This is a genomic window from Micromonospora phaseoli (assembly GCF_900109115.1).
GTDB lineage: Bacteria > Actinomycetota > Actinomycetes > Mycobacteriales > Micromonosporaceae > Micromonospora > Micromonospora phaseoli.
The window spans coordinates 1-113,692 of sequence record NZ_FNYV01000009.1 but is presented as its reverse complement, the minus strand read 5'-3'; the positions used below and the strand labels follow the sequence as shown (position 1 = coordinate 113,692).

Sequence of the window (113,692 nt, the reverse complement as noted above, 5' to 3'; positions counted from 1 at the left end):
ACCCGGCCGAGCTGACCTGGTCCAACGCGCTGGTGCTGTGCTGCGGTCGGGATGACGCCGAGGTGGCCCGCCGGGCCGCCGTGATCGGCCGGGAGCCGGCCGAGCTGCGCGAGAACGGGCTGGCCGGCACGCCCTCCGAGGTGGTCGACAAGATCGGCCGGTACGCGGCGGTCGGCAGCCAGCGCCTCTACCTCCAGGTGCTGGACCTGGCCGACCTGGACCACCTGGACCTGGTCGCCACCGAGGTGATGCGGCAGCTCTGACCTGGTCGAAGCGTTGCGACTCCGATTGCGGCAGGCCGGGGTCCCAGCGACCCGGGAGACACCGGCATGCCGCAATCGGAGTCGATCTCGCCTCAGACCCGGTGCTCGTCGCGTAGCACCGTGTCCAGTTGGCCGTCCCGGTCACGGTCGATGTAGGTGACATCCGGCAGCCCGTCGCCGTCGAGGTCGAACTGCACCACGTCGGCCACGCCGTCGCCGTCGAAGTCGGTGACCACCTGGACCGAGCCGTCCATGTGCCGGGTCACGATCGACCGGGCGCCGGCCTCGACCCGGGGCGGCGGGCCGGGGGCGGGCGGCGGTGCCGGCACCGGCTCCGGGGTGGGGCTGGGCTGCGGGTCCGGCTGGCCCGCCCACGGCCCGGCATCGGCCCAGCTGGCCGAGGAGCCGTCAACTCTGCCGGCCGGGCCGCTGGCGGGCTCGACGCCGGTGCCTGCCGGGTCGATCTCCTCCTCGGAGGGGTACACGTCGCCGCGAGGGGCGGGATCACGGTAGCTGCTCATCGGCGTAGGGTTCCCCGACGGAGCTGGCGGTAACCGCCGGCCGCGGAGAGGGGGCCTCGTGTCGACGCACCGTAACTGGGCCGGCAACGTCGAGTACGCAGCCCGGGCGTACCACCGGCCGTCGTCGATCGACGAGTTGCGTGAGCTGGTCGCCGGCAGCGACCGGATCCGGGCGGTGGGCAGCGGGCACTCCTTCAACCGGCTCGGCGACACCACCGGCGACCTGGTCACCCTGGCGGGGCTGCCGGCCAGCGTGCAGCTGGACGAGCAGCGGCGGGTGGTCGACGTGCCGGCCGCGCTGCGCTACGGCGACCTGGCCACCTGGCTGCACGAGCGCGGGTACGCGCTGGCCAACCTCGCCTCGCTGCCGCACATCTCGGTGGCCGGCGCGGTCGCCACCGGCACCCACGGCTCCGGCGAGACCGTCGGCAACCTGGCCACCGCGGTCGCCGGCCTGGAGATGGTCACCGCCGACGGCGAGCTGCACGTCGTGGACCGCGCCCACCCCGAGTTCGCCGCCATGGTGGTCTCCCTGGGCGCGTTGGGCATCGTCACCCGACTCACCCTGGACGTGGTACCCACCTTCGACATCCGCCAGTACGTCCGCCTGGACCTGCCCCGCGCGGCGCTGGACGCGGCGCTCGCCTCGGCGTACAGCGTCAGCGTCTTCACCGACTGGCGCTCCACCCGGGGCACCCAGGTGTGGCGCAAGCAGCTCGCGGATCAACCCCCGCCCCCGGCGGACTGGCTCGGCACGACGGCGGCCGACCGGCCCTGGCACCCGGTGCCCGGCATGCCGGTGGTCAACTGCACCGAGCAGTTCGGCGTGGCCGGCCCCTGGCACGAGCGGCTGCCGCACTTCCGGCTCGGCTTCACTCCCAGCAACGGCGACGAGTTGCAGTCCGAGTACCACCTGCCCCGGGCGGTGGCCGCCGACGCGCTGGCCGCGCTGGACGAGGTGGCGCACCTGGTCGCCCCGGTCACGCTGACCAGCGAGCTGCGCACGATCGCCGCCGACGACCTCTGGCTCAGCCCGCAGTACGGCCGGGACAGCCTCGCCGTCCATTTCACCTGGATCGCCGACGCGACGGCGGTGCTGCCGGTGGTCGCCGACGTCGAGCGGGCACTGGCTCCCTTCGCCCCGCGCCCCCACTGGGGCAAGGTCTTCACGCTCACCCGGGCCGAGATCGCCTCCACCTACCCGCACTGGCCCGACTTCGCCGCACTGGTGGCCCGCCTGGATCCGACGGCGAAGTTCCACACCGAGGTACTGGACCACCTCTTCCCCCGCTGAGCGCCCTCAGCGGTTCGCGGTGAGCTGGTCGCGCATGCTGCCGCGCTGGACGGCGCGGCTGATGTCGCTGGGCGAGACGATGCCGACCAGGCGACCGTCAACCACCACCAGCGCCCGACCGTCGGCGCAGTCGTTGAGCCGGGGCAGCAGATCCGTCAACGGCTCGTCGGGGGAGGCGATCACCAGGTCGTCGGCCCGGCAGGCCACCGACTCCAGGGTGGTGCTGGCCCGGGCGTCGGAGGGCACCCCGCGTACCCGGTCGAGGGTGACCAGGCCGACGGGTCGGCCGTCGTCGGTGAGCGGCAGCGCCGTGTGTCGGTATGCGAAGAGGTAGTTGTTCACGAAGTCGGCCACCGTCATCTCACCCGACGCGGTCTGCGGCTGCGGAGTCATCACGTCAGTGACCCGCATCCCGCGCAGCGCACTGCCCAGCCGGGCCTGCCGCTCCTCCATGGTGGCGGCACCGATCAGGAACCAGCCGATCAACGCCAGCCACAGCCCGCCGACGCCGGTGCCGGTCAGGAACCGCCACAGCCCGAACCCGATCAGCGCCAGGCCGAGAATCCAGCCGGCCCGGGCCGCCACCACCGTGGCGCGGGTACGGTCACCGGTGGCCTTCCACACCGCCGCGTGCAGGAGCCGCCCACCGTCCAGCGGGGCCGCCGGCAGGATGTTGAACACGGCGAGCAGCAGGTTGATGCCGCCGAGCCAGGCCATCACGCCCAGCAGCAGTCCCTGCACCCCGGCGAGGGCGAGCAGCATCGCGATCGCCCCGAAGAAGGCCCCGATGATCAGGCTGACCAGCGGCCCGACCCCGGAGATGCGCAGCTCGGCACCGGGGGACCGGGGCTCCCCACGCAGCTCGGCCACCCCGCCGAAGAGCCACAGGGTGATTCCCTGCACCCCCAGGCCGTTGCGCTTGGCCAGCACCGCATGGGACACCTCGTGGGCCAGTAGACCCAGGAAGAAGACCACCGCCGCGGCCAGCCCCGCCAGCGCGTACGCCACCACCGACCGATCCGGGTACGACTGGGGAAACAGGTTGGCCGACAGCCCCCACCAGATCAGCGCGAAGATGACCAGGACACTCCAGTTGACCCCGACAGGTACGCCAACGATCCGACCGAGCTGAAAACTCGCCTTCATGTTCCGGTCATACCCCCGCAGCCTGCTCCCATACCAGAGGCGAACGTCACCCGTGAACCTCACTGACCGTTTCCGGGAACGTGCGGCTCGGCGGATGCAGGCCAGTAACCCCGGCACGGAAGTCACCATCTCGACATCTGTATGGGACAGGGATCGCTCTGGCGGTGGGCAATAGTTTCGGACGTGGCAGACATGACCGGTGCCGGCGACGACCCGTACCTCTGGCTGGAAGACCTCGACGGCGCGGAGGCCGCCGGGTGGGTCCGCGAGCGCAACACCGAGACCGTCGCGGCGCTGACCGGCGGTGCGGCCTTCACCGCCCGGCAGGCCGAGATCCGGCAGGTGCTCGACGCGGACGACCGCATCCCGTACCCGGCCTGGCGCGGCGACGGCTTCTACTACGACTTCTGGCGCGACGCCGCGCGCCCGCGCGGGCTCTGGCGGCGTACCACGCTCGACCAGTACCGCCGGGCCGAGCCGGAGTGGGAGGTGCTGCTCGACCTCGACTCGCTGGCCGAGCGGGAGGGCGAAAACTGGGTCTGGGGCGGTGTGCGCACGCTGCCGCCGGAGCACCGGCGCTGTCTGGTCAGCCTGTCCCGGGGCGGCGCGGACGCGGTGGTGGTGCGCGAGTACGACCTGGTCGAGCGGGCCTTCGTCGACGGCGGGTTCACCGTCGCCGAGGCCAAGACCGACGTGAGCTGGATCGACGCGGACCACATCTATGTGGGCACGGAGCTCGGGCCGGGCTCGTTGACCGCCTCCGGGTATCCCCGCACCGTGCTCCGGTGGCGGCGCGGCACACCGCTGGCCGACGCCGAGGTGGTCTACGAGGCGGCCACCGAGGATGTCGGCGCGCATGGCTGGCACGACCCGACGCCCGGGTTCGAGCGCGACTTCGTCGGCCGCAGCCGCGACTTCTACCGGTCGGAGAGCTTCCTGCTGACCGGGGCGGGGGAGCGGGTCCGGATCCCGGTGCCCGAGGACGCCGGCTGGGACGTACACCGGGAATGGTTGCTGGTCCGACCGCGTACGCCGTGGACGTTGGGTGAGTCGACCCACCCGGCGGGTGCCCTGCTGGCGATCCGCTTCGACGCGTTCCTCGCCGGCAGCCGGGAGCTGACGGTGCTGTTCCGGCCCGACGAGCGCACCTCGCTGAGCGGCTTCACCTGGACCCGCGACCACCTGATCCTGACCACCCTCACCGACGTACGCAGCCGGCTGGAGGTGCTCACCCCCGGCGAGGACGGCTGGCGCCGCGAACCGCTGCCGGGGGTGCCGGCGGACGAGGAGGGTTGCCTCGTCGAGACCGACCCGGAGTCGGGCAACGCCTACCTGGTCGCCTCGGAGGGCTTCCTCCAGCCGGCGACGCTGCGGCTCGGGCAGGTCGGTGGCGGCGTCGAGACGCTCAAGCGGGCACCGGCGTTCTTCGACACCGACGGCCTGGCGGTACGCCAGTTCTTCGCCGCCTCCGCCGACGGCACCCGGGTGCCGTACTTCGTGGTCGGGGACCCGGCCGCGCCGGCCGGGCCGACGCTGCTCTACGGGTACGGCGGCTTCGAGGTGTCGATGACCCCCGGTTACGGCGGGATCACCGGCCGGGGTTGGCTGGCCCGCGGCGGCAACTACGTGGTGGCGAACATCCGGGGCGGCGGGGAGTACGGCCCCCGCTGGCACCGGGCCGCGCTACGGGAGCACCGGCCCCGGGCGTACGAGGACTTCGCGGCGGTCGCCACCGACCTGGTGACCCGGGGCCTCACCACACCGGACCAGTTGGGCATCGAGGGCGGCAGCAACGGCGGCCTGCTGATGGGGGCGATGCTGACCCGCTACCCGACCCTCTTCGGTGCCGTCGTCGCGCACGTCCCGCTGCTGGACATGCGTCGCTACCACCGGCTGCTGGCCGGCGCCTCCTGGATGGCCGAGTACGGCGACCCCGACGTGGCGGCAGACTGGGCCTTCCTGCGGGAGTACTCGCCGTACCACAACGTGCGCGCCGAGGTGCGATACCCGCCGGTCCTGTTCATCACCTCGACCCGCGACGACCGGGTGCACCCCGGGCACGCCCGCAAGATGACCGCCCGGCTGCGCGAGCACGGTCACGACGTGGCCTACTACGAGAACGTCGAGGGTGGGCACGGCGCGGCGGCCAACAACGAGCAGCGGGCGTTCATCGAGGCGTTGGCGCTGGAGTTCCTCTGGCGGCGGCTGGCCCTGTCGCCGGACGGGTTGCCGCGTCAGCCCTCCAGACCGCACGACCGGACGCCCGTCGGCGGTCAGTAGTTCGATCCCACCGCTCTACCCTGTTCCGCGCCCACCCACCGTCGGCGCCGCCACGTGCCGCGTCAGGACGGATGGTCTGGTGACACGGTGTCACGCTGTTGCGCCGCGACCGGGCGGTCCGGTAGCAGCAGCAGAACGGCCAGCCCCAGGTTGCCGCCCAGCGCGATCACGTTGCCGACCTGGTCTGCTGGTGGGTAGACCCGCAAGTGCAGTGAGTGCCAGAGGAAGTGCACCGCGGTGAAGATCAGCCAGGCGCCGCCGGCCATCCGCAGCGCGGACGGCGTCGGTCGCCGCCAGGCCATCACACTGAGCACGAGCAACGCCAGGTAGAGGGCACCGACGTCGCGGGTCAGATGCTCGTTGTACGGCCCGAGCGCGGAGACCCAGTTCCGCCCCGGCCAGGGAAAATCGGTGTAGAAGGACTGGGGGTACGCGGCCGCCCACACACCGACGACCGCGGCCGTCACGGCGAGCAGCCCGACGATCGCACGCTTACTCCTGATGCTCACACCTGCATGACGAGCCGGACCGCCACTTCGTGACGACCGCCGAGGTGCTCTTGGGACTACGGACCGGTGCCGGAGGTCACGTTCTGTGATCCGGCGACCCACGCCGCCGGGTGGTCCGGAACCAGTTCGGCGTGGGCTCAGGCGGTTGGGGGTGCGGCTCAGGCGGTCGGGGGTGGTGCCGGCAGTTCGTCGACGACCACCACCGGTGTGCCCGGGCGTACCTCCTCCAGCAGCAGCCGCTGGCCGCTGGCGGTCAACCGGATGCAGCCGTTGGTGGTCTGCTGGCCGAGTTCGTCGTCGTTGTACCAGGTGTGCACCCCGATGTGCGCACCGCGCAGGCTGGCCGGGACCGAGTCCGGGTCGTCGGGCACCGAGCCGAGGGCGAAGATGTCCACCCCGCCGTAGACCGACTCCGGTGGTGGGGTGCGGCCCAGCACGAAGGTCCGGCCGAGCGGGGTTTCCTGGCCCCGCTGACCCAGGCTGACCTGCCAGGATCGTTGCGCCGTGCCGTTGCGGTACCAGGTGAGTCGGAACGGCACCCGCTCCACCACGATCTGGTCGCGCAGTTCGACGGTCCGGAATCCGCCCGGCGGTAGCCAGGCCAGCTTGCGGTTGGCCGAGGGGAGCAGCACCGCGGTCCAGCCGGACTCGCGGTTGGCGATCGGCACCGTCAGCTCCACCTCGCTGATGCTCGGCATCAGGAAGGCCAGCGGCCGCCCGCCGGGCGCGTCGTAGGCGGCGAGCTTGCGGGTCGGGTGCAGGCCCCGGGTCAGTGGCGCGGTGTCGAGAGCGTCCGGATCGTCGGGGAAGCCGGCCGGAGCCGGGTCGTAGTCGATCTCTGGCAGTCCGTCCGGAGCGGGCGCGGCCGACGGCACGATCTCAGCGGAGGACGGTACCTCCGCAGTCGGCGCAACCCCCGGGTCGCCCGGCCGGGCCACCGACGCCGGCCCGGACACCGGAGTCAGCGCCCATCCGGTGTACGCCGCCCCACCCAGCAGCACGGCCACGCCCACCGCGACAGCAACCCGCCGCCGCCCCCGCGCCCCCAGAAACCTCTCAAACCCCACCCCTCCACCCTACTCCCCAAACCCCCCCAAAAACCCCAAACCCCCACCCTCTCCACCCCCTCCTCAAGGTGTTGATCAAGAAGTTCTGGCCCGATTTGAAGGTCAAAGTAGGCGAAAACTTCTTGATCAACAGGGGGGAGGGGGAGGGGGTGGGGGTGGGGGTGGGGGTGGGGTTAGGGGAGGCGGGCGGAGAGGTGGATGGCTATGGCGTCGTGGGCGGGGACGTTGGCGGCGAACCAGCCGTTGGCGTCGACGGTGATCACCGGGCCGCTACAGGTGCCGTTCGAGAAGGTGCCGTGGATGACGTCGCAGTAACGGCCTGCCGGCAGCCCGGTGTAGTAGGAGCGGCCGTTGACCGCGCTGTCCTCGTCGTTGATGGTGATGAAGCCCCGGCCCGAGCGGCTGAACGCGATGTGGTTGTTGCCGTTGTCGTACCAGTTGGTGACGCCGGCGCCCTCGGTGGCGTTGCGGAAGCCCACCATGTTCGCGATCACCGGCCAACGGTGCTCGCACTCCCAGCCGGAGTAGCAGACCGTGTTGAGCGTCTTGTTGTTGCTGTCCGAGGGCGGGCCGGCGTCGCGCCCGCTGTAGGTGTAGCTCGACATCACCGTGGGCGAACCGTACGGCCAGGCCAGCATGAAGGCGTTGGCCAGCGCGTAGATGCCCCGGTCGCGGTAGGTGAGCACGCCGCCGGTGTCGCGCTGGGTGTCGTGGTTGTCCACGAAGACCGATGACACGCCGCTGGGCAGGTGCCCCCAGCCCTCGCCGAAGTTGCGCAGGTACGCCAGCCGTTCGGAACGGAAGACCCGGGCCAGGTCCTTGCCGTAGCGGAACTCGTGCACGTCGCCGTTGCCGGTGTACTCGTTCGGGGTGATCGGCTCACCGGCGCCGTAGATGACCTCCTGCACGACGTACGCCGGTCGGCTGAGTCGACCGAGGATCGCGGCGATGTCGGCGGCCGGCATGTGCTTGCTGGCGTCCAACCGGAAGCCGTCCACGCCGAGCGACAGCAGGTCGTTGAGGTACGCGGCCAGCCGGGAGCGGACGTACTCCGACCCCGTCTTGAGGTCGGAGAGGTTGACCAGCTCGCAGTTCTGCACCTCGTACCGGTCGTTGTAGTTGACGATGTCGTTGTTGCCGTTGCGGCCGCAGTAGTGGAAGTCCTGCGCCTGGTAGATGCCGGGGTAGACGTGGTGCTGGTAGGACGAGCCGGCCCAGCCGGTGCCGCCGTTGTCCTGGCCCGACATGTGGTTCACCACGGCGTCGACGATCACCTTCACACCGGCCGAGTGGCAGGTGTCGACCATGGACTTGAACTGGGCGCGGGTGCCCTTGCGGGACTCGATCCGGTAGCTGACCGGTTGGTACGCCACCCACCACTGGTTGCCGCGTACGTGTTCCTGTGGTGGTGAGACCTGGACGTGGCCGTAGCCCTTCGGGCCCAGCGTGCTGGTGCACTCGCTGGCGACCGAGGGCCAGTTCCACTCGAAGAGGTTGGCGATGACCTTCTTGCCGCCCGACGGGGCTGCGGCGGCCGGTGGCGCGGTCACGGCGCTGGGGGTGAGGAGACTGGCGATCACGGCGAGGGCGATGATCGCCGGGCGGAGTCGACGTCGATGCATCGGGTGCTCCTGGGGGTGCCGGGGGATGGGGGTGGTGGTGCGGCTGCCCAGATCTTGCAACCAGGGCTGAAAATTTCCGAAAGATTACAAGCTCGTTTCATCGACTGTCAATGCATGGGCATGGATGACTGCCTTAGGTGGGCGGTGCGGGCGCTATACGCGCCGGGTCGCGGGTCGGTTCGACAACTCGCAGATATTTTTTCTTACGACACTGATCCGACCGGGCCCTCCGGTGCGTACTGGAGTGGGGAACAGGTCGGCCGGCGGTGCGCCGCCGCGAGACGATCGAGGAGCAGATGGCCCGGGCCACGCAGAACGAGAAGACGCCTGCCGTCCGTACCAGCAGCAGCAGTCGGGGGATCCGGGTCTGGTCTCGCGGCCAGGTCATTGCGGTCTCCGCCTGTGGTCTGGCCGCCCTGTGGGCGCTGACCATGCTCACCGGCGCGGGCCAGAAGGCGTACGCGATGGGCTTCTTCTTCACCGAGTTCTTCGCCGGTGTGATCGCCCTGGTCGCGCTGAGCCTCACGGTGATGATGGGCCTGCTCGCCACCGACCGGTTGGTGCTGCTGATCCGGCACCGGGTGCTGTTGCAGTCCGCGCACCGGGCCACCGGCATCCTCGGCGTCGCCGGCCTGGGCTTCCACGTCATCACGAAGATCGCCAGCGGCCGGGCGGGGGTGACCGACGCCGCCGTACCCTTCGTCGGTGGCCGTGGCCTCTACGTCGGCCTCGGCACCATCGCCGCGCTGCTCATGGTGAGCGTGCTGTGGACCGGCATCATCCGGGCCCGTTTCGCCGACGTCGGCCCGAAGTGGCTGTGGCGTGCGCTGCATTCGATGGCGTACGTCGCCTGGCCGTTCGGCATCTTCCACGGCCTCCTGGCCGGTCGCCCGGCCGCCGGCTGGGTCAGCCTCAGCTACTTCGCCTGCGTGGTGCTGGTCGTGATGGCGCTGATGGTCCGCCTCTCGGTCACCCTCCAGCGGCGCAGCCGCGAGCGGCAGCAGGCCGCCGCCCTGAACGAGGCGATGACCGGCAGCAAGTCCACCGAGTCGCTGCTCGGTAACCTCACCGGTCGGCGTGCCGAGGCCGACGACGGCCGTGAGAAGCGGGTCCGCCGCGACACCAGCTGGGCCGACAGCACCTCCGGCACCTGGGCCAGCCCCACCATCCGGCGAAACGACCCGGAGCGCTTCACCGTGCCGGTCGTTCCCGAGCCGGGCACGCTGCGCGAGCCGGTCCGCCCGGGTCGCGGCCGTCGCGACGAGGAGTTCGAGCCGGTGGTCCGGCGTCCCTCGCGCCGCGAGGAGGAGGAACTGGAGCGGGTCGTCCGCCGCGAGACCGAGCAGCTCGAGCCGGTGGTGCGCCGCCGCCGTGACGAGGAGCCGGTCGGCCGGCGCGGCTCCCGCCGGGACGACGAGCTGGAGACCACCGGCCGGCACCCGCGGGTCGAGGAGGACGACCTGGAGCCCGTGCTTCGCCGCTCCCGGCGCGACGACGAGGAAGCGCCCCGGCGCCGCTCCCGGCGCGAGTCCGAACGCGAGCCGGTCGGCCGTCGGTCGACCCGACGCGACGAGGACCTGGTGGAGTACGACCGTGAGCCGGTGCGTCGGCGCGGCCGCGACGACTCGGACGAGGACGAGGTGGTCGGCCGTTCCCGGCGTTCCCGGGTGGACGCCGACACCGACAGCCGCTACTCGGCCCCACCGCAGCGGTCCGCGGCAGAGCCGGAGGAGCCCTGGGACAGTCCGCGCCGCTGGGAGTCGACCGCCCCCATCTCGGCCGGCCCGATCTCCGGCGCACCGATCTCCGGTTCGCCCGTCTCCGCGGCGCCCCGCAGCGGCGGCGGACGCCACAGCGTCGAGGACGACCTGCCGGCGGCCGAGACCGACTACTGGCGCCCGCCAGCGCGGTACGCCCCGGAGGACGAGGCCGACGACGACACTCCGACCCTGGTCGACCTGGCCTCCCGACGTGCCCGGCGGACGGCGGCAGACCGCCGGCGCCGGCCCGACCCGGACTCGGTCGACGGTGCCTACTGGGCCGGCCTGCGGGGCGAGGCCAAGTGACGATGCGGACGGCCGTTCCCCCGGTGGCCTGCGTCGGCGAACCCCGGCTCACCGCCGGGTTCGCCGAGTTCGGCCGGCTCGACCTGCGCGCCCACGAGCTGGTGCACGGCCCGATCAGCCCGTTGGAGCCGTCCAACCTGCTGAGCCTCGCCGAGGGCACCCAGCTCAAGGGCAAGGGGGGTGCCGGCTTCCCGTTCGGCAAGAAGCTGCGCGCGGTGCTCGAGTCCTGCGAACGCCAGGACCTGCCGCCGGTGGTGGTGGTCAACGCCACCGAGGGTGAACCGGCCAGCTGGAAGGACAAGGTCATCCTCACCCGGGCGCCGCACCTGATCCTCGACGGCGCCGCCCTGGCCGCGTTCGCCCTGGACGCCGAGGAGATCGTGCTCTGCGTGGCCGACGACATGGTCGGCCGGGACTCCCTGATGGAGGCGCTGGACGAGCGCCGGATGCCGGTGCCGACCAGCGTCGTGACGGTTCCGCACCGCTTCATCAGCGGGGAGGGCGGCGCACTGGTCAACGGGATCAACGGGCTGCCGCACATCCCACCCGGCACCAAGAAGCGTTCCAGTGACTCCGGTGTCGGCGGCCTACCCACCCTGCTCTCCAACGCCGAGACGTACTCCCAGCTGGCGATCGCCGCCCGGCTCGGGCCGTACGAGTACGCGGCGCTCGGCACCGACGACGAGCCCGGCACGGTGCTGCTCAGCGTGACCGGCGCGGCCAAACGTCACGCGGTGATCGAGTGCGCCGCCGGCACGCCACTGGCCGAGATCCTGGAGCTCTGCGAGGTACCCGACGGTCCGGGCATCCTGACGGGTGGCTACCACGGCAAGTGGGTCACCCGGGAGGCGGCGGAGAAGGCCGTGGTCTCGCGCAAGGGGCTCGCCGCGATCGGCGGCACCCTCGGCGCCGGCATCATCGTCCCGCTCGCCAACGACACCTGCCCGCTCGGCGAGGCCGCCCAGGTGGTGCGCTACCTCTCCGGCGAGTCCGCCGGGCAGTGCGGCCCGTGCAAGCGGGGGCTGCCCGACCTGGCCCGCGCCGTCGACCTGGCGGTCTCCGGGAGCGCGCCGGTGGAGGTGGTCCGGGCCGCCGCCGGCGACGTCAAGGGACGCGGCGCGTGCAGCCACCCCGACGGTACGTCCCGGTTCGCGCTGTCGGCGATGGAGGTCTTCGCCGACGACCTGAAGAAGCACACCACGGGCGAGGGGTGCGGCCGACGGGTCAAGGGCGTGATGGGTCTGCCCGGCGCGCCCGACGCCGACCCGCAGAAGCTGGTCCTGGACTGGTCCCGATGCGACGGACACGGCCTCTGCGCCCACGTGGTGCCGGACTTCATCCGGCTGGACCAGAACGGCTACCCCGCCTTCCCGCCCACCCCCGTGCCCACCTGGCTGCGGGAGGGTGCGGTGAAGGCGGTCAAGGTCTGCCCGGAGCTGGCGCTGCGGCTGACACAGGCCTGAGCGACAAGAGGAGATGCGGATGAGGGCGGCACGCACGACGAGACGCGCCACCGGCATGGTCACCGCCGCCCTGCTCGCCGCCGTGCTGGCCGGGTGCGGTGCGGGTGCCGAGGCGACCCGGTCGCCCGAGGCGCAGCCCGCCGCGACCCCGCCGGCCAGCGCCGCCGCCTCGCCGCCGGCCAGCCCGGCGCCGGTGCCGGAGACCCTCCGCTTCACCGGAAAGACCCTGGAAGGTGCGGCGTTCGACGCCGCCACCCTCGCCGGCCGGCCGGTGGTGCTCTGGTTCTGGGCGCCCTGGTGCGCCACCTGCGCGAGTCAGGCGTGGACGATAGCGGAGATCGAGCCCGGGTTCCGGGAGACCGTGCCGATCATCGGGATCGCGGGGCTCGGTGAACGCAAGGCGATGACCGACTTCGTCACCGAGTTCGAGCTGGGCCCGATGCCGCAGATCGAGGACCGGGCGGGTGAGCTCTGGCGGCGCTTCGAGGTCGTCGAGCAGAGCACCTTCGTGATCATCGACCGGGACGGGCGGGTGATCCACCAGGGCTGGCTGGACGGCGAGGACCTCACCCGCCGGGTCACCGCACTGGCCGCCTGACGGAGGCGAAGGAAGGGCCCCTTGTTAACGCCTGCGGTAGAGCAGGGGCCCCCTGTTAACGCCGGACCTACGCGTGCGGGCTCAGCCGACGACGTGCGGGAGGTCGGCCGCGAGCGTCGAGGGCCGCGCGAAGCGGCCCCCGACGACCCGGTCAGCGCGGAGTGAGGCGGTCGGTGCCGAGGCGGTCGCGGAGGACCTCGGGGACCAGCACCGAACCGTCGGGCTGCTGGAACTGCTCCAGGATGGCCGGGAAGAGGCGGCTGGTCGCCAGGGCCGAACCGTTGAGGGTGTGCACGAAACGGGTCTGCTTACCGCCCGGCTCGCGGTAGCGGATCGCCGCCCGACGGGCTTGGTAGTCACCGCCCCAGGAGACCGACGAGACCTCCTTGTACTTGCCGGTGCTCGGCATCCAGACCTCGATGTCCAGGGTCTTGCGCATCGAGGCGCTGGCGTCACCGGCCGCGAGCAGGCTGCGCTGGTAGTGCAGGCCCAGGGCCTCGACCAGGCTCTCCGCGTGGCCGACCATCTGCTCCAGCGCGGCGTCGGCCTGCTCGGGCAGGGTGAACTGGAAGATCTCCACCTTGTTGAACTGGTGGCCGCGGACCGTGCCCCGCTCGTCGGAGTGCGAGCCGGCCGCCTCCCGGCGATAGCAGGGGGTGTACGCGAACACCTTCAGCGGCAGCTTCGCGGTCTCCAGGATCTCGTCCTGGTACGCCCCGAGGATCGCCGTCTCCGCCGTCGGCAGCAGGAACTGCCCGCGCGGGGCGGACTGCTTGTCCAGGTGGTAGACGTCGTCGTAGAACTTGGGAAACTGCCCGGCGGCGAAGCCGGCGCTGTCCAGCAGCAGGTGCGGCGGCAGCAGGAATTCGTAGCCGGCCTCGACGTTGCGCTCGATCAACCAGTTGACCAGCGCCCACTCCAGCCGGGCACCCAGCCCGGTGTACATCCAGAAGCCGGACCCGCCGAGCTTGACGCCGCGCTCGTGGTCGACCAGGCCCAGCATCCGGCTCAACTCGACGTGGTCGCGGACCTTCTCGATGGCCGGCGGCTCGCGGAAGGTCTTCACCACCCGGTTGGCTTCCTTGCCGCCGGGCACGACGTCGTCGGCGGGCAGGTTGGGCAGCTCGCTCATGGTGGTACGCAACCGCGCCTGCACCTCGTCGAGCTCGGCCTCCAGCTCGGCGACCTGCTTACGGCCGGCCTCGGAGCCGACCTCCGGCTCGACACCGGCCCGCTTCGCCTGCGCGTACGCTCGGGCCTCGGCCTTACGGCGCTGGCGCTCCCCGTCGATCTCACTGATCAGCCGGCGACGCTCCCGGTCGAGCTGCTGGATCTCGTCCAGCGCCCGGTCGACCTCGGCGGCCGTCAGCCGCTTCGCCAGCGCGGTCGCCACCGCGTCGCGATCCTTTCGGATCAACTCCATGTCGAGCATGCTGCTCCGTGGCCTCCGTCCGGGCTGGGGTGGACCTCCAGATGCTACCGCCGCGCCCGGAACGCCCCGACCCGCCCGGGTGCGGTGGCTCAGAGGCGGATCGGCATCAGGATGGAGAAGGCGGCGTCGTCGTCCGGTCGACGAATCGCCAGCGGCGCGATCGGGCCGTCCAGCTCCAGCACCAGGCGCGACCCGCCGGCCGCGTCGAGCGCGTCGAGCAGGTAGTCGCCGTTGACCCCGACGCGCAGCTCACCCCCGCCGACCTCACCGGCACCGCCCAGATCGTGCGGGCTGGTGAGGTCGGCGGGACCCAGCAGCCGCAGGGCGTCCCGGCCGCCGAGGCCGAGCACGGTCACCGGCAGCGGGCTGCCCGCGTACTCCCGGACGATCGTCGGCGTACCGGTCCGCAGCGCGTCGACCAGCCACCCGGCGTCGACCTGGAACCGGCGTGCCGGCCGGTCGCCGGCCGCGCCGGGCAGCAGGGCGTGGTAGTCCGGGAAGTCGTACGGCAGGGGCGTGGCCCGCAGCTGACGCCCGCCGACGTCGGCGACGAACTGCCGCCCGACCAGGGTCAGCCGCACCACGGCGGTGTCGAGGTCCGGGCCGTCCAGCAGCCGGCGCAGCCCGTCGACCGCGGCCACCGGCAGCAGCGTCCGGGTCGGCGGACCGTGCACCGATGCATCGACCGTGGCCACCGCCAAGCGGTGCCGGTCGGTCGCCACCAGCCGCACCTCGTCGCCGCTCACGTCGAGCAGGACGCCGGCCAGCGCCGGCAGGACCGGGTCGGCGCCGACGGCGAACCGGACCGCGTCCACGGCGGCGGCCAGGTCACCCCCGGCCAGGACGAGTCGGGTGGCCGTCGACGGTTGGTCGGCGGGGAGCAGGGCCCGGATCCGGGAGACCTCGCGGCGGGTGTCGGCCAGCCCTTCCGTCAACCGGCGCAGGTGCGCGTCGAGCAGCCGGTGTACGACGGCGGGTTCGGCGCGTACCGCCCGGGCGATCTCGGCCACCGGCATCCCGACCCGGCGGAGCCCGGCCACCAGCCGGGCCGGCGCCACCTGGTCGTCGGTGTAGCGGCGGTACCCGCTACCCGGGTCGACCTGGGCGGGGACCAGCACTCCGGCGGCGTCGTAGAACCGCAGGGCACTCACCGTCAGCCCGCTGGCCCGGGCCAGCTCGCCGATGCTGCGCAGGTCACTCTTCACGGCCCGATCCTGCCCCCTCGACCTGGTCGAGGGTCAAGCCTGGCCCGCTCCGGCGGTGTTAATAGGGGGCCCCTGCTCTACCGCAGGCGTTAACAAGGGGCCCTTCCTTCGCTTTCTGCGGCGTCTTCGCTCAGGACGCGGAAGGTGATGCCGGCGGCGGTGAGGCGGTGCAGCAGGGCGTCGCCCATCGCGCTGACCGGCGTGACCTGGCCGCAGGTCGCCGGCAGGTCGTCGTACGCCAGGCAGAGCGCCGACTCGGCGAGCATCTTCGCGGTCTCGTCGTACCCGGGATCGCCGCCGGCCACCTCCGTCACCACCCGTCGGCCGCCGCCGGTGCCGACGAACCGCACCGTGAACCACGACTTCGCCCGCTGCTCGGCGTTCGGCCCCTGCCCCGAGGCGAGCCGGCCGAGCAGCCACCGCCGGGTCGGCGGCAGCTTCACCAGCCCGACCAGCGCACCCAGCCCGGCACCGGCGGTCAGCACCGTGGGCAGCCGCTTCACGGCGGCGAAGTGCCGGTAGCGGAAGTCCGGACCGTACTCGGGCCGGGCCGCCGCCGAGCGGCGGACCACCTGCGGGTCGATCGTCGGCAGCGGCACCGCCCAGACGGGCAGGTCCCGCGAGCGGGCCAGCCGGCCGGGCACGGCGCGGACCCGGCGGTCGGTCGGGCGGGGCTCGACGGCGCGGCGTTCGCGGGCCGCCTGCGACGCCTCGGTGGTACGCGAGAAGGCGGTCAACGCCGAGTGGTAGGTGCCGGCGGAGAAGCGGCCCCCGGCCCGGACGTAGCCGTCCACCGTGATCGGCACGTCGTCGGGTAGCTGCTTGATGGTGAACCAGACGCCCAGATCGTGCGGGATCGAGTCGAAACCGCAGGCGTGCACCAGCCGGGCGCCGGTGCGGACCGCCTCGGCGTGGTGGCGCAGGTACGTCAGGTCGACGAACTCCGCCTCGCCGGTGATGTCGAGGTAGTCGGTGCCGGCGGCGGCGCAGGCGGCCACCAGCGGCTCGCCGTACCGGATGAACGGCCCGACGGTGCTGGCCACCACCCGGGCCTGCTCGGCCACGGCGCGCATCGACGTCGCGTCGGTGATGTCTGCGGTGAGCAGCGGCAGGCCGGCCAGCGCCGGATCGATCTCGGCCAGCCCGCCGCGGACCGCGGCCAGCTTGTCGGCGTTACGCCCGGCGATCGCCCAGCGCAGCCCCACTGGCGCGTGCCGGGCCAGGTAGCGGGCGGTGAGGCCACCGGTGAACCCGGTCGCCCCGAACAACACGATGTCGTACGACCGTTGCGCAGCCATTCCGCGATCATGCCACCCGCACCGCCGTGTCGCCCGGCGGCGAGTGCGGCTCCTGCGGGGTGAAGACGGCGCGTAGGCATTCCTCGGGGCGGTCCCGGAACAGGGCGTACCCCTCGACGGCCCGCTCCAGCGGGAAGTGGTGGGTGGCCAGGTGCTCGGTGCGCAGCTCGCCACGGGCCATCCGGTCCAGCAGCATCGGGATGTAGCGCTGGCCGTGCTGTCGTGCCCCGCGCACGGTGAGCCCCTTGTGGACGGCCGCGCCGGTGGGGAAGGCGTCGACGAAGCGGGCGCCGCTGTTGAGGACGAAGACGTTCCCGCCCTTGCGGCAGGCGTACACCGCCTCGCGGATCGCCTCCGGCATCCGGGTCCGCCCGGTGAACCGGTCGGCGAGCGAGCGGTGTTCGGCGGCGAGGCCGCCGACGGCCTCGACACAGACGTCCGGGCCCCGCCCGCCGCTGAGCTCCCGCAGCTCCGCCGCCACGTCGGTGTGCCGCAGGTCGATGGTCTCGGCGCCGGAGTGCTGCCGGGCCATCAGCAGGCGGGCGGGGTGCCGGTCGACGACGACCACCCGATCGGCGCCCAGCAGCCAGGCCGACCGGGCGGCCAGCTGACCGACCGCCCCCGCGCCCCACACCGCGACCACGTCCCCCGGACGCACCTCGCCCCCCTCGGCTCCCATCCAGCCGGCCGGGGCGGCGTCCGAGGCGAACAGGGCCCGGTCGTCGCCGACCGCCTCCGGCACCGTGAACGCACCGAAGTCGGCGTACGGCACCCGCACGTACTCGGCGTGGCTGCCGGCGAAGCCGCCCGCGGCCCGTGGTTGACCGAAGCCACCCGCCACCGGATGCCCCCACTCCGCCTCGGCCTCGGCCGGCTCGGTGCTGCCGTTGTCGCAGCACGAGGGCAGCCCCTGCCGGCAGTACCAGCAGCCGCCGCAGGCCACCGAGGCGCAGACCACCACCCGGTCGCCGACCCGGTGCCGCCGTACCGCCGGACCCACCTCGACCACGTCGCCGACGAACTCGTGACCGAGTACGTCGTCGGCGGCCAGGCCCGTCACCCGTCCCGCGAGCAGCGGCAGGTCGGCACCGCAGGTGGCGCTGCGCCGCACCTGGACGATCACGTCGTGCTCGTTGCGCAGCTCCGGATCGGGCACCTGGCGCACGGCCAGCTCGCCGCCTGAGGTCCAGCACAGCGCCCTCATCCCGCTGGCCGATCGGGCGGCGGCAGCCAGGTCCCGTCGGGCTCGGTGCGTTCGTAGGGCGGGCGGTCCGCGCGCAGCTGCTCGCCAGCCTCGGCGAGCTGCTTGACCTGCCACAACGTTCGCCGTACCAGCAGAGCGGGGTCGTCGCCGAGCAGATGCGCGGCGAGCCCGGGCCAGGCGGCCCCGGGCACCGGGCGGGCGGCGAGTTCGGTGCCCCGGTCGCCGGGAGCGGGACGAACGGTGACCTCGACGGCGTCGCCGAGACGGCGCAGCGGCTCCGGCCGGGCGCCCGTGGGCAGCACCTCCTGCGGTGACCGGTCAATCGTCACCACCTGCCAATGCCCGGGCCGACCGTCGTCCGGCCCGGCCGGCAGGCGGGTGCCGGCGTCTCGTCGTCGGGTCATGGCGGCGCGCGGGCGGGTGCCGGCGCCGCGCGATGGGTGGTTGCTGGCGGCTCGCCGGCGGGTGACGGCGGCCCGCGCGCTGCCGGCCGCCGCCGCACCGAGGGCTCCGGCCACCGCGAACACCGTCCCGACCCGTCCCACTCGTACCTCCGGATCTCGTTCCTGCCGTCCCGGCGCGGACCGTCTGGTGCCCGCGTCGGTCTGCGCGCCTGCCCGGCCCATCGCCACCGTCGCCGGCGGCCGGGTGAACCGGGCTCCCCCGGAAGGGGTGAACCGACTCGGCCGGGGTAAACGCCCGCCGCAGGGCCGGGGGAGGGAGAACGCGTCCGTGGGGGTGGGCCGGATGCCGGATGACCGCAGCACCGTCCGGGCCGAGACGGCGGTTCGTACGCCGGCCGGCCCGCCCCTGCTGGCGTCCCGGCTGAAACCGGCCGTGCTGCCCGAACCGGTGGTGCTGCGGCCCCGGCTGGCCCGGTTGCTCGATGACGGGGTGGCCCGCCCGGTCACCCTGGTCCGGGCGCCCGCGGGCTGGGGCAAGACCACGCTGCTCGCCTCCTGGCGTCGATCGGTGAGCGAGGCCGACCCGGAGGCGCCGGCACCGGCCTGGGTGTCGGTGGAGGTGGGTGACGACTCCGACCGCCTCTGGTCCTATCTCGCGGCGGCGCTGCGCTCGGTGCTGGACCCGGCCGGCCAGCCGGTGCCCGACCGGGTGCCGCGCCCCGACGAGTTGGAGGTGCTCGCCGCCGCCCTGGCCGCCCGGGATCGGCCGGTGGTGCTGGTCGTGGACGACCTGCACCGGATCGCCGACCCGGCGGCCCTGACCGGGCTTGAGTTCCTGCTGCGCCACACCGGGCAGCGGCTGCGTCTGGTGGCGGCCGGGCGGACCGGGCTGCCGCTGGCGGTGCACCGGCTGCGGCTGGCCGGCGAGTTGACCGAGATCGGCCCGGACGAGCTGGCCTTCACCGACGACGAGACCGCCGACCTGCTCACCGCACACGGGGTGGCGGTACCGGCCGCCGCCGTACGGCGGCTGCGGCAACGTACCGAGGGCTGGGCGGCGGCGTCGCGGATCGCCGCGCTCGCCCTGCGCGGTCAGCCCGACCCGGACCGTTGGATCGTCCAGCTCGACGGTGACCACCCGGAGATCGCCGGCTACCTGCGTGAGGAGCTGCTCGCCGGGGTACCGCCGCCGGAGATCGAACTGCTCCGCCGGGCCGCGGTCGTCGAAACGGTCTGTGCCGGTCTCGCCGCCGCGCTGACCGGCGACGCGGATGCCGAGGTACGGCTGCGCGGTCTCGCGGAGGGCACTGGGTTGCTGCACCGCGACGGCGGCCAACCGGTCTGGTACCGCTGTCACCCGCTCCTCGCCGACCTGCTGCGTCGCGAGTTGGGTCGGCTGCCCGCCGAGGATCTGCGTGACCTGCACCTACGAGCGACCGGATGGTACGCCCGCAACGGTCGCCCCGCCGACGCGCTGCGGCACGCGTTGACCGGTGGCGACTGGCGCAGCGCCGCCGACCTGCTCGTGGCGCGGTGGCCGGAGCTGATGCCGTACGACCGGGTGACCGCCGTGGGCGCGGTGCCCGCGCCGCCACCGCCACCGCCGCCGCCACCGGCGGCGGTGGCGCGCGATCCCGAACTCGCCCTGGCCTACGCCGCCCAGCGGGCCCTCGACGGCGACGGCGAGGCCGCCGGGGCGCACCTGCGGCTGGCCACCGGGCACGCCGGGCGGCTGCCGCAACCCCGCCGCACCCGGTTCGGGCGGCTGGTCGCCGCGGTCGAACTCACCCTGGCTCGGCTGGCCGGCGCCCCCGAGGCGGTACGCGCCGCCGCCGCCCGCCTGCTCGCCACCCGTCCCGCCGGTGTGGCCGAGACCGACCCTGGCGGCGAACCGCACGACGCGACCGCCGAACTGGCATGGGCCGGCGCGGTACCGGGCGGCGCGGCTCACGAGGTGGCCGCCGAGGCGGCGTGGCCCGACGCCGGATCGGCGACCATGGCCGCCGGCGGGCAGCTACGCGGCGAGGCCGGTGACGATGCCGACGTGCGGGCGGTGGCCGGCACCGCGTTGGCCCTGCTCGCGCTGCACGACGGTGACCTGACTGAGGCGGGAACCGGCTTCGCGGCGGCGCTGGCGGCGGCCCGGGAGGCGGGACGGCCTCGCACCGAGCTGGTCTGCGGCAGCCGCTGGGCTCTGCTCGCGGCGCTGCGGGGACGACTGCGGGCGGCCGAGGAGACGGCCCTTGCCGCGCTCGCCCTGCCGCCCTGCCAGGGCGGGTCGGCGCAGGTCGACTGCGGGTACGCGTACCTGGCGCTGGCCGTCGTGGCGTTGCAGCGGGACCAGGCCGCGGAGGCGGAGGCGAATCTGGCGCTGGCCGGCCCGGCGAGCGGGGATCCACCCGCGCGGGTGGTGGCCGACTGGTGCCGGGCGATCCTGCGCCACGACGAGGGGGACCTGAGCGCCGGCCACCGGCTGCTGATGCAGGCGCGGGACGGCTGGGCCGGTCGTGGCGGCGAGCTGAGGTCGTGGCTGCTCGTCGCCGAGCTGGAGCTGCACGGCGCCCGGGGTGACCTGCGGGCCGCCCGGGAACTCGCCGGTGAACAGCCGGCCGGGCCGCTGGCTGTCGCGGCGGCCCGGCTCGAAATGCGTGCCGGCGATCCACGCGCCGCCGCCCACCTGCTGCCCGACTGGACGGCCGCGCCAGCGGCCGACTGGCCGCTGCCGGTACGCCTCGACGCCGCGCTGCTCGCCGCGTTGCTCGCCGCGCGGGCGGGCGACGGACGGCGGGCGGGTGGGCTGTTGGAGCAGGCGTTGGAGCTGGCCGCCCCGGACGGCTGCCGTCGCCCGTTCATCCGGGCCGAGCCGGGGCTGCGCGAGCTGCTCGCCGCCCACCTCGATTCCGGCACGGCCCACTGGTCGCTGGTGAGCGACCTGGTCCGGGCGGTCGACGTGCCGGACGAGCAGGCCGGTGGCGCGCTCGCCGGTGGGCGGGCCACGCCGGCGGCGTCGCTGGCCGAACCGCTCACCGAGCGGGAGCTGACCATCCTGCGGTACCTGCAGAGCATCCTGTCCAACGTGGAGATCGCCGCTGAGTTGTCCGTCTCGGTGAACACGGTCAAGACCCACGTGCGCAACATCTACCGCAAGCTCGACGCCACCCGACGCCGCGACGCCGTCCGCCGAGCCCGCGAACTCCACCTCATCTGACCCGGCGGAGTGGGTGTCAGACAGTGGCCGCGGCGTCGACGGTGGTGAGCAGGGTGGCCACGTCGAAGTCACCGTCGTGGCGGGCGTCGTTGACGAAGACGGTGGGGGTGGCGTCCACCCCGCTGCGGACGGCGCTGACGAAGTCCTGCCGGATCCGGTCGCCGTGGGTGTGTCCCGCGATCTCCGCCTCGACCTCGTCGACGGGTAGGCCGAGCTGCTCGATGCCGAGCGTCAGGTGCACCGGGTCCAACTGGTCCTGGTGTTCGTAGAGCCAGTCGTGCATCTCCCAGAACCGGCCCCGCCGGCCGGCCGCCTCGGCGGCCTCGGCGGCACGTTCCGCGTACGGGTGGATGTTGGCGATCGGGAAGTGGCGGTAGACGAGGCGGACCGTCTCGGCCCGCTGCCGCAGCACCTCCCGCAGGTTCGCGTGGGCGAGGCCGCAGAAGGGGCACTGGAAATCGCCGTACTCGACGATCGTCACCGGCGCGTCCACCGGCCCTCGGACATGGTCCTCGTCGGTGACGGGTGTACGCAGCCGCGCAGTGACCTGTAGTGGCGTGCTCAGCCGATCGGTCATGCCTACCAGCCTGGTACCCGGCCGGGTGAGGGTGGCTCACCCGGCCCGGGTGGTTCGCGACCCGGCGCGGCCACCGGGCCGGCTCAGCGCAGCACCGGGGCGACCGCGATGTGGTTCTGCACCGCCCGGACGCCCGGGATGGACCAGACGACCCGCTCCACCTCGGCACGCTCGGGCATCGAGTGCACCAGCCCGCCCAGCAGCACCGTGTCGCCGTGTAGGCGTACCGTCACGTGTTCGGCGTCGGTGGCGCGGTTGCGGGCCAACGCGTCGACGACGCGGTGCGCCAGGTCGGTGCCGTCGGGGTGTACCGGAGGCCGGACCGCGATGCCGTTGCTGACCCCCCGTACCCCGGTCAACCGGCCGACCGCCTGCTCGGCGGCGCGGCGCTGATATTCCCACTCGACCGGTCCGTGCAGGGTGACCCAGCCCTGTGAGACCGTCACGTCGAGCCGCTCGACGGGCACGAACGCCTGCCACTCCAGGGCGTGTTCGACCGCGGCGGCGATCTCCGGGTCGGTGCGGTTGATCGTCGAGACGCTGGCCATCGATCGCTCCTTCCTGCCGGACATGGCGTGGGCCGGGATGGACCTCCGCCGAGACCGAGCCTGGTGGTCGTCCGGGTGAGGGCGCCTCGCCCGGATCGGGCGACGCGGACAGGGTGGGCTTCTGATGGGCCCGCCGATGATCCGGTCCCAGGGGTCAGGACGGCAGCAGGCCCCGTCCGACCGGTGCGGTCGGACGGGGCCCGTCGCGGCGGAACTACTTGTCAGTTGGCCGGATTGGCCGGGTCCGCGGGGGAGTCGGGGCGCTGCACGTCGACGAACTCGATGTCCTCCAGCGCCCCGTCGCGGCTGCCGGCGGCCCGCGCGGCCGTGCCGGCAGCCCAGCCGACCGCGGCACCGACCAGGGCCGCGCCGATCAGCAGCGTCCAGGGCAGCGCGGGGCGGCGTCCGGCGAGCGCGTCGAAGGCGCGGACCGCGCGGTGGCGGGCTTCGTCGGCGGCCGACCCCATCAGATCACCGGCGTCGTCGGCGAGGCCGGCGGAGTTGTGACGGGCGGAGCGGGCGGTGTCGCGGATGCTGTCACCCGCGGTGCTCACCGCCGAGACGAGGTGATGCCAGGCCTGGTCCGCGATCCGCTCGGGCTTGCTTCGGCGCTCCAGCAGGTTGGTTCCGAACATGTGGTTCCCTCCTCGACAGTGCGGAAGCCGGTGCGCACATCAGACGTCGGCGACTTTGCCCGGCGTGTGGCGGTTCGCCATCCGAGGCTGTGCCCCGCCCGGTGCCGCCGCAAACCAGCATCCGGTGCGGATCAGTGGGACACGACCGCGACGACGGACGCCTGGGCGAAATCGTCGTCATCGTCGTCGTCATCGTCCCCACCGCCGAACCCGCAGGCCAGCATGAGAGCGAGCAGGGCACTGACGCCGGCCAGCGCCGTGAGTCTGCGAAGCATCGCGTCGTCCTCTCGTGCGTCGTCCGTGATGCCGGGCACATCACGGTACATCCGTGATGCTAGGCACACCGCGGCATCTTTCGCTCGTCGGACGAGGTCAGAACCCGTCCGGCAACCACGCCGCGCATCACGGACGTGGGACGGGTTGGCGTCGGCCCGCTACCCTGGTCCGGCGACGTCGCGGTGCCGCGCGTCGAGAGATAGGGCAGATAAGTATGGATAAGGGCGATTTGGTGCGCCCGTGTCCAAGAATTGCTCATCCCGAGGGGTGGCGACCGAGGCCATCGGAGGAATACTCTCGGTCGCGGCCCGCGTACTGATGAGGCGCCCGGCGTACGGGCGAGTGGAGGTGCTCGCGTGAGCCTGTCGATCCTGCAGACGGTTCGGCCCGGTGGTGTCATCGAGATCGCCCCGCGGGGCGAGATCGACGTAGACACCGCGTACGAGGTGAAAGAGGCCATCGCCGAAGTGCTGGCCAAGGGGCGGCCGGCCCGGATCGAGCTCAACATGCGGCTGGTCACCTTCATCGACTCGGTGGGCATCAGCGCGATGGTCGCCGGTTTCCAGACCGCCGAGGTCAGCGGCGTGAAGCTGATCGTCACCGAACCGAGCCGGTTCGTGCACCGGCAGCTCTGGGTGACCGGCCTGCTCGGCCTCTTCGGCGCCCCCGAGCCCTACTACGCTGGCGCGGTCACGACCCCTGAGGTCATCCCCGGCGCCTGAGCTTCCTCAGCCGGGCCTCGGCACCGGGCCCGGGTCGCCACTACCGACCCAGGTCAGCCCTCGCCGAGCCCGGACAGGTCCACGTCGGCGACCTCGGTCACCGCCCGGACCGCGGTCACCGACGCGTAGCCGTCGGCGAGCAGAGCCAGGTCCGTGCCCGGCTGCACCGCCTGGCCGGGCTCCTCCAGCGAGGTGCGCACGAAACCGTGGCCGGATTCGGCGACGGTCATCTGCACCTGGCCGAACGTCGCCAGGGTGCCCCGGCGTACCCCACGCAGTCGGCTGAACGGCAGATCCGGCGAGTTGACGTTGAGTACGCTCTCCGCCGGGCCGGCCGTCAGCCGGGGGAGCAGGTCCAGTGCGACCCGGGCGGCGGTGGCCCAGTTGCGCTCGGCATCGCGTACCAGGGCGGCGGCGGCCACCGCCGCGCCCCCGCTGACCGAGGTGGCCTCGCCGACCGACAGCACGTCCAACGACACGGCCATCGCCCGGCAGCCGTTGGCCGCGGCGGTGAAGGCGGCGCCCACCGTGCCCGAGTGCAACACCGCCCGACCGGCGTTGGCGCCCCGGTTGATGCCGGAGAGCAGCACGGAAGGTGGCGGTCCGAACGCGCCGTGCACCGCGATGAGCGCGATGAAACCGGGCGAGCCGCCGACACCGAAGGCCGGCACCCCGTCGAGCTCCGGTAGCGGATGCTCGCGGACCACCACCTGACCGTCCTGCTCCACGGCGCTCATCGCGGCGCTGGTGCCACTGGCCTCCTCCAGTGGCGCGGCCACCACCACGTCCAGACCCCGCTGCACCGCGGCCCAGGCCAGTGCCTGGATGCCGGGCGCGGCGATCCCGTCGTCATTGGTGATCAGGACCCGCAGCGTCATCGGCCGCCCGCCCGCTGGGCAAACTCGTCGGGGGTGGTGCGCTCCTGCGGGCGGTTGCCCGCCGGCTCCAGCCGAACCCGGTCGACCAGGCCGGTGATCGAGTCGAGCCGCCCGGTACCCAGACCGTGCCGGGTCACGTTCAGTGCGCCGGCCGCCGCGCCGGTGCGGATCGCCGTGCGTACGTCGTGGCCCCGGGCCACCATGGCGGCCACCCCCGCGGTCATCGAGTCGCCGGCCCCGCGCGGATCGGCGGCCTCCAGCCGAGGCATGCGCACCTCGAACACCTCGCCGTCGACCAGCGCCAACGCCGGCTGGTCGGCCCGGCTGACCACCACGTTCTCGGCACCTTCGGCATGCAGGTCGTAGATCGCGCGGGTGAGTTGCTCCTGATCGTCACCGGCGGCCCTGCCGTCGGCGATCAGTTCCTCGTGGCTGACCTTGAGGAAGAAGACGCCGCTGTCCAGCACCGCCGTCAGGTGCTCGCCGCAGAGGTCCACCACCACCCGGCTGCCGTTGGCCCCGAGGTCGGCGGCGAAGCGCCGATAGAGGTCGGCGGGGACCAGGGACGGCTCGTTCGGCCCGCTGAGCACGCTCACCGGCGCACGCAGCCCCTCGCCGAGCGCCAGGTTGTACAACTCGTCCATCTCGTGGCGGCTCAACGGCTGGCCGGTCACGTCGACGATCTCCTGACGGGTGCCGTCGCGACGGTCGTGCACGTACCCGCCACTGCCGCCGGAGTCACGGGCCACCACCTTGAGGTCGACCCCCTCGCTGACCAGCAACGGCTCCAGCACCTGCCCGACCTCGCCGCCGAGCGCCGTGCAGAGCACCACGTCGACGCCGAGAGACAACACCATCCGCGCCTGCCAGACCCCCTGACCGCCGGGATGCAGGTGCAACTCCGGGGTGTCGTTCGGCTGGTCGATGGTGACGGTCAGCAGCGGGGTCGGTGCGAAGACCATGACATGTCCGCTCATGCTGGCACTCCGCTGCGCTGCGTGCCGGCACGAGGCACCACAACGCTGAACCTGATGATTCGCTCGCTCATGCGCGCTTCCTCCCGCTAGTGGCGAGATGTCCGCCTCTTGGTACGACGGTAACCAAGAAGGCGCGACGACGCGCGCCGAGGGGACGATGCCCGGCCGGCGAAGGGTGGAAACACGACACCGGGCGGACCGCCTGTCACGGCGGCCCACCCGGTGCGGGGAGGTCAGTACACCGAAAGGTGTACGTGGTTGGTGTGGTCGCTGGACGGGTCGCCCCGAGCGCCGCTGTACGCCTTCCACCCACTGCTGGGCAGCCAGATCTGCCGGTACCAGATCACGTAGAGCACGGCGAGTCGGTCGGCGTTGTTGACGAAGTACGCCGCCAGGTTGTTGCCGTACGTGCGGTCGCCGCCGGTGGCGTCCCCGCCGAAGCCGTTCTTCTGAGCGGCGAAGTCGCAGGCCCGGCCCTTCGGGTGCTCACCGGAACCGCCGGAGCGGTAGCAGGAGACGTACCGGGTGTAGCCGGCTGCCTTGGCCTGTTTCAGCGCGTGCAGCGTGCGCGGGGTGATGCAACCGTTGGCCGGGGTGGGGTCGTTGACGCTGCACGACTCCGAGGGCCACGAGCCGTCCGAGTTGCGCGGCGCGGCCTTGGCGGTCGGGCTGGACCCGCTGCTGCGCGATGGCGTACGGCTGGCCCGCTCGGCGGCCTCGGCCCGTTCCGCCGCCTCGTCCCGCTCGATGGAGACGGTCAAGGCCCGCTCGGCCTGGTCCTTGCGCTTGGCCATCACGGCCACCTGCTTGCGCTGTTCCTGGACCTCGACGTCCAGGGCCTGCTTGGTCGTGCTGACCTTGTCGCGGGTGTTCTGGAGCTCGCGCACCGCACGGTCCTCGTTGGCGGCCACCGCGTCCAGCGCCGCCGCCCGGTCCATGAAGCCGGCCGGGGAGCCGCTGTGCAGCAGTGCCGACGCGGCGCCCAGACGCCCGCTGCGGTAGGCCTGAGCGGCGATCTCGGCGACCTTGGTGCTGTGCTCGACGAGCTGGCTCTCGGTCGTCGCGAGCTGCTCGGCGAGCTGCTTCTGGCGCTTGACCGAGCGGTCGAGCGCGGTCTTGGCGTCCAGGTAGCCCTTGCTGGCGGCCTCCAGTTGGTCACGGAGTGCCGGGGTGCCACCTTCGTCGTCCACGTCGGGGGCCGCCGCGCGCAGCCCCTGCGGTGCCGCCGAGGCGGGGGCGAACGGGGCGAGCGCGGCGCCCAGGGTGAGGGCGAGCGCGGCGGCGATCAGCGCCGCCGGTCTCACTGTTGCCACTGCTGGCATGCACATGTCCTTCCGTCAGCCGCCGACCGGGTTAGCTGACGGGTTCGGGACGGAAGATCCCTACCGCTGACGCGGATGCACCCCAGGAACATGGTTCCCCGGTTCGCCCTGGCGGGCGATTAGGCGGCGGCCGCCGCCGGCACCGTTGGGTGCCGCCTGGCGGAGGCCGGGTCTGAGCCTACCGGTGCTCCTGCGACCGGTGCAGCTGGTGTTACGCCTGGTGTTCACTTGCTAACCAGTAGACCAGCCCAAAAGCGACAATATGGTCATTTTGCCCAGAGTGGCCTCGCTACCACTCAACAGCCCCGCAGTCCCCAGGGTCCGCTCGTGGCTCGACCTGGAGGGTGGCGTGCTCGATCTGGAACTCCTCACGCAGCGCTGACCGGGCCACGGTGAGCACGGCGCCGACGTCGGCGTCGGAGGTGACGGTCAGGTGTGCGGAGGCCACCTCCATTCCGGAGGTGAGCGTCCAGACGTGCAGGTCGTGGACGCCGGCCACGCCGGGCACCGCGGCCAGCCGGTCGTACACCGCGGTGACCTGGAGGTGCTCCGGGGCGGCCTGCACCAGGATGCGTACCGCCGCCCGACCCAGGCGCCACGTCCGGGGCAGGATGAACGTGCCGATCGCGACCGCGACCAGCGGATCGGCCCACCACCAGTCGGTCAGCGCGATCAGCAACGCCGCCCCGATCACGCCCAGTGAGCCGAGCAGGTCCGCGAGCACCTCCAGGTACGCGCCGCGCAGGTTGATGCTCTCCCGGGCACCGGGCCGCAGTAGCGCGAAGGCGGCCACGTTGGCGAGCAGGCCGAGCGTCGCCACCACCAGCACCGGTCCGGCGAGCACCTCGGGCGGGTCGCCGAACCGGCGTACCGCCTCGACCAGCACATACACCGCGACACCGGAGAGCAGTGCGGCGTTGGCCAGCGCGGCGAGCACCTCCAGCCGGTAGAGCCCGAAGGTGCGCTGCGGGTCGGTGTCGGCCCGCCGGGTGGCGGCGACGGCGGCGAGGGCCATGCCGATGCCCAGCACATCGGTGAACATGTGCCCGGCGTCGGAGAGCAGGGCCAGCGAGCCGGTCCGTAGGGCGGTCACCGCCTCGACCACCATCAGGGTGCTGAGCAGGGCGAACGCCGCCCACAGCCGGCCGGAGTGGCGGTGCGCGGCGTTCGACACCGCGGCATGGTGGTGGTCGTGACCCGCGCCCACCCAGACACCTTCCGCCGTGCGCCCGCCCCAGGTCAGATCTATGCCAACATCGCTATGTGTGCAACCGTCGGCTGGCCCGTCCCGGTACGGTCAGCCCGGCACGGTCTCAGCCGGTCGGGTCGACCGTGGTCAGCCGCTGGGTGGCCCGCGACAGCGCGACGTAGAGGGTCCGAACACCGGCGCCCGGCTCCGCGCGGATCTCACTCGGCGCGACCAGCACCACACCGTCGTACTCCATGCCCTTGGCCTCCAGGCTGGTCACCACCTGGAGTCGCTCCCCGCCCAGATCGCCGAGCCAGGCCGCGACCTCGTTCCGCAGCGGCACCGGGGTGATCACTCCGACGGTGCCCTCGACCTCCCCGAGCAGGGCGCTGGCGGCCGTCACGACGTTGGCCTCCAGCTCCCGCGCCGGCACCACCAGTTGGATCGGGTCGATGCCGGTGGAGCGGACCGCGGTGGGCAACGTGAGCTCGGGGTACGCCCGACGGATCTCGGCCGCCGCCACCTCGAAGATCTCCGCCGAGTTGCGGTAGTTGGTGGTCAGCGTGAACCGGTGCCGCTGGCGGCGACCCAGCGCCTGGTCACGGGCCTGCGCCAACTCCTGCGGATTGCCCGTCCACGCGGTCTGCGCCGGGTCGCCCACCACCGTCCAGGACGCCAGCCGACCGCGCCGGCCGATCATCCGCCACTGCATCGGCGAGACGTCCTGTGACTCGTCGACCACCACGTGGGCGTAGTCGCGATAGTCCTCGGGGCGTTCCCGTGCCGCCTGCCGTGCCGCCCGTTGCCGGTCCGCGAAGGTGCTCAGCTCACGAACCCCGCCGGCCAGCTGGAACGGATCCCGCTTGGCCCGGGCGGGACGCATCGGCTTGCCGAGCAGCGCGTCCAGCTCGTCGAGGAGCGCGATGTCGGCGACGCTCGGCCCGTCGGTGGCCAGCCCCCGGTACGCCGCCCCGAGCAGCCGGATCTCGGCGCCGGAGAGGACGCCCCCGGCGTACCGGCGCAGCCGCTGCGGATCGGCCAGCCAGCCGAGTACGTGTCGCGGGTGCAACCGGGGCCACCACGCCTTGAGGAAGTCCCGGAAGTCCGTCCGGTCGATCAGCTCGTCCTCGAAGGCGCGCTGTTCGGGCAGGTGGGAGATGCCGAGGCGGCGGGCCTGCGCCCAGAGCGCGGCGAGTACCCCGTCGAAGCCGGCCCGGCGTACCTCGTTGCGCCGGGCCCCCCGGGACAGCACCCGGTCCCGGATGGCGTCCAGCTCGGCCCGTTCCAGCCGCAGCAACTGCCCCCGGTACAGCAGCCGCAGCTCGGCCGGGGAGTCGGGCACCGCGTCCCGGGCCGCACGTTCCAGCACCCGGCGCATCCGCAGTGACCCCTTGACCGCCGCCACCTCGGGCGGATCGGTGCGGGTGACGGACAGCCCAGGGAAGAGGGTGCCCAGCGAGTGCAGGGTGGCGGTGTCCTCACCCAGCGACGGCAGCACCGAGGCGATGTACTCGACGAAGACCGACGAGGGGCCGATCACCAGGATCCCGCCTCCGGCGTACCGGCCGCGGTCGGAGTAGAGCAGATACGCGGCGCGGTGCAGTGCCACCGCGGTCTTGCCGGTGCCCGGGCCGCCGGAGACGAGGGTGACCCCCGATCCGGGGGAGCGGATCGCCTCGTCCTGCTCACGCTGGATGGTCGCCACGATGTCACGCATGCCCCGACCGGTGGCCCGGGACAGGGTGGCCAGCAGCGCGCCGTCGCCCACCACCGCCAGATCCGGTGGCGCGGCGTCGGGGTCGAGCAGGTCGTCCTCGATCCGGGTGACCCGCTCCCCGCTGGACTGGATCGTGCGCCGCCGCACCACGCCGAGCGGCTCGGCGGGAGTCGCCTGGTAGAACGCCGCGGCGGCCGGGGCCCGCCAGTCCACCACCAGGGTGGCGGCGTCCTCATCGCGGATGCCGAGCCGCCCCACGTGCAGCACCTGCCCGTCGCGCAGGTCGAGCCGGCCGAAGACCAGCCCCTCGTACTCGGCGTCCAGCACGTGGCGCCGCTGCGCCGCGTGGAAGACCATCGCGTCCCGCTCGACCAGCGCGCCGAAGTTACCGACCCGGGCGAGGCGGTAACCCTCCTTCTCCGCGCGGACCGCCCAGCGACGCAGCTCGGCCAGTCGTGCGTACACCCGGTCGAGATGCCGTTGCTCGGCGGCGATCTCCTGATCCAGGGTGCTCTGATCCACCGCTAGCTCTCCTCGTGACGCCGCCTGGCCAACCGCACGAGATTACGCCCCGCCGCCGAGCTGCGGGAAAGCGCACCTTGTCGACGGCGGGCGGGGACGAGGGGCCGCCGTCAACCGTCGATCCGAGATCGGGCCGCAACGGCGTCGAGGACCCGGCGCAGCACCCCGTGCAGAGCGGCGTTGACCTCGTCGGGACGCTCCATCATCAACATGTGTCCGGCACCGGGGCAGACGGTCAGCTCGGTGTCCGGCAGCGCGGCGGCGATCGACTCCGCGCACGGTGTCGGGGTGAGCCGGTCCCGGTCGCCGACCAGGGCCGCCGCCGGCAGATGGGCCAGCGCGGCGAGCGTCGCCAGGCGGTGCTGGGTGCCGATGGAGGCCCGGAAACCGCCGATCGAGCGTAGCGAGGCGCGGGCCACCGCCGAGGTCACCAGCCGGATGTCGGTCGGGTCGCAACGGTCGCCGAAGAGCATCCAGCGGATGCTGGGTCGCAGGGCGCGCAGCAGGGCCCGGGGCGGCCGCCAGGCGCCGCAGCGGGCCAGCAGCCCGGCCCCGGTGGTCTCGGCCAGCCGGATGATCCGGGCGATCCGTGGCGACAGGCCGTAGACGGTGTGCGTGTGCCCCTCGGCGGTGGTGGAGACGAAGACCAGCCCGGCGGTGCGTCGCGAGAAGTGCTCGGGGTGACGGTGCGCGTACTCCATGATCGTCATGCCGCCCAGCGAGTGTCCGACCAGCACCACCGGGCCGGCGGGCGCCACCTCGTCGAGCACCGCGGCCAGGTCGTCGCCGAGTTGCGCCAGGGTCGCCGTGGGCAGCGCCATGCAGCTGGAGCGGCCGTGCCCACGCGCGTCGTAGGTGACCACCCGGATCGACCCGAACGCCTCCCGCAGCGCGGTCAACTGTCGGTGCCAGCTGCGTCCGTCCAGCGTCCAACCGTGCAGCAGCACCGCGGTGACCTCGGCATCCGCCGGGCCGGTGGTTTCCACGTGCAGGTGTACGTCGTCGCCCAGCCGTACCCTGATCGGCTCCGGCATCGCCACCTCCCCACGGCCCCACGGATGCGTAACACCGGGGATACCCGGTGGTAACACGGACTACTCGTCATGAGACCACGCGAACCGGGGCGCTGAGAAGATCCCGCCAAGCCCCTCCGCGCCGACGACGGTCCGGTCAAGCTGTGGGCATGGCAGCGCACCGGGCCCGCGGGGGTACGCCCCGAGCGGCCCTCGCCGAACTGCTCACCGGCAACCGCCGCTTCGTCAGCGGCCAGCCGATACACGGGCACGACGTGACCGCCGCGGCGGCGAGCGCCTCCGGTGACCAGCAGCCGTACGCCGTCCTGCTGGGCTGCATCGACTCGCGGGTGCCCCTGGAGGCGATCTTCGACCAGACCTTCGGCTCGATCTGCGTGATCCGCACCGCCGGCCACGTGCTGGACCGGGCGGTGCTGGGCTCGATCGAGTACGTGGTCGAGGTGCTGGGCGTATCGCTGGTGATGGTGCTGGGGCACGAGCGCTGCGGGGCGGTGGAGGCGACCGTCGAGTCGCTGCGCACCGGGCGGCGGCCGGGGGGCGCGCTGGCCCACCTGGTCGACCGGATCGCCCCCGCGGTGGTCGAGGTCGGCGTGGACGACCCCCAGGTGCAGCCCCTGGCGATCCGCCGACACGTCCGCCGTACCGTCGCCACGCTGCGCGCCGATCCCACCCTGACGCCCCCGATCGACGCCGCCCGCGTCGCCGTCACCGGTGCCCTCTACACCCTCTCCACCGGCGAAGTCACCCTCCTCGACCCCCGGTAGCCCACCCAAACCCCCACCCCACCCCAAACCGTCGATCATGCAGTTGTGGTGCCCGCTTCGCGAATTGAAGGCCGTTCTGTGACCGCCACAACTGCATGATCGACGCGGTGGGGGGGTGGGGGTGGGGTGGGGGTGGGGTGGGACGGGAAACGCCCGCCGGGTGGGCCGGCGGGCGTTCACGGTGGTGCGGGGAGGGCGCTCGGCCCTCGCGGGATCAGCTCTCGAAGACGCCGGCCTCGACCAGGCGCTTCTCGGTGGCGTCCCAGCCGTCACCCGGGTGGGTGGCGTTGAGGCCGTTGATCTCCGCGCGGATCTTGGCGGCGTGGCCGGCGGCGGCCAGCACCCGGATCTCCTCGACGAAGGCCTCGGAGTCGGTACGCAGGTGCGCCGTCTTGCCGTTGGTGAGGTTCCGCACGTAGGCGTGCTTGCCGCCGTTGAGCGGGATCAGGTACTTGAACTCGCCCAGCACGCTGAGTGCGCCACCCTGGCCAGCCTGGCCGGCCCGGACTGACGCGCGCGCGGTCTTAGAGGTGTTGCTCGCCACGGAGGTACTCCTTGCAAGACGTACGGAGGACTGGACGTCCGGGGGCTGTTGCGGGCGGCACCGGATGGGTGAGACCCGCGGAGGCTTACGCGGCACAGGCCGCCGATGGAACTTTACACGAACCACGATGCCGGCTGGTCATCGCGGCCGTCACGAGGTGCAACGGCGGTCACCTGTCCGGGTATTTCCGGCCGGCGGATTTCCCGATTCCCTGGCGCACCATCCGTCACACCAGTCATCATGTGTTGCAGCAACACACACCCGGGTCGGGCGAGGTCGTAGGGGAAGACGCACCTCGCACTCCGGGAGGTCACCGTGCCAACGCGTGGCGTCGTATATGTCCACTCGACCCCGCTCGCCGTGTGCTCGCACGTCGAGTGGGCGATCGCGCGCGTCCTCGCCGCGCCGGTCAACCTGCAGTGGACAGCCCAACCCGTCGATCCCGGCGCCCGCCGGGCCGAGTGCGGGTGGTCCGGTAGCCCGGGGACGGGTGCCGAGCTGGCCGCTGCCCTCCGGCAGTGGCCCATGATCCGTTTCGAGGTCACCGAGGAGCCCAGTCAGGGTGCCGACGGCGAACGCTTCATGCACGTACCCGGTCGAGGGCTGTTCCGGGCGACCGTTGGCGCCGCCGGGGACATCCAGCTCGGCGAGGACCGACTGCGCAGCATCATGGCCGGAGCGCGGGCGCCGGAGGCTCTCGCGCACGCCCTGGACAAGGCGCTCGGCACCGCGTGGGACGCGGAGCTCGAGCCCTACCGCTACGCCGGTGACGGCGCGCCGGTGACGCTGCTCACCCGGGTCGGCTGAGCGGCACAGCCGGCCGCCCCGGCGAAGGTCGAGTTGCCCCGATACGCGGTGAGCTGGTGGGATGGTCCGCGTGTCGACCACCCCTCGGCGCGTCGCCGCCGCGCTCGTCGTCGTGACCACGCTGCTCGTCTCCGGTTGCTCCGGCGCCGGGCAGCGCCCCGGGTCGAGCCCGTCCGCCGCGCCGACCACGGAAGCCGCCCCGACCACGCAAGCGGCGCCACCATCGACCGCCCCGCCGGAGGACCCGGCCACCCGGGCCGCCGCACTCGTCGCCGAACTCGCCGACGAGGACCTGGTCGGCCAGGTGCTGATGCCGTACGCCTACGGCGACCAGGCGACGAAGGTCTCGGCCGGCTCGGCAGCCGGCAACCAGGCCCTGGGCGCGGTGGACACGCCGGCCCAGATGATCGAGAAGTACCGGCTCGGCGGGCTGATCCTGGTGGGTTTCAGCGCGGACGACCCCACCCAGGGCAATCAGGAGACCACCAACGTCGACAACCCGAAGCAGGTCCGGAAGCTGACGACCGGACTGCGTACGGCCGCCGGGAAGCTGCCCGCCGGTGCCGCACCCTTCCTGATCGGCACCGACCAGGAGTACGGGGTGGTCACCCGCATCACCGACGGGGTCACCATGCTGCCCAGCGCGCTCGGCGCCGGAGCCGCGAACGACCCGGCGTTGACCGAGGCCGCCTGGCGTGCCGCCGGCACCGAACTGGCCGCGATGGGGGTCAACGTCGACTTCGCGCCCGTCGCCGACGTGCTGGTGACCCGCAGCACGGTGATCGGGTCCCGGTCGTTCGGCGCGGATCCGCAGCGCGCGGCCAACCAGGTCGGCGGTGCGGTACGCGGACTGCAGACCGCCGGCGTGGCGGCCACGCTCAAGCACTTCCCGGGGCACGGCCACAGCGCCGTCGACTCACACAAGGACCTGCCCGTACTCGAGCAGTCGCGCGGCAAGCTGGCGGCCGAGGCGTGGCCGCCGTTCACCGCCGGCATCGAGGCCGGCGCGCTGGCCGTGATGTCCGCCCACCTCGACGTGCGCTCGGTCGACCCGGGGGTGGCCGCCACCTTCTCGTACAAGCTGCTCACCGAGGTGCTGCGTGGGGAGCTCGGCTTCCAGGGTGTGGTGATCACCGACGGGATGAACATGCCGCCGGCCCGCCGCTTCGGACCGGGCGAGGCGGCGGTCCGCGCCCTCAAGGCCGGCAACGACCTGATCCTCATGCCGCCGAACGTCGGCCAGGCATACGACGGACTGCTGGCGGCGCTGCGGGACGGTTCGCTGCCCCGGTCCCGGCTGGTGGAGGCGGCCACCCGCGTGCTGACCATGAAGTTCACCCTGGCCGACCGGCCCACGCCGGAGCTGTCCACGCTGGGCTCCAAGGCCCACCGTGCGGCGGCCGGCGCGCTCGCCGCCGGCGCGGTCACCGTGCTGCGCGGCAAGTGCGACACCAGTGGGGTCCGTGGCCCGGTAACGGTCACCTCCTCGGACGGCCGGGCACACACCCGGGCGGCGTTGACCGAGGCGCTGACCTCGGCCGGGATGAAGGTGGTGCCCAGCGGCGGCACGGTCGTCCACCTGGTCGGGTACGGCGACGGCGCCAGCGACCTGCGCGCTGACGCCGCCGTCACGGTCGCCATGGACACCCCGTACGTGCTGGCCCGGGCGTCCTCGCCGACGCTGCTGGCCACCTACTCGTCGAGCCGTGCCTCGATGGCCGCGCTCGCCGACGTGCTCGCCGGCAAGGCCCGCCCGCAGGGCCGCTCCCCGGTGAAGGTCAGCGGGCTGCCCGCCACCACCTGCTCCGGCTGAGGTCCCCGGTCAGCCCGAACCGGTGAGGGTGTCGCGGGCCAGCCGGTACGCGGGCAGCACCTCGACCGGCTCGCCGAAGCTGGTGGTGCTCGCCTCGACCAGCACCGTCCGGTCGCCCAGCTGGACGGCCAGGGCCCACTCCCGGACGTCGGAGTCCGTCAGCGCCCGCCGGGCCAGCCAGGTCGCCTCGACCACGTCGAGGTCACCCGGGCGGGTCTCGCGGTACTGCGGCTCGCTCACCTGCTCCTCGGCGTCGACGAACGCCTCCAGCGCCTGCCGGGCCGGGGTGCCCGCGACGTCGACGGTCCACACCCGCAGGAAGCCCGGCACCACCGCCCGGCCGTCCAGCTCGCAGCGCACGGTCGAGCCGCCCCGGCGGGTCAGCGCCTCGGCCACCGCGTTGCCCAACTCGTTCGCGGGATCGGGTGCCTCGACCGGCGTGGCCTCCCAGCCGTCCGCCAGGCCGAAGGTCACCGGCAGCGGGCAGGGGGCGCCGGCACCGACCGTGCCGGCCGGTGCGGCGGCGGCCACCTCGTCGTGCCATGGTTCGCCGGTCGTGCCGGCTCCGCCCGGCTCGGCCTCGGCGTCGGCGCATCCGCCGAGCAGCCCGATGGTCAGCGCCGCCATTGCGATCGCCCGTTTTCTCACGATGTCCGCCCCCCGATGTTGATCCACAGACGGGTCAGCAAAGCGGTACCAGGGACGAACGTCAAGTTCCTGGAGCAAAGCCCCCCTGCCGACGCTCGTGCACGTCGGCAGGGGGCGTGCGGTACCCGCGGTTGAGCGGCCGGGACGTCCACGTCCCGGCGATCCGGCTACGCCCAGCGGCGCTGCGGTCAGACCCGGGTGAAGACGAGCGCCACGTTGTGGCCGCCGAAGCCGAACGAGTTGTTCAACGCGGCGGGCACGTCCAGCTGCCGTGCCTTGTTGGCGGCCACATCCAGGGTGAGGCCGTCGTCCGGGTCGTCCAGGTTGATCGTCGGTGGCACGACGCTGTCGCGGATCGTCAGGATGGTGGCGATCGACTCCAGCGCACCGGCGGCACCGAGCAGGTGACCGGACATGGACTTGGTGGCGGTCAGCACCGGGTGGTCGCCCAGCGCCGTGCGCAGCGCGGTGATCTCCGCCATGTCGCCCACCGGCGTCGACGTGGCGTGCGCGTTGACGTGGACGATGTCGGACTTCGCCACGTCCGCGTCGGAGATCGCCTTGGCGATGGCCCGGATCGCGCCGGCGCCCTCCGGGTGCGGCTGGACGATGTCGTAGCCGTCGGAGGTGATGCCGGCACCCGCCAGTCGCGCGTACACCCGGGCACCCCGGGCCGCCGCGTGATCGGCCCGTTCCAGCACCACGATGCCGGAGCCCTCGCCGAGGACGAAGCCGTCCCGGCCCTTGTCCCACGGCCGGGAGGCCCGCTCCGGTTCGTCGTTGCGGGTCGACATGGCCCGCATCGAGGCGAAGCCGGCGATCGGCAGCGGGTGGATCACGGCCTCGGTGCCGCCGGCCACCACCACGTCGGCGCGGCCGGCCCGGATCATGTCCAGGCCCAGCGCGATCGCCTCCGCGCCGGTGGCGCAGGCGCTGGCCACCGAGTGCACGCCGGCCTGGGCGCGCAGCTCCAGACCCACCCAGGCGGCCGGGCCGTTGGGCATCAGCATGGGCACGGTGTGCGGGGACACCCGGCGAGGGCCCGACGCCTCCAGGATGTCGTCCTGGGCGAGCAGGGTGACCGCGCCGCCGATGCCGGAGCCGATGCTGACCCCCAGCCGCTCCGGGTCCAGCCCGGCGTCGGCCAGGCCGGAGTCCGCCCAGGCCTGGTGGGCGGCGATCAGCGCGATCGCCTCGGAGCGGTCCAACCGGCGCAGCTTGACCCGGTCCAGCACGGTGGCCGGATCGACCGCCAGCTCGGCGGCGATCCGGACCGGTAGTTGCCCGGCCCACTCCTGGGTGAGCGCGCCCACCCCGGAGCGGCCGGCGAGCATGGCGTCCCAGGTCGACGCGACGTCCCCGCCCAGCGGGGTGGTCGCGCCGAGCCCGGTGACGACGACGTCGATGCGACTCATATCAGGACTGCGCCTCGATGTAGCTCACGGCGTCCCCGACCGTCTTGAGGTTCTGCACCTCGTTGTCCGGGATCTTGACGCCGAACTTCTCCTCGGCCGCCACCACGACCTCCACCATGGAGAGCGAGTCGACGTCCAGGTCGTCGGTGAAGGACTTCCCCTCGGCCACGTCGTCCGGGTTCACCCCGGCAACCTCTTCGAGGATCTCGGCGAGGCCGGCGGTGATCTCGTCACGGGTCATTGCGGTGGGTTCCTCTCATCGGGTTTCTCGACGGGGCGGCGACGCCACCCGTCGCTCCTCGGCGCTGTCACGCCGAGGGGGTATCAGGGGCAGCGGACGACCTGACCGGCGTAGGTCAGGCCACCACCGAAGCCGAACAGCAGCACCGGGGCGCCCGAGGGCACCTCGCGGCGCTCGACCAGCTTGGACAGGGCCAGCGGGATGCTGGCCGCCGAGGTGTTGCCGGACTCGACGATGTCCTTGGCGATGATCGCCTGCGGGATGTTCAGCCGCTTGGCGATCCCGTCGATGATCCGGGAGTTGGCCTGGTGCGGGACGAACGCGGCCAGCTCGGCCGGGTCGACCCCGGCCCGCTCGCACGCCTGCAGGGCCAGCGGCGCCAGCGCGGTGGTGGCCCAGCGGAACACCGTCTGGCCCTCCTGGGCGACGTACGGGCGCCAGCCCTCGATGCGTACCGCGTCGCCGCGCTCCGGCACCGAACCCCACACCACCGGACCGATGCCGACCGGCTCGTCCTCGGCGGCGGCGGTGACCACGGCCGCCCCCGCGCCGTCGGCGAAGATGATGCAGGTGGAGCGGTCGGTCCAGTCGGTGAAGTCGGAGAGCTTCTCCGCGCCGATGACCAGGGCGTTGCGCGACGCGCCGGCCCGGATCGCGTGGTCCACGGTACCCAGTGCGTACGCGAAGCCGGAGCAGGCGGTGTTGAGGTCGAACGCCCCGGGCGCGTTGATGCCCAGCTTGGCGGCGACCCGGCAGGCCACGTTCGGGCTCCGGTCGATCGAGGTGCAGGTGGCGACCACGACGAGGTCGATGTCGGTGGCGGTGAGGCCGGAGTTGGCCAGCGCCTTGTCGGCGGCGGCCGCGGCCATGTCGGCGACCGTCTCGTCACCGGCGATCCGTCGGCTCACGATGCCGACCCGGTCGCGGATCCACTCGTCGTTGGTCTCCACCAGCTGCGCGATGTCGTCGTTGGTCACCACCCGGGAGGGCTGGTAGTGCCCCATGGACAGGATGCGGCTGCCCGTCATGACGAGGCCCCCCTACGGTCGGTCTCGTCACGAGACTGGTTCGGACTGTGTTCGACGACTGGCTCGTGGCCGGACGACGGGCCGCTGTGCCGGGCGATCAGGTCGCGGGCGGCGGGCAGGTCGTCCGGCGTGTTCAGGGTGACGATCTCCGGGGCGCCCGAGCCCTTGAGTTCGCGCTTGACCAGACCGGCGAGCGTGCCGGCGGGCGGCAGCTCGATCACGCCGGTCACGCCGCGCTCGGCCAGGGTGGCCATGCAGAGATCCCAGCGGACCGGGGCGGTGACCTGGCGGACCAGCCGCTGCAGCAGCTCCCGGCCGCCGGTGACCGCCGTGCCGTCGAGGTTGGACAGCAGGGTCCGAGCCGGGTCGCTCGGCGTGATCCCCGCCGCGACCGTGGCCAGCGCCGTCTCCGCCGGGGCCATGTAGGGGGTGTGGAACGCGCCGGCCACCTGCAGCCGGATGACCCGCGCCCGGGCGGGCGGCTCGGCGGCCAGCTTCTCCAGCCCGGCGACCGTGCCGGCGGCGACGATCTGACCGGTGCCGTTGCGGTTCGCCGCGTACAGCCCGTGTCCGGCGATCGCGGCGACCACCTCGTCCGGGTCGCCGCCGAGCACGGCGGCCATACCGGTCGGCTCCAGCGCGCAGGCGGCGGCCATCTCCCGGCCACGTACGCCGGCGAGGGTGATCGCCGCCTCCGGCGGCAGCGCTCCGGCCAGCGCCGCCGCGCCGAGTTCGCCGACGCTGTGCCCGGCGGTCAGCGAGACGTCGCCCATCGGCAGGTGCTCGGCGGCGAGCAGCGCTGCGGCGACCAGCAGTGGCTGGGTACGGGCGGTGTCCCGGATCTCGTCGGCGTCCGCGACGGTGCCCAGGTGCACCAGGTCGACGCCGGCCAGCGTCGACCACGAGCGCAGCCGGGCCTCGACGCCGGTCAGGTCGAGCCAGGGGGTCAGGAAGCCGGGTTTCTGGGAACCCTGGCCGGGACTGAGAACGGCGAGCACGTGTATGACTCTCCTGGATACCCACGGGTTGCGCTGTGCCGGCTGGCACCAAACCGCACTAGAACAGTTGGAGGGATCCTACAAAGATTGGTGCTGATCATCACCAATCTGTGATCTTTTACCGACCGGTGGGGTCAATGTCTGGCTCGGCGCCACCGGGTCCAGCCGGCCGACGGTCAGCGCGATCCGCAGGGCGAAGGCGTCCCGGGGGGCCAGCGGGCTGAAGCCGGTGACATCGGCGATCCGCCGCAGCCGGTAGCGCACGGTGTTCGGATGCACGAACAGCGCCCGGGCGGCGCTCTCCAACGTGCCACCCGCGGCGAAGAAGGCGTCCAGCGTCTCCAGCAGCTCACCGCCGGCGCGGACCAGCACCGCGTACACGTCGTGGCGCAGTCGCCGTCGGGCCTCGGCGTCGCCGGCGAGCGCCCGCTCGGGCAGCAGGTCGCCGGCGTGGACCGGCCGGGGCGCGGCCGGCCAGGCCGGTGCCGCCCGGTACCCGGCGAGTGCTGCCCGGGCCGACTCGGTGGCCTCGTCCAGGCTGGGCACGGCCGGACCGACGACCACCGGCCCTTCGCCGAAGACGGTCAGCAGGTTGCCGGTCGCCGCGACCGGGTCGGCCGCCCCGCCGAGCACGATCACCAGCCGGTCGCCGTGCACGCCTCCGATCACCTCCACCCCGATCCGCCGGGCCTGGCGGTAGACGGTGTGCAGCACGGCCGCGACCTCGCCGCCCGGGGAGGGACCGACCGCCACCGACACCGGTGGCGCGTCCGTCCAACCGAGGGCGGCGGCGCGGCTGGCCAGCACGTCCGGGGAGTCGCCGCGCAGCAGCGCGTCCACCAGCAGAGCCTGTAGGCGGGCGTCCCAGGAACCACGTGACTCGGCGGCCCGGGCATACACCCGGGCGGCGGCGAAGGCGATCTCCCGGGAGAACCGGAGCACCGCCTCGCGCAGCTGCGGCTCCTCGCCGGGGGCGGCCAGCAGGCCGACCTGTTCCTCGACCACGTCGATGGTGACTTTGATCAGTGCGACGGTCTGCTGGAGGGAGATCGAGCGGGCCAGGTCCTGCGGGGCGGTGGCGAACACCTCGTCGGAGACCTCCTGGGTCCCCTCGCCGGCCCCGCCGCCGGAACGCAGCCACTGGACCAGGGAGCGGGCGCCGGCCTGGGCCACGAGCATCACCCACGAGCGCTGGTCGGCCGGCAGCCCCCGGAACCAGGGCAGGGTGTCGTCCATCCGGGCAACGCTCGCGGTGGCCAGCGCCCCGGCCGCCCGTTCGATCCGGCGCAGCGTGGCCGACAGGTCCGTCCCGCCCGTCTCGCTCACCCGTCTAGCCTGGCATGCCCTGACCTGGACCTCGACGGCAGGCGTCGGCGGGGGTGACCGTCGACGCCCATCGGGTACGCGCTGCACGGGCCGTCGGATGCGGCCAGTACGGTGACAGGGCACGTCGGGTGGGCACCGGCGGGTGAGGGCGAGAGGGTGAGGAGACACCGATGGCGCAGGGGGAGGCCGAGCACGGCTGCGCCCAGGGGGAGGACGTGGCATCCACCTGGCCCCGCGGCGTCGAGCCGTCGGTGCCCCGCCAGCGCGCCGCCGAGCCACCGGCCCCGGGGCAACCCGAGTCGACGACCGGTGGCTGTCGCAGTGTGCTGCCCGGTTGGGCCGGGGCGCACCGCCACGGCCCGGTCCGTCCGGCCCACCGCAGCCTCCGACGGGAACGCCCGCCGCGCCGCTGGTGCTGAGCGGATCCTGGTGCTGAGCGGATCCAGGTGGCGAGACGTCTCCGGGTAGCGAGACGGATCAGCGGGTACGGCGGCGGATCAGCAGCGCGATTCCGGCGAGACCGACGGTGATCACCAGCATCACCGCGACGTTGAGCAGGAGCAGGCGCCGTAGCTCGCCGAACGCCTCGTTGAGGTCCTCGGCGGGGTTGAGCGCCTCCTCCGGGATGATGCGTTCGCCGCCACCCGCGCCGCCGGTGACGGCCTCGTACGTCCGCTCCAGCGGCACACCGGCGGTCCGCAGCGTCTCGGACATGCTGACCCGCCCCAGGTACCAGCTTGCAGTGACCTTGTTGTCCGGCTGCTTGGCCGGCCGGTACACCCGGGGACCGCCGACCGCCTTCGGGTAGAGGTCGTAGGTCTGCTTCGGAACGTCGCCCGCGAACACCACGACCGTGTACTTCGGACCGAGGTCGGCCTTCTTCGGTCCGCCGGACTGGCGGACGAGGCCACGGTGGTTGACCTGCTCGATGACGGCGACGACGTGTTCCGGGTGGGATTCCGCGCGCAGCCGCAGCGGCTCGCCAAGCCCGTGCCCGGTGATGTCCACACCGGCGGGTGGCGTCTTCGGCGCCGCCATGGCGGGCTCGGCCAGGGTGAGCGCCAGCAGCGGGGCCGCGATCCCGCTCACCACCACCGCAGCCAGTCGCCTGAACCGTCGGACCATGCCGCCTCCTCGCCCCGTTCGATGGGTGGCTGTGCTGCAGGGGTCACGCGTTGGAAGGCCGACGTCGGTGACCGCCCACAGGACGGGTGTACCCACCTCAAAGACTCCGCGGAACGTCGATCGGTTGCAGCTGATGGAACACTAATCGGATCTACCTGCGATCGCGACTCGACCAACGACCGCCCGGTACCAGCGGGCGGATCTTACCTCTGCGAAGGCTGTGATGGTTGGCAGAATAGCGCGCCCGGGGTACCCCGGGTAATGCTCGTCGGCGTGTCGCCCGCCGCCGAGCGGCCCCGGGAAGTGCCTCGGCAGTCAGACCAGGCGTACCCGGGCGGCGCGCATCCGGGTCAGGCTGCGCTCGGGACCGAGCACCTCCAGCGACTCGAACAGCGGCAACCCGACGGTGCGTCCGGTGACCGCGACGCGTACCGGAGCCTGGGCCTTGCCGAGCTTGAGACCGCGCTCCGCGCCGACCGCCTCAAGAGTGGACTTCAGCGTTTCCGCGTCCCACGAGCCGACGGCCTCGAAGGCGGCGATGGCGGCGTCTAGCAGCTCCGCCGAGCCCGCCTTCATCGCCTTGGCCCAGGCCGCCTCGTCGATCAGTGGCGTGGCGACGAAGAGGAAGTCGACGTTCGGCACGATCTCGCTGAGCACCGCGATCCGGGTCTGCGCCAGTGGCGCCACCGCGGCGAAGGCGGCCGGGTCGAACTCGTCGGGCTGCCACGGCGGGGGTGCGATGGTGTCGGTGCCGGTCAACCACGGCTGGCAGGCCTCGACGAACTCCTCGACGGGCAGCGCCCGGATGTACTCCCCGTTGAACGCGCGCAGTTTCTTCTCGTCGAAGAAGGCCGGCGACGGGTTGACCTCCGCCAGCCGGAACTCGTCCTCGATCACCGACCAGGGCACGATCTCCCGGTCGCCCGAGGGGGCCCAGCCGAGCAGCATCAGGTAGTTGCGCATCGCGGCGGCGAGGTAGCCCTCGTCCCGGTACGCCTCCAGGGCGACCTTGTCGCGGCGCTTGGACAGCTTCTGCCGTTTCTCGTTCACCACCACCGGCACGTGCGCCCAGATCGGCGGCTTCACCCCGAGCGCGTCCCAGAGCAGCTGCTGCTTCGGGGTGTTGGGCAGGTGCTCCTCGGCCCGGATCACGTGGGTGATCCCCATCGTCATGTCGTCCACGACGTTGGCCAGCAGGAAGACCGGCGAACCGTCGCCCCGGGCGATGACGAAGTCCTCGATGAGCTTGTTCTCGAAGGTCGGCTCGCCCCGGATCAGGTCGGTGACCACCGTCGAACCCTCGTCCGGGGTGCGGAAGCGCAGCGCCCGGCCCTCGCCGGGCGGCAACCCCCGGTCGCGGCAGAACCCGTCGTAGCCGGTGTACTGGTTGCCGGTGCGGGCCTGCACCGCCTCCCGGGTGCAGTCGCAGTAGTACGCCCGGCCCGAGTCGTGAAGCCGCCGGGCGGCGGAACGGTGCTCGTCGGCGTACGCGGACTGGAAGTACGGGCCCTCGTAGCTGCCCCGCTCGATGCCGATCCAGTCCAGCGCCGACAGGATGCCCTCGGTCCACTCGGGCCTGTTCCGCGCCGCGTCGGTGTCCTCGATGCGCAGCACGAACACCCCGCCCTGCTGCTTGGCGTAGATCCAGTTCTGCAGCGCCGAGCGGGCGCCGCCGACGTGGAACATACCGGTCGGGGAGGGGGCGAAGCGCACACGTACCGTCACAGCCCCCAGCCTACGGCCGCCTGCCAGGCATTAAGGAAGGGGCCCTTGTTATCGCCTGGCGTTGTACCGGGGCCTCCTCCTAACACCACGGAACACGGCGGCCCGTCACGGAACGGATCGGATCTTCAGGACCAGGACGCTGCCGAGCAGCGTCACCGCTGCGGTGGTGGCGTACAACGCCGGGTAACCGCCCAGGTAGACCACGATCGGCGCGGAGATGGCCGGGCCGAGCACCTGCGGCGCCGAGTTGGCAATGTTGATCACGCCGAGGTCCTTGGCCCGGTCGGTTGCTCTCGGCAGCACCTGGGTGATCAGGGCGGCGTCGACCGACAGGTACACCCCGTAGCCGCCGCCGAGCAGCAGCGCGGCGATGAGCGCCATCGGCCAGGTGGGCGCGACGGCCAGCAGCAGCGCCGCCACCGCGATCACCACCCCGGCGGCGATGACGAAGACCTTGCGCCTGCCGGTGCGGTCCGACAGTCGGCCGGCCACCACCGTGGTTGCCATCAACCCGGCGGTGTAGAGCAGGATCAGCACCAGCAACCCGCCCTCGGGGTCGGCGACCCGCACCTCGTCGGTGAGGAAGTAGAGCAGGTAGAGGGTGCCCAGGGCGTTGCCGAGCTGGACCAGGAAGCGAGTGATCCAGGCCCAACCGAAGTCCGGGTACCGGCGCGGCGACACCCACATCCCCCGGAACAGACCGCGCAGCGGCGGCCGGTGCGTGCGGGGCAGCGGGTCGTCGGCGGTACGCAGCGCGAACGGCAGCGCCAGCAGCAGCACGACCGCGGCCATCGCCAGGTAGCCGGCGGCGTTGCCGGTGACCACGGCCGTGACCAGCACGACGCCGAGGACCAGCCCGAGCGCCTGCGGGATACCGACCCAGCCGGAGACGCCGCCGCGCTGGGTGACCGGCACCCGATCCGGTACGGCGGCGGTCAGGCTGGCCAGCATCGCGTTGAAGCAGACCTGCGCGGCGACCCAGCCCACCGTCACCGCGAGCACGGTGCGTGCCTGCGCGAGGAGCACCAGCGCCAGCGCGCCGAGGACCGCGCCGCCGAGGGTCCAGACATGCCGGCGGCCGAACTCCCACCGGCCCAGCCGCAGGCAGGTCCGGTCCGACAGCGCGCCGGCGAGCGGGTTGGCGATCACCGCGGCCAGGGCGCCGACTCCGGTGACCACCGCCAGCATGGTCTCCTTGTTCGCCGGCGCGATCTGCCCGAGCTGCTGCGGCAACAGCACCTGGATCGGGGTGAAGAAGGCCATCCAGACGCCCAGATTGGCGGCGAACAGCAGCGCGATCCATCCCCGCCGGACCGAGACCGTCGGTTCGGCGAGCGCCGCCGGCAGCGAGGTCGGGGTGGGGTCGACGGTGGTCACCGGACCGGTCCCCGGCGGGCCGTCGCGATCACCTCGCGCAACCAGGCGTACGACGACTTCGGCGTGCGGTGGCCGGTGTCGAAGTCGACGTGCACCAGGCCGAAGCGCTTGGTGAAGCCCTCGGCCCACTCCCAGTTGTCCAGCAGCGACCAGACGAAGTACCCGGTCACCTCGACCCCGTCGTCGATCGCGGCGCGTACCGCCCGCAGGTGCGCCTCCAGGTAGGCGATCCGGTCGGGGTCGGGCACCCGACCGGTGGCGTCGGGTACGTCGTCGTAGGCGCAGCCGCTCTCGGTGACCTGGATCGGCGGCAGGTCCGCGCCGTAGCGGTCACGCAGCCAGCCGAGCAGGTCGCGCAGCCCGTCCGGGACGACCGGCCAGTCGAAGGCGGTACGCGGGTAGCCGGTGAGCGGCACCAGGTCGAAGGGGAGCGGTGCCCCCTCCTCGGGCGCGCGTACGCCGGTGGGGTGGTAGTAGTTGACGCCCAGCACGTCGATCGGGGCGGCGATCACGTCCAGGTCGCCGTCGCGTACCACGGTGGTGTCGAAGCCCAGTTCGGGTGGGTATCCGCGGCCGAGCAGCGGGTCGGTGAACAGCCGGTTGTGCAGCGCCTCGTAGGCCGCCGCGGCGGCGGCGTCGGCCGGGCTGTCGCCGACGGTACGCACCGGCGAGTAGTTGTTGGCGATCGCGACCGGGCTGGTGCTGTGGGCGCGCAGCGCGGCGACCGCGAGACCGTGGCCGAGCAGTTGGTGGTGGGCCACCGGGAAGGCGTCGAGGAGCAGCATCCGGCCCGGCGCGTGTACGCCGATGCCGTACCCGAGGCTCATGTGGATGAACGGTTCGTTGAGGGTGATCCAGAGCTTCACCCGGTCACCGAGGCGGGCCGCCACCGCGTCGGCGTAGTCGGCGAAGCGGTGGGCGGTGTCCCGGTTCAACCAGCCGCCGGCGTCCTCCAGCGGCTGGGGGAGGTCCCAGTGGAAGAGGGTGGCGACCGGGTCGATGCCGTGGTCGAGCAGCTCGTCGACCAGCCGTTCGTAGAAGTCCAGCCCGGCGGGGTTGACCGCGCCACCTCCGGTGGGCAGCACCCGGGGCCAGGCCACCGAGAAGCGGTACGCGGTGACACCGAGCCCGGCCATCAGGGCCACGTCCTCGGCGTACCGGTGGTAGTGGTCACAGGCCACCTCGCCGCTGCTGCCGTCGACGATGCGACCGGGCGGGTGGGCGAAGGTGTCCCAGATGGAGGGCCCGCGACCGTCGGTACCGGCGGCGCCCTCGATCTGGTAGGCGGACGTGGAGACACCCCAGCGGAATCCGGTGGGGAACTCGGGCATCGGAGCGGTCGGCATGCGCCCTCCCGGCTAACGCGAAACGTGTTCGGAACTCTAGGGGCCCGCGTGGCGGGACGCCATAGGCGCCGGAGCCCCGGAGGGCAATACGTTTCGGCGTGTCTTTTACGAACACGTCCGCATACGTCCGTTTTTGCGCATACAGTTCCAAATATCGTGGGATGTCCTCACTGGAGGAAGACGGAAAAATGATCCTCGTGGAACGCAGCGCGCACGTGGCGGCGCCGGTGGAAGCGGTCTGGGACGTGGTGCAGCGGGCCGAGCAGTTGCCGGCCTGGCTGGCCGGCGTCCGTGCGGCCGAGGTGCTCTCGGGGGAGGGCTTCGGTCGGCGGCAGCTGGTCCAGGCCGGACGCGGTGCCGCGCATGAGGCCGAGGTGATCGCCTACCAGGAGCCGACCCTGATCGGCTGGCGCGAACGCGCCAAGGGCGCCGGTGCCCGAGCGGAGGCGCGCACCGAGATATACGTCCAGCTCACCCCGGACGAACAGGAGAGCGGGACGGTCGTGCGGCTGATCGTCGTACGCTGGCCGGCCGGCCCGGTCAAGGCCGCCCTGCTCCGGCTCGGCCTGCGTCGGGTCGGCGCTGACCTGGAGGACTCACTGGCCCGGCTGACCGATCTGGCCGCCGTCGGCTGACGGGCCAGGTCCCGGCGTCACCCGCGACGGTGGCGGCCCAGGTGTCCCTGCCAGGTGCACCCGGGCCGCCACCGCTTTCGGCTGCCGGCGTCCTCGCGGTCCTCACACGACGACGGTGAACGCGGCGACGCGTACCTCGTCGAGGTGTCGGAACTCGAAGAACAGCCGGTAGGTGCCGGCCGCCGGCACGGTGACGCCGAACGCCACCACCGAGCTGGGTTGACTCGCCGCGGCCGGGTGCACGTGCAGGTACGCCACGTCGCCCTGGCGTAGCGCCACCAGGTGCCCGTACGCGCCCAGGTGCCGTTGCAGGTCGGGCACCGGCCGGCCGTCGCGGCCGAGCCAGACAAGCACCTGGTTCGACTCGCCCGCGCGCAGCCCACCGTCGAGGGTGATGGTGTAGCCGTCCACCACGACCGTCTCCTCGGGCTCGACGAGCGGCGCGGCGGCGTACCGGCCGGGGACCGGCACGTCGACGCCCAGGGTGACCCCCGCCGGCGCCCCCACGGGCCAGAAGTCGGCGATCGCCCGCAGCGGGCCGGGCGCGGTCGGGGTGACCATGACCCGCCAGGTGCCGTCCGGCGACATCTCCGGGTGCACGTGCTGGTAGCCGGTCAGGTCGCGGCCGACCAGGATCAGGTGCATCCGCCGCTCGTGGTTCTCCTGGAACGTGGTCAGTGCGGCGCCGGCCGAGTCGGTGATCCGGAAGGCCAGCTCACCCGGCTTGCCGGCGGTCAGGTCCGGGGTGTCCAGGGCCAGTGTCCAGCCGTCGCGGGACACCTCCAGCCCGCCCGGCCCGTGGTTGGTGTGTGCGCCCGCGCCGGCCGCCGCCGGCCGGGACGGGTCGGCGTCGGTGCCGGCCCGTCCCGCGAAGAAGCCGACCGTCAGGGTCAGGCCGAGCACCAACGCGGCGGCGGCGTAGCGCGCGCCCCGACCGGCGCCCGGTTGGGCCACGAGCGGCCCGTCGGGGCGGGGGCGTCCCGGCTGGGACGCCCCCTCGACGGTGTCGGTGACGGCCGCCGGATGCTGGCTGGTCGCGGTCATGACAAGCGGGGTTGGAGCACGAACAGCCCCTGCTCGATGCCGCTGACCACCACGACACCGCTCGGGAAGTACGGGTAGGTGCTCCACGCCCCGTTCATCGAGGCGCTGTTGCTCGACGGGTAGATGTCGAAGTAGCCGGCCTCGGTGGCCTGGCCGGCGGCCACGTTGCGCAGGTCCAGGATGCGCAGCCCGGCCCGGTAGTTGGCCTGGTAGCTGTAGTTGCCCTTGACGTACTGGTTGTGGTCGGTGGCCGAGACCCCGCTGGGGGCGCTGTAGGTGCCGATGTGCCGGGGCGCGTCCAGGTCCGCCAGGTCCCAGATGTAGGTCTGCGTCCTGACCCCGCGACGGGTCTCGTCCAGCTCGTCGTCGAGCAGGAAGTACCGCTGGTTCTCGGTGAACCAGCCCTGGTGGGTGTACGCCCGCCCGCTGTAGCCGATCCGGGACAGCTGGCGGGGCGCGGACTTGGTGGTCACGTCGACCACGGTCACCGTGTCCTCGTTGGAGCTGACGCAGATCTCCCGACCGGTGTAGGCGGTGTCGGGGCCCCGGTAGACGACGCACTGGGTGTCGTGGGTGTAGCCGTCGTTGCTGACGCAGCCCGCGTACGCCGGGGACTTCGGGGTGCGGATGTCGACCATGTGCAGTCCGCCGCTGCAGGTGTTCGTGCCGACCGCGTACGCGTACCCGGTCTGCTCGTTGATAGCGATGTTGTGCGAGTTGCCGAACTGGCTGTAGTGCGTGTTGGCCGTCCAGGTCTGGGGTGCGGTGACGCCGCGCAGCCGGGTCAGGTCGAACACCTGCATGCCGTGCCCGGAGACGTCCGCCACCACGTACGCGTGGTCGCGGTAGACCTTGATGTCCCGCCAGACCGCGGTGCGGTTCTGGTACGCCGGCAGGTTGCCCAGGTAGACCGGGGCGGTCGGGTTGGACACGTCCACGAAGGAGGTGCCGTTGCGGCGGCCGACCAGCGCGTACTCCTTGCCGGTCTGCGGGTCGGTCCAGCCCCAGATGTCGTTGGCCTGACTGCCGCCGATGCTCGACAACGGCATGAAGGACAGCAGGTCCACGTTGCGGCAGGGGTAGCCCGCCGCCTGGCCGTTGGCGCAGGTCGCCGCGGCGGCCGCGACCAGTTGCTGGCTCGGTTCACGTTGGGCCATGAACTCCTGCGCGGATTCCCGCCCGGCCGGGGTGGCCGGGTCGTGCGCCACCGAGGGCGAGCCGGGCCCGAGCGTGGACACCAGCAGGGTGCCGACGGCCAGGGCGAGGCCGATCCGGATGATTCGCATGAAGGCTCCCTCCCGTCGCGCCGTCGCCGACGATGGCGTCCCGGCCGGCTGGGGACGGGCGCGACGGGGGAAGGTCCACCGGTCCAGCCTGGTGCACGTGGGGGGTTGCCTGAAACACCTATCGGCAATTGTGGATGCCTTCTGTTACAAGAAGAAGACGTCCGTCGATACCGGACGGGTCATACCGGCGGTACGCGAAGGGCCCGGCGCGGTGTCACCGCGCCGGGCCCCGTCGGGCGTGGGTGCTGGCTAGCTGTCGCCGCCGGTCTCGCCGACCGGGGCGGCGTTGACGTCGTCGATGGCGTACTTCTTGGCCGCCTCGGCCGGTACGTGGGCCGGTACCACCCCGCGCAGGGCGAGCTGCCGCAGCGTCGCGACCGCGATCGACTCGGCGTCGACGTGGAAGTGCCGGCGCAGCGCGTGCCGGGTGTCCGACAGCCCGAAGCCGTCGGTGCCCAGCGAGGTCCAGTCCCCGGGCACCCACCGGGAGATCAGGTCCGGCACCGCGCGCATCCAGTCGCTCACCGCGACCTTCGGCCCCTCGGCCTCGGCCAGCTTGCGCTGCACGTACGGCACCCGCTGCTCCGCGCCCGGGTGCAGGAGGTTGTACGCCTCGCACTCCACCGCGTCCCGGCGCAGCTCCGTCCACGAGGTGACCGACCAGACGTCGGCGGCCACCCCCCAGTCCTGGGCGAGCAGCTGCTGTGCCTTGAGCGCCCACTGCATGCCGGTGCCGGAGGCGAGCACGTTCGCTCGCGGCGCGTCACCCTCCACCGAGGGCGCGGGGGCGTACCGGTGCAGGCCCTTGACGATCCCCTCGACGTCCACGCCCTCCGGCTCCGCCGGCTGGTGGATCGGCTCGTTGTAGACCGTGAGGTAGTAGAAGACGTTCTCCTGCTCCTCGCCGTACATCCGGTGCAGGCCGTTCTCCATGATGTGCGCGATCTCGAACGCGAAGGCCGGGTCGTACGCGACCACCGCCGGGTTGGTGGCGGCGAGCAGCAGGGAGTGCCCGTCCTCGTGCTGCAGGCCCTCGCCGTTGAGGGTGGTGCGCCCGGCGGTGGCGCCGAGCAGGAAGCCCCGGGTCATCTGGTCGGCCGCCGCCCAGAGGCCGTCGCCGGTGCGCTGGAACCCGAACATCGAGTAGAAGATGTACATCGGGATCATCGGCTCGTCATGGGTGGCGTACGAGGTGCCGGCGGCGGTGAACGAGGCGACCGAGCCGGCCTCGTTGATCCCCTCGTGCAGGATCTGCCCGGTGGTCGACTCCTTGTACGACAGGAACAGCTCCCGGTCGACCGAGGTGTACCGCTGACCGTGCGGCGAGTAGATCTTGGCGGTCGGGAAGATCGAGTCCAGCCCGAAGGTGCGCGCCTCGTCCGGGATGATCGGCACCCAACGCCTGCCGAACTGCTTGTCCTTCATCAGGTCCTTGAGCAGGCGGACGAAGGCCATCGTGGTGGCCACCTTCTGCTTGCCCGAACCCCGCTTGACGTCGGCGAAGCGCTCCGGACCCGGGATGCTCAGGGACTTGTGGTTCGTCCGCCGCGTGGGCAGGTAGCCGCCGAGCTGCTGACGCCGCTCGTGCAGGTACTGCATCTCCTCGGAGTCCTTGCCCGGGCGCACGTACGGCGGCAGGTAGGGGTTCCCCTCCAGCGCCGAGTCCGGGATGTCGAGGTAGAGGCGGTCGCGGAAGGTCTTCAGGTCCTCCAGCGTCAGCTTCTTCATCTGGTGCGTGGCGTTGCGGCCCTCGAAGTGCGAGCCGAGCGTCCAACCCTTGATCGTCTTGGCCAGGATCACCGTCGGCTGGCCGGTGTGCTCCGTCGCCGCCTTGTAGGCCGCGTAGAGCTTGCGGTAGTCGTGACCGCCCCGCTTGAGGTTCCAGATCTCGTCGTCGGTCAGCCCCTCGACCATCTTGCGGGTCCGCGCGTCCCGGCCGAAGAAGTGCTCCCGCACGTACGCCCCGGACTCCGCCTTGTAGGTCTGGTAGTCGCCGTCGGGAGTGGAGTTCATCAGGTTGACCAGCGCACCGTCGGTGTCGGCGGCGAGCAGTGGGTCCCACTCCCGGCCCCAGACGACCTTGATCACGTTCCAGCCGGCGCCCCGGAAGAACGCTTCCAGCTCCTGCATCACCTTGCCGTTGCCGCGGACCGGACCGTCCAGGCGCTGCAGATTGCAGTTGATCACGAAGGTGAGGTTGTCCAGCTCCTCGCGGGCGGCCACCCCGATCGCGCCGAGAGTCTCCGGCTCGTCCATCTCGCCGTCACCGAGGAAGGCCCAGACGTGCTGGTCGGAGGTGTCCTTGATGCCCCGGTGCTGGAGGTACCGGTTGAACCGTGCCTGGTAGATGGCGTTCAGGCCGCCCAGCCCCATGGAGACGGTGGGGAACTCCCAGAAGTCCGGCATCAGCCGAGGGTGCGGGTACGAGGGAAGGCCACCGCCGGGGTGCGACAGCTCCTGCCGGAAGCCGTCGAGCTGGTTCTCGCTGAGTCGGCCCTCCAGGTACGCCCGGGCGTACATGCCGGGGGAGGCGTGGCCCTGGTAGAAGATGTGGTCGCCGCCACCCGGGTGGCTCTTGCCCCGGAAGAAGTGGTTGAAGCCGACCTCGTAGAGCGAGGCGGAGCTGGCGAAGGTGGAGATGTGGCCGCCGACGCCGATCTCCGGCCGCTGGGCGCGGTGCACCAACATCGCCGCGTTCCACCGCACGTACGCCCGGATCCGGCGCTCGACGTGCTCGTCGCCGGGGAACCACGGTTCGCGCTCCGGCGGGATGGTGTTGAGGTAGTCGGTGGTGGTCAGCGACGGTACGCCGACCTGGCGCTCACGGGCGCGCTCCAACAGACGCAGCATCACGTAACGCGCCCGCTTGGTGCCACGATCGTCGATGACACCGTCGAGCGACTCGACCCACTCGCTGGTTTCTTCGGGGTCGATGTCCGGAAGCTGGCTCGGTAGGCCGGCCGTGATCACCGGGCGCTTGCGTTCCGTAGCCACAGGCGTTCCCTCGGTTGTGTGTGGGATAGGTCTCTAGCGCCATCCTGCCCCGTCGTGGCACTCGGCGTCACGTCCACCCGGCGGAAGGGCGACGCGCGACACAGGTACCCACCAGTAACTATGTCCGCCCGGCTCGTCCGGGCCCGCCCTGGCGGAGCCCCCGGCGGGGCCAGCCCAGGGAGTCCGACGAGATCTTGGTACCGGACCGCCCGAGGGGCACTTCCGGACCAGGATCTCGAACGGCCGGGGTCGGTGGGGGCAGGATGGGACGTATGCGCAGTGAGGTGATCACCGTCCGGACCGGTTCGCGGCCGACCGTCCGCGACATCACGGCCGAGGCCGAGCAGTTCCTCGCCGGCGCCGGCGACGGGTTGCTGCACGTCTTCGTGCCGCACGCCACCGCCGGGGTGGCCATCATCGAGACCGGTGCCGGCTCGGACGACGACCTGCTCACCGCGCTGGACGCCGTGCTGCCCACCGACGAGCGGTGGCGACACCGGCACGGCTCGCCGGGGCACGGGCGCGACCACGTGTTGCCCGCGTTCGTCGCCCCGTACGCGACGCTTCCGGTGCTCGGCGGTCGGCTGGCGCTGGGTACCTGGCAGTCGGTCTGCCTGGTCGACACCAACGGCGACAACACCACCCGGCAGGTCCGCTTCTCCTTCCTGCCCGGCTGATCGGCTGATCCCGGTCGGTCCGGCTGATCGGCTGATCCCGGTCGGTCCGGCTGATCCCGGCCGGGCGTCGGAGCTGCACCGGGAACGCCGAACATAGGATGTGACCATGTCGCGGCCACCCCTCATCCCGGTCGTCCCGAACCGGACCGACCGCCCCGGGCTGGCCGGTGACGCGGTGCGCCGGATCATGCATGTCGCCGCCGCGCTGCGGCACCACCAGGATCTCGACATCGCCGCGCTGGGCCTGACCCCCGCCGTCGCCCGCGCGCTGTACCAACTCGACCCGGACCGCCCGCTGCCCGCCCGTGACCTGGCCGAGCAGCTGCGCTGCGACCGGTCCAACGTCACCGCCCTGGTCGACAAGCTGGAACAGGCCGGGCTGGTCGAACGCCGGGTCGACCCGGCCGACCGGCGACAGAAGACGCTGGTGGTGACCGACGCCGGTCGGCTGATGCGCGAGCGGGTACACCGGGTGCTGTCCGACAGCCGGCTGCTGGCCGGGCTCGACACCGAGGAGCTGGCCGTACTGCGTGACCTGGTCTGGAAGGTCTCCGACGGAGGCTGCCCGCAGGACTGCGGGCCGTAGCGACGTGACGGGCCGACCGTGAGAGCGCTCCGGTACCCGAGACACCCTCGACTGTGCGATGCGTGCGTCGGTCGGTAATGCTGTCGGACGTGACCACGCCGCAGGATCTCGACGACCGGTTCCGGGAGTCCCTGGCCGCGCTCGCCGCGCCGCAGCAACGCGCCGATCCGGCGCGACCGGTGGCGGACGGTGCCCCGCTGACCGGTGCCCAACTGCTGGACCTCTTCGACGCGCAGGTCACCAGCCGGCAACTCGACCTGGCCGGCCGTTGGCTGCGCAGCTTCGGTGAGGGCTACTACACCATCAGCTCCGCCGGCCACGAGGGCAACGCCGCGGTGGCGGCCGCCCTGCGGCCCACCGACCCGGCGTTGCTGCACTACCGCTCCGGCGCGTTCTACTGCGTCCGGGCCGCCCAGTCCGCCGCCCCGGCGGCGGTCGCACCGGTCGCGGCACCGGTCCCGGACCAGACCGCCGACGACCACGCCGACGGGGCCGCCGCCGAGCGTGCCGCCGACCACGCCGGCGGCGGCGCAGGCATCGGCGGTGAAGCCGGTGCGAGCGACAGCGAGCACGGCGACAGCGCGGTTCCCGCCGCCAGCGACAACGGCGGTGAGAACGGTGACGGTACGGGCACGTCCGGCCCGAGCGCCGGTGCGCCGGACCCGAGCGACGAGTCTCCCGCTCACGAGTCCACTGCCGCGCATCCCGGGGTGGAACCGGCCTTCTCCACCGACGCGCCCGGCGGCCGGGTGCCGGCGGCGAACGGGCCGACCGGCACGGGACGGGACGTCGAGATGGCCGGCCCGACGCCGGCCGATGGCGACGGCGTCGATCCCGTCGCCGCGCCGGAGAGCCGGCCACTGCCCGGGGCCTACGCCGACGCGGCGCGGGACGTGCTGCGCGGGATGGTGGCCTCCAGCCAGGAGCCGATCGCCGGCGGCCGGCACAAGGTCTTCGGCCGCGCCGACCTCGCCGTGGTGCCGACCACCTCCACCATCGCCTCGCACCTGCCCCGGGCGGTCGGCATGGGCCTCGCGGTGGAACGGTTGCGCCGGCAGGAGGCCCGGCGCGGCCCGGCCCAACCCGGCGAGCCGCCGGCTCCGGCACCCTGGGCGGCGGACGCCATCGTGGTCTGCTCCTTCGGCGACGCCTCGATCAACCACGCCAGCGCCACCGCGGCCTTCAACACCGCCGGCTGGTACGACCACACCGGCCTGCGGATCCCGGTGCTGTTCGTCTGCGAGGACAACGGCCTGGGCATCAGTGTCCGCTCCCCGCAGGGCTGGGTGGCGACCGCGCTGCGGTCGAAGCCGGGCATCCGCTACTTCGCCGCCGACGGGGCCGACCTGGTCGAGGCGTACCAGGTTGCGGTCGAGGCGGCGGCCTGGGTACGCCGACACCGGCGACCGGCCGTACTGCACCTGACCACGGTCCGGCTGATGGGCCACGCTGGCGCCGACGCCGAGAGCGCCTACCGCAGCGCCGGGGAGATCGCCGCCGACGTGCTCCGGGACCCCGTGGCCGCCACCGCGCGGCGGCTGGTCGACGCGGGTCTGGCCAGCGGCGCGGAGCTGCTGGAACGGTACGACGAGATCGGCTGGCAGGTCCGCCGGATCGCCGAGGAGGTGCTCGACGAGCCGAAGCTGGCCAGTCCGGCGGAGGTGATCGCTCCGCTGGCGCCTCGGCGTCCGCTGCGGGTCGCCCGGGCGGTCGCCGACGCCGGCGCCCAGGCCGCCGGTCCGGGGGCGGCAGCGCGGACCGAGACGTTCGGCGGCAAGCCACCCGAGCTGGCCGGTCCGTTCACGCTCGCGCAGAGCATCAACGCCGCGCTCACCGACGGGTTGCTCAGCCACCCGCAGATGGCCGTCTTCGGCGAGGACATCGCCGCCAAGGGCGGGGTCTACGGGGTGACCAAGGGCCTGCGCGACCGGTTCGGCGTGGCACGGGTCTTCGACACGTTGCTCGACGAGACCTCGATCCTCGGTCTCGGTCTCGGCGCGGGGCTGGCCGGGATGCTGCCGGTGCCGGAGATCCAGTATCTGGCGTACCTGCACAACGCCGAGGACCAGCTGCGGGGCGAGGCGGCGAGCATGGGCTTCTTCTCCCAGGGGGCGTTGCGCAACCCGATGGTGGTGCGGGTGGCCGGGCTGGCGTACCAGGAGGGTTTCGGCGGGCACTTCCACAACGACAACTCGGTGGCCGTACTGCGGGACGTGCCCGGCCTGGTGATCGCCGTGCCGGCGCGGCCGGACGACGCGGCGGCGATGCTGCGGACCTGCCTGGCCAGCGCGGCGGTGGACGGCAGCGTCTGCGTCTTCCTGGAGCCGATCGCGCTCTACCACACCCGGGACCTCTACACCGACGGTGACGGCGAGTGGCTGGCTGGCTACTCCGAGCCGGGCGCGTGGGCCGGCGGGCACGTGCCGGTGGGACGGGCTCGGGTGTACGGCGTTGGCTCGGCCGAGGACGTCACCATCATCACGTTCGGTAACGGGGTGCGGATGTCGTTGCGGGCGGCGTCGGCGCTGGCCGACGAGGGGATCGGCAGCCGGGTGGTCGACCTGCGGTGGCTCGCGCCGCTGCCGGTCGCCGACCTGATCCGGGAGGCCGCCGCGACCGGCCGGGTGCTGGTGGTGGACGAGACGCGCCGGTCCGGCGGGGTGGGCGAGGGCGTCATCGCCGCCCTGGTCGACGCCGGCTATGTCGGTGCGGCACGGCGAGTGGCCGGAGTTGACTCATTTGTGCCGCTGGGTCCGGCTGCCCGCCACGTCCTGGTGTCCGAGGAGGCCATCACCGAGGGTGCCCGTACGCTGCTGGCACGGTAAATTTCGTTCCACCCGGTGCGCCACTTGCGCAGGAGGGCACAACTGTGTGGACTTTGCGTGACGGCGTCGAGCAGACGCCGCGGTTCGGACGAGATGAGGAGGCACGCGACAGTGAGCGCGACCGCTGGTCAGGCTGCTGACGGGGTACGCAGCCTGGCGGACCGGTTCGGCATCGAGCCGGGGATGGTCGTCATGGAGATGGGCTACGACGATGACGTCGACCAGGATCTCCGAGACGCCCTGACCGACCGTTGTGGAGAGTTGGTCGACGAGGACACCGACGAGGTGGTCGACGCGGTGCTGGTGTGGTATCGGGACGGCGACGGTGATCTCTTCGAACTCCTCGTCGACGCCCTCGGGCCGCTGGCCGACAACGGGGTCGTGTGGCTGCTGACCCCGAAGGCCGGTCGTGAGGGGCACGTCGAGCCGAGCGAGATCGCCGAGTCCGCTCCCACCGCCGGCCTCCAGCAGACCTCCACCATCAACGCCGGCAAGGACTGGAGCGGTGGCCGCCTCGTGCTGCGTCGCGGCGTGAAGGGCAAGAAGTAGCCCACCCGCCCGTGCTGAGCGGCACCGGCCCATCCCATCCCGATCCGAGGAGTACGCATGCCAGTCGAGGTTGGCGCCGAGGCGCCCGACTTCCTGTTGAAGGACCAGAACAACCAGGAGGTTCGGCTCGCCGACTTCCGCGGTCGTCGTACCGTCCTGCTGGTCTTCTATCCGCTGGCCTTCAGCGGCGTGTGCCAGGGCGAGCTGTGCGAGGTGCGGGACAACCTCAACGAGTACGTCAACGACGACGTCCAGGTGCTGACCGTCAGCGTCGACTCGGTCTACGCCCACAAGATCTGGGCGGACCGGGAGGGCTACCAGTTCCCGCTGCTGTCCGACTTCTGGCCGCACGGTGCGGTCGCCACGGCGTACGGGGTCTTCAACGAGGTCGCCGGCATCGCCAACCGGGGTACCTTCGTCATCGACAAGACCGGCGTGGTCCGCTTCGCCGAGATGAACATGCCGGGCGAGTCCCGCGATCAGCAGGGCTGGCGCAAGGCCCTGGCGGAGGCCACGGCCTGACCCGGTCCCAACCGATGCGACCGTCCGGCGATGCCGACAGCTGGCAGGGTAAGCTTGCCAACCGCCGGTCCGCCGTACGGCGTTCCGGGCGCGTAGCTCAGCGGGAGAGCACTCGCCTTACAAGCGAGGGGTCGCAGGTTCGAAACCTGCCGCGCCCACCACACACCACCAGCACCGACGACGGCCCGGAGATCAGATCCCGGGCTGCCGCACTCGGAGAACCCCTGTGCCGCCAGTCCGAGCGTGTGGCACCGCGTCCCTTGGCCCGGTCATGCGCCCCGGACGACGGAAAGCCCGGCCGGCGATCGCCGGCCGGGCTTCTCCGATCAGGACTCGCGGGTCCGACGTCGGGCGAGGAAGAGCATGAGTCCGCCGAGGGCGACCATCACAGCTCCCGTGCCCGTCACGGCCGGGATCAGGCCACCACCGGTCACCGGCAGTATCTTGCGGCCGCCAGGGCTGCCGGGCGCTCCGGGGCTGCCTGGTGCTCCGGGGCTGCCGGGTGCGCCGGGGCTGCCGGGTGCGCCGGGACTTCCGGGTGCGCCGGGGCTGCCTGGTGCTCCTGGTGCTCCCGGGCTGCCCGGTGCTCCGGGGCTGCCCGGTGCGCCGGGACTTCCGGGTGCTCCGGGACTACCCGGTGCACCAGGTGCGCCGGTCGGTCCGGGCGCGCCGGTCGGTCCGGGTCCGCCGGTCGGTCCGGGTGCGCCGGTCGGTCCGGGTCCGCCGGTCGGTCCGGGCGCGCCGGTCGGTCCGGGTCCGCCGGTCGGTCCGGGCGCGCCGGTCGGTCCGGGTCCGCCGGTCGGTCCGGGTGCGCCGGTCGGTCCGGGTTCGCCCGTGGGTCCGGGTGGTCCGGTCGGTCCCGGCGGTCCGGTCGGGCCGGCACACACGGGTGCGGTGATGACGTTGGTGTCGAGGGTGACGGCGGCGGTCCGCGCCAACGCCCGGCCCTGGAGCGTGGCGCCCGTGGCCATCGTGATCGAGGCCTGGGCCATGATGGTGCCCAGGAACGTGGTACCCGTGCCGATCGTCGCCGAGCTGCCGATCTGCCAGAACACGTTGCAGGCCGACGCGCCGTTGATCAGCACGACGCTGCTGTTCGACGCCGTGGTCAACGCGGAGTCGACCTGGAAGATGAACACGGCCGCCGGATCGCCCTGCCCGTTGAGCGTCAGTGTCCCGGTCAGCTGGGCCGCCCCGATCCGGTAGACCCCGGCGTTGAGGGTGTTGCCGCCCAGTTCCGCCGGAAGGTTGGTGAACGGGGTCCGGCCGGCGGCGTCGTTGTAGGCCGTCGTGAGGTCGCTCTGGGCCTGTAGAGCGACCGCGTCGCCGAGGTGGACTTCGCCGCCGATGGTGGCGGTCTCGAAGCCCGACGCGGTGTTGCCCGGGAACCTGCCGAGGCTCTGGCCCAGGAAGCTCGGGCCGGTATTGGTGGGCTCGGCCCCGGCCAGTACGGAAAAGTCGATCGCCGTCCCCAGATTGACCGGCGCGTCCTGTGCCCTGGCCGCGGTCGCATTGAGGACCAGCAAGGTGGCGGCCAGAGCGGCGGCTGCGGAAGCCGCCAGCGCCGGCAGTATCGCCCGCCTTAGGCGACGATTTGGATTAACTGTCACAGAACACCCTCCATGGATCCCGCTCGCAGAAGGCGCCCCGTGAGTCGCTCCTGCCTCAAGCCGCACTGTTGACACATCTCGTGCGCTGACCACCACATCACGTTGGGCTGACATAAGTGGTGAAAATGGGACAAAGTGAACGATGGTCGGCTGTGTGGCGGCAGTCGCGGCCCTGAGGTCGGTGCAGGATGATCTCCATCGGATCGGCCGGCGGCGGGAGGAAACGGGTGGGTTACGCAGAGGTCAACGGGGTACGGCTGTGGTACGAGACGCACGGCTCGGGCCGGCCGCTGGTGCTGCTGCACGGCGGGTTCGGGGCGGTGGAGACGTTCGCCGCGATCCGGCCCGCGCTGGCGGGGCGGCGCCAGGTGATCAGCGTCGACCTGCAGGGCCACGGGCGTACCGCCGACGTCGACCGGCCGTTGCGGTACGAGTCGATGGCCGACGACGTGGCCGCGCTGATCGTCCACCTCAACCTGCGAGAGGCCGACGTGTTGGGCTTCTCCCTCGGCGGCGGGGTGGCCCTGCGGATGGCGATCCAGCACCGGCGGTTGCTGCGCCGGCTGGTGGTGGTCTCCGCGCCGTGCCGGCGGCAGGGCTGGTTCTCCGACGTGCTCGCCGGCATGCCCGAGCCCGCCGAGGCGGCCGGTGAGCGGATGCGGGGCACCCCGCCGGAGCAGCTCTACCAGCAGGTCGCGCCCCGCCCGCAGGACTGGCCACGGCTCTGGGCGAAGACCGGTGAGCTGCTGCGCCGCGAGTACGACTGGTCGCCGGAGGTCGCCACGGTCACCACGCCGACGCTGCTGGTCTTCGCCGACGCCGACTCCATCCGTACCGGCCACATGGTGGAGTTCTTCGGCCTGCTCGGCGGCGGGCAGCGCGACGGTGCCTGGGACGGCGCCGGTCGCCCTGCCTCTCGGCTGGCCGTGCTGCCCGGCCTCACCCACTACGACATCGTCGACTCGCCGGCCCTGCCCGCCGCGGTGCTGCCTTTCCTCACCCATACCCTGCCGTCGGCACCGACCCCCTGAACGGGAGCGCGGCCGGTGGCGCGGCCGGTCAGGCGCCCAGCCGCTCGGCCAGCCACGACAGCAGGGCGTCGGACTGGGCGCGTTGGAACGCGCGGAGGGTGCGGATGCCGGGCGGCGGTGGCCGGCGTGCTCGGTCGGTGAAGAAGCCGGCCAGCCCGGCGTAGAGGCCGGTCACCGCGTCGGGGTCGGCGGCGGTGAGCGGCAACCGGCGTAGCAGCGCCTCGGTGTCGTGCCCGCCGTGCAGGCGTACGTCGAGCAGCAGCATCGCGGTGTCCAGCCAGGCCGGACCGCGCGCGGCCCACGGCCAGTCGACCACGGTGACGCCGCCGGTCGCGTCGATGAGCAGGTTGTCGGCGCGCACGTCCACGTGGCAGAGGGTGTCGCCGGTCAGCATGGCGAGGCCCCGGTCCGCCCAGGCGCAGAGTTCGTCGAGGTGCGCCCGCGCCCAGGGGGCGAGGTCGGCCGGCGGGTCGTCGGCAACCCGCCGCCAGCTGGTGAAGTCCCCGGCCAGCAGTTCGGCGACGGGTGGCACCTGGGTCAGCGGGCTGGGGTGTGCGTGGCGGACATCCGCTCCAGCGCGGCCAGCACCGCCTCCAACTCGTGGACGCGCCACGGGGTGACCGGGTGCCGCCCGTCGACGTCGGTGAGGACCAACGCCACCCAGTGGCCGTCGTCATGGCAACCGAGCAGCCGGGGCGTGGGGGCGTACCCGGGCAGGGCCGCGGTGATCCGCGCCTCGGCGCGGTGCATGGTCGGGGTGTCCGGGTTCTGCGCTGGGCTGACGGCCTTGACGAAGGCCCGGCGGCCGCTGGCGGTACGGATCCGGTCGGCGGTGCCCGGCGAGTAGCCACCCGACTGGGACACCGCCTCGACCACCCGGTCGCCGAGGATCTCCTCCACCGCAGACCGGACATCATGGGGCAACTCGGCCCAGCGCAGCCGGTTCTTCGTGGTCACCTGCATGTCGTCCAAACTCCGCGCCCCGTGCCCGGCGAGCAACCCCTTTCTGCCGTGCCGTCCGATCCACCCAGGTCAGCCCGGCGACTGGGGACTGTTCGCCGGTGCAGCGGGGAAACGTCGAGGCGGACGCACCTGGGGAGGAGCGACGATGACTCGTGCCGGACTGACCATTGGCGTGCTCGGCTCGTACGGCGGACGCAACCTGGGCGACGAGGCCATCCTCACCGGCCTGCTGACCGACCTGCGGCAGCAGGAGCCACATGCCCGCATCATCGTGTTCTCGCGGAACCCGGAGCACACCGCGCTGGCCCACCCGGACGTGGAGGCCGTGCCGTGGGAGGGGGTCAGCCGTACCGACTCCGCCCTCGTGCTGTCCCAACTCGACCTGCTGATCCTGGGCGGCGGCGGCATCCTCTACGACAAGGAGGCGCGCCGCTATCTGCGGGTCGTCCGGGTCGCGCAGGAGCGGGGACTGCCGCTGCTGACGTACGCCGTCGGCGTCGGACCGCTCAGCGAGATGGTGGACACCGGCATGGTCCGCGAGACGCTGGCCGGCGCGACCCAGGTGACCGTACGCGACCAGGAGTCGCGGATGGTGCTGGAGGAGGCCGGTCTGCTCAACCCGATCACCGTCACCGCCGACCCGGCGTTCCTGCTGGAACCGGAGGACTTCCCGGCGCACCTGCTGCGCTCCGAGGGGGTGCCGGACGGTAAGCGGCTGGTCGGAATGAGTGTGCGGGAGCCGGGCCGGGCGGCGGAGCGCCTCGATGTGGACGGGTACCACCGGCTGCTGGCCCAGATCGGCGACTTCCTGGTGCACCGGATCGACGCGCACGTGTTGTTCGTGCCGATGGAGCGCGACGACATCCGGCACTCGCACGGCGTGCTGTCCCACATGATCGCCGCGGAGCGGGGGCGAATCCTGCACGGCACCTACTCGCCGCAGCAGGTGCTCGGGTTGATGCGCCACTTCGACCTCGCGGTCGGCATGCGGCTGCACTTCCTGATCTTCGCCGCGATGATGGGCACACCGTTTCTGCCCCTGCCGTACGCCGGCAAGGTCTTCGACCTGGCGCAGCGTCTGGGTGTGCCGGCGCTGCGCGGCGTGGAGCGGGAGGTGGAGGGCCCGCTGCTGGCGGAGGTGGACCAGCTGTGGGACGAACGCGACCAGCGGGCCGAGACCACCGCCCGGCGGGTCGCCCAGGTGTGCGACGAAGCCCGGGGCACCTCGCAGGTCACCAGGGCGGTGCTGGACAGCCTGCGCAACCGATCCCTGGTCGAGGTCGGCGCCTGACGGGGGCGTGACGGTCAGCCACCTGTGTTCAGACCGCCGGGCCCCGCCAGCGGTAGCGCCACTGCTGGCGTTCGGCGTCGGTCGACTCCAGCTCGTAGATGTCGGCCGCCGCCAGGCCCTCCGGCCCCAGGTGATGGTGGGTCAGCGGGGGTCGGCCGTGCGGGTCCAGCTCGACGGTGATGTGCTCGCCGTCGGCCGCGCCGCCCACCAGCGGAATCTCAACCGAGGATGCCATGCGCCCATCCTGCCGCGCCCGCCGCCGGCCCGCAGGATCAACCACCACCCCGACCCCCACAACATGCCCCACCCACCCCACCGCTGCCCACCGCTGCCCACCGCTGACCTGCGTTGATCAAGAAGTTCTGGTCGGAATCCGGCCGGATCCAGACGCAAACTTCTTGATCAACACTGCGGCAGGGGGGAGGGGGCAGGGGGAGGGGGAGGGGGGAGGGGGTCAGTCGCGGGGGAGCAGGCCCGGTGGGTACTCCATGCCGTCGTGGGTGCAGGCGGCCGCCGCGACGCGCGTGGCGTAGCCGGCTGCTTCCGCCCATGTCGCGCCCCGCGACCGGGCCGCGACCATGCCGGCGGTGAAGGCGTCCCCGGCGCCGTTGGTGTCAATCACCGGTCCGGGCGGCGTGGCGGCCGGCACCCGGCTGAGCGTGCCGCCGAGATACAGGTCGGCGCCGTCGGCCCCCCGGGTGACCAGCACCGGGCGCGGCGCCAGCGCGGCGGCCAGCTGGTCCGCCCGATGGCCCAGCGCGGTGCCGCTGACCAGCACCAGCTCGGCGACCTCGGCGAACGGGCGATGGTACGGGTTGCGCCCGTCCCAGTCGTGCAGGTCGGTGGAGGTGCCCACCCCCTCGCCCAGCACGTCACCGAGGTCGGGTAGCAGATCCCGCACCCAGCCCATGATGGACAGGTGAACGTGGCTGGTGTCCCCGGCCAGCGCCGCGAGCCGCGTGGCGGTGAACGGCGGCGGCCCGACCGAGGGCCGGGGGTCGTACAGCGACATCCGCCGCCCGTCGGGGTCGACGAGGTTCACCGACCGGCGGGTGCCCGCCGGATCGTCGGCCAGCACCGCGGGTACGCCGGCCCGGGCCAGCGCCGTCCGGACGACGTCACCGGGCGGGTCCGCGCCCACGGTGTCGACGACCGCCACCCGCAGCCCGATGGCATGCGCGGCGAGGACCACCCCGGCACCCGTGTTGCCGACGCGCAGGTCGATCGGCTCGACGGTGACGGAGTCGACCACCGGCAGCGGCATCCCGGGCACCCGGACCCGCACGTCGACACCGAGTCCGCCGATCACCAGAAGGTCGTACATGGCGCCGACGGTAGTCGGCCGGCGCCGCCTATCCTGGCCCGGGTGTTAATAGGGGGCCCCTGCTCTACCCCAGGCGTTAACAAGGGGCCCTTCCTTCGGAGGGGGAGTGCGTGCTGGTCGTCCACGGGATGTGGCTGCCGGGCCCCGGCCTGATCGTCTGGGCCGAGGACAGCACTTTGGCGCCGCACGCGCCGCGCCGACCGGGCCGCGCACCCCGGGACCGCCCGCACCCGTTCGCCGCCGGGCACCCGGCGCTGGTCGCGCTGCTGGCCGAAACCGCCGAACCGACCGGTCTGGGCACCGTGCTGCTGCGCCTGCCCACCCGGGCCGGCTCGCCGCTGGACTCGCCGGAGCTGATCCGGACCGCCGCCGTGGCACCGGTCCGTGGCCCGGTCACCCTGGCCGGCTGGCGGGTTCCCGTGCTGGCGTACGCCCCGGACGCCGCCCTGTCGTTGCTGCGTACCCTCGACGGGCTGGCCGCCGCGCCCGGCGCGAGCCTGCGGCACCTGGTCGAGCTGGCCGCGTTCGCCGTCGACCTGGCCGCCCGGGGCCGCGTCCTGCCCGGCCTCGCCGATGCCGGCACAGCCACCCGGTCGGCCCACAACGCCTCGGCATCCGCTGCCGGCCGGGCCGGCGTCGCTTTCTCGACCGGCGTCGCGGATCGGGCCCCCGGTGCTGCCCCGGCCCGCCGCGCCGTCCCGGCGAGGGCCGCCGTTGCGACCGACGGCGGAACGCGCGCCTGTGCGGTGTGGCGACCGCTGCTCACCGGCACGGACGCCGCCTGGGCCCGGTCACTGGCGCTGGCTCTGCCACCGGCCGCCCGGGCGGTCGTCGAGACCGATCTGCCCGCGATGGTGGCCGGTTCCACCGAGGCGCCGGGGCCGCTGGTCGCGGCGGGGCTCGACGCGCTCACCGACGCCGCCGTGCGAGCGGCACTGCCACCGGCCACGCTGGCCAGGGGGGTGCGACCGAACGGTGCGGTGACGGCGTGGCTGAACGTGTTGACCGGGCCGCACCGCGAGTTCACCGCCGACCCGGCGGCGCTGCGCGCCCTGCGGTCCGAGCTGGACGCCTGGCAGCGCGACGCCGCCGGCGGTGCGGTGCGGGCCAGCTTCCGGCTGGTCGAGCCGCCTTCCGACGAGATCACCGCGCCGTTGACCGTGGTACCGGCCGACCCCGACGCCCTCGCCCCGGCGCCGCAGGGGTGGCGGGTGGAGTTCGGACTGCGCACCAGCGACGGGCCGGGCCGGCACGTCGACGCGGGCCAGGTGTGGCGGGGCGAGGACGTCGACGCCTTCGGTGACCAGCCGCAGGAGACGTTGCTGGCCGAACTGGGCCGGGCCAGCCGCCTCTGGCCGGAGCTGGACGCGGCGCTGCGTACCGCGACACCGCAACGGCTGGAGCTGGACGCCGAGGGCGCGCACCGGTTCCTGCGCGAGGGCGCGCCGACGCTGCACGCGGCCGGCTTCACGGTGCTGCTGCCATCCTGGTGGCGGCGGCCCGCCTCGCGGCTCGGAGCGCGGCTGCGGGCCAGCTCCCGGACCGCGCCCGGCACTGTCGCCGGGCCGGCCGACCGGGTCGGGCTGGATGCCCTGGTCGACTACCGCTGGGAACTGGCCCTGGGCGACGAGCCGTTGACCTCCGACGAACTGGCCCGCCTGGCGGAGTTGAAGACTCCGCTGGTGCGGCTGCGCGGGCGCTGGGTCGAGTTGGACCAGAAGCGGCTCGCGACCGGTCTGCGGCTGCTGCGCTCCACCGGCGAGCTGACCGTCGTCGACCTGCTGCGGCTCGGGCTTGCCGACGCCGAGCAGCCGGACGCCCTGCCGGTGCTGGAGGTGACCGCCGACGGCCAGCTGGGCGACCTGCTCGCCGGGGCGGTGGACCGCCGGCTCGCTCCGCTGCAGGAGCCGCCCTCCTTCCAGGGCACGCTGCGGCCGTACCAGCGGCGAGGGCTGGCCTGGCTGGCGTTCCTCCAGTCGCTGGGGCTCGGCGGGGTGCTCGCCGACGACATGGGACTGGGCAAGACGGTGCAGCTGCTGGCCCTGCTGGCGGCCGACCCGACGCAGGCCGGTCCGACCCTGCTGGTCTGTCCGATGTCGCTGGTCGGCAACTGGCAGCGGGAGGCCGCGCGGTTCACGCCGGAGTTGCGCGTACACGTGCACCATGGTGCGCAGCGGGCGCGGGGGGAGGGCTTCGTGACCGCCGTGCACGCGGCGGACCTGGTGCTGACCACGTACTCGGTGGCCGCCCGAGACGCGGCGGACCTGGCCGGCATCGACTGGCATCGGGTGGTGCTGGACGAGGCGCAGGCCATCAAGAACGCCGCCACCCGGCAGGCCGAGGCGGTCCGCGCGTTGCCCGCCCGGCACCGGATCGCGGTGACCGGTACGCCGGTGGAGAACCGGCTGGCCGACCTCTGGTCCATCATGCAGTTCGCCAATCCGGGTCTGCTCGGCCCGGCGGCCACGTTCCGTAAGCGGTTCGCCGAGCCGATCGAGCGGCACGGCGACTCCGAGACCGCCGAGCGGCTGCGCCGGATCACCGGCCCGTTCGTGCTGCGCCGGTTGAAGACCGATTCGACGATCATCTCGGATCTGCCGGAGAAGCTGGAGATGGAGGTCTTCTGCAACCTCACCGCCGAGCAGGCCGCGCTCTACCGGGTGGTCGTCGACGAGATGTTGGCCCGCATCGAGTCCAGCGACGGCATCGAGCGGCGCGGCCTGGTGCTGGCCACGATGACCCGGCTCAAGCAGGTCTGCAACCACCCCGCGCAGTTCCTGCGTGACGGCTCGTCGCTGGACGGGCGCTCCGGCAAGCTGGCCCGGCTGGAGGAGGTCCTCGACGAGGTGCTGGCGGCGGGGGAGAAGGCCCTGCTGTTCACCCAGTACGCGGAGTTCGGTGGAATGCTGCGGGGGCACCTGTCGGCCCGGTTCGGCCGCGAGGTGCTGTTCCTGCACGGCGGCGTCAACAAGGCCGACCGCGACGCCATGGTGGCCCGGTTCCAGTCCGATGGTGGCCCCGCGCTGTTCGTCCTGTCCCTCAAAGCCGGCGGGACGGGGCTGACGCTGACCGCCGCGAACCACGTGGTGCACGTCGACCGGTGGTGGAACCCGGCGGTGGAGGACCAGGCCACCGACCGGGCTTTCCGGATCGGTCAGCGCCGCCGGGTGCAGGTCCGCAAGTTCGTCTGCGCCGGCACGGTGGAGGAGAAGGTGGCCGCGCTGATCGCCGACAAACGCGGCCTGGCCGCGTCGGTCGTCGGCTCCGGCGAACAGTGGGTCACCGAGTTGTCCACCGGTCAACTGCGTGAACTGTTCAGCCTGGAGGCGGGAGCGGTGGCGCAGTGAGCGCCGACAGCGGTGGCAGGTTCGCCGACTACGGACGGCCGCGCCGGGTCGACGGCGGCCTGCGAGCCCGCAGCACCCGTGGCGCGATCGGGGTCTCCTGGTGGTCCCGCCGGTTCCTGGAGGTGCTGGAGTCGTTCGCGCTCGGCACCCGGCTGACCCGGGGCCGGGCGTACGCCCGCGCCGGCCAGGTGGTGAGCCTCGACGTCAACCCGGGAGTGGTACGGGCCGTCGTGCAGGGTTCCCGCCCCCGGCCGTACCAGATCCAGGTGGCACTGCCGCCCTTCCCGGCGCGGCTGTGGGCGCGGATCGAGGCGGAGCTGGCCGCCCAGGCGTTCTTCAGCGCCCGGCTGCTCGCCGGCGACCTACCGGCCGAGTTGGAGGAGTTGTTCGCGGGCGTCGGAGCGCCGTTGTTTCCCGCTGCCGTGACGGAGCTGAGGCAGCGCTGCTCGTGCCCGGATGCGGCAGTGCCCTGCAAGCACCTCGCCGCCACCTTCTATCTGCTCGCCGAGTCCTTCGACGCGGACCCGTTCACGCTGCTGCACTGGCGTGGTCGTAGCCGGGCGCAACTGCTCTCCCGGCTACGCGAACTGCGCGCGGTGGGCTCGGCACCCGAACCGGGCGTCGTTGCGGGCGAGCTGCCGGAACCGCGATCGGGCACCGGTCCGTCACCCACGCCGGAATCCGATGCCCCCGACGACGGTCGCGAGCGCCACCCGACGTCGCCCGGTCACCGCGAGGCCGATGTCCCGGCCGCGGGCGCCGCGCGGGCCCTCGCCAACCTGCCCGCCGCGCCCCTGGCCGAGGCGGTCGACCGATTCTGGCTGCCGCCCGTTCCGCTGCCGGACCGTCCGCCCAGCCTGACCAGCCGCCCGGACCTGCTGCTGCGGCAGCTCGGTGCTCCCGCGCCAGCCATCGGCGGGCCCGGTCTGGCCGAGCGACTGCGGCACGCCTACCGTCAGCTCGGCGAGTAGCCACGTCCCTGCCCCGCTGGCGGCGGTCAGAGCCAGCGTTGCCGGAAGCGCCACATGAGCGCCGCGTTGGTCAGCAACACCACCGCGAAGATCGCACCCGCCAGTCGTCCGGCGAGCACGGTCGTCGCCGGCAGCGCCGCCCAGAGCACGATGGTCATCAACAACAGCCACCGGCCGCGTCGGATCCGGGCCCGATGATCGAGCCGGGCGTAGAACGCCGGGTCACTTTCCCGCAGGTGGCGGGTGATCTGCTCAAATCTGCGCTGATCCTCTTTGCTGAGCATGTGCCTCCCCCTCACGCGTTCAGCAACGGCGCGGCGGAATACCCGCTGTGGTGCGGACTCACGCGCTCTCCCTGCTGCTACTTTGCTCGTCGGGAAGAGCGAGAGGCCCTGCGCACCGGATCGGTCGGCGGGTTCGTCACCGCCGGTGCGTGGCGGCCCCGGGACGCGGTCTTGCGAGGTTTGTCCGTCTGGTGGGCGGCGGCCCGACGATCGTGGTCCGGCAGCTCAGCGCCAGCGGGCCGGACGGTGGGTGATCGCCGGACGGGTGCCGGACGGCCGAGGTCGTCCGGGCCGGACACCCGGCGGCCGGGTGGCTGTCGGGCGGCGGCCGGGTTGGTGTCGCCGGGGCGGCTCGGCCCCGCCGTGGTGGTGTCTGGTGTCGTCGGTGGACATGTGATCCCCGCTCCCGGCGCTGGTGCGCCGTCGTAGGGCTCAACGAGCGCCCGGCGCCGCCGGTCGCTGCCGGCTTTCTGTCCCCGGTGTTCGGCGTTGCGGTCCTCCCGGCGCGCAACCGCCGGCCGACCGGCTGGCACCGGACGGCCGTGCGGCCGATCAGCGACCCCGGCGGGGCAGCGGCAGGTGACCGGGGACCAGCGCCGAGGTCAGCGTGATCCCGGCGACGCGCATCGCGTCGACCAGGGTGTTCTGCAGCAGGTAGGAGTCCGGTAGCTGCCAGCGGGCCTGCTCCGGCGCCACCGCCCAGCGGACCTGCCCCTCGGGCAGTCGGGTGGGCGGTGCCGGGACCCACGAGCCGGGCCCGTGCCGCACCACGTGCAGACAGTGCTCCAGTTCGGGCCGCAGCGGGTCACCCGGCCGGACCAGGAACATCCACCGCCCGGTCGGGGTGACCAGCACCGGCCCGCGTACGCCCGGACCGACGGGGTGGGCCCGCACCGCGTCCAGGACCGACCTGCCGAGGTGGGCGGGGACCTCCAGCACGTCGAAGGAGCGGCCGGTGGGCAGCAGTACGCCGTACGGACGGGTCCGCCACCAGTTCGCCACCCGGGCCGGATCGGCGCTGGCCGCGTGCTCCCAGTCCTCCAGGGCGGGATGGCAGCCGACGGTCGGGCAGCCGGCCCGCCCGCAGACGAAGCGGCTACGCGCCAGGCAGGCACCGGGGGTCACCTCCCAGCCGTGCATGGCGTACCGGACCGCGACCCGGCGCAGTCGTACCCGTTCCAACGGCGACAGCCGTGCCACGTGCGGTCCGACATTCCCCCACATTGGTGCCATCTCCCCTCGCCGGAGTTGGCCGGCGTCAGCTCGTACGTCGAGCACCGTCACTGCCGTAGACGGCGATCGTTGATTTGACAAAGTGGCCGATGCAACTTGCACGAAAAGTACGAGGATCGGCCGGACGGCTGACGCACTTCCTGTGCGACCAGCGGAAACCTGATACGGACGGATCACCGCGCCCGCGGATCGGCCCCCGGCTCCTGGCCAGGGCTCCAGCAAGGGGAGGACCGGGGAGATGGACGAACTACCCATAGGGCGGCGGGTGGCCTACTGGCGGGGTCGCCGGAAGATGTCGCAGCAGGTTTTCGCCGACCGGTTGGGTAAGTCGAAGAGTTGGGTCGACAAGATCGAGCGCGGCGTGCGGCGGCTGGACAAGTTCTCCGTGCTCTACGAGATCGCCGACATCCTCCAGGTGGACGTGCAACTGCTGCTCGGCAAGGATCCCGAGCGGCGTACGGACGCACTGAACTGCATCGACCAGATCGAGGTCGAGGAGATCCGGGCGGCCCTGGAGCGGTACGACTCGATCAGCGCCTACTTCGACGCGGCGCCCTGCCCGCCGCCGCTGCCCGACATGGGCAAGGCGGTCACCCACGCCTGGTTGACGTACCAGTACGGCCGCTACGGGATGCTCACCCGGGCGCTGCCGAAGCTGCTGCGCGACGCCCAGGCGGCCGACGCGGTGTACGGCGGCGACCAGTCGCAGCGCGCCGCGCACCTGCTCGGGCAGGTCTACCAGATCGCCTCGTCGGTGCTGCGCAAGCTGGGTGAGTGCGAACTCGCCTGGCTCGCCGCCGACCGGTCCATCGCGGTCTCCCAACGAGCCGACGACCAGCTGCTCGCCGGCGTCGCCACCACCCGGGTCTGCAACGCCCTGGCGGCGATGGGTCGATCCCGGCCCGCCCTGGAGCTGAACGTCCGGATCGCCAACCAGCTCGCGCCGGGTGGCCGCAACGACAGCCGACCCGAGCGGCTCTCCGTCTACGGGATGCTGCTGCTCCAGGGCGCGATGGCCGCGTCCCGCATCGGCGACACCGCGACCGTGGAGGATCTGCTCAACGGGGCACACGAGGCGGCGGGCGAGGTGGGCAGTGACCTCAACCACTACTGGACCTCGTTCGGTCCGACCAACGTGGAGCTGCACCGCGCGGCGGCGGCCGTCGAGCTGGGCGACGGAGGCCGGGCGATCGAGGTGCACCAGAACAAGATCCAACCCGCGCTCTTCGACGCGATGCTGCCCGAACGCCGGGCGCATCACCTGCTCGACCTGGCCCGGGCCTACACCCAGATCGGCGACGCGGCCAACGCCGGCGAGATGTTGCTGCGCGGTGACCGGCTGGCACCGTCCGAGGTCCGCTGCCGACCGATCGCCCACGAAGTGATGTCGGACGTCCTGCGTCGCACACGTGGTGCGCCGCCTTCTCCGATCGCGGAGTTGGCTGAGCACATGGGAGTAGGAGTATGACTTCGGAGCCGGCATGACCGGTTCGCACCGCCACGACGGGCACCGCGAGGTGCTCTACATCATCGCCTGCGGCTCACCGCTGGCCCGAGACGTGGGCCGGCTCGTCGAGCTGGCCCAACAGGACGGCTGGGACGTCTGCGTGATCACCACGCCGGACGGCGCCAAATTCGTCGACCGCACCGCGTTGGCCCGCCAGACCGGCCACCCGGTGCGTACGCATTACAAGAACCCGGGCGACCCGGACGTGCTGCCGACGGCCGGCGCCATGATCGTTTGTCCGGCCACGGTCAACACGGTCAACAAGTGGGTGGCCGGCATCACCGACACACTCGCCCTCGGGCTGCTGGTCGAGGCGCAGGGTAGGGGAGTGCCGCTGGTGGCCGTCCCGTACACCAACGCGGCGATGGCCGCCCACCCCGCCTTCCGGGCGGGCATCGCCCGGCTCGCCGAGTGGGGGGTGAGCGTGCTCTTCGGCGACGACGTCTTTCCGCTGCACCCACCCGGCACGGGTGAGCGGCACCAGCACGCCTTCCCCTGGGCGCTGCCGCTGACCGCGGTCCGCGACCGCCTCTGCCGCACCGGGTGAAAGGAAGGGCCCCGGTTAACGCCTCCGGTGGTAGAGGGGCCCCCGGTCAACACCCGCCCTGCCGGAACCTCAGTTCCGGGTTGGCGCCCACCCGTCGTACCGGGCCGCGGTGACGGCCGCGGCCCGGGCTCGCACCCGGTCCGGCCGGGTGACGTCCCAAGGGGGCGCCGACGCCGGTAAGCTGGCCCGCCGTGAGCACAACCGCAGCCGTGCCGACCGTCGCCGACGTGGTGGCCGAGCTGGAACGGCGCTACCCGCCGACCTGGGCCGAGGAATGGGACCGGGTCGGGCTGGTGCTCGGCGACCCTCGCGCCCCCGTACGCCGGGTCCTCTGCGTCGTCGACGTGGTGCCCGAGACCGTCGCGGAGGCGCTCGACGCCGGCGCCGACATGATCATCGCTCACCATCCGCTGCTGCTGCGCGGGGTCTCCTCGGTGGCTCCGACGACGTACAAGGGCCGGATCATCCACCAGCTCATCAAGGCCGACGTCGCGCTCCACGTCGCGCACACCAACGCCGACGTCGCCGTCCCCGGGGTCTCCGACGCCCTCGCGGCCCGGCTCGGCCTGGTCGACCTCCGCCCGCTGCAACCGTCCCGTCCGGGTACGCCCGCCGCCGGGCAGGGCCGGGGAGCCGGCCGGATCGGCCGGCTGCCGCAGCCGCTGACCCTGGCAGAGTTGACCCGGCGGGCCGCCGCCGTGCTCCCGAAGACCGCCGTCGGGGTACGCGCGGCCGGCGACCCGAACCGGAGTGTGCGTACCCTGGCAGTCTGCGGTGGCGCGGGAGACAGCTTCCTGGCCGACGCGGTCGCCGCCGGAGTCGACGCGTACCTCACCTCGGACCTGCGTCACCATCCGGCCGGCGAACACCTGGCCGGCGACGGACCGGCGTTGCTCGACGCCACCCACTGGGCCACCGAGCGGCCCTGGTTGGACGACCTGGCCGAGGTGCTGCGGGCCGCACCCGGCGTCGAGACGCTGGTGTCCGACCTGGACACCGACCCGTGGACCGTACACGCCGCCTCAACCGCCGCGGACGAACCCGCCGCGGACGACAAGGAGCCCGCCCGTGAAGGCTGACCCCCAGGTCCAGCGCCGCCTGCTCGACCTCCAGGCGATCGACACCGCTCTCGCCCAGCTCGCCCACCGGCGGCGGTCGCTGCCGGAGCGGGCCGAACTGGAGGCCCTCGCGCGCGAGCTGTCCGCCCTGGAGGACGAGCGGGTCCGCGCCCAGGTGGCGGTCGACGACCTGGATCGCGACATTGCCCGGCTGGAGAAGGACGTCGACCAGGTCCGGGCCCGCAAGACCAAGGACGAGGACCGGCTCGCCCTCGGCACCGGACCGGCCCGCGAGCTGGAAGCCCTCCAGCACGAGCTGGTCTCGCTCAACCGGCGCCAGAGCGACCTGGAGGACGCCGAGCTGGAGCTGATGGAGCAGCGGGAAACCGCCCAGTCGGTGCTGGACGGCATCGAAGCGCGACTGACCGAGGCGCGCGAGCGACGGACCGTCACCGAACAGCGCCGGGACGACAGCCTCGCCGAGATCGGCCGCGAGGAGGAGTTCAAGCGCTCCGCCCGGCAGCCCCTGGCCAACGACCTTCCCGCCGACCTGGTGCAGCTCTACGACCGGATCCGCAGCGACACCGGACTCGGCGCCGCTTTGCTGGCCGCCGGCCGCTGCGGCGGCTGCCGGTTGGACCTTTCCGGCGCGGACCTGTCCCGCATCCGCAAGGCCGACCCGGACGAGGTGGTCCGCTGCGAGGACTGCCGCCGGATCATGATCCGCACCAACGAGTCCGGGCTGTAGCGGTGGCGCCGCGTACGGTCCTCATCGAGGCCGACGGTGGATCCCGAGGCAACCCCGGCCCGGCCGGGTACGGCGCGGTGGTCCGCGACCTGGCGACCGGCGCGGTGCTGGCCGAACGGAACGAGGCGATCGGCACCGCCACCAACAACGTCGCCGAGTACCGGGGACTGATCGCCGGCCTGGCCGCCGCCGCCGAACTGGGCGCCGACGAGGTCGAGGTCCGGATGGACTCCAAGCTGGTGGTCGAGCAGATGTGTGGCCGCTGGCAGATCAAACATCCCGGCCTGCGCCCGCTGGCCGCCGAGGCGGCCAAGCTGGTCGGCCGATTCGCCGCGGTCCGGTTCAGCTGGATCCCCCGGGACCGCAACACCCACGCCGACGCGCTCGCCAACGCCGCCATGGACGCCGCCGCGACCTCCGGCACCGCCGTACCCACCGTCGCGCCGCCACGCCTGGTCGAGCCACCGCGCCGCCTCGGCGGCCCCGAGCCGGCCGGCGGTGGCGCGGCCGAGATCGCCGCCCGCACCCAGTCACCGGGGGCCGACCTCAGCACCGCGCCGGTCTCCTGGGAACCCCGGCCCACCTTCACCGCCACCCGACTGATCCTGGTCCGGCACGGCGAGACCGAGTACACCGAGCAGGGCCGCTACTCCGGCCGCGGCGACATCCCGCTCAGCGCCAAGGGCCGGGCCCAGGTGCGGGCCACCGCCGCCCGGGTGGCCGCGCTCGCCCCGGACGTCGCGGCCGTGATCAGTTCACCGCTGTCCCGGTGTACGGCGACCGCCGAGGCGATCGCCGCCGCCACCGGTGACGTCCCGGTACGCCGAGACGACGACCTCATCGAGTGCGACTTCGGCGCCTGGGAGGGACGCACCTTCGCCGAGGTGCGCGAGGGCTGGGCGGGTGAACTCGACGCCTGGCTCGCCTCACCCCGCATCGCCCCACCGGACGGGGAGTCGTTCGCCCAGGTCGCGCAGCGCTGCGCCCGGGTGACCGAACGGCTGCTGGCCGGGTACCCCGGTCAGACCGTCGTGCTGGTCTCACACGTCTCACCGATCAAGCTGATGCTGCGCGACGCGCTCGCCGCCACCGACGCCTTCCTGCACCGTCTCTACCTCGACGCCGCCGGCGTCTCGGTGCTGGACCGCTGGCCCGACGGCGGGGTCGCCGTCCGGTCGGTCAACGAGACCGCCCACCTCGCCGAGGTGTAAGGAGGGGGCCCTTGTTAACGCCTCAGGTGGTACAGGGGCCCCTGGTTAACACTCGACCGCAGCGGCGTGGTCAGGACAGCGCGCGCCAGAGCAGGTAGAGGCCGATGGTGGTGCCGAAGACGACGATGACGGTCTTCAGCACCACCGAGGGCAGCCGGCGGACCAGCCGGGCACCGGCGTACCCGCCGACCAGCGTGGCCGGCGCGATCACCGCCACCCCGGCCCAGTTCACCGGGCCGGCGAGCGCGAAGACGACCACCGTGGTCAGGCCGATCACGGCGGAGAGCAGGTTCTTGACCGCGCTCACCCGGGCCAGCGTGGCGTCCAGGACCAGGCCCAGCCCGGCGACCAGCATCACTCCGACGGCCGCGCCGAAGTAGCCGCCGTACACCGCGGCCAGCGCCACCATGGCCTGGACCGTGACGGCCCGGCGGCGCGGTGGCAGGTCACGCGGGTGGCCGACCAGCCGGCGCAGCGGATCCTGGAACGCCAGCACCGCGGTCGCCCCGAGCACCAGGAAGGGTACGACCAGCTCGAACGCCCGTGCCGGGGTGACCAGCAGCAACCCGGCACCGACCAGCGCACCGACGATCGCGGTGGGCAGCATCGCGGCCAGCAGCCGCCCGCGCGGCAGGTCCATCCGGCTGCCCACCACGGCGGCGGCGTACCCCGGGGCGATCGACAGCGAGTTGGTGACGTTCGCCGGCACCGGCGGCAGCCCGATCGCGAGCAACGCCGGGAACGTGATCAGCGAACCACCCCCGGCCACCGCGTTGACCGTACCCGCGGCCAGACCGGCGGCGAGCAGCAACGCGGCGTCGGAAAGGTCCATGATCCGCAGGCTAGCCGCCCGAGACGCGCCGCCGCGCGCCCCCTCGCCGCCCGACCGGATCTACTCGCCGACCGGGCCGCCGGCCAGCTCCGCCACGATGTCGAGCTGGCCGAGATGGCGGGCGTACTCCTGAACAAGGTGGAACAGCACCCGCTCCAGGGACGCCGGATCCGCACCGTCCCACCTCGGCCCCGGCGCGCCCCGCGTGGCCAGGTCCGAGCCCTCCACCACTGCACGCGTGTGCGCACCCTGCGCGCGCAGCGCCGCCGCCAGTTCGGCGAGACCCTCCTGCGGCGCGACGTACCACCGCTCGTCGCGCCAATCACCCCACGGTTGCCCGACGTCGCGTCCCTGGAACCCCCACTCGATCCAGCGCAGCTCCACAAAACGAAGGTGCTTGAGCAGCTCCAGCGGGGTCCAGCCGGACGGCAGCCCACTGCGCCGCTGCTCGTCCTCGGCCATCCCGGAGACCTTCGCCAACACGCCTTCCCGGAAGTAGTCGAGGTAGCGCAGGAACACCTCGGCCCGCCCGTCGGCCGGGGCCGTGGGCTCAGGGAACGGCGGCATCGTCACCCGGCCATTATCCGGCGCCGGCGCTCGCGATCAACGCCGAGCGGCCAGGGCAATAGACGCGGACACCGTGTCGTTAGGATGAGTGCGCGACGGACGAGTCGACCGGGCGGTCGCGTCGGCGGGCTGCGGCCCGCCGCCGAGGAACGTCCGGACTCCACAGGGCAGGGTGGTTGCTAACGGCAACCCGGGGCGACCCGCGGGACAGTGCCACAGAAAACAGACCGCCGGCCCCATCGGGGACGGTAAGGGTGAAACGGTGGGGTAAGAGCCCACCAGCACCCCGGGTGACCGGGGTGGCTCGGTAAACCCCACCCGGAGCAAGGCCAAGAAAGGGCCGTCACCGCAAGATGACGACTCGCGCAGACGCTCGAGGGCTGCCCGCCCGATGTCTGCGGGTAGGCCGCAAGAGCCTGCCGGCAACGGCAGGCCGAGATGGATGACCGCCGCCGACGCGAAACCCCTCGGGGGTACGCGTCGCGCACAGAATCCGGCGTACAGGTCGACTCGTCCGTCGCCCACCAGCTCAGAGACCTGATCAAGGCTCTGAGCTGGTGTCTCCAGGGCGTCAGGGTGTCAGGGTGTCTCCAGGGCGTCAAACGTCGGCCAAAGTTGACCAAGGACGACCATCGACGCCCGGACATAGAACCCTGACGCCCTGGAGACGCCCTGAGTGCGGGCTCAGTTGGCCTTGCCAGAGATCGGGCGGGCTGCGCCGTCGTGAGGGCTCTTGTGGGGTCGGGGCTCGGTAGTTCGGAGCGGGGGCAGGTGGCTGCGGGGGGAGGGTCGGGTACGTCCTGGTCGTGGAGCTGGGTGCCGCGACGTGATGATCCAGTGGCAGCCAGTTCCGGGGTTGGACTGGCGCGGCAGCCGGAAGGCCCGACCACGCGACCAGGCCAACCCGCTGGCTTCCGTAGCCGCCTCCGTGTTCCTATCCGTGGATGGGGTGGGACGAGTGCGTGCCGGAGCTGCTGGCGCACCTGGGGGAGATGGGTCCGGTCGGGCTTGTCAAGATTGACGGGGATCGGGAGCACAAGCCCTGGACCATGGTGATCTCGGGTGAGCGGCTCGATGGTGCGTCGATCAGGGTCGACGGCAACAGCCTTGATTATTGCCTGCGCCATGCGATCGCCGTGCTTCGTGAGCGCCTCCCGGACGAACTCGCGCTGGGCTGAGTTCTGCTCCGACGTGGGGGGCGGTGTCCAGCGGCTGTCGGTGGCTCACCGCCCCGGCGCCGTAGGCGGCCGGGGCGGCTTGCCGCCGGCCGGGCTTGCCGCCCCGCACCCCGCGGAGCGCGGTGCCTTGATTCAAAAGACCTATTCGGAAACTCGAGCGCTGTAAGCGCTGTAAGCACGTAGGACACAGACAGGGTCACTGATCACTGTGAGTCGGCGCGCTCCGACTAGATGGCACGACCTTGAGACAAACAGCCTTCAGCCATCCAACGCTTCTAGCGTAGAGCGAACCGCGCTCGCGACGGGCTCGATGCCGCTACGACGCAACACGATAGGGCCAAACTCGACGAAGACCTGGTACGTGCCGCGATTTCCCTTGCGCAAGCTGGCGTAGGGCTTGTGATGGCGCAGCTTGTTATTGACACGCTCGTTGAGCAGTCTACGCATTTGTTCATTGCTAACATTCTCGAGTCCGATCCTACCCTGCGGAGTAAACTCCATCACCAAGGCGGGCATTGTCTCCTTGCGCCAGATCTTCGTGTGCCAAGCCAGATGGACGATCCAGTTGCCGCTGCGGCTAGTAAAATTTGCATCCCCCGGTTCACGCGGGTCTCTAGTGAGCTGGTATATTAATTCCGATAGAAATGAATCCTCGTTCAGGATGGCATCAGAATCAGTATTCTCTAGCTCCTCCTGAATTTTTCGCAATCGCCTCAGGACTTCATCGAAGCCTTGGATGCGACCGCTGTGATCCCACTCAGTGGCGTCCTTATAGAGACCGCCGAGTTGGCGAACGAATTCATTAGAACCGATGCTCTTTACCTCCCGTTGAAGCGTCTCCAAATTACGGGGAAGGCGAACTGGATCTGGATCCTTCCCGGTAAAACAGAAAAACAGAAGCTGGCCAAATGAGAAGACGTCGAGGGCTGGTGTCTTGGCGCTCGACGCTTTCGCATTGAATGCGCTGTACTGTTCAGGCGCCGCATACGCAATGACTCCGATAGCATTTTGTGTCGCCGTCTGGGTTCGCGTACTGAACCATGCGAGGTCAAAGTCCGTAAGGTGCGGAATCTGTCGAGCTTCTGGGCTAAGGCGGCACACAATGTTTTCAGGCTTGATATCTCGATGGATCACGTTATGGTCGTGTGCATGCTTCACCGCCTCTGCGATATCGATAAGAAGAACCAGGAGGGCGGGGCTATCCAGGCTGAACTTCGGATCCAGATCGCGGAGATTGGCGCCTTCGACATAGTCCATCGTAAACCCGACCGGGCAGGTGCTAAAACGATGGACTCTGACGATGTTCGGATGGCTCAGCAGAGTCATCGCCTGGTAGCCATTGGTAAACCGCTTAACCTTCGTCGCGTCTTGCATTTCCTGGGTGTGGTAGATCTTGTACGCGACTGAGGACGACGCCTCTTTATCATGAACTTGCCAGACCGTTCCGAAGCCGCCAGCGCCGATTTGGCGGCTGAGGACGCCTTCCTTAATTCGCATGCCGGTCTCGACCAGGCCCAACTCGGTACGATACCGATTTAAGGTCTCACGACTTTGACGAAATCCAGGGAGGGCAAGCATGCCAGGTTGCGCAGCGCGCTTTTCGAACCACTGATAGATGTTCTCTAGCTTTCGGCAGGCCAACTCGTATCCGCCGTCGCGCCACTCGGCCGAACCGTATTGCACCTTGAACTGGAGGAATGCGTCGAGTAACTGCTTGCCTTCTTGTTCTAACTGCCGCAGGATATCCTCGGGTAAAGGAGCAGGCAGGCATGGGCTCATTCCGGCGGCGAGAATCAAGCGTCCGGGAACATGCCCACGGAATACCGGCTTCTGACGCTCACCGTCGCTGACTAGCTGACTCATGTTACGAGAGATCACCTCGTAAATGTTGTTGATCGTAACGAAACCCTCATGATCGGCAGCGTCCCCGTACAAGGCCTGGAGTAGGTGATACGTGAAGACCCCATGACCATGATTCTTTTTCTCCCATGCCACTTGGCTGCTCAAAGAGGCGGCCAGGACGGCTATCGCACGGTCGCTCGTGACGTTAACACGTAGGTCGTCGTTGCTGAGGGGTCGAGTGCCACTGTTTGGTTCATCCAGTGCAACCCCGACGCCGGAGTGACAACAGTCTAGAAGAACCAAGGCGTCGTGCCGGGCGTCCTGGTCTCCCGCCAAAATAGTTATAAGCTTCTGGATCTCGATGCCCTCGTCATACAGGGCGTTGTCGGCCGTGACCAAGTACGTCCCAAGATCCGTTACAACGCCATGACCCGAGAAGTAGAATAGAACCAACTCTGACAGGGAAGAACGGGCCTCCGCTGCCCATTTCATGATGGCGGCCCGTGTAGCGTCCCCGTCCGTCATGGTCGTAACGTCAAAGCCGTACTCTTCCTCGGCCAGTAAGCCTGAGATCTGTGTCGCGTCGTTGACGCAGCAGTCGAGCGGGGCATGTCGTCCAGAATAACGATCTATGCCTACGACTAGAGCTTTTCGTGCGCCCAACGGACTCTCCCATCAAGATTGCATATTCGACTAGCTCCGATGCAGGATGGGTATTGCCCTGCATCGCGGGTCTTCTGATCTCGGTCCACGAAGCTGGTTGCTTCGAGTGAAACCTCCAAGCTGGCGTCAAACGTCAATTTCTGTTGACCGGTGAGACTCGTATCCCTTCCTTCTGCACGTAAACACTCCGCCTGGCGACGGCGTCACCCTTGCGATCGAGCTGGTAGCCGTCGAGCCATACCCAGTGGTCGTAAGTGACCCAGTCGAGTACGCGGATGGCTCGGAACATGATGGGCTGATGAACTGGAGGCTTGCGGCTCGGGTCAGATGTACGACAATCTCCGGCCTTGGGCAGGGTCACCGCCATCGTCGGTTAAGTGCGCGGTATCGGCGCCAAGCCCAGATGCGGGAGTCTGCGATGACAACCATCGGGCAGAGGCCAGTGTCCGTGCATCTCCAGCACTTGTTTCGCCGGTGGTAGTCGAGGCAGCGGGCGGCGGACTGGACAAGCAGGGGTACGTCTCGGTTGGTCACAGTCCGGTCTGCCGACGAACGCCACTTGGCGCCGAGGGTCGTCATCGGGTCGGCGCCCGGGTGCTGGCTGGTGGGTTCGTTCCAGCTGGGTTGGCGTGCCTGTCGGGCAGAGTGTCGCTCCGGCTCGGTTGGGGTAGATCGTGGCGGGCCCGGACGGCAAGGAATGCAAGAAGTTGTTCCCCGACCGGGCCAAGCGAGAGGCTGAGGCGTTCCTCGTCTCGACCGAGTCGGACAAGCTGCACGGCTCGTACGTCGACCCGGTCGCCGGCCGGATGACCTTCGCCGAGTACGCCGAAACCTGGCTACGGACGCGCTCGTTCGACGAGTCGACCCGGGAGAGCACCGAGTTCCGGGTACGCAAGCACCTGCTGCCGTTCTTCGGCTCTCAGAAGCTGGCCGAGATCAAGCCGGGCCACATCCGGGAGTGGGACGCCAACATGGTCGGCAAGCTGGCCCCGGCGACGCGGGCCGTGGTCTTCGCCCACCTGCGGACCATCCTCGGCGCGGCCGTCGACGACGAGCGGATCGTCAAGAATCCGTGTTCGGCAAAGTCGGTCAAGCCACCGCGACCGGTACAGCGCCGCGTGGTGCCCTGGCGGTACGACCAGGTTTCGGCAATCCGCGGTGGCCTCGCCCAGCGGTACCGCGCCATGGTCGACCTGGGCGCCGGCTGCGGGCTGCGGCAGGGGGAGATCCTGGGGCTCGGCGTCGACGACATCGACCTCGATGCCGGCTGGGTGCACGTCTCCCGTCAGGTCAAGCTCGTCCGGTCTCGACTGGTCTTCGGCCTACCCAAGAACGACCGTGACCGCCGGGTGCCGCTGCCCGACTCCGTCGCCCAGGTGCTGCGCCAGCACATCAAGGACTGCGACCCGGTGACGCTCACGCTGCCGTGGGAGAACCCGGCCGACGACGAGCGGGTCACGGTGCCGATGCTGTTCACCACCACCCGGCGGGGTGCCATCAACCGGCGCACCTTCGACAACAAGAGCTGGCGACCCGCCGTCGTGGCAGCCGGCATCACGCCGACCCGAGCCACCGGGATGCACGCGCTCCGCCACTTCTACGCCTCGTCGCTGCTCAACGCGGGGGAGAGCATCAAGGCGCTCGCGTCGTACCTCGGCCACGCCGACCCCGGCTTCACCCTCCGCGTCTACACCCACCTGATGCCGGCAAGCGAGGAACGCACCCGCAACGCGATCGATGATCTCTTCGGCAGCGTCGTGAAGCCCGGAAGCTGAAGGCGCTTGCAGACTTGTTGCGGGGTTGAAAGCGTGACGCACCTGAACCTGCGCAACGTCATCCCGAGATGCTTCGACAGGCGGGAGTTCGAACAGATGGACCGACCAGCGATTAGACATGGTGACCATGTCGAGCTTGCCTGCGAGGCGGTTGACTGGGTGGACCGCGACATCTTCCCCGCTGTGGTCCGGGTCGTGTTCACCGACGCGCAGGGCAGCGCGTGGTCGCTCGTCGACAAGGCTCCGATCTTCAGTACCGACCTGGATTCCACGTCGGCGTTGCCGAGGCCGGCCGCAGTTCGGTGCGTTGTCGAGGAGTTTCGCGCCGCGTCCGACGCCGCGTCGACGCCGTTGGTCCTGGTCTCGACAGAGCCTGACAAGGTAGCGGCCGAGGACGGAACCAGCCTCTTCCTTGTCTCATTGGATCTCTTGCGGCCATCGGCGGCCAGGTAGTAGCGGCGCCAGCCGTCGCGTCTGTGTTCGAGTGGCCCGAGGCAGCGTGAATCATGTCGGACGCCCTGGCGACGCCCTGAGCGGGTGCCAGCCGAACGAAACGCCTGGTCAGGGCACGAATCACGTTCATAATCCGGCGTACAGGTCGACTCGTCCGTCGCCCACCAGCGCAGCGGCAGCCAGTCGTCGCTGGGCGATTCCGGAAGGTGACCCTGCGTTGGAAGCCACTGCCTCGATGGAGGTGGATGCGTTCGCGGGTGAGCGCTGCCCCACCGTCGGGTTCGTCGCCCAGCGACGGATCTCAGCTGGCCACGGCGCGCCGGCCGATGGCGGTCCGGTTGGCGAGACGGCCCATGACATGGGCCATGCGGGAGGGCAGGGAGTCGGGAGCCGGGATGCTGATCGGCCGTACTCGACCGTTGTGCAGTGCGGTGAACCGCCACCCGTCATCGGTGCGGACCGCGACGAGGGTCTGCCGTGACAGCCGTCGCTTGGGCCGGGTGGAGCGCCAGGGCATCAAGACCGACGCGGTGCCGTGGATGACGGCGACGTCGGGGTTGATGTAGCGGATCGACTCGATATCGCCAACCAGTGCGGAGCCGGCGAGCACGCCGCGGAAGAGTTGGTCGTGGGCGTGCACCATGGGCATCCTGCCGATGGCCCGGGTGCCGTCGTAGGAGACGTAATCGCAGTCGTCGGTGAAGCAGGCGCCGTAGGCGACCGCGTCGTTGTCGGTCCATGCCTGCATGAGGCGGTTGAACAGCACCGTGATCGCATAGTCGTCGGTGGTCATCGCATCCCCCTGGTCCGATAAGCTTAGATCGTGGAAGGTTACGATAGCAGGAGATTTCGAATGTCGAAGAATGAGATTGTCCGTGAGGTGGCGATGGGCGTGCGCCTGTTGCAGCAGAGCTTCGACGCGTTCGACGAGGCAGCTGCCACGGCGCTCAAGCTCAACCGCACGGACCTGCGGGCGCTGGATCTCCTGCTCTCCGACGACGACGCCCTGTCGGCCGGCGAATTGAGCGCTGCACTCAAGCTCAGCCCGGCTGCCACGACCACGGTCATCGATCGGCTGGAGCGTGCCGGGTTGGCCGGTCGGATCCAGGATCCGCACAACAGGAGGCGCGTCCTCGTCGCCGCGACCGAGGCGGCGCGCAAGGTGGAGCGCGACATCTACCTACCGGTCGGCGTTGCTGGCGCCGAGGCTCTGGCCGGATACACCATCGAGCAGCTCGCCACCATCCTGGACTTTCTGCGGGTTGCTCGTCAGGTGCAGGATGAGCAGGCGACACGGGTCAGAGCCAGCCGATACCAGTCGGACCATGCCTGACCGGTCATCAAGCTGTGGCCGACTACTGATCCGATGAGGGTGACAACCTTCCTTGTGCATTCGGTGCATCGATATTGCCTTGCTGGCACTTGGCCGCCGGTCAGTGGGAAATGTGGGGAGTGGCCTGCGCCTCGCGGCTCCGGAGGTGCCGGCGCTGGCGCGCACGAGGTAAACATTCGGCGGGATGCGGTGGGTCACGGGGTGCCCGAAGGGCTGTAGAAAGGGTGGCTGGATGGGCGAGCGCGGCGACTTCACTCGGTACTCGTACTGGTCCGACCGGCGGGTGAGGTCAATCGCTGCGGACGGGGCTGTCGACCTCCGTCCGCGGTGGAGGTCTACGTTCTCCATCTCTGTGCCGCTGATCAGCTCAGCTGCCGAGTTCGAGCGGGAGCCTCGCGGGCTCTATCGGAATGAGATCGCGGATCGGGTGGAGCGTGCTATCGGCGACCTCGCGGTGGAGGATTTCGTCACGCCGCCCAAGGCTCGCTTCGCCAAGGGCACCGGGCATGTCGAGTTCACTCGTCTGGTCGGCTGCACGCCGTCCCGCGTCATCCTCGGCGTCCGCTCGGTCGCCTCCGACGGCACCCGGGTGGCCGTCTGTCTCTTCGGCAGTAGGGACAATCTCGCTGGCTCGGTCAGCACGGAGACCTGCCATGTCGGCGGTTCCGAGGCCACTTCTTCCGGAGCGTCGATCAGCAGTTGGCTGGTCGAGGGATTTCCAGAGGGCAGGGCGGGATCGGTCGACCCTCGGTCGATCTCGCTCGAAGCCGTGAGCATCGCGTTCGGCAATGGCGCTGGTTGGGCGTCCCGCCAGGATCGTGGGAAGCGCGAGTGCACCTTCGACGAGGTGGATGATTTGGAGTGGTTCGCCGAGATCTACAGCGATGTGGTGCTCGACCCGAGCGGCTGGAGCTCTGGTGGATCAGTCGGCCGCGTGGTTATCGGGGCACCCCTGTGGGTGCGGACACCTCGTGGTCGTGGACACCCTGACTCCCGCCGAAAGCTGAACGCCCAGCCCGAAGAGTAACGGCGGGCCGGTAATGTCGCCTGATGCCGATCCGGGGTGACCCGGTGCGCCGCCCGGCCCGCCAGCCGTCGGGAGCCCGAGTTCCGTCGGCTCAGGTGGAGGCGAGGAGTTTGGCCAGGCGTTCGGCTACCGGTGGGGCGTGCAGGTGCAGGCGGGCCACGTTGATGGCGTCGGCGCCGACCACGGAGAGCAGGGCTTGTGGGCCGACGGCGTACACGGCGAAGTAGCCGGACTGGTTGCGGACGGTGGACTGGCGGAACTCGCCCTGGCCGAGGCGGAGGCTGACCTGCCGGCCGAGGCCGAAGGTCGCCGCCGCCATCGCGGCCAGGTCGTCGGGATCCAGCGCGGACGGTACGTCGTGCGTGATGAGCAGGCCGTCCACGCCGCCGAGGACACTTCCCTGCACTCCGGGGATCTGTAGACGCAGCTCGTGCAGCTCGGTGCCGATCGCCGGGTACGGCAGCGACGGGTTGCCGGCCAGCGACGGCGGGAGCGTCACCGGGGGCGGCAGGTCCGGTCGCTGCGAGGTGCGGCGGGGCAGGAAGGTGTCGCCGGTGCTCACAGTTCCAGCTGTTCCTCGATGGTGCGCAGCCGGTGCCGGGCGAGCGCCAGGTTGGACCGGGTCTTGCTGAGCATCAGGTAGAGGAACAGCCCCTTGCCGTTGGAGCCGTTGAGCGGCCGGATGATGTGGTACTGGCTGCCGAGGGTGATCAGCATGTCCTCGATGTCGTCGTTCAACTTCAGCATCTCGATGGTGCGCATCTTGGCGCGTACCACGTCGGTGTTGCCGGCGGCGGCGACGGTCAGGTCGATCTCCGGGGTGCCACCGGCCACGCCGAGGGTCATCCCGCTGGTGTAGTCGACGAGCGCGATGCCGATCGCGCCGTCGATCGTCATGGCGTCCTTCAGGGCGGAGTCGAGGTTTGCCACGTGCCTCTCCAGGTTGAACGAGAAAATCTCGGACGAGAGTGGCACATGAATCCTGCTGTTCGCATCTTGTGCGGCGCGAACGGGCTGAGCGGGCCACGGTGGGTGACCGCCGGGGCGGCCGAAGCATCGCTGCGGCTGATGTTTCGTAAACGTGTCCGTCTGCTAACCGACCCGACCGGACCGGGCACAGCATGTCGGGCCGACGGTGCCGTCGCCGCCTTAGCTTGGGTGGCGCAAGGAAGGAGACCCGGGTGCTGGATCGGCTCAACCAGGCCATGGACCACATCGAGCGACACCTGGACCGGCCGGTGGACGCGGCCGAGCTGGCGCGGATCGCGGTCACGTCGGAGTACCACTTTCGGCGGCTGTTCTCCGCGCTGGCCGGCGTCGGACTGTCGGAGTACGTGCGGCGTCGCCGGCTCACCGTCGCGGCAGCGGAGGTGGTGGCGGGCGAGCAGACGCTGCTCGACATCGCGGTCCGCTGGGGATACGGCTCGGCCGAGGCGTTCGCCCGGGCGTTCAGGGCGGTGCACGGGATCGGTCCCGGTGAGGCCCGGCGTACCGGTGCCGAACTGCGTGCCCAGCCCCGGATGTCCTTCCGACTCACCGTCGAAGGGAGCAGCAGCATGCGATATCGCATCGTGCGCAAGGAATCGTTCCAGCTGGCTGGGCGCAGGGCCCGGGTGCCGCTGGTGCACGAGGGCATGAACCCGGCCATCGTGGAGTTCGTCAAGGGCCTCGAACCGGCGGTCCGGGAACGGATCGAGGCGCTCTCCGACCAGGAGCCGGCGGGGATCGTCAACGTCAGCGACGGCCTGGCCGGCGAGCGCGCGGAGGGCACCGAGCTGGACTACTGGTACGCGGTGGTCACCGGCGCCGAGGTGCCCGGCGACCTGGACGTGCTGCCGGTGCCGGCGGGGGCGTGGGCGGTCTTCGAGACCTCCGGGGCGTTCCCGGCGGCGGTGCAGCACCTGTGGCGGGACGTCTTCACCCAGTGGTTCCCGTCCAACCCGTACCGGCTGCGGCCCGGGCCGGAGATCTCCCGTACCCGGATCGCGGCGGATGGTGGCCACGCCGACGCCGAGCTCTGGATCCCCGTGGAGCCGGTCCCGGCCTGACGGCTCACGCCGCCGATCGGTGACAGCGCAGCTGCCCGACACGCCGCACGCGGCACTGCTGGGCTGCCACCGCTCAGGCGGGGGTGAGGGCGGCGAGGATTCTCTGCTGGAAGGCGCGGGCGGCTGCGCCGGGCGGCGGGGTGCCGCCGTCGCGGGCGAAGATCGACCGTTCGACCAGTTCGGTGGTGGCGGCGTCGGCCAGCGGACCGGCGCTGTCCAGCAGCCGCTGGCCGGCGGCCACCTTGGGCAGCCACACCCCGTGGCGCAGCCGCACCCAGGAACGGCAGGCGCCGAGCACGGCGTCCTCTGCGCCGGGTGCGGGAACCTGACCGGCGGGCACCGGCCGCTCCAGCCACCAGCGCAACGCCGTCACGACCAGCCGGCGCAGGTCCTCGGGGGCCAGCTCGGCGAACGCGTCGGCGGCGGGCGGGCCGAACAGGGCCTGCCCGCTCTGGTGCAGGATGCTGCGGTCCAGTCCGTACCAGAACAGGCCGTCCGAGGGCGGTCGCTCGGCCGGGCCGTACGACACCCGGAACGCCATCCGCGCGCCGGTGTTCAGCTCCACCTCGAACCCCGGTGATGCGGTGCCGGAACGGGCCACCTCCCGCCGGTAGACGACCAGCTCCAGGCCGCGCGCCGGGCAGGGCAGCGCCTCGTGCCGCAGCCGTGCCACCAACGCGTCGGCGACCGCCCGGTCCAGCGGGCCGGCGCAGACCAGGGCCACGTCCACGTCGCTGCGCCCGGGTTGGTACGCGGCCAACCCCACCGATCCCGCCGCGTACGCCCCGCACAGCTCGTCGCCGAGCACCTCGCCGGCGACCGTGACCAGTTCGGTCAGGTACGGCCGCAGCGGCTCAGCCATGCTCCAGCTCGCCGGGCTCACCCCAGAGCGTCCCGGCGGGCAGGAAGAACGCCGACGTCTCGCCGCCGAGGGCATGCCGGATGACCAGCCGGGCGTGCTCATCGAGCTCCGGCAGCCGGCCCGGCGGGAACCACCGCACGTCCAGCGACTCGTCGTCGTTGGCCCGTGCCTCGCCGCCCAGCAGCCGGCAGTGGAAGCCGAGGTTGAGGTACTCGCAGTGGTCCCCGTTGGGGTACGTGTGCGGGTGCGACACGGCGCTGCTGAGCCGCAGCGGTTCGACCTCCAGCCCGGTCTCCTCCAGCACCTCGCGGACGACCGCGGTGGCCGGCTGCTCGCCCGGCTCGACGAAGCCGCTCACCACCGACCAGCGCCCGTCGTCGGCGCGCTGGCCCAACAGCAACTCGCCCGCGTCGTTGCGGACGACCGCGCTCACGCTCGGTAGCCACAACAGGTCGTGGCCGACGTGCTTGCGCATCCGCAGGATGTAGTCCGGTACGCCCATCCAGCGACCTTAGCTGGCCCGCGACAACTGTCGGATTCCGGTCGGCTGATGCGGATTTTCGCAGTTCGGCCCGCCCGTCGGCGAGCACGTCTACTGTGGAAGAGCCTGGTGACTTGCGGTGTTCCGGTGGCGGGCGGTCGCTTCCCGGTGCACAGTGATCCCATGAGCGACAGCGGACGCGGACACTACTACTGGTGTACGCGACACCACCGGGTCGAGACCGATGCCGACGTGTGCCCTGCCCGGCACGTTCTCGGACCGTACGACTCGGCTGCCGACGCGGAGAACGCCCTGCAACAGGTGCGGGAGCGTAACGAGGCGTGGGAGGCCGAGGACGCCCGCTGGACAGGGGAGGACAAGTAGACGACGCGGGACGCCTCCCGCGTCGAGGTACTGCGTGCGTCGCGAGGGCGGCAGCACGTCCCCAAGGAGGGAACCGAGATGGCCGAAGCACAACAGGCCACCCGCCCGGCAGCCAAGCGTACGTCCGCGAGGAAGACCGCCGCGACGGAACGCACCGCGGGCCTCGCCCGAACCCAGTCCACCCGTCGCGGGAGCGGCACCGCCACGGCGGCCCGAAAGGCCGCCACCGGCACCGGGCGCACCCCGGCGTCGCGGAGCGCCGCCAGCGCGCCGACGTCCAGGGCCGGCTCGTCGGCGCGGAAGACCATCGCGGCGAAGGCACCCGCGAAGAAGACCGTGTCGGCGAAGGCCGCACCCGCCAGGAAGACCGCCTCGAAGGCCGCTCCCGCGAAGAAGACCGCCTCGAAGGCCGCACCTGCCAAGAAGACCGCGTCGAAGGCGACCTCGACGTCGCCGCGGACCGCGAGTGGCGCGCGTAAGATCACGACGCCGGCGAAGCGGACGCCCGCGAAGAAGACGGCGACCGCGCAGACGACGGCGGCGAAGGCCCCCGCCCGCAAGGCCGCCCCGGCGCGCAAGACCGCCCCCGCGAAGAAGACGACCACCGCGCGGAGCACGTCGGCCGCGCGCAAGGCGCCCGCGAAGAAGGCCAGCTCGGCGGTGAAGAAGGCGTCGGCGCGGAAGACCACCACGGCGTCGGCACGGACGACGGCGGCGAAGGCGCCCGCGAAGAAGGCGCCGGCCCGTAAGACCACCTCGGCGGCGGCCCGGACACCGGCCCGCTCGACGACCGCGAGGGCGACGGCGAAGAAGGCCCCGGCCAAGAAGGCTGTGGCGAGCAAGGCCCCGGCGAGCAAGACGGCGGCGAAGAAGGCACCCGCCAGGAAGACCGCCGCGAAGAAGGCGCCCGCGAAGAAGGCTGTGGCGAAGAAGGCGCCCGCGAAGAAGGCCGCCACCAGGAGCACCGGGCGCGCCGGCGCCGCGCGGAAGGCGGCCGGCTGACCCGTCGTACGTCGGAGCACCGTCGGTCGGGGGAAGGCGGAGCGTGCGGGGCGCTGGCAGGATTGACCAATGGTCATCCGACGCGTCCTCGCGCCCCGCATCGACTTCGGCGCGCTCCGCCGTGAGCTGGGTCTGCCCGAGGAGTACCCGGAGGCGGCGCAGCGGGAGGCCGCGGCGGCTGCCGCCGCGCCGCCCCGGCCGGCCGTCGACCGCACGGACGTCCCGCTGGTCACGGTCGACCCGCCCGGTTCGCGGGACCTGGACCAGGCGATGCACCTGGGCCGCCGCGCCGGTGGCGGCTACCGGGTGCGGTACGCGATAGCCGACGTCGCCGCGCACGTACGCCCGGGCGGTGTGCTGGAGGACGAGACCTGGCGCCGGGGGCAGACCATCTACCTGCCCGACGGCAACGTGCCGCTGCACCCGCACTCCCTCGGCGAGGGCGCGGCGAGCCTGCTGCCCGACGTCGACCGGGCGGCCGTGCTGTGGACCATCGACCTGGACGCCGACGGCGGCACCACGGCGGTGGTGGTGCAGCGCGCCCTGGTCCGCAGCCGGGCCCAACTGGCCTATCCGGGGGTGCAGGCCGACGCCGAGGCGGGCCGGCTGCCCGAGCCGATCGCCCTGCTGCCCGAGATCGGCGCCCTGCTCACCGCCCGAGGGCTGCGTCGGGGCGCGATCAACCTGCCGATCCCCGAACAGGATGTCGAGGCCGACGGCGACGGCTGGCGGCTGGTGCTGCGGGCGCCGGTGCCGATGGAGGAGCACAACGCGCAGATCTCCTTGCTCACCGGGATGGCCGCGGCTGATCTGATGCTGGCCGGTGGAGTGGGCCTGCTGCGGACGATGCCGGCGCCCAAGCCCGAGGCGGTGCAGCGGCTGCGGGCCGCCGCCGCCCCGCTGGGCGTGCACTGGCCGGACGGCGTGGGCGTCGGCGAGCTGCTGCTCCGGCTGGACCCGGCCCAGCCACGGGCCGCCGCCTTCATCGACCAGGCGGCCGAGCTGATGCGGTCGGCGGCGTACACCCCGTTTGACGGCGAGGTGCCCGGGCAGCCCGCGCACGGCGGGGTCGCGGCCGCGTACGCCCATGTCACGGCGCCGCTGCGGCGACTTGCCGATCGGTACGCCACCGAGGTCTGCCTGGCCCTGCACGACGGCCGCGAGGTGCCCGACTGGGCGCGCGCGGCGTTGCCCCGGCTGCCGGCCGTGATGGCCGCGACGGACCGCACCGCGTCGGTGGCCAGCCGGGGCGCGGTCGACCTGGCCGAGGCGGTGCTGCTGGAACACCGGGTGGGCGAGACGTTCGACGCCGCCGTGTTGGACGTTGACGCGCCGTCGAACGGCAAGGCCCGCCCGAGTCGCCCACCCGGCGGCACGGTGGCCCTGGACGACCCGCCGGTACGCGCCCGTTGCCTGGGCGAACTGCCGCTCGGCACCCGGGTCCGGGTCCGGCTGGTGGCCGCCGACCCGATCACCCGGTCGGTCGCCTTCGAACTCGCCTGAACGTGGGTCGCAGCGCGCAACCGTCCGCGGCGTCGGCTCGACCAGCGGGGTTTGTCACAGCGCCGGTCGCTGCTGCCGGGCGGGTGGATTTGGGAGGATGACGACCATGGCATACGACGCGAGCGACCTGCCCGACGTGTCCGGGCTCACCGTCGGCATCATCGGTGGCACCGGAGACCAGGGCAGAGGGCTGGCCTACCGGTTCGCCCGGGCCGGTCACCCGGTGCTGATCGGCTCCCGGTCCGCGCAGCGGGCGGCCGAGTCGGCAGCGGAGATCGCCGCGCTGCCCGGGGTCTCCGCGGCCGGCAGCGTCACCGGAGCCGACAACGACGAGGTGGCCCGCCGCAGCGACGTGGTGATCATCGCGGTGCCCTGGGACGGGCACGCCGCCACCGTCGGCGCCCTCGCCGAACCGCTCGCGGGCAAGATCGTCGTCGACTGCGTCAATCCGCTGGGCTTCGACAAGCAGGGCCCGTACGCCTTGCCGGTGGCCGAGGGCAGCGCCGTCCAGCAGGCCGCCGCGCTGCTGCCCGACTCGCGGGTCTGCGCGGCGTTCAACCACGTCAGCGCTCCACTGCTGGCCGACCCCGAGATCGACCGGATCGAGCTGGACGTACTTATCTGCACCGAGGAGCGGGAGCTGGTCGGCATCGTCGGCGCGCTCGCCGCCCGCATCCCGGGCATGCGTGGCATCTACGCCGGGCGGCTGCGCAACGCCCACCAGATCGAGGCGTTCACCGCCAACCTGATCGCCATCAACAAGCGCTACAAGGCGCACGCCGGGATCCGCGTCACCGACGTCTGAGTTTTCCTGACCCACCCGGCCGTCTCGCGGCCCGGACGGTGTGGGTGCGGCCCGCCGGTATACCGGCGGGCCGCAGACGGTCGGGAGAAGACGGGGTCAGAAGGTGACGCTGACGCCGGCCTTCTTGCACGCGGCGGTGAGGTCCGCGCCGGCCTTCTCGAAGGCCGGGTTGTCGGCGGCCGTGGCCGGGTCGGCGGCTGCCGCCGCCCGCCCGGCCTCGGTGCTGAACTTGCCGAGAGCGGCGACGACCTTGCTGTCGCCGGTGCCGGTGGCGGCCAGCGTCACCAATTTCTCCTCCAGCCCGGCAAAGACCTCCTTGAACAGGGCCGGCGACGGTTCGTCGCCGGCCTGGATGGCCTCGACGAGGGCGTCCCTCATCTCCTTGCTGGCCTCCTTCGCCGACTCGCAGAGCTTCTTGTCGCCCACCACGTCCGCCGCCGTGGCCGTCGACGGCGACGAGGTGGCCGGGGAGGGGGAAGCCGCGCTGGCGGTGGGCGCGGCGGCCGACGGCGACGATTCGGCGGTGCCGTCCTCGCCGCTGCAGGCGGTCACCGCGAGCAGTGCGGCGCAGGTCAATGCGAGAAAAGAAGTACGAACTCGATTCACGAGTGGGGACCCTAGTGGCTCGTCCGGAATCTCGCTGTCCTACCCGGCGTCCATGCGCGGCACCCACTGGTCACCGAGGATCTGACCAAGCGCCAGAACCAGGAGGCTGATCAGGAGTGTCGCGAGGAGGCCGAGGGCGAAACCGAGGGGGCCACGGTCCGGCGCCCGCGGGCCGGCAGGTGTGGCGGGCGGGCTCGCGGCACGCGACCACGGGTGCTCCCGGGCCAGCCACCACAACAGCCCGAGCCCGAGCGGCACGAGGCAGACCAGCCAGAACCAGAACCACCGCGTGCCCAGGACGGGAGCCGGCCCGCCAACCACGACACCGAGGATGATCACGGCGGCGGCGAGTCCGGTTCCACTGACAACGGGTCCGAGTGGTTGGAGACTGCCGCTGCGGTCCTCCAGATCAGCAGCCCGCAGGTGCTGGGCCAGGCCGACCGCGCCTGGCCCGGTGTAGCTGCTCTCGTCGACGGCGCCCGTGGTCGTGACCTCCCCGAAGTGTTCGGTGTCGGTCCACCACACCCGGCCGTCGGTGGTGCGCCACCCGAAAAGTGGACCGAGGGTGCCGGACGACTGCAGATCGGACGTGTCGAACCACGGCGGCCGTCGGTCGGCGTCCCAGTGATCACCCCACTGGTACGCCACCACCCGGCCGGCGGCCAGATCCGCCCTCGCCTGGTCATAGCTCTGCGTCCGGGGGGCCGTCCACCAGGCCGTCCCGGCCGCGGCCAGCCACAGCGCGACGAGGCCGAGCCGTAGCGCGTCCCACCAGCGCCAGCTCCGTCCAGCACGTACGGTCGGCGTGCCCACGCTCATGATCACATCGTCTCAGCGCCTGTCCAGTCGACACCTGGTACCCGCCACCGGGTATGGCCAGCGGCGGGTACCAGGTGGGGCTCAGAAGGTGTGTTCGGCGGCGGGGAACTCGCCGCCGCGGACCTCGTCGGCGAAGCGGCGGGTCGCCTCGCCGAGCACCTCGGCGAGATCGGCGTAGCGCTTCACGAAGCGCGGCGCCCTGCCGGTACGCAGACCTGCCATGTCCTGCCAGACCAGCACCTGGGCGTCGGTCTCCGGGCCGGCGCCGATGCCCACCGTCGGGATGGGCAGCTCGGCGGTGACCCGCTTGGCGACGTCGCCGGGCACCATTTCGAGCACCACCGCGAAGGCGCCGGCCTCGGCGACCGCCCGGGCGTCATCCAGCACCTCGTCGGCGGTCTCGCCGCGGCCCTGCACCCGGTAGCCGCCGATGGTGTGCTCACGCTGCGGGGTGAACCCGACATGCGCCATCACCGGAATGCCGGCGCCGACGATCGCCTCGATCTGCGCGGCGAAGCGTCGGCCGCCCTCCAGCTTCACCGCGTGACAGCCGCTCTCCTTCATGAACCGGACGGCGGTGCGCAGCGCCTGCGTCGGACCCTCCTCGTACGAGCCGAACGGCAGATCGCCGACGACCAGCGCCTGCCGGGTGGCGCGGACGACCGCCCGCACCAGCGGCAGCAGCTCCTCGGCGGTCACCGGCAGGGTCGTCTCGTAGCCGAACACGTTGTTCGCCGCCGAGTCGCCCACCAGCAGCACCGGGATGCCGGCGGAGTCGAAGACCGAGGCCGTGTACTGGTCGTACGAGGTGAGCATCGACCACTTCTCGCCGCGCTCCTTGGCGGCGAGCAGGTCGCGGGTGCGGATCCGGCGGGTGGCGGGTCCGCCGTAGAGGGCGGTCACCTCGGCCGGAGTGGAATCCACCATGGTTTTCTCCTTCCTCGAGGCCGCGTACGCGGTCCCCGGGTTCCGCCGCGATCGTCGCACCGTCGGCCCCGCTGGCGGCAGGGCGCAGTGGAGGATGTCACTCCGCCGGAGGTGGGTCAGCCGTCCTCGCGCCACCGGTTGGTGATCGGCAGCCGCCGGTCCCGTCCGAATGCCTTCATCGAGATCTTCGTGCCCGGCGCGGACTGGCGGCGCTTGTACTCGGCGGTATCCACCATCCGCAGCACCTTGTCCACCACGGCCGGGTCGTGGCCGGAGGTGACCAGACCCTCGCGGCCGAGGTCGCCGTCGATGTAACCGATCAGGATCGGGTCGAGCACGTCGTAGTCGGGCAGCGAGTCGCTGTCGAGCTGCCCCGGGCTCAGCTCCGCGCTCGGCGGCTTGCCGATCGAGTTCTCCGGGATCGGTGGCGTCCCGCCCAGCCGCTCCGCTTCGGCGTTACGCCACTTGGCGAGCCGCCAGACCAGCGTCTTCCACACGTCCTTGATCGGGTTGAAGCCGCCGACCGAGTCGCCGTACAGGGTGGAGTAGCCGACCGCCAGCTCGCTCTTGTTGCCGGTGGTCAGCACCAGGTGACCCTCCTGGTTCGACAGGGCCATCAGGATGACGCCGCGTACCCGGGCCTGGAGGTTCTCCACCGCCACCCCGGACAGCGACATGTTCGCCAGGAAGGTGTCGACCATCGGCTGGATCGGCTCGATCCGGTAGTCCAGGCCGGTGCGCTTGGCCAGGTCGGCGGCGTCCTCCCGGCTGTGCTCGGAGGAGTGCTGGCTGGGCAGAGAGACCCCGACCACCCGGTCGCCACCGAGCGCGTCCACCGCGATGGCCGCGACCACCGCCGAGTCGATGCCGCCGGAGAGTCCGAGCACCACCGACGGGAACCGGTTCTTGTCGACGTAGTCGCGCAGCCCGAGCACCAGCGCCTGCCACACCTCGGCCTCGTCGGCGACCGGCTCGATGATTCCGCCGGTCGCCACCGGGCCGGCCGACGTCGGGCCGGTCGGTGCCGGCAGTGCGCCCTCGACGGCCCGGCGCACCACCCGCAACCCTTCGGCAAGCTCCGCCGCGTCCACCGTGACGCCTGTACGGTCCGGCCCGGCGGGTAGGTCCACGTCGTGGACGAGCAGGTGCTCGACGAACTGGGGTGCCCGGGCCAGCAGCGTCCCGTCCGCCGCGACGATCATCGAGTCGCCCTCGAAGACCAGTTCGTCCTGCCCGCCGATCATGTTGACGTACGCGATGGTGGCCCCGGCCTCGGCGGCCCGTCGGCGCACCACCGGCAGGCGCAGGTCGTCCTTGTTCAGCTCGTACGGCGAGCCGTTGATGTTGACCACCAGCCCCACGCCGGCCTGCCGGGCGGCGGCGAACGGGCCGCCGGCCTGCCACAGGTCCTCGCAGATGGTCAGCGCCACGTCCACGCCGCCGAGGCGGACCACGGTGAGCATGTCCCCGGGCACGAAGTAGCGGTCCTCGTCGAAGACGCCGTAGTTGGGCAGGTGGTGCTTGAAGTAGGTGGCGACGATCTCACCCCGGTGCAGCAGCGCGGCGGCGTTACGCGCCCCCCGGCCCGGCTCGGCGTCCGCGCTGACCTGCGGGGGGCCGTCGGCGTCCAGGTAACCGACCACGACCGGCAGCTCGCCCAACCCGTCGGCGGCGAGGTCGCGGGCGAGCTGTTCGAGCGCCGCCTTCGACGCGGCGACGAAGGACCGCCGGAAGACCAGGTCCTCCACCGGGTAGCCGGTCAGCATCATCTCCGGGAACAGGACCAACTGGGCGCCGGAGCCGGCGGCCCGGCGGGTCCAGGTACGCACGAGGCGGGCGTTACCGGTGAGGTCGCCCACGGCGGGGTTGACCTGGCACAGGGCGAGACGCAGGTTGGGCATGCCCTCATCTTGCCCCAGCCGCGCGGGGTCGACACGTGGGCGTGGACAGCGGCCGGCCGGGACGCGACCGACGGTCGGGACTGGACGGGACGCGACGGCGCCGGTTCGGTTAACGTCTGCGTAATCGGGTCGGTGGAGACTGGTCGGTCAGGTCGGGTGAAGCCCGGTCGAAGGCGGACAAGAGTGTCGCGGAAGGTTGGGGCAGTGGACCGTCAGCAGGAGTTCGTCCTCCGTACGCTGGAAGAGCGGGACATCCGCTTCGTCCGGTTGTGGTTCACCGATGTGCTCGGCACGCTCAAGAGCGTCTCCGTCGCTCCTGCCGAGCTGGAGGCGGCCTTCGAGGAGGGCATCGGCTTCGACGGCTCGGCGATCGAGGGCTTCGCCCGGGTCTTCGAGTCGGACATGGTCGCCATGCCCGATCCGACCACCTTCCAGGTCTTCCCCTTCGAGGGCGGGGTCAGCGGTGAGAGCGCCCGGATGTTCTGCGACATCCTGCTCCCCGACGGCAGCCCATCCTGGGCCGATCCCCGGCACGTGCTGCGCCGGGCGCTGTCCCGGGCGGCCGAGAAGGGCTTCACCTTCTACACCCACCCCGAGATCGAGTTCTTCCTGCTGGAGAACGGGCCGGCGGACGGCTCGGTGCCGGTGCCGGTGGACACCGGCGGCTACTTCGAGCACACCACCCACGCGGTGGCCCGCGACTTCCGCCGCCAGGCGGTGCTCGCGCTGGAGCGGATCGGCATCTCGGTCGAGTACAGCCACCACGAGGTCGCCCCCGGCCAGCAGGAGATCGACCTGCGCTACGCCGACGCGCTCACCACCGCCGACAACATCATGACCTTCCGGCACGTGGTCAAGGAGGTGGCGCTCTCCACCGGGGTGCAGGCCGCCTTCATGCCCAAGCCCTTCACCGACCAGCCGGGCAGCGGGATGCACACCCACCTGTCGCTGTTCGAGGGGGAACGCAACGCGTTCCACGACGCCAGCGACCCGATGAAGCTCTCCAAGGTGGCCCGGGCATTCATCGCCGGCCTGCTGACCCATGCGCGGGAGTACACCGCGGTCACCAACCAGTGGGTCAACTCGTACAAGCGGCTCTTCCCGCAGGCGCTGCCGGACCGGGTCACGGAGAGCCCGGCGTACGTCTGCTGGGGTCACCTGAACCGCTCCGCGCTGGTCCGCGTCCCGGCGTACGGCAAGCCGAACTCGGCCCGGGTGGAGGTCCGCTCGCCCGACTCGGCGGCCAATCCTTACCTGGCGTTCGCGGTGCTGCTCGGCGCCGGGATGAAGGGCATCGAGGAGGGGTACGAGCTGCCGCCGGGCGCCGAGGACGACGTGTGGGCGCTGACCAGCGCCGAGCGGCGGGCGATGGGGTACGAGCCGCTGCCGGAGAACCTCGCCGAGGCCATCGACGTGATGGCCGGCTCGGAGTTGGTCGCCGAGGTGCTCGGCGAGCACGTCTTCGACTTCTTCCTGCGCAACAAGCGCGCCGAATGGGAGCAGTACCGCCGCGAGGTCACCCCGTACGAGCGCCAGCGCTATCTGTCGCTGTAGCCGCCGGTCTGCGGGTCCGTGTTCGCGGACCCGCCGCCGGGCTGCCGCGCGTTGCACGGTGCCGCTATCGTCTCGATCACCGTGCCGGCGCCCGCCGGCCGGAGACTCCTCGGGAGGCAGTCGGTGCTGGAGGATCTGCTCAGCGGAGCCTGGCAGAGCGTGGTGTTCGGGGTTGTCGGGGTCGGCCTGATGGCGGCCGGCTTCGTGCTGGTCGACCTGCTCACCCCGGGAAAACTGCGGGACCTGATCTGGGTACGCCGCAACGCCAACGCCGGCCTGTTGCTCGCCGCCAACCAGCTCGGCGTCGCCGGTATCGTGTTCACCGCGATCCTGACCAGCTACAGCGACTTCGCCAAGGGCCTGGCCTCGACGGTGATCTTCGGGCTGATCGGCCTGGGCATCATGGCGCTGGCCTTCTTCGTGCTGGACCTGATCACCCCGGGCAAGCTCGGTGAGGTCGTCTGCTCCGAGGAGCCGCACCCGGTGGCCTGGGTCAGTGCCGCCAGCCATTTCGGTGCCGCGCTTATCGTCTGCGCCTGCATCGCCTGACGCCAGGGGCGTTCCGGGTACGCCGACGTGGGGCCGCGCCGCCGCCGGTCGCAGGTTGCCGCACGTCGGGCTTTCTCGCGCCCCGGAAACCGCGATTCGCCGCATGTCGTGACCGGGTCTGAGATCGGCCGGTAGGCGGCCCCGCAGGAGTGGAGCGGGGCCGCCTGTCAGGTGGCGCAGCACGCCAGCCCGGGCCTGGGGTCAGCTGCCGGCGGACTGACCCTCGCCGCCACGAACGCCCGGACCACCCCAGCCGCCGAGGACACCGGCCTCGACGGCGGCGGTGATGGCGTCGGCCTGTTCCTGGGTCAGCTTGCCGTCCTCGACCGCCTGCGCGAGCCGCTCGGCCAGCGCCTCCGTGCGCTCCTCGACCGACGGCGCGGTCCGGCGCTCGCCCTCTCCGCCCTTACGGCCCTCGGCGGTACCGTCGCCGTGCCCCATGAATCCCGGGTGGCGCTCGCCGTCCGTCCGGCCCTGCGGCTGGTGCCGCTCGCGCAGCTTCGCCAGCGCCTCGGTGACCTTGTCGGTCGGTACGCCCAACTCCTCGGCCAGCGCCTCGGCGAACTCCGCGCCGCGACCCGGCCGCTCGCCGTCGGCCCTGCCGCCCTGCTGCTCCTCGGCGCTCGCGCTGGCGCTCGGGGTGGTCTTGTCGTCGGCGAGCGCCACGGTGGGAGCGGCGATCCCCACGCCGAGCACGCCCGCGGCGGCCAGCCCGGCCAGCAGATGCTTCTTCGAAATGGTGCGGGACATCGGTCCTCCAACTCGTCGATGATGCGATGACGTCACCGACAGTGACCATCCCGGCTGAGGGCGGACCGTGGCGAAGCTGTCAGCGGGCTGGCAATCCCGCCCTCGATCCGGACGAATACGCACTTTCGGCGAAGTCGGGCAGACGGCGGGCGGTCCCGTCCACGGCCGGCGGTCCCGTTCGCGGCCGGCGGTCCCGTTCGCGGCCGGCGGTCCCGTTCGCGGCCGGACGGGTCAGCGGACGGCGGGGGAGACCGTCAACAGGCCGGCGTCGGCGTCGAGGGTGGCCACGGTGCCGACCGGGACACTGAGCTGGCCGGGGCCGTGGCCGATCGGCAGACCGCCCAGCACCGGCACGCCCAGGTCGCCGAGGCGCTCGGCGAGCACGTCGGCGACGCCGATGTCCCAGCCGTCGGAGCAGTCGGTGAACTGGCCCACCGCCACCCCGGCCAGCCCGTCCAGCGCACCCGCCCGGCGTAGTTGGGTGAGCATCCGGTCGACCTTGTACGGCGGCTCCTGCACGTCCTCCAGCAGCAGCACCGCCCCGGTCAGGTCGGGCATGTCCGGGGTACCCACCGAGGCCACCACCAGGCAGAGGTTGCCACCCAGCAGGCGACCGACCGCACGGCCCGGTGTGCGTACGCCGAAAGTCTCTTCGCCCTCGACGGCGCGGACGGCCACCGGCTCGGTGGTGGTCAGCGCCGCGTGCAGGGACTCCGCCGAGGTCAGCGGCGTGCGCTCGTCCCGCCAGGCCGCACCGGGACCGTGCACGCCGGCCAGCCGGGCACCTCGCCAGAGCGCCAGCTGCAGGGCGGTGATGTCGGAGAAGCCGGCCACCACCTTGGGATCGCGGCGGACCAGGTCCATGTCGATCGCGTCCACCACCCGCTGCGCGCCGTAGCCGCCGCGGGTGCAGATCACCCCGCGCACCTGCGGATCACCGAAGGCGGTGTTCAGGTCGGCTGCCCGCAGCGCGTCCGAGCCGGCCAGGTAGCCCTGCCGGGCGTACGCGTGGGGCGCCAGCACCGGCCGCAGCCCCCAGCCGGTGAGCAGCTCGACTCCCCGCGCGACCCGCTCCGGCCGGGTCGGCCCGGAGGGCGACACCAGCATCACCGTGTCGCCGGGGCGCAGCGCCGGTGGGCGTAGGACGTCGTCGGGTGCGGTGGGTACGGACACAGCGGCAGAGCCTAGTCCCGCGCGCCGCCCCCGTCGGCGAGACCGGATAGCCTCGACGGCGTGGCAACCGCGTTGGTGATCGAGAACGACCCGACCGACGACCCGCGCCGGCTGGGGGAGTGGCTTACCGAGGCCGGGCTGGAGCTGTCGTTGGTCCGTCCGCACGCGGGTGACGCGCTCCCCGCCGACCTCGACGGGTACGCCGCCCTGGTGGTGCTCGGCGGCGACCAGCACGCCTATCCGCAGCCCGACGGGGCGCCGGGGACGACCTGGTTCCCGGCCGTGGAGGGGCTGCTCCGCAAGGCCGTCCGGTACCGGGTGCCGACCCTGGGCGTCTGTCTCGGCGCGCAGCTGCTCGCCACCGCCCACGCCGGCACGGTGGCGCTCAGCCCGTCCGGTCCGGAGGTCGGCCCCGCCGTCGTCGGCAAACGCGACGCGGCCGAGACCGACCCGCTCTTCCGGTACGTCCCGCTGATCCCCGACGTGCTCCAGTGGCACACCGACGAGATCACCGAGCTGCCCGTCGGTGCCACCCTGCTGGCCGCCTCCACCCGCTACCCGCACCAGGCGTTCCGCCTCGGCGACCGGGCCTGGGGGCTGCAGTTCCACATCGAGTGCGACACCGCGATGATCGCCGAGTGGGCGACCGACTCGGCGTTGCTGGCCGAGCTGGGCTACGACCCGCAGCTGGTGATCTCCGCGTCCAACGCGGTGATGGCCGACGTCGAGGAGGTCTGGCAGCCGTTCGCCGCGCGGTTCGCCGCGCTGGCCCTCGGCGAGCTGGACGACGGCGGGGCGCGGCGCAGCCTGCCGCTGCTCGGGCACTGATGGGCCGGCCGACCAGGGCCACCGGCCGGCTCGCCCGCTACGGCCTCGGCGTCGTCGACGACGACGCGGTCGCCCGGGCCGCCGACCTGCTCGGGCCGGACGGGCTCGACCTGTGGCGACCGCAGCAGCAGGAACCCACCGGCGAGCGGGCCCAGGAGCTGCTCACCGCGCTGTCCCGGGCCGCCGACCCGGATCTGGCCCTACGCCAACTGCACCGCCTGGTCGAGGCCGAGCAACGCGCGGCAGCACGGCCGAACCGCATCGCCAGCGCGGTCGGTGCGAGCGGTGCGGTGCGGCAGCGGGGCGCCGGACCCGGTCGCGCCACGGCAACCGGCGCGGGCGGCACGGACGCGTCGGCCGGCGGCGTGGACGCGTCGGCCGGCGGCGCGAGCGCTTCGGCCGGCGGTGACCCGGACGCTTCGGCGGACGGTGGCCTCACCGGCGGCATCGGTGCGGGCTCGGCGGTGCTCGCCGCCCTGTACGACGACCCGGGGCTGCGCCGCCGGCTGATCGCCGTGCTCGGCGCGTCGTCGGCGCTGGGCGACCACCTCGTCGCCAACCCCGAACAGTGGTCGGTGCTGCGTACCGAGCGCGACGGGCTGGCCCCTGCCGCCGACGGCCACCTGGACGCGACCGGCGACGGCAACCCGGTCGCGGTGCTGCGTCGGGCGTACCGCCTGGCGCTGCTGCGGATCGTCGCGGCCGACCTGACCGGCGGTCGCGGCCTGGAGCAGACCATGGCCGCGCTCTCCGCGCTGGCCGACGCCACCCTGTGCGCGGCGTACGCGATCGCGCTCGCCGAGCTGCCCGAGGGCACCCGGGAGCCCCGGCTGGCCGTGGTCGCGATGGGCAAGTGCGGCGGCGGCGAACTCAACTACGTCTCCGACGTGGATGTGATCTTCGTGGCGGCCGAGGACGACGACCTGACCACCGCCACCACGGTGGCCACCCGGCTGATCCACATCTGTGGGCTGGTCGCCTGGCCGGTCGACGCGGCGCTGCGACCCGAGGGCAACCGGGGACCGTTGGTGCGGACCCTGGCCAGCCACCTGGCGTACTACCGGCGATGGGCGCGTACCTGGGAGTTCCAGGCACTGCTCAAGGCCCGCCCGGCCGCCGGTGACCTGGCGCTCGGCCAGGAGTGGATCGACGCGCTGGCGCCGCTGCTCTGGCAGGCCGCCGAGCGCCCGGAGGCGGTCGAGGACGTCCGGGCGATGCGCCGGAAAATCATCGACAACATCCCGTCCAAGGAGCTGGAACGCGAGATCAAGCGCGGCCCCGGTGGCCTGCGCGACATCGAGTTCGCGGTACAGCTGCTGCAACTGGTGCACGGCCGGGGCGACGAGGCGCTGCGGGCCCCCGGCACCATCCCCGCCCTGCGGGCGCTGGTCACCGGCGGCTACGTCGGTCGGGCCGACGGGGAGGCGCTGCTGCGCGGGTACCGCTTCCTGCGCAGCGTCGAGCACCGCCTGCAACTACAGGGCCTGCGGCGTACCCACACCGTGCCGACCGAGCCGGGGGCGCTGCGCTGGCTGGCGACCTCCCTCGGCTACACCGCCACCCCCGGGCGCAGCGCCGTCGAGGAGTTCCGCGCCGAGTGGGTCACCCACGCCACCGAGGTACGCCGGCTGCACGCCAAACTGCTCTACCGGCCGCTGCTGGAGTCGGTGGCCCGGGTACCCGCCGACGGCCTGCGGCTGACCCCGCAGGCGGCCCGCAACCGCCTGGAGATCCTCGGCTTCGCCGACCCCGCCGGCGCGCTGCGTCACCTGCAGGCCCTCACCGGCGGGGTGAGCCGCACGGCCGCCATCCAGCGCACCCTGCTGCCGGTCCTGCTCAGCGAGTTCGCCGACGCACCCGAGCCCGACCGGGGTCTGCTCAGCTACCGCCAGGTCTCCGACTCCCTCGGCAGCACCCCCTGGTACCTGCGGCTGCTGCGCGACTCCGGGCCGGTGGCCCGCCGGCTGGCCCGGGTGCTCTCCTCCTCCCGGTATGTCGCGGACCTGCTGACCCGGGAACCGGAGGCGCTGCGCCTGCTGGCCGAGGAGAGCGAGCTGAGTCCACGACCGCGCGAGGTGCTCTGCGACGGGTTCGCCGCCGCCGCTGCCCGGCACACCGACCCGGTCGAGGCGATCCGTGCCGTGCGCGCGCTGCGCCGCCGCGAACTGCTCCGCCTCGCCTGCACCGACGTGCTCAGCCGCGCCGGGTCGCTCGCCCCGTCGCGCCCGGACGGCGCGAGACCGACGCTCGGCCTGGCCGACATCACGGCGGTCGGCACCGCGCTCTCCGCGGTCACCGACGCGACCCTCGCCGCCGCGCTGCGAACCGCCCGGACGGCCGCGCCGGCCATGCCCGGACTGAAGTTCGCGGTCATCGGGGTGGGCCGCCTCGGTGGGTACGAGTCCAACTACCTCTCCGACGCCGACGTGCTCTTCGTCTACGACCCGCCGGCGGGCGTCAGCGAGAGCGAGGCCAGTGCCGCCGCCCACACCGTGGCCGAGGAGCTGCGCCGGCTGCTCGGCATGCCCGCCCCCGATCCGCCGCTGGGCGTCGACGCCGACCTGCGTCCCGAGGGCCGGCAGGGGCCGCTGGTCCGCAGCCTCGCCGCGTACCAGCAGTACTACGCCCGCTGGTCGCGGGTGTGGGAGGCGCAGGCGCTGCTGCGGGCCCGGTGTGTCTGCGGCGACACCGACCTGGGTACCCGGTTCGAGCAGATGGTCGACCCGGTCCGGTACCCGGCCGACGGGCTGACCCGGGAACAGATCATCGAGATCCGCCGGATCAAGGTGCGGGTGGAGACCGAGCGGCTGCCCCGCGGCGCCGACCCGGCCACCCACACCAAGTTGGGGCGCGGCGGCCTGGCCGACGTCGAATGGGCGGTGCAGCTGCTGCAACTGCGGCACGCGGGGGCGTACCCGGCGCTGCGCGGCACGCGTACCGTCGACGCGCTCGCCGCCGCCCGCGACGCGGGCCTGGTGGACCCGGCGGACGCCGAGGCGATGGCCGCCGGCTGGACGCTCGCCGCGCAGGTCCGCAACGCGCTGATGCTGGTCCGTGGCCGCGCCGGCGACCAACTGCCCCGGCACGGCGTGGAGTTGGCCGGGGTGGTCCGGCTGCTCGGCCGCGACGACCCGGGCGAGTTCCTCGACGAGTACCTGCGCACCGGCCGCCGCTCCCGCGCCGCCACCGAACGCGTCCTGGAGATGTAAGGAGGGGCCCCCTGTTAACGCCTGGGGTAGAGCAGGGGCCCCTTCTTAACACCCGGGCCACCCGTGGTACGACTGCCCGATGCCGACATCGACCCACGCTGCCGCACCGGACCGGCGCGGCGGCGGGCCTGCGCCGGGCGCTGTGCCACCAGGACGGGTCCACGCCGTGCTCGCCGCCTTGGTGGTGTCGCTGCTGCTGGCCGTCGCGTTCCTGCTGGCCCCGCCGATGGGGACCGACCTCTCCGCGCAGGTCGCTCGCGCGGGCTTCGCCGACCGCAACGGCCTCGCCCCGCTGGATTTCTCCTGGTACGGCGGGGTCAACCAGTTCGGATACAGCCTCTACACGCAGACGCTCGGCGCGCACCTCGGGGTGCGTACGGTCGGTGCGGTGGCGGCAGTCGTCGCCGCCGTGGCGCTGGCGTGGCTGCTGACGGTCACGGGTGCCCGCCGGCCGCTGCTCGGTGGTGTGCTGGGCGCGGTCGTCCTCGTCGGGAACCTGGCCAGCGGCCGAATCACCTTCGCCGTCGGGCTGATGTGGGCACTGCTCGCGCTCTGCGCGGTGGCCGCGCCCCGAGGTCCGCGCGGGCTGTGGCTCTCGGTGGCCGGCGTGGCGGCGGTACTCGCGACGGCCGCCAGCCCGGTCGCCGGCCTCTTCACCGGCCTCGCCGGAGGGGCTCTGCTGGTCCTCGACATCTGGCGGGACCGGCGGCCCGGAACCGCTGGCCTGGTCCTCTGCCTGGCGCCGCTGGTGACGGTGGCCCCGATGGCGGTGCTCTTCGGCAACGGCGGCCGGCAGCCGTTCAGCGCGGAGTCGTTACGGATCAACCTTGCCCTCGCCGTGGTGGTGCTCGCGCTCGTACCGGTCCGGGCGCTGCGGATCGGCGCCGCGCTCACCGCGCTGCTGCTGGTCGCGGCCTACCACCTGCCCAGCCCGATCGGATCGAACGCCCTGCGCCTGCCGATGCTCTTCGCCCTGCCGGTCCTCGCGGCGTACGTCACGCTGCGTCGGCGGTGGCTCGCCGCGCTGCTCGTTGTGCTCTTCTGGTGGCAGTCCCCGGTGATGACCAACGACATTGCCCGCCGTGGATCGGCGCCGGTGCACGTCGCCTTCTACCGGCCGCTGTTGGCGGAGCTCGACCGGCGGGCACCGGTGGGGCGGGTCGAAGTGGTGCCGCTGCGTGACCACTGGGAGAGCGGGTACGTGGCGGAGGTCGTACCGCTGGCCCGTGGCTGGGAGCGCCAGGCTGACGCGGAACGTAACGCCCTGTTCTACGGCGACGGACTCGATGCCCAACGGTACGGCGAATGGCTGCACCACAACGCCGTCAGCTACGTCGCCGTCGCTCCGGACGCGGCACTCGACCGGTACGCCAGGGACGAGGCGACGCTCGTGCTGGCGGGCCAGCCGTACCTGCGGGAGGTCGGTCGACCCGGGCAGTGGCGCCTCTACGAGGTGCTCGACTCGGAACCACTGGTCTCCCGACCCGCCCGGCTGGTCCGATCGGACGACGCGGGCGTGCGCTTCACGGTCGACGCACCGACCGACGTCCTCGTCCGTGTCCGCTGGTCCCGCTGGCTGTCGCTGGCCGAGGGTGACGGGTGCCTGCGCCCCGGCTCGGACGAATGGGTCACCGTTGCGGCCCGGACACCGGGCATCTTCCAGCTCACCAGCAGCCTGAGACCGTCCGGCCACTGCTAGGCCCTGTGTCGGCCTGGTCCGGCGCGCATGCCCACCTCCGTACCGCGATCACGGTACTGGCAGCATGTCGGGGTGTCCCATCACCTCGTACGCTGGACCGGGCTGGCCGGCTCGGTCATGCTCGCCGTGGCCGCGTTCCTCGGCGGTGCCATGCCCGACGGAGACCTGCGGCCCAATCCGGTCAAGATCTGGCTGGGCCCGAACGGGCCGCTGATCATCGGATTGTGGCTGTTCGGCACCGCCGCCATGGCTGTCGCCTGGTGGGTGCTGCGCGACCGGGTGCCCTCGGCCCGGTGGGCCCTGGTCACCGCCGGGCTGTGGATTCTGCCGTTCCTGTTCACCCCGCCGCTGGGCAGCCGGGACGCCTACGCGTACGCCTGCCAGGGGGCGAGCTTCTCGGCCGGCATCAGCCCCTACGAGTACGGGGTCTCCACGTTGCCCTGCCCCTGGCTGGACAGCATGTCGTACATCTGGCGGGACACCCCGGCCCCGTACGGTCCGCTGTTCGTGGTGCTCTCCGGCGCGGTGGTCGCCGCGACCGGTTCGCTGCTCGGCAGCATCGCGCTGTTCCGGGTGTTCGCGGTGGCCGGCGTGGTGCTGACAGCGGTCTGCCTGCCGGTGCTGGCCCGCCGCAGCGGCGTACCGGTCGGCCGGGCGCTCTGGCTGGCCCTGGCCAGCCCACTGGTGGGCGTGCACCTGATCTCCGGCGTGCACAACGACGCGTTGATGATCGGGCTGATGGTGGCCGGGCTGGCCGTGGTGGTCAGCCGACCGGGCCGACCCTGGCCGCTGCTGGCCGGCGGGGTGGTGCTCGGCATGGCCGCCGGGATCAAGGTGACCGTGCTGGTGGTGGTGCCGTTCGCGGCGCTGGCCGCGATCGCCGGCGGGTTCTCGGTGCGCGCGCTGCTGCGCGACGGTACGCCGGTGGTCGGTGGGGCGGTCGCCACGCTGCTCGGCGTGACGTTCGCCGCCGGCCTGGACTTCGGCTGGATCACCGGGCTGTCGCACGGCAACGACGTGGTCGCCTGGACGTCGCCGCCCACCGCCGTCGGGCAGACCGTCGGCTACCTGGTGCTGCCGTTCGGCCTGCACATCGACGCGCTGCCGGTGACCCGGGGCATCGCCGTGGTGGTGTTGGCGGCGCTGCTGGTGTGGCTGTGGTTCCGGGCGCGTACCCGCGACCCGCTCTGGCATGCCGCGCTGGCGCTGACCGCGACGGTCGCGCTCGCCCCGCTGTTCCACCCCTGGTACTGGTTCTGGCCGCTGGCCCTGCTCGCCGCCACCGCACAGCGCACCTGGTGGTTCAGCGTGGTGACGGTGGCCTCCTCGTTCCTGGTGCTGGCCGACGGAACCGGGTTGGCCCGGTACACCAAGACGGTCGGTGCGCCACTGATGACGCTGTTGGTGATCGTGGTGGCCGTTCGCTTGGTACGGTCGGCGCGGGCGGCCCGCCGCCCGGTTCCCGTCGAGTAGAGGAGAAGTCCGCCGGTGACCGTCCCCGGCGTCCGCCTCGCCCGATACGGCGGCCTGGCCGGCGCGCTGCTGCTGGCGGTCGCCGGGTACCTCGGCGGCGCGCTGCCCGGCGCCACCACCACCCGGGTCTGGCACTCCGGGGACGGCCCGCTGACCGTGGCGCTGTGGCTGCTCGGCACCGCCGCCATGGTGGCCGCCTGGTGGTCGCTGCGCGACGGCGCCCCGTCGGCCCGGTGGGCGTACGTCACCGCCGGGTTGTGGACACTGCCGCTGCTGTTCACCGCTCCGCTGGGCAGCAGAGACGTCTACTCGTACGCCTGCCAGGGCTGGATCTACGCGGACGGCGGCGACCCGTACGCCACCGGGGTGGCTGCGGCCGGCTGCCCCTGGGCGGAGGCGGTCGCGCCGATCTGGCGGGACACCCCGGCACCGTACGGGCCGTTCTTCGTGCTGCTCGCCGCGCTCGCCGTGCTGCTCGGCGGTGGCCTGGTCGGCACGGTGGTGTTGCTGCGGGCGCTGGCGGTGGCCGGGCTGCTGCTGGTGGCGTACTGCCTGCCCGGACTGGCCCGGGCAGCCGGGATGCCCACCCGGCGGGTCACCTGGCTGGTGCTGGCCTGCCCGCTGGTCGGTGTGCACCTGGTGGCCGGCGCGCACAACGACGCGGTGATGCTGGGCCTGCTCCTGCTCGGCCTGCTCCTGCTGGTCCGCCGACCGGTGGCGCCCGGCGGTTCGACTGGACCCGGGTTGGTGGTGCCTGGTGGGTCAGCCGAGCCCGGGCTCGTGGCGCGTCATGGGCTCGTGGCGCGTCATGGGCTGGTGGCGCGTGGTGGGCTGGTTACGGCGGTCGGGTTGCTGGTGGGCGCGGGGGTGCTGCTCGGGCTGGCCGTGTCGGTGAAGGCGACCGCCGTGGTGGTGCTGCCGTTCGCGGCGCTGCTGGCGGTAGGTGGCCGGCTCACCGTACCGGCGCTGCTGCGCGACGGCGGCACGCTCGCCGGCGGGGTGCTCAGCGGGCTGGTGGCCAGCTCGCTGCTCTCCGGTCTCGGTCTCGGCTGGCTCGGCGGGCTGGGCCGCAGCGGCGACACCGAGCAGTGGACCTCGCCGCCGACCGCCGTCGGCATGGTCGTCGACTACGCCGGTGAGCTGGTCGGCCGGCAGCCCGGGGCGGTGCCGGTGGCGCGCGCCGTCGGACTGCTCCTGCTGGCCGGGCTGCTGGTGCTGCTGTGGTGGCGGACCTGGTCGGCGCTGCGCGACCGGGACGGCTCCGCGGAGTCGGACCGTACCCGGCTGGCGCTGCTCGGGGCCGGACTGGCGCTGGCCCTCACCGTTGCCTTGGCTCCGGTGTTCCACCCCTGGTACGCGACCTGGCCGCTGGTCCTGCTCGCGGTGGCGGCGGCGCGGACCGCCTGGTTCGTGGTGCCCGGTGCGGTGGCGGCCTTCCTGGCGTTGCCGGACGGCACCAACCTGGCCCGGCTGGTGAAGGCGCCCGGTGCGGTGGCGATGACGGTGCTGGTGGTCGTCGTGGTGATCTGGGGCCTGCCCCGGCTCCCCCGCCCGCCGATACTCCGTCGCCCTCCTCCTGGTTGAGCAGTTGCGCGAACCGGAGACGACCACCCGCCCCGCGCCGGTGGACGGCCGATCGGCGGCAACCCAGCTGTTGCTATCCCGGCGTGTCGGACAGGTGCACTGCCACTGATCAGGGGCGGCCGGCTCAGCCAGTGCACCGTGCCGGGTGTTTCGGCGTGGACGCGCGGACAGGGCGGGCGGGGCCAGCCGAGCCGGCACGGCGGGGCGGGTGGGTTGGTCAGCGGTGTGTGCCGCAGGTGGGGCAGGGGCTGGTTCGACGGGGGTCGGTCCGGCGGCGCAGCGCAACGGCCGCCGGGAGTACGCTCGGCCCGATCAGGCCGACGACGAGGGCGGTGGCGACCAGGGTCGGGTAGGTGGGGTGTGTGGCGCCGCTGAGGCCGTCCACCATGCCGGCCAGGATGTGCACGCTGAGCAGGCCGACGGGGGTGAGTAGGGCTGCCACCGCCCACTTGCCTCGCCCATCCCGCTGGATGGCCAGCCCGACCGCGAGCAGTACCGCCACCGCCAGTAGCACCGCGCCGGCCGCCGGCAGGAGTTGCTCGATGCTTCCTCGGTCCGCGCCCCAGTAGGCGGCGTTTGCGTCCGCCCACGCGACCGTGCCGCCGGCGACCGCCGCAGTGATCGGTAGGGCCCGGATCGGCAACGGCAGGTGGTCGTCGACCGTCAGCGCCAACACGCCGAGGGCGACCTGCGGCACCAGCACCAACAATGGCGGTCGGGGGGAGCCGGCGATCACGCACAGCGCCGGCACCGCAGCGGTCGCCAGCACTGCCAGAGCGACCGCCGACCGGCTGGGGCGGCCCGGCGTGACGGCCGCGAGCAGCGCGGCGACCAGCCAGCCGAACCACGCGACGACGCCTGCCGAGACGAACGGCCCAAAGCCCGGTAGTAGGCCCCACTCGGCGGGCGGCTGCTGCTCGACGACTGTCCAGAAGCCAGCCAGGAAGGTGGCGGTGGTCAGTGCGAGCAGCCCGGCGAGGCGTACCCCGGGGATCAGGTCGGTGGCTCCGGCGGCCCGCAGCCGCTGGCGCAGGCCCCCGCGTGCGAGGTCGGCGGCGTCCGCGGCGGACGGCCAGCGCCGCGCCGGGTCAGCCAGGTCCAGGTATGTCCCGATGATCTCGTCGCCCCGGTCGCGGCGGTAGTCGGCCGGGTACGCCCGCAGCAGTCGCCGGTAGCGGCGTTCGAGCGCGGTCATGCCAGGCCCTCGACGGTACGGGGGGCGAGCGGGCGCACCGAGCGGGCGCGTAGCCGGGCGGTCGCCGCCTCGACGTTGCGTCGCAGCCGTTCGGTCTCGGCGGTGAGCGTGGCGTCTCCGTTGGGAGAGAGGCGGTAGTAGCGGCGCAGCCGGCCGTCGACGGTCTCCTCGCGGTCGAGTTCGACCAGACCGGCGTCGGTGAGCCGGTCCAGCGCGCCGTAGAGGGTGCCGGGGCGCAGCGACAGCCGACCGTCGGATAGGGCGGCGACCTCGCCGATGATCGCGTAGCCGTGCATCGGCTCGCGGGCGAGCGCGGTGAGGATCAGGAACGTGGGTTCTCGTATCGGCGTGTCCACGCCAGACAATATAACGGACGCGAAGGTATCCCGGGGTCCGGCGCGGCGGACTTCGACTCGGGCTGCCCCGGCGGGTCGGGCCGCGCGGCGGTCCATGTGACGCGGTCGGGTCGGGATGCGGTCTGGTGGCCTCCGGTGTGCTACAGGTCCCCGGTCTCGTCCGGGGCATCCCAGAGTCGTCGAGGGCCGGGGCGAGTAGCGCCGGCCGCGGAGGCAGGTTCCCGAACCGTGTCGCTTGGCGCGTCAACGCGGAAGAGCCGGCAGTCCGTCGGCGTGCGTCACGGCCTGGCTTGCGGCCTATCGGTGCTGGCGACGCTGGGCGCTCCACTGGCTCACAAGGTGGGCAGGGAACAGGACAAAAAAGGCCAGCATCAGCACGCCAATGAGGTTCCGGGTCGATTCCTGCCAGCTCCGGGGCATGAACTCCCGCGCCTCGAACAGAAGTCCGGCAGCACCACAGCAGACGGCAGCCGATGCCCAGAGCCGAGGACGGTGCACCACTCGACCGAACAACCTGGCAGTTTCGGTGCGTCGGCTGCGGACTAGAACAACACCGGCGAGCACGATCACAGCGACACTTCCGCCAGCGACCAGCGCAATCATCACTGCCCAAGACACGTCCATGGCCGTCACGGCGCCAGGGTAGCCGTAGCAAGCGATGCCCCGGGTATGGGTGTTTCCCGCCTTAGACCGTTGATGTCGCGTCAGCGAACGCGTGGTGTTCCGCCGCGCCCAGAGCAGCTGCCCGCAGGAAGCCGAGGCCGGCACCGAACCCACCACCCTCGTGGTCAATTCCTGCAATTCGTGGGTCATGGGCGGCGGCTCGGGAAGCGGTCGGCCTTCTGGCTCGATGGGGCATCCATGGGCTGAGGCACTACTACGCGACGGTGCTCATTCACGCAGGCGCATCGGTCAAGACGGTTCAGCTTTCGCCCGGGCACAGCACCCCTACTGTCACGCTCAACACGTATGTCTACGATTGGTCGGACGTGGTCGACCGGACCCGGTTGCTCATCGACAGCGCGCTAGGTCAACAGGAAACGGCGGTCATGCCGGCTGGGAGCCGTGCATGACCGCCGTCCCTCAGGCTGTACCCGGCCAGTGATTAAGATCAGTGGTGATCCTGTTGGTCCAGTTCAGCGCCTTGATCGGTTTCAGCAGTCGAAGTACATGGCGAACTCGTGCGGGGTCGGGCGCAGACGCACCGGGTCGACCTCGTTGGCCCGCTTCCAGTCCACCCAGGTGGAGATCAGGTCCGGCGTGAAGACGCCGCCGTCGAGCAGGTAGTCGTGGTCGGCCTCGAGCGAGTCGAGCACGGCCGGCAGCGAGCCCGGCACCTGCTTGACGTCGCCCCACTCCTCCGGCGGGAGGTCGTAGAGGTCCTTGTCGATCGGCGCCGGCGGCTCCATCTTGCTCTTGATGCCGTCCAGGCCGGCCATCAGCATCGCCGAGAAGGCGAGGTAGACGTTGGCCGACGGGTCCGGTACCCGGAACTCGACCCGCTTGGCCTTGGCGTTGCTGCCGGTGACCGGGATGCGGGTGCAGGCGGAGCGGTTGCGCTGCGAGTAGACCAGGTTGACCGGCGCCTCGTAGCCGGGCACCAGGCGGCGGTACGAGTTGACCGTCGGGTTCGTGAAGGCCAGCAGCGACGGGGCGTGGTGCAGCAGGCCGCCGATGTACCAGCGGGCGGTGTCGGAGAGGCCGGCGTAACCGGTCTCGTCGTAGAACAGCGGCTCACCACCCAGCCAGAGGCTCTGGTGGGTGTGCATGCCGGAGCCGTTGTCGCCGAAGAGCGGCTTCGGCATGAAGGTCGCGGTCTTCCCGGCGGCCCACGCGGTGTTCTTGACGATGTACTTGAAGAGCTGCAGCTGGTCACCCGCGTGCAGCAGGGTGGAGAACTTGTAGTTGATCTCCGCCTGGCCGGCGGTGCCGACCTCGTGGTGCGAGCGCTCGACGGTGAAGCCGGTGTCGATCAGCTTGCGGACGATCTGGTCGCGCAGGTCGGCGTAGTGGTCGACCGGCGGCACCGGGAAGTAACCGCCCTTGTAGGCGGTCTTGTAGCCGCGGTTGCCGCCCTCTTCCTCGCGACCGGTGTTCCAGGCGCCCTCGATCGAGTCGATGTAGTAGAAGGCCTGGTGGGCGGAGGTCTCGTGGCGGATCGAGTCGAAGATGTAGAACTCCGCCTCGGGGCCGAAGTAGGCGGTGTCCGCGATGCCGCTGGCGGCGAGGTACGCCTCGGCCTTCTTCGCCACATTGCGCGGGTCGCGAGAGTACGCCTCGCGAGTGAACGGGTCGTGGATGAAGAAGTTCAGCGCGAGGGTCTTCTGCGCGCGGAAGGGGTCGATGAATGCGGTGGCGACGTCCGGGAGCAGGAGCATGTCCGACTCATGGATCGCCTGGAAGCCGCGGATCGACGACCCGTCGAAAGCGAGACCGTCGGTGAAGAAGTTGTCGTCGACGGACTCCACCGGCAGGTTGAAATGCTGCATGACGCCGGGCAGGTCACAGAAACGAACGTCGACGAACTTCACGTCCTCGTTCTTGAGGTAACGCAGGAGTTCCTCGGGATTGGCGAACACTCGTCCTCCTGGCACGTCCACGGGTAGCTAGGCTCCTGGCGACGCTATGGCCGTAGGGTTGCCCTGCCATGTCTCCAGTGTTTCTGCCGTGTTACGTCCCTCGCGGTGGGTCACCCCGGCGCCCGGTGCGGACACCGGAGCCCGAGGAACTGGTCCGGCTGGTGCCAGTGTAGTGACACTTGGTGTCATTGGTCCTTTTCGACGCCGGGCGGGTGCCGCGCGTCGGGGCGGGCGGTCAGTGCCGTGCGGGTCGGGCCAAGCGGTGGTGTCGCGGGTCGGGGGCAAGCGGTGGTGTCGCGGGTCGGGGGCAAGCGGTGGTGTCGCGGGTCGGGGGCAAGCGGTGGTGTCGCGGGTCGGG

101 protein-coding genes, 1 tRNA gene, 1 other RNA gene, 4 pseudogenes and 1 riboswitch (1 of these 108 cut by a window edge) are annotated in these 113,692 nt (G+C 72.1%); of the genes and pseudogenes, 46 read left to right on the top strand and 61 right to left on the bottom strand.

The features are described 5' to 3' along the window. Positions 1–263, top strand: partial view of an LLM class F420-dependent oxidoreductase gene (locus tag BMY89_RS21920; protein WP_092381919.1) — the 3' portion only. 667 nt of this gene lie to the left of the window's left edge; the window shows 263 of its 930 coding nt (coding positions 668–930); its start codon lies off the left edge, out of view; its stop codon occupies positions 261–263. Between the two features lie 92 nt (positions 264–355). On the opposite strand, the gene BMY89_RS21915 is transcribed toward BMY89_RS21920, so the two are convergent. Further along, a complete protein-coding gene (locus BMY89_RS21915; RefSeq protein ID WP_092381918.1) occupies positions 356–784 on the bottom strand; it encodes a hypothetical protein in 429 nt (142 codons plus the stop codon). A 58-nt stretch (positions 785–842) separates the two neighbouring features. On the opposite strand from BMY89_RS21915, the gene BMY89_RS21910 reads away from it, so the two are divergent. Next, positions 843–2,078, top strand: coding sequence for an FAD-binding protein (locus tag BMY89_RS21910; RefSeq protein WP_092381917.1), 1,236 nt, complete (start codon positions 843–845; stop codon positions 2,076–2,078). A 6-nt stretch (positions 2,079–2,084) separates the two neighbouring features. Here the strand turns inward: BMY89_RS21910 and BMY89_RS21905 are convergent, their stop codons facing one another. Continuing rightward, entirely contained in the window at positions 2,085–3,224 is a 1,140-nt protein-coding gene (locus BMY89_RS21905) for a site-2 protease family protein (RefSeq protein WP_092381916.1), read from the bottom strand. A gap of 192 nt (positions 3,225–3,416) precedes the next feature. Here BMY89_RS21905 and BMY89_RS21900 point away from each other — a divergent pair, with 192 nt between their 5' ends. Beyond that, positions 3,417–5,504 carry a prolyl oligopeptidase family serine peptidase gene (locus BMY89_RS21900; RefSeq protein WP_092381915.1) on the top strand — a complete coding sequence of 696 codons (2,088 nt, stop codon included), beginning with the start codon at positions 3,417–3,419 and terminating at the stop codon, positions 5,502–5,504. Between the two features lie 62 nt (positions 5,505–5,566). On the opposite strand, the gene BMY89_RS21895 is transcribed toward BMY89_RS21900, so the two are convergent. The 3 genes from BMY89_RS21895 to BMY89_RS21885 form a co-directional block, all read right to left on the bottom strand. Continuing rightward, positions 5,567–6,013 carry a hypothetical protein gene (locus tag BMY89_RS21895; protein ID WP_092381914.1) on the bottom strand — a complete coding sequence of 149 codons (447 nt, stop codon included), beginning with the start codon at positions 6,011–6,013 and terminating at the stop codon, positions 5,567–5,569. 158 nt (positions 6,014–6,171) lie between these two features. After that, positions 6,172–7,080 carry a L,D-transpeptidase gene (locus tag BMY89_RS21890; protein WP_092381913.1) on the bottom strand — a complete coding sequence of 303 codons (909 nt, stop codon included), beginning with the start codon at positions 7,078–7,080 and terminating at the stop codon, positions 6,172–6,174. Positions 7,081–7,253: 173 nt separating this feature from the next. Next, on the bottom strand, positions 7,254–8,702 hold the full coding sequence (locus BMY89_RS21885; protein ID WP_092381912.1) for an alpha-amylase: 1,449 nt from the start codon (positions 8,700–8,702) through the stop codon (positions 7,254–7,256). Positions 8,703–8,968: 266 nt separating this feature from the next. On the opposite strand from BMY89_RS21885, the gene BMY89_RS21880 reads away from it, so the two are divergent. Genes BMY89_RS21880 through BMY89_RS21870 form a run of 3 tightly spaced genes read left to right on the top strand, consistent with a single transcriptional unit; the run spans position 8,969 to position 12,829 of the window. Further along, positions 8,969–10,768: a hypothetical protein gene (locus tag BMY89_RS21880; protein WP_232521484.1), complete on the top strand. Its 1,800-nt coding sequence runs from the start codon at positions 8,969–8,971 to the stop codon at positions 10,766–10,768. Positions 10,769–10,770: 2 nt separating this feature from the next. Continuing rightward, on the top strand, positions 10,771–12,231 hold the full coding sequence (locus tag BMY89_RS21875) for an NADH-quinone oxidoreductase subunit NuoF family protein (protein ID WP_092381911.1): 1,461 nt from the start codon (positions 10,771–10,773) through the stop codon (positions 12,229–12,231). 19 nt (positions 12,232–12,250) lie between these two features. Beyond that, on the top strand, positions 12,251–12,829 hold the full coding sequence (locus BMY89_RS21870; RefSeq protein WP_232521483.1) for a TlpA family protein disulfide reductase: 579 nt from the start codon (positions 12,251–12,253) through the stop codon (positions 12,827–12,829). A 151-nt stretch (positions 12,830–12,980) separates the two neighbouring features. Here the strand turns inward: BMY89_RS21870 and serS are convergent, their stop codons facing one another. From serS to BMY89_RS21845, 5 genes are all read right to left on the bottom strand, one after another. Next, the gene (gene serS / locus BMY89_RS21865) at positions 12,981–14,261 is read right to left on the bottom strand and encodes a serine--tRNA ligase (RefSeq protein WP_092381909.1); all 1,281 of its coding nucleotides are present in this window, start codon (positions 14,259–14,261) and stop codon (positions 12,981–12,983) included. Between the two features lie 89 nt (positions 14,262–14,350). Further along, on the bottom strand, positions 14,351–15,454 hold the full coding sequence (locus tag BMY89_RS21860) for a DNA polymerase III subunit beta family protein (RefSeq protein WP_092382051.1): 1,104 nt from the start codon (positions 15,452–15,454) through the stop codon (positions 14,351–14,353). A 101-nt stretch (positions 15,455–15,555) separates the two neighbouring features. Next, entirely contained in the window at positions 15,556–16,764 is a 1,209-nt protein-coding gene (locus BMY89_RS21855; protein WP_092381908.1) for a saccharopine dehydrogenase family protein, read from the bottom strand. A gap of 7 nt (positions 16,765–16,771) precedes the next feature. Further along, a complete protein-coding gene (locus BMY89_RS21850) occupies positions 16,772–17,968 on the bottom strand; it encodes an alcohol dehydrogenase catalytic domain-containing protein (protein WP_092381907.1) in 1,197 nt (398 codons plus the stop codon). Further along, positions 17,965–18,372, bottom strand: coding sequence for a hypothetical protein (locus BMY89_RS21845; protein ID WP_092381906.1), 408 nt, complete (start codon positions 18,370–18,372; stop codon positions 17,965–17,967). The genes BMY89_RS21850 and BMY89_RS21845 overlap by 4 nt, the downstream gene beginning before the upstream one ends. Before the next feature lie 268 nt (positions 18,373–18,640). Here BMY89_RS21845 and BMY89_RS21840 point away from each other — a divergent pair, with 268 nt between their 5' ends. Beyond that, positions 18,641–21,580: a helix-turn-helix transcriptional regulator gene (locus BMY89_RS21840; RefSeq protein ID WP_372433312.1), complete on the top strand. Its 2,940-nt coding sequence runs from the start codon at positions 18,641–18,643 to the stop codon at positions 21,578–21,580. Positions 21,581–21,596: 16 nt separating this feature from the next. Here the strand turns inward: BMY89_RS21840 and BMY89_RS21835 are convergent, their stop codons facing one another. The 4 genes and pseudogenes from BMY89_RS21835 to BMY89_RS30500 all read right to left on the bottom strand — a co-directional run bounded on the left by BMY89_RS21835 (position 21,597) and on the right by BMY89_RS30500 (position 23,615). Beyond that, positions 21,597–22,145, bottom strand: a complete 549-nt coding sequence (locus BMY89_RS21835; protein WP_092382050.1) for a DsbA family protein — start codon at positions 22,143–22,145, stop codon at positions 21,597–21,599. A 95-nt stretch (positions 22,146–22,240) separates the two neighbouring features. After that, positions 22,241–22,774 (bottom strand): annotated as a pseudogene (locus BMY89_RS21830) (BON domain-containing protein); the annotation flags it as partial. A 152-nt stretch (positions 22,775–22,926) separates the two neighbouring features. Further along, on the bottom strand, positions 22,927–23,340 hold the full coding sequence (locus BMY89_RS21825; RefSeq protein ID WP_092381904.1) for a hypothetical protein: 414 nt from the start codon (positions 23,338–23,340) through the stop codon (positions 22,927–22,929). Positions 23,341–23,471: 131 nt separating this feature from the next. Then, complete coding sequence (locus BMY89_RS30500) at positions 23,472–23,615, bottom strand: hypothetical protein (protein WP_170147683.1); 144 nt, start codon at positions 23,613–23,615, stop codon at positions 23,472–23,474. Positions 23,616–23,972: 357 nt separating this feature from the next. Here BMY89_RS30500 and BMY89_RS21815 point away from each other — a divergent pair, with 357 nt between their 5' ends. Further along, positions 23,973–24,338 (top strand): STAS domain-containing protein, encoded by a 366-nt coding sequence (locus BMY89_RS21815; RefSeq protein WP_092381902.1) that lies wholly within the window; start codon positions 23,973–23,975, stop codon positions 24,336–24,338. Between the two features lie 53 nt (positions 24,339–24,391). Here BMY89_RS21815 and surE read toward each other — a convergent pair whose 3' ends face one another. The 6 genes from surE to BMY89_RS21785 all read right to left on the bottom strand — a co-directional run bounded on the left by surE (position 24,392) and on the right by BMY89_RS21785 (position 31,977). Then, a complete protein-coding gene (surE, locus tag BMY89_RS21810) occupies positions 24,392–25,216 on the bottom strand; it encodes a 5'/3'-nucleotidase SurE (RefSeq protein ID WP_092381901.1) in 825 nt (274 codons plus the stop codon). Then, positions 25,213–26,193 carry a 1-phosphofructokinase family hexose kinase gene (locus BMY89_RS21805; protein WP_175510399.1) on the bottom strand — a complete coding sequence of 327 codons (981 nt, stop codon included), beginning with the start codon at positions 26,191–26,193 and terminating at the stop codon, positions 25,213–25,215. The genes surE and BMY89_RS21805 overlap by 4 nt, the downstream gene beginning before the upstream one ends. A gap of 233 nt (positions 26,194–26,426) precedes the next feature. Continuing rightward, a complete protein-coding gene (locus BMY89_RS21800) occupies positions 26,427–27,515 on the bottom strand; it encodes a coiled-coil domain-containing protein (protein WP_092382049.1) in 1,089 nt (362 codons plus the stop codon). Positions 27,516–27,519: 4 nt separating this feature from the next. Next, positions 27,520–27,651: riboswitch (cyclic di-AMP (ydaO/yuaA leader) on the bottom strand. 153 nt (positions 27,652–27,804) lie between these two features. Continuing rightward, entirely contained in the window at positions 27,805–28,722 is a 918-nt protein-coding gene (locus tag BMY89_RS21795; protein ID WP_092381899.1) for a cation diffusion facilitator family transporter, read from the bottom strand. 106 nt (positions 28,723–28,828) lie between these two features. Then, entirely contained in the window at positions 28,829–30,943 is a 2,115-nt protein-coding gene (locus tag BMY89_RS21790; protein WP_092381898.1) for a HelD family protein, read from the bottom strand. A 110-nt stretch (positions 30,944–31,053) separates the two neighbouring features. After that, entirely contained in the window at positions 31,054–31,977 is a 924-nt protein-coding gene (locus tag BMY89_RS21785) for an alpha/beta fold hydrolase (RefSeq protein WP_092382048.1), read from the bottom strand. Between the two features lie 149 nt (positions 31,978–32,126). Here BMY89_RS21785 and BMY89_RS21780 point away from each other — a divergent pair, with 149 nt between their 5' ends. Further along, positions 32,127–32,741, top strand: a complete 615-nt coding sequence (locus BMY89_RS21780) for a carbonic anhydrase (protein WP_092381897.1) — start codon at positions 32,127–32,129, stop codon at positions 32,739–32,741. A gap of 214 nt (positions 32,742–32,955) precedes the next feature. Here BMY89_RS21780 and BMY89_RS21775 read toward each other — a convergent pair whose 3' ends face one another. Beyond that, positions 32,956–33,285: a hypothetical protein gene (locus BMY89_RS21775; protein ID WP_092381896.1), complete on the bottom strand. Its 330-nt coding sequence runs from the start codon at positions 33,283–33,285 to the stop codon at positions 32,956–32,958. Between the two features lie 315 nt (positions 33,286–33,600). Here BMY89_RS21775 and BMY89_RS21770 point away from each other — a divergent pair, with 315 nt between their 5' ends. Continuing rightward, positions 33,601–34,092 (top strand): DUF3145 domain-containing protein, encoded by a 492-nt coding sequence (locus BMY89_RS21770; protein WP_092381895.1) that lies wholly within the window; start codon positions 33,601–33,603, stop codon positions 34,090–34,092. Positions 34,093–34,153: 61 nt separating this feature from the next. Continuing rightward, positions 34,154–35,905, top strand: coding sequence for a glycoside hydrolase family 3 protein (locus BMY89_RS21765; protein ID WP_092381894.1), 1,752 nt, complete (start codon positions 34,154–34,156; stop codon positions 35,903–35,905). Positions 35,906–35,914: 9 nt separating this feature from the next. Here BMY89_RS21765 and BMY89_RS21760 read toward each other — a convergent pair whose 3' ends face one another. The 6 genes from BMY89_RS21760 to BMY89_RS21735 all read right to left on the bottom strand — a co-directional run bounded on the left by BMY89_RS21760 (position 35,915) and on the right by BMY89_RS21735 (position 41,648). Then, positions 35,915–36,553: a lipoprotein gene (locus tag BMY89_RS21760; protein ID WP_139217993.1), complete on the bottom strand. Its 639-nt coding sequence runs from the start codon at positions 36,551–36,553 to the stop codon at positions 35,915–35,917. A 188-nt stretch (positions 36,554–36,741) separates the two neighbouring features. After that, entirely contained in the window at positions 36,742–37,968 is a 1,227-nt protein-coding gene (gene fabF / locus BMY89_RS21755) for a beta-ketoacyl-ACP synthase II (protein ID WP_092381892.1), read from the bottom strand. 1 nt (position 37,969) lies between these two features. Continuing rightward, positions 37,970–38,209, bottom strand: coding sequence for an acyl carrier protein (locus tag BMY89_RS21750; protein ID WP_007072348.1), 240 nt, complete (start codon positions 38,207–38,209; stop codon positions 37,970–37,972). Between the two features lie 83 nt (positions 38,210–38,292). Then, complete coding sequence (locus BMY89_RS21745) at positions 38,293–39,237, bottom strand: beta-ketoacyl-ACP synthase III (RefSeq protein ID WP_092381891.1); 945 nt, start codon at positions 39,235–39,237, stop codon at positions 38,293–38,295. Continuing rightward, on the bottom strand, positions 39,234–40,235 hold the full coding sequence (locus tag BMY89_RS21740; protein ID WP_092381890.1) for an ACP S-malonyltransferase: 1,002 nt from the start codon (positions 40,233–40,235) through the stop codon (positions 39,234–39,236). The genes BMY89_RS21745 and BMY89_RS21740 overlap by 4 nt, the downstream gene beginning before the upstream one ends. Positions 40,236–40,313: 78 nt before the next feature. Further along, positions 40,314–41,648: a PucR family transcriptional regulator gene (locus BMY89_RS21735; protein ID WP_269766887.1), complete on the bottom strand. Its 1,335-nt coding sequence runs from the start codon at positions 41,646–41,648 to the stop codon at positions 40,314–40,316. Positions 41,649–41,731: 83 nt separating this feature from the next. Between BMY89_RS21735 and BMY89_RS21730 the strand changes: the two genes are divergently transcribed. Further along, on the top strand, positions 41,732–41,980 hold the full coding sequence (locus BMY89_RS21730; protein ID WP_092381888.1) for a hypothetical protein: 249 nt from the start codon (positions 41,732–41,734) through the stop codon (positions 41,978–41,980). A gap of 58 nt (positions 41,981–42,038) precedes the next feature. Here the strand turns inward: BMY89_RS21730 and BMY89_RS21725 are convergent, their stop codons facing one another. From BMY89_RS21725 to BMY89_RS21710, 4 genes are all read right to left on the bottom strand, one after another. Further along, positions 42,039–42,686: a hypothetical protein gene (locus BMY89_RS21725; RefSeq protein ID WP_092381887.1), complete on the bottom strand. Its 648-nt coding sequence runs from the start codon at positions 42,684–42,686 to the stop codon at positions 42,039–42,041. Between the two features lie 315 nt (positions 42,687–43,001). Beyond that, the gene (gene gltX / locus BMY89_RS21720) at positions 43,002–44,411 is read right to left on the bottom strand and encodes a glutamate--tRNA ligase (RefSeq protein WP_092381886.1); all 1,410 of its coding nucleotides are present in this window, start codon (positions 44,409–44,411) and stop codon (positions 43,002–43,004) included. Between the two features lie 105 nt (positions 44,412–44,516). Further along, on the bottom strand, positions 44,517–45,788 hold the full coding sequence (locus BMY89_RS21715) for an MFS transporter (protein WP_092381885.1): 1,272 nt from the start codon (positions 45,786–45,788) through the stop codon (positions 44,517–44,519). Beyond that, positions 45,785–47,134, bottom strand: coding sequence for a GH1 family beta-glucosidase (locus BMY89_RS21710; protein ID WP_232521481.1), 1,350 nt, complete (start codon positions 47,132–47,134; stop codon positions 45,785–45,787). Before BMY89_RS21710 ends, BMY89_RS21715 begins: the two co-directional genes overlap by 4 nt. A 188-nt stretch (positions 47,135–47,322) precedes the next feature. Between BMY89_RS21710 and BMY89_RS21705 the strand changes: the two genes are divergently transcribed. Next, on the top strand, positions 47,323–47,769 hold the full coding sequence (locus BMY89_RS21705; protein WP_092381884.1) for an SRPBCC family protein: 447 nt from the start codon (positions 47,323–47,325) through the stop codon (positions 47,767–47,769). A 102-nt stretch (positions 47,770–47,871) separates the two neighbouring features. Here BMY89_RS21705 and BMY89_RS21700 read toward each other — a convergent pair whose 3' ends face one another. The 3 genes from BMY89_RS21700 to aceE all read right to left on the bottom strand — a co-directional run bounded on the left by BMY89_RS21700 (position 47,872) and on the right by aceE (position 53,093). Continuing rightward, on the bottom strand, positions 47,872–48,813 hold the full coding sequence (locus BMY89_RS21700) for a hypothetical protein (RefSeq protein ID WP_092381883.1): 942 nt from the start codon (positions 48,811–48,813) through the stop codon (positions 47,872–47,874). Further along, positions 48,810–50,099, bottom strand: coding sequence for a choice-of-anchor B family protein (locus BMY89_RS21695; RefSeq protein ID WP_092381882.1), 1,290 nt, complete (start codon positions 50,097–50,099; stop codon positions 48,810–48,812). Before BMY89_RS21695 ends, BMY89_RS21700 begins: the two co-directional genes overlap by 4 nt. Before the next feature lie 249 nt (positions 50,100–50,348). Then, positions 50,349–53,093, bottom strand: coding sequence for a pyruvate dehydrogenase (acetyl-transferring), homodimeric type (gene aceE, locus BMY89_RS21690; RefSeq protein ID WP_092381881.1), 2,745 nt, complete (start codon positions 53,091–53,093; stop codon positions 50,349–50,351). A 272-nt stretch (positions 53,094–53,365) separates the two neighbouring features. Between aceE and BMY89_RS21685 the strand changes: the two genes are divergently transcribed. From BMY89_RS21685 to BMY89_RS21660, 6 genes are all read left to right on the top strand, one after another. Further along, on the top strand, positions 53,366–53,770 hold the full coding sequence (locus BMY89_RS21685) for a YjbQ family protein (protein WP_170147684.1): 405 nt from the start codon (positions 53,366–53,368) through the stop codon (positions 53,768–53,770). 106 nt (positions 53,771–53,876) lie between these two features. Further along, positions 53,877–54,356 (top strand): MarR family winged helix-turn-helix transcriptional regulator, encoded by a 480-nt coding sequence (locus BMY89_RS21680; RefSeq protein WP_092381879.1) that lies wholly within the window; start codon positions 53,877–53,879, stop codon positions 54,354–54,356. A 368-nt stretch (positions 54,357–54,724) separates the two neighbouring features. After that, positions 54,725–57,181, top strand: a complete 2,457-nt coding sequence (locus BMY89_RS21675; RefSeq protein WP_408631996.1) for a thiamine pyrophosphate-dependent enzyme — start codon at positions 54,725–54,727, stop codon at positions 57,179–57,181. A 111-nt stretch (positions 57,182–57,292) separates the two neighbouring features. After that, entirely contained in the window at positions 57,293–57,730 is a 438-nt protein-coding gene (locus BMY89_RS21670; RefSeq protein WP_092381877.1) for a DUF3052 domain-containing protein, read from the top strand. Positions 57,731–57,787: 57 nt separating this feature from the next. Next, a complete protein-coding gene (locus BMY89_RS21665; protein WP_092381876.1) occupies positions 57,788–58,252 on the top strand; it encodes a peroxiredoxin in 465 nt (154 codons plus the stop codon). An 86-nt stretch (positions 58,253–58,338) separates the two neighbouring features. After that, positions 58,339–58,413, top strand: a tRNA-Val gene (locus tag BMY89_RS21660). 165 nt (positions 58,414–58,578) lie between these two features. On the opposite strand, the gene BMY89_RS21655 is transcribed toward BMY89_RS21660, so the two are convergent. Further along, positions 58,579–59,862 (bottom strand): ice-binding family protein, encoded by a 1,284-nt coding sequence (locus BMY89_RS21655; RefSeq protein WP_092381875.1) that lies wholly within the window; start codon positions 59,860–59,862, stop codon positions 58,579–58,581. Between the two features lie 227 nt (positions 59,863–60,089). Here BMY89_RS21655 and BMY89_RS21650 point away from each other — a divergent pair, with 227 nt between their 5' ends. After that, entirely contained in the window at positions 60,090–60,893 is an 804-nt protein-coding gene (locus BMY89_RS21650) for an alpha/beta fold hydrolase (protein ID WP_092381874.1), read from the top strand. 28 nt (positions 60,894–60,921) lie between these two features. Here BMY89_RS21650 and BMY89_RS21645 read toward each other — a convergent pair whose 3' ends face one another. Both BMY89_RS21645 and BMY89_RS30495 read right to left on the bottom strand, forming a co-directional pair. Next, entirely contained in the window at positions 60,922–61,506 is a 585-nt protein-coding gene (locus BMY89_RS21645; protein WP_170147685.1) for a phosphotransferase family protein, read from the bottom strand. Further along, complete coding sequence (locus tag BMY89_RS30495; RefSeq protein ID WP_170147686.1) at positions 61,431–61,856, bottom strand: protein kinase family protein; 426 nt, start codon at positions 61,854–61,856, stop codon at positions 61,431–61,433. Before BMY89_RS30495 ends, BMY89_RS21645 begins: the two co-directional genes overlap by 76 nt. A 145-nt stretch (positions 61,857–62,001) precedes the next feature. Between BMY89_RS30495 and BMY89_RS21640 the strand changes: the two genes are divergently transcribed. Beyond that, positions 62,002–63,147, top strand: a complete 1,146-nt coding sequence (locus BMY89_RS21640) for a polysaccharide pyruvyl transferase family protein (RefSeq protein WP_092381872.1) — start codon at positions 62,002–62,004, stop codon at positions 63,145–63,147. 28 nt (positions 63,148–63,175) lie between these two features. Here BMY89_RS21640 and BMY89_RS21635 read toward each other — a convergent pair whose 3' ends face one another. Beyond that, positions 63,176–63,382 (bottom strand): hypothetical protein, encoded by a 207-nt coding sequence (locus BMY89_RS21635; RefSeq protein WP_092381871.1) that lies wholly within the window; start codon positions 63,380–63,382, stop codon positions 63,176–63,178. 219 nt (positions 63,383–63,601) lie between these two features. Beyond that, positions 63,602–64,471, bottom strand: coding sequence for a carbohydrate kinase family protein (locus tag BMY89_RS21630; protein WP_092381870.1), 870 nt, complete (start codon positions 64,469–64,471; stop codon positions 63,602–63,604). Positions 64,472–64,581: 110 nt separating this feature from the next. Here BMY89_RS21630 and BMY89_RS31570 point away from each other — a divergent pair. The 3 genes and pseudogenes from BMY89_RS31570 to BMY89_RS21620 all read left to right on the top strand — a co-directional run. After that, positions 64,582–65,601, top strand: a pseudogene (locus BMY89_RS31570) (ATP-dependent helicase); the annotation flags it as partial. A gap of 72 nt (positions 65,602–65,673) precedes the next feature. Further along, a pseudogene (locus BMY89_RS21625) lies at positions 65,674–67,818 on the top strand (DEAD/DEAH box helicase); the annotation flags it as partial. Then, positions 67,815–68,789, top strand: a complete 975-nt coding sequence (locus BMY89_RS21620; RefSeq protein WP_092381868.1) for an SWIM zinc finger family protein — start codon at positions 67,815–67,817, stop codon at positions 68,787–68,789. The pseudogene BMY89_RS21625 and the gene BMY89_RS21620, both read left to right, overlap by 4 nt. A gap of 26 nt (positions 68,790–68,815) precedes the next feature. On the opposite strand, the gene BMY89_RS21615 is transcribed toward BMY89_RS21620, so the two are convergent. Together BMY89_RS21615 and BMY89_RS21610 are read right to left on the bottom strand one after the other, a co-directional pair. Next, on the bottom strand, positions 68,816–69,073 hold the full coding sequence (locus BMY89_RS21615) for a DUF3040 domain-containing protein (RefSeq protein WP_092381867.1): 258 nt from the start codon (positions 69,071–69,073) through the stop codon (positions 68,816–68,818). A gap of 552 nt (positions 69,074–69,625) precedes the next feature. Further along, a complete protein-coding gene (locus BMY89_RS21610) occupies positions 69,626–70,297 on the bottom strand; it encodes a bifunctional DNA primase/polymerase (RefSeq protein ID WP_092381866.1) in 672 nt (223 codons plus the stop codon). Positions 70,298–70,544: 247 nt separating this feature from the next. Between BMY89_RS21610 and BMY89_RS21605 the strand changes: the two genes are divergently transcribed. The 5 genes from BMY89_RS21605 (at position 70,545) to BMY89_RS21585 (ending at position 75,377) form a co-directional block, all read left to right on the top strand. Further along, complete coding sequence (locus BMY89_RS21605; RefSeq protein ID WP_092381865.1) at positions 70,545–71,774, top strand: helix-turn-helix domain-containing protein; 1,230 nt, start codon at positions 70,545–70,547, stop codon at positions 71,772–71,774. Positions 71,775–71,787: 13 nt separating this feature from the next. Continuing rightward, positions 71,788–72,360, top strand: a complete 573-nt coding sequence (locus BMY89_RS21600) for a flavoprotein (protein WP_092381864.1) — start codon at positions 71,788–71,790, stop codon at positions 72,358–72,360. 191 nt (positions 72,361–72,551) lie between these two features. Next, the gene (locus tag BMY89_RS21595; RefSeq protein ID WP_092381863.1) at positions 72,552–73,439 is read left to right on the top strand and encodes a Nif3-like dinuclear metal center hexameric protein; all 888 of its coding nucleotides are present in this window, start codon (positions 72,552–72,554) and stop codon (positions 73,437–73,439) included. Further along, positions 73,429–74,166, top strand: a complete 738-nt coding sequence (locus BMY89_RS21590; RefSeq protein WP_092381862.1) for a zinc ribbon domain-containing protein — start codon at positions 73,429–73,431, stop codon at positions 74,164–74,166. Before BMY89_RS21595 ends, BMY89_RS21590 begins: the two co-directional genes overlap by 11 nt. Before the next feature lie 2 nt (positions 74,167–74,168). Continuing rightward, the gene (locus tag BMY89_RS21585) at positions 74,169–75,377 is read left to right on the top strand and encodes a bifunctional RNase H/acid phosphatase (RefSeq protein ID WP_092381861.1); all 1,209 of its coding nucleotides are present in this window, start codon (positions 74,169–74,171) and stop codon (positions 75,375–75,377) included. A 70-nt stretch (positions 75,378–75,447) separates the two neighbouring features. On the opposite strand, the gene BMY89_RS21580 is transcribed toward BMY89_RS21585, so the two are convergent. Next, positions 75,448–76,209 (bottom strand): sulfite exporter TauE/SafE family protein, encoded by a 762-nt coding sequence (locus BMY89_RS21580; RefSeq protein ID WP_092381860.1) that lies wholly within the window; start codon positions 76,207–76,209, stop codon positions 75,448–75,450. 60 nt (positions 76,210–76,269) lie between these two features. Beyond that, complete coding sequence (locus BMY89_RS21575; RefSeq protein ID WP_232521495.1) at positions 76,270–76,776, bottom strand: mycothiol transferase; 507 nt, start codon at positions 76,774–76,776, stop codon at positions 76,270–76,272. 100 nt (positions 76,777–76,876) lie between these two features. Here BMY89_RS21575 and rnpB point away from each other — a divergent pair. Next, positions 76,877–77,293, top strand: an RNA gene (rnpB, locus tag BMY89_RS21570) — RNase P RNA component class A. A 445-nt stretch (positions 77,294–77,738) separates the two neighbouring features. Further along, a complete protein-coding gene (locus BMY89_RS21565) occupies positions 77,739–77,954 on the top strand; it encodes a hypothetical protein (RefSeq protein WP_232521480.1) in 216 nt (71 codons plus the stop codon). A 258-nt stretch (positions 77,955–78,212) separates the two neighbouring features. Here BMY89_RS21565 and BMY89_RS21560 read toward each other — a convergent pair whose 3' ends face one another. Further along, the gene (locus BMY89_RS21560) at positions 78,213–80,459 is read right to left on the bottom strand and encodes a protein kinase domain-containing protein (protein WP_092381857.1); all 2,247 of its coding nucleotides are present in this window, start codon (positions 80,457–80,459) and stop codon (positions 78,213–78,215) included. Between the two features lie 133 nt (positions 80,460–80,592). Beyond that, positions 80,593–80,798, bottom strand: a pseudogene (locus BMY89_RS31065) (hypothetical protein). A gap of 335 nt (positions 80,799–81,133) precedes the next feature. On the opposite strand from BMY89_RS31065, the gene BMY89_RS21550 reads away from it, so the two are divergent. Together BMY89_RS21550 and BMY89_RS21545 are read left to right on the top strand one after the other, a co-directional pair. Continuing rightward, positions 81,134–82,234, top strand: coding sequence for a tyrosine-type recombinase/integrase (locus BMY89_RS21550; protein ID WP_232521479.1), 1,101 nt, complete (start codon positions 81,134–81,136; stop codon positions 82,232–82,234). Between the two features lie 33 nt (positions 82,235–82,267). Next, on the top strand, positions 82,268–82,687 hold the full coding sequence (locus BMY89_RS21545; RefSeq protein ID WP_232521478.1) for a hypothetical protein: 420 nt from the start codon (positions 82,268–82,270) through the stop codon (positions 82,685–82,687). A 301-nt stretch (positions 82,688–82,988) separates the two neighbouring features. Here BMY89_RS21545 and BMY89_RS21540 read toward each other — a convergent pair whose 3' ends face one another. Continuing rightward, positions 82,989–83,480, bottom strand: coding sequence for an SgcJ/EcaC family oxidoreductase (locus tag BMY89_RS21540; protein ID WP_092381856.1), 492 nt, complete (start codon positions 83,478–83,480; stop codon positions 82,989–82,991). Between the two features lie 60 nt (positions 83,481–83,540). Between BMY89_RS21540 and BMY89_RS21535 the strand changes: the two genes are divergently transcribed. Further along, a complete protein-coding gene (locus tag BMY89_RS21535) occupies positions 83,541–84,020 on the top strand; it encodes a MarR family transcriptional regulator (RefSeq protein ID WP_092381855.1) in 480 nt (159 codons plus the stop codon). A 352-nt stretch (positions 84,021–84,372) separates the two neighbouring features. After that, the gene (locus BMY89_RS21530) at positions 84,373–85,047 is read left to right on the top strand and encodes a hypothetical protein (RefSeq protein ID WP_139217992.1); all 675 of its coding nucleotides are present in this window, start codon (positions 84,373–84,375) and stop codon (positions 85,045–85,047) included. A 91-nt stretch (positions 85,048–85,138) separates the two neighbouring features. On the opposite strand, the gene BMY89_RS21525 is transcribed toward BMY89_RS21530, so the two are convergent. Both BMY89_RS21525 and BMY89_RS21520 read right to left on the bottom strand, forming a co-directional pair. Next, positions 85,139–85,609 (bottom strand): roadblock/LC7 domain-containing protein, encoded by a 471-nt coding sequence (locus BMY89_RS21525; protein ID WP_092381853.1) that lies wholly within the window; start codon positions 85,607–85,609, stop codon positions 85,139–85,141. After that, positions 85,606–85,977, bottom strand: coding sequence for a hypothetical protein (locus BMY89_RS21520; RefSeq protein WP_092382045.1), 372 nt, complete (start codon positions 85,975–85,977; stop codon positions 85,606–85,608). The genes BMY89_RS21525 and BMY89_RS21520 overlap by 4 nt, the downstream gene beginning before the upstream one ends. Positions 85,978–86,228: 251 nt before the next feature. Between BMY89_RS21520 and BMY89_RS21515 the strand changes: the two genes are divergently transcribed. Next, entirely contained in the window at positions 86,229–87,095 is an 867-nt protein-coding gene (locus tag BMY89_RS21515; protein ID WP_092381852.1) for an AraC family transcriptional regulator, read from the top strand. Positions 87,096–87,168: 73 nt separating this feature from the next. On the opposite strand, the gene BMY89_RS21510 is transcribed toward BMY89_RS21515, so the two are convergent. The 3 genes from BMY89_RS21510 to BMY89_RS31390 all read right to left on the bottom strand — a co-directional run bounded on the left by BMY89_RS21510 (position 87,169) and on the right by BMY89_RS31390 (position 89,901). Beyond that, on the bottom strand, positions 87,169–87,957 hold the full coding sequence (locus tag BMY89_RS21510) for a nucleotidyltransferase (protein ID WP_092382044.1): 789 nt from the start codon (positions 87,955–87,957) through the stop codon (positions 87,169–87,171). Next, the gene (locus tag BMY89_RS21505) at positions 87,950–88,459 is read right to left on the bottom strand and encodes an NUDIX hydrolase (protein WP_092381851.1); all 510 of its coding nucleotides are present in this window, start codon (positions 88,457–88,459) and stop codon (positions 87,950–87,952) included. The genes BMY89_RS21510 and BMY89_RS21505 overlap by 8 nt, the downstream gene beginning before the upstream one ends. A gap of 188 nt (positions 88,460–88,647) precedes the next feature. Further along, positions 88,648–89,901, bottom strand: coding sequence for a hypothetical protein (locus BMY89_RS31390; protein WP_269766886.1), 1,254 nt, complete (start codon positions 89,899–89,901; stop codon positions 88,648–88,650). Here BMY89_RS31390 and BMY89_RS21495 point away from each other — a divergent pair. Together BMY89_RS21495 and npdG are read left to right on the top strand one after the other, a co-directional pair. Continuing rightward, on the top strand, positions 89,894–91,327 hold the full coding sequence (locus BMY89_RS21495) for an RNB domain-containing ribonuclease (RefSeq protein ID WP_092381850.1): 1,434 nt from the start codon (positions 89,894–89,896) through the stop codon (positions 91,325–91,327). The genes BMY89_RS31390 and BMY89_RS21495 overlap by 8 nt on opposite strands. 106 nt (positions 91,328–91,433) lie before the next feature. Further along, positions 91,434–92,132 carry an NADPH-dependent F420 reductase gene (gene npdG / locus BMY89_RS21490; RefSeq protein ID WP_092382042.1) on the top strand — a complete coding sequence of 233 codons (699 nt, stop codon included), beginning with the start codon at positions 91,434–91,436 and terminating at the stop codon, positions 92,130–92,132. A gap of 96 nt (positions 92,133–92,228) precedes the next feature. Here npdG and BMY89_RS21485 read toward each other — a convergent pair whose 3' ends face one another. The 4 genes from BMY89_RS21485 to BMY89_RS21470 form a co-directional block, all read right to left on the bottom strand. After that, positions 92,229–92,738: a hypothetical protein gene (locus BMY89_RS21485; RefSeq protein ID WP_092381849.1), complete on the bottom strand. Its 510-nt coding sequence runs from the start codon at positions 92,736–92,738 to the stop codon at positions 92,229–92,231. Between the two features lie 39 nt (positions 92,739–92,777). Further along, the gene (locus BMY89_RS21480) at positions 92,778–93,557 is read right to left on the bottom strand and encodes a hypothetical protein (protein WP_092382041.1); all 780 of its coding nucleotides are present in this window, start codon (positions 93,555–93,557) and stop codon (positions 92,778–92,780) included. Between the two features lie 81 nt (positions 93,558–93,638). Then, on the bottom strand, positions 93,639–94,484 hold the full coding sequence (gene panB, locus BMY89_RS21475) for a 3-methyl-2-oxobutanoate hydroxymethyltransferase (RefSeq protein WP_092381848.1): 846 nt from the start codon (positions 94,482–94,484) through the stop codon (positions 93,639–93,641). Between the two features lie 116 nt (positions 94,485–94,600). Then, complete coding sequence (locus BMY89_RS21470) at positions 94,601–96,385, bottom strand: NAD+ synthase (RefSeq protein WP_092381847.1); 1,785 nt, start codon at positions 96,383–96,385, stop codon at positions 94,601–94,603. A 204-nt stretch (positions 96,386–96,589) separates the two neighbouring features. Between BMY89_RS21470 and glnA (BMY89_RS21465) the strand changes: the two genes are divergently transcribed. Next, positions 96,590–97,939 (top strand): type I glutamate--ammonia ligase, encoded by a 1,350-nt coding sequence (glnA, locus tag BMY89_RS21465; RefSeq protein ID WP_092381846.1) that lies wholly within the window; start codon positions 96,590–96,592, stop codon positions 97,937–97,939. 123 nt (positions 97,940–98,062) lie between these two features. Then, positions 98,063–98,488: a DUF350 domain-containing protein gene (locus BMY89_RS21460; protein WP_092382040.1), complete on the top strand. Its 426-nt coding sequence runs from the start codon at positions 98,063–98,065 to the stop codon at positions 98,486–98,488. Positions 98,489–98,689: 201 nt separating this feature from the next. Here the strand turns inward: BMY89_RS21460 and BMY89_RS21455 are convergent, their stop codons facing one another. Together BMY89_RS21455 and BMY89_RS21450 are read right to left on the bottom strand one after the other, a co-directional pair. Next, on the bottom strand, positions 98,690–99,238 hold the full coding sequence (locus tag BMY89_RS21455) for a hypothetical protein (RefSeq protein ID WP_092381845.1): 549 nt from the start codon (positions 99,236–99,238) through the stop codon (positions 98,690–98,692). Positions 99,239–99,469: 231 nt separating this feature from the next. Further along, a complete protein-coding gene (locus tag BMY89_RS21450; protein WP_092382039.1) occupies positions 99,470–100,345 on the bottom strand; it encodes a S66 peptidase family protein in 876 nt (291 codons plus the stop codon). A gap of 126 nt (positions 100,346–100,471) precedes the next feature. Here BMY89_RS21450 and BMY89_RS21445 point away from each other — a divergent pair, with 126 nt between their 5' ends. From BMY89_RS21445 to mptB (BMY89_RS21425), 5 genes are all read left to right on the top strand, one after another. Continuing rightward, the gene (locus tag BMY89_RS21445; RefSeq protein WP_092381844.1) at positions 100,472–101,239 is read left to right on the top strand and encodes a type 1 glutamine amidotransferase; all 768 of its coding nucleotides are present in this window, start codon (positions 100,472–100,474) and stop codon (positions 101,237–101,239) included. After that, positions 101,239–104,448: a bifunctional [glutamine synthetase] adenylyltransferase/[glutamine synthetase]-adenylyl-L-tyrosine phosphorylase gene (locus BMY89_RS21440; protein WP_092381843.1), complete on the top strand. Its 3,210-nt coding sequence runs from the start codon at positions 101,239–101,241 to the stop codon at positions 104,446–104,448. The genes BMY89_RS21445 and BMY89_RS21440 overlap by 1 nt, the downstream gene beginning before the upstream one ends. Positions 104,449–104,527: 79 nt before the next feature. Then, positions 104,528–106,147, top strand: coding sequence for a hypothetical protein (locus BMY89_RS21435; RefSeq protein WP_139217990.1), 1,620 nt, complete (start codon positions 104,528–104,530; stop codon positions 106,145–106,147). A 72-nt stretch (positions 106,148–106,219) separates the two neighbouring features. Next, complete coding sequence (gene mptB / locus BMY89_RS21430; RefSeq protein WP_175510397.1) at positions 106,220–107,620, top strand: polyprenol phosphomannose-dependent alpha 1,6 mannosyltransferase MptB; 1,401 nt, start codon at positions 106,220–106,222, stop codon at positions 107,618–107,620. A 15-nt stretch (positions 107,621–107,635) separates the two neighbouring features. Further along, entirely contained in the window at positions 107,636–109,204 is a 1,569-nt protein-coding gene (gene mptB, locus BMY89_RS21425; protein ID WP_092381840.1) for a polyprenol phosphomannose-dependent alpha 1,6 mannosyltransferase MptB, read from the top strand. A gap of 217 nt (positions 109,205–109,421) precedes the next feature. Here mptB (BMY89_RS21425) and BMY89_RS21420 read toward each other — a convergent pair whose 3' ends face one another. The 3 genes from BMY89_RS21420 to BMY89_RS21410 form a co-directional block, all read right to left on the bottom strand. After that, complete coding sequence (locus BMY89_RS21420) at positions 109,422–110,399, bottom strand: serine/threonine-protein kinase (RefSeq protein WP_092381839.1); 978 nt, start codon at positions 110,397–110,399, stop codon at positions 109,422–109,424. Next, positions 110,396–110,755 (bottom strand): PadR family transcriptional regulator, encoded by a 360-nt coding sequence (locus tag BMY89_RS21415; RefSeq protein ID WP_092381838.1) that lies wholly within the window; start codon positions 110,753–110,755, stop codon positions 110,396–110,398. Before BMY89_RS21415 ends, BMY89_RS21420 begins: the two co-directional genes overlap by 4 nt. Before the next feature lie 297 nt (positions 110,756–111,052). Next, the gene (locus tag BMY89_RS21410; RefSeq protein ID WP_139217989.1) at positions 111,053–111,388 is read right to left on the bottom strand and encodes a hypothetical protein; all 336 of its coding nucleotides are present in this window, start codon (positions 111,386–111,388) and stop codon (positions 111,053–111,055) included. Positions 111,389–111,546: 158 nt separating this feature from the next. On the opposite strand from BMY89_RS21410, the gene BMY89_RS21405 reads away from it, so the two are divergent. Then, positions 111,547–111,828 carry a tyrosine-type recombinase/integrase gene (locus BMY89_RS21405; RefSeq protein ID WP_092381836.1) on the top strand — a complete coding sequence of 94 codons (282 nt, stop codon included), beginning with the start codon at positions 111,547–111,549 and terminating at the stop codon, positions 111,826–111,828. A gap of 81 nt (positions 111,829–111,909) precedes the next feature. Here BMY89_RS21405 and glnA (BMY89_RS21400) read toward each other — a convergent pair whose 3' ends face one another. Beyond that, positions 111,910–113,334, bottom strand: a complete 1,425-nt coding sequence (glnA, locus tag BMY89_RS21400) for a type I glutamate--ammonia ligase (protein ID WP_092381835.1) — start codon at positions 113,332–113,334, stop codon at positions 111,910–111,912. Between the last annotated feature and the right edge of the window lie 358 nt (positions 113,335–113,692).

Coding starts and splice junctions, on each gene's coding strand:
- BMY89_RS21805 (WP_175510399.1), bottom strand. CDS start 26,193: ATGAGCGGACATGTCATGGTCTTCGCACCGACCCCGCTGCTGACCGTC.
- BMY89_RS21435 (WP_139217990.1), top strand. CDS start 104,528: ATGCCGACATCGACCCACGCTGCCGCACCGGACCGGCGCGGCGGCGGG.
- BMY89_RS31390 (WP_269766886.1), bottom strand. CDS start 89,901: ATGACCATTGGTCAATCCTGCCAGCGCCCCGCACGCTCCGCCTTCCCC.
- BMY89_RS21680 (WP_092381879.1), top strand. CDS start 53,877: ATGTCGCGGCCACCCCTCATCCCGGTCGTCCCGAACCGGACCGACCGC.
- BMY89_RS21870 (WP_232521483.1), top strand. CDS start 12,251: ATGAGGGCGGCACGCACGACGAGACGCGCCACCGGCATGGTCACCGCC.
- BMY89_RS21615 (WP_092381867.1), bottom strand. CDS start 69,073: ATGCTCAGCAAAGAGGATCAGCGCAGATTTGAGCAGATCACCCGCCAC.
- BMY89_RS21605 (WP_092381865.1), top strand. CDS start 70,545: ATGGACGAACTACCCATAGGGCGGCGGGTGGCCTACTGGCGGGGTCGC.
- panB (WP_092381848.1), bottom strand. CDS start 94,484: ATGGTGGATTCCACTCCGGCCGAGGTGACCGCCCTCTACGGCGGACCC.
- BMY89_RS21455 (WP_092381845.1), bottom strand. CDS start 99,238: ATGTCCCGCACCATTTCGAAGAAGCATCTGCTGGCCGGGCTGGCCGCC.
- BMY89_RS21845 (WP_092381906.1), bottom strand. CDS start 18,372: ATGACCCGACGACGAGACGCCGGCACCCGCCTGCCGGCCGGGCCGGAC.
- BMY89_RS21480 (WP_092382041.1), bottom strand. CDS start 93,557: ATGAGCGTGGGCACGCCGACCGTACGTGCTGGACGGAGCTGGCGCTGG.
- BMY89_RS21640 (WP_092381872.1), top strand. CDS start 62,002: ATGACTCGTGCCGGACTGACCATTGGCGTGCTCGGCTCGTACGGCGGA.
- BMY89_RS21495 (WP_092381850.1), top strand. CDS start 89,894: ATGGTCATCCGACGCGTCCTCGCGCCCCGCATCGACTTCGGCGCGCTC.
- BMY89_RS21420 (WP_092381839.1), bottom strand. CDS start 110,399: ATGACCGCGCTCGAACGCCGCTACCGGCGACTGCTGCGGGCGTACCCG.
- BMY89_RS21905 (WP_092381916.1), bottom strand. CDS start 3,224: ATGAAGGCGAGTTTTCAGCTCGGTCGGATCGTTGGCGTACCTGTCGGG.
- BMY89_RS21600 (WP_092381864.1), top strand. CDS start 71,788: ATGACCGGTTCGCACCGCCACGACGGGCACCGCGAGGTGCTCTACATC.
- BMY89_RS21450 (WP_092382039.1), bottom strand. CDS start 100,345: ATGCTGGTGTCGCCCTCCGGGCCGACCCGGCCGGAGCGGGTCGCGCGG.
- BMY89_RS21575 (WP_232521495.1), bottom strand. CDS start 76,776: ATGCCGCCGTTCCCTGAGCCCACGGCCCCGGCCGACGGGCGGGCCGAG.
- BMY89_RS21700 (WP_092381883.1), bottom strand. CDS start 48,813: ATGACCGCGACCAGCCAGCATCCGGCGGCCGTCACCGACACCGTCGAG.
- BMY89_RS21695 (WP_092381882.1), bottom strand. CDS start 50,099: ATGCGAATCATCCGGATCGGCCTCGCCCTGGCCGTCGGCACCCTGCTG.
- BMY89_RS30495 (WP_170147686.1), bottom strand. CDS start 61,856: ATGCAGGTGACCACGAAGAACCGGCTGCGCTGGGCCGAGTTGCCCCAT.
- BMY89_RS21725 (WP_092381887.1), bottom strand. CDS start 42,686: ATGGTCCGACGGTTCAGGCGACTGGCTGCGGTGGTGGTGAGCGGGATC.
- BMY89_RS21535 (WP_092381855.1), top strand. CDS start 83,541: ATGTCGAAGAATGAGATTGTCCGTGAGGTGGCGATGGGCGTGCGCCTG.
- BMY89_RS21915 (WP_092381918.1), bottom strand. CDS start 784: ATGAGCAGCTACCGTGATCCCGCCCCTCGCGGCGACGTGTACCCCTCC.
- fabF (WP_092381892.1), bottom strand. CDS start 37,968: ATGAGTCGCATCGACGTCGTCGTCACCGGGCTCGGCGCGACCACCCCG.
- BMY89_RS21665 (WP_092381876.1), top strand. CDS start 57,788: ATGCCAGTCGAGGTTGGCGCCGAGGCGCCCGACTTCCTGTTGAAGGAC.
- BMY89_RS21685 (WP_170147684.1), top strand. CDS start 53,366: ATGCGCAGTGAGGTGATCACCGTCCGGACCGGTTCGCGGCCGACCGTC.
- BMY89_RS21855 (WP_092381908.1), bottom strand. CDS start 16,764: ATGGCTGCGCAACGGTCGTACGACATCGTGTTGTTCGGGGCGACCGGG.
- BMY89_RS21635 (WP_092381871.1), bottom strand. CDS start 63,382: ATGGCATCCTCGGTTGAGATTCCGCTGGTGGGCGGCGCGGCCGACGGC.
- BMY89_RS21885 (WP_092381912.1), bottom strand. CDS start 8,702: ATGCATCGACGTCGACTCCGCCCGGCGATCATCGCCCTCGCCGTGATC.
- BMY89_RS21510 (WP_092382044.1), bottom strand. CDS start 87,957: ATGGCTGAGCCGCTGCGGCCGTACCTGACCGAACTGGTCACGGTCGCC.
- BMY89_RS21825 (WP_092381904.1), bottom strand. CDS start 23,340: ATGTTCGGAACCAACCTGCTGGAGCGCCGAAGCAAGCCCGAGCGGATC.
- BMY89_RS21540 (WP_092381856.1), bottom strand. CDS start 83,480: ATGACCACCGACGACTATGCGATCACGGTGCTGTTCAACCGCCTCATG.
- npdG (WP_092382042.1), top strand. CDS start 91,434: ATGGCATACGACGCGAGCGACCTGCCCGACGTGTCCGGGCTCACCGTC.
- BMY89_RS21780 (WP_092381897.1), top strand. CDS start 32,127: ATGGCAGCGCACCGGGCCCGCGGGGGTACGCCCCGAGCGGCCCTCGCC.
- BMY89_RS21900 (WP_092381915.1), top strand. CDS start 3,417: ATGACCGGTGCCGGCGACGACCCGTACCTCTGGCTGGAAGACCTCGAC.
- BMY89_RS21745 (WP_092381891.1), bottom strand. CDS start 39,237: ATGACGGGCAGCCGCATCCTGTCCATGGGGCACTACCAGCCCTCCCGG.
- BMY89_RS21610 (WP_092381866.1), bottom strand. CDS start 70,297: ATGTGGGGGAATGTCGGACCGCACGTGGCACGGCTGTCGCCGTTGGAA.
- BMY89_RS21470 (WP_092381847.1), bottom strand. CDS start 96,385: ATGCCCAACCTGCGTCTCGCCCTGTGCCAGGTCAACCCCGCCGTGGGC.
- BMY89_RS30500 (WP_170147683.1), bottom strand. CDS start 23,615: ATGCTTCGCAGACTCACGGCGCTGGCCGGCGTCAGTGCCCTGCTCGCT.
- BMY89_RS21630 (WP_092381870.1), bottom strand. CDS start 64,471: ATGTACGACCTTCTGGTGATCGGCGGACTCGGTGTCGACGTGCGGGTC.
- BMY89_RS21710 (WP_232521481.1), bottom strand. CDS start 47,134: ATGCCGACCGCTCCGATGCCCGAGTTCCCCACCGGATTCCGCTGGGGT.
- BMY89_RS21505 (WP_092381851.1), bottom strand. CDS start 88,459: ATGGGCGTACCGGACTACATCCTGCGGATGCGCAAGCACGTCGGCCAC.
- BMY89_RS21750 (WP_007072348.1), bottom strand. CDS start 38,209: ATGACCCGTGACGAGATCACCGCCGGCCTCGCCGAGATCCTCGAAGAG.
- BMY89_RS21705 (WP_092381884.1), top strand. CDS start 47,323: ATGATCCTCGTGGAACGCAGCGCGCACGTGGCGGCGCCGGTGGAAGCG.
- BMY89_RS21765 (WP_092381894.1), top strand. CDS start 34,154: ATGGTCCGCGTGTCGACCACCCCTCGGCGCGTCGCCGCCGCGCTCGTC.
- BMY89_RS21580 (WP_092381860.1), bottom strand. CDS start 76,209: ATGGACCTTTCCGACGCCGCGTTGCTGCTCGCCGCCGGTCTGGCCGCG.
- BMY89_RS21785 (WP_092382048.1), bottom strand. CDS start 31,977: ATGCCGGAGCCGATCAGGGTACGGCTGGGCGACGACGTACACCTGCAC.
- BMY89_RS21730 (WP_092381888.1), top strand. CDS start 41,732: ATGGCGCAGGGGGAGGCCGAGCACGGCTGCGCCCAGGGGGAGGACGTG.
- BMY89_RS21800 (WP_092382049.1), bottom strand. CDS start 27,515: ATGCCAGCAGTGGCAACAGTGAGACCGGCGGCGCTGATCGCCGCCGCG.
- surE (WP_092381901.1), bottom strand. CDS start 25,216: ATGACGCTGCGGGTCCTGATCACCAATGACGACGGGATCGCCGCGCCC.
- BMY89_RS21850 (WP_092381907.1), bottom strand. CDS start 17,968: ATGAGGGCGCTGTGCTGGACCTCAGGCGGCGAGCTGGCCGTGCGCCAG.
- serS (WP_092381909.1), bottom strand. CDS start 14,261: ATGCTCGACATGGAGTTGATCCGAAAGGATCGCGACGCGGTGGCGACC.
- BMY89_RS21875 (WP_092381911.1), top strand. CDS start 10,771: ATGCGGACGGCCGTTCCCCCGGTGGCCTGCGTCGGCGAACCCCGGCTC.
- BMY89_RS21440 (WP_092381843.1), top strand. CDS start 101,239: ATGGGCCGGCCGACCAGGGCCACCGGCCGGCTCGCCCGCTACGGCCTC.